Annotated in this window: 110 protein-coding genes (2 of these 110 only partly in view); 64 read left to right on the top strand and 46 right to left on the bottom strand. The window is 68.5% G+C overall.

Annotation, left to right across the window (positions count from 1 at the left end; genetic code table 11):
* Window positions 1-883, bottom strand: partial view of a DMT family transporter gene (locus DA1_RS13180; protein WP_034390812.1) — the 5' portion only. It extends 74 nt beyond the left edge of the window; the window shows 883 of its 957 coding nt (coding positions 1-883); its start codon is at window positions 881-883; the stop codon falls past the left edge of the window.
* A gap of 72 nt (window positions 884-955) precedes the next feature.
* Between DA1_RS13180 and DA1_RS13175 the strand changes: the two genes are divergently transcribed.
* On the top strand, window positions 956-1840 hold the full coding sequence (locus tag DA1_RS13175; protein ID WP_034390810.1) for a LysR family transcriptional regulator: 885 nt from the start codon (window positions 956-958) through the stop codon (window positions 1838-1840).
* Here DA1_RS13175 and DA1_RS13170 read toward each other — a convergent pair.
* Genes DA1_RS13170 through DA1_RS13160 form a run of 3 tightly spaced genes read right to left on the bottom strand, consistent with a single transcriptional unit; the run spans window position 1837 to window position 7217 of the window.
* Window positions 1837-2079: a formate dehydrogenase subunit delta gene (locus tag DA1_RS13170; protein ID WP_034390808.1), complete on the bottom strand. Its 243-nt coding sequence runs from the start codon at window positions 2077-2079 to the stop codon at window positions 1837-1839. The two genes, DA1_RS13175 and DA1_RS13170, sit on opposite strands and share 4 nt — an antisense overlap.
* The gene (fdhF, locus tag DA1_RS13165; RefSeq protein ID WP_034390807.1) at window positions 2079-5015 is read right to left on the bottom strand and encodes a formate dehydrogenase subunit alpha; all 2937 of its coding nucleotides are present in this window, start codon (window positions 5013-5015) and stop codon (window positions 2079-2081) included. Before fdhF ends, DA1_RS13170 begins: the two co-directional genes overlap by 1 nt.
* A 12-nt stretch (window positions 5016-5027) precedes the next feature.
* Window positions 5028-7217, bottom strand: coding sequence for a formate dehydrogenase subunit gamma (locus DA1_RS13160; protein ID WP_034390806.1), 2190 nt, complete (start codon window positions 7215-7217; stop codon window positions 5028-5030).
* Window positions 7218-7516: 299 nt separating this feature from the next.
* Here DA1_RS13160 and DA1_RS13155 point away from each other — a divergent pair, with 299 nt between their 5' ends.
* Complete coding sequence (locus tag DA1_RS13155) at window positions 7517-7960, top strand: MarR family winged helix-turn-helix transcriptional regulator (RefSeq protein ID WP_174549389.1); 444 nt, start codon at window positions 7517-7519, stop codon at window positions 7958-7960.
* Window positions 7961-8021: 61 nt separating this feature from the next.
* On the opposite strand, the gene DA1_RS13150 is transcribed toward DA1_RS13155, so the two are convergent.
* The 5 genes from DA1_RS13150 to DA1_RS13130 form a co-directional block, all read right to left on the bottom strand.
* A complete protein-coding gene (locus DA1_RS13150; RefSeq protein WP_062794122.1) occupies window positions 8022-8456 on the bottom strand; it encodes a hypothetical protein in 435 nt (144 codons plus the stop codon).
* Between the two features lie 230 nt (window positions 8457-8686).
* On the bottom strand, window positions 8687-10003 hold the full coding sequence (locus tag DA1_RS13145; protein ID WP_013803891.1) for an MFS transporter: 1317 nt from the start codon (window positions 10001-10003) through the stop codon (window positions 8687-8689).
* A gap of 353 nt (window positions 10004-10356) precedes the next feature.
* Window positions 10357-13344 (bottom strand): cytochrome c, encoded by a 2988-nt coding sequence (locus DA1_RS13140; RefSeq protein WP_034390804.1) that lies wholly within the window; start codon window positions 13342-13344, stop codon window positions 10357-10359.
* Entirely contained in the window at window positions 13341-13898 is a 558-nt protein-coding gene (locus tag DA1_RS13135; RefSeq protein ID WP_012203779.1) for a (2Fe-2S)-binding protein, read from the bottom strand. Before DA1_RS13135 ends, DA1_RS13140 begins: the two co-directional genes overlap by 4 nt.
* Window positions 13899-14005: 107 nt before the next feature.
* A complete protein-coding gene (locus DA1_RS13130) occupies window positions 14006-15163 on the bottom strand; it encodes an FAD-dependent monooxygenase (RefSeq protein ID WP_034390802.1) in 1158 nt (385 codons plus the stop codon).
* Window positions 15164-15486: 323 nt separating this feature from the next.
* On the opposite strand from DA1_RS13130, the gene DA1_RS13125 reads away from it, so the two are divergent.
* The 5 genes from DA1_RS13125 (at window position 15487) to DA1_RS13105 (ending at window position 21404) form a co-directional block, all read left to right on the top strand.
* Window positions 15487-16275, top strand: coding sequence for a maleate cis-trans isomerase family protein (locus DA1_RS13125; RefSeq protein WP_012203777.1), 789 nt, complete (start codon window positions 15487-15489; stop codon window positions 16273-16275).
* Window positions 16276-16286: 11 nt separating this feature from the next.
* Window positions 16287-17132: an alpha/beta fold hydrolase gene (locus DA1_RS13120; RefSeq protein WP_034390801.1), complete on the top strand. Its 846-nt coding sequence runs from the start codon at window positions 16287-16289 to the stop codon at window positions 17130-17132.
* Between the two features lie 50 nt (window positions 17133-17182).
* A complete protein-coding gene (locus DA1_RS13115) occupies window positions 17183-18268 on the top strand; it encodes a 2,5-dihydroxypyridine 5,6-dioxygenase NicX family protein (RefSeq protein ID WP_034390800.1) in 1086 nt (361 codons plus the stop codon).
* Window positions 18265-18954: an N-carbamoylsarcosine amidohydrolase gene (locus DA1_RS13110; RefSeq protein ID WP_034390799.1), complete on the top strand. Its 690-nt coding sequence runs from the start codon at window positions 18265-18267 to the stop codon at window positions 18952-18954. The genes DA1_RS13115 and DA1_RS13110 overlap by 4 nt, the downstream gene beginning before the upstream one ends.
* Window positions 18955-19061: 107 nt before the next feature.
* The gene (locus DA1_RS13105) at window positions 19062-21404 is read left to right on the top strand and encodes a xanthine dehydrogenase family protein molybdopterin-binding subunit (protein WP_034390798.1); all 2343 of its coding nucleotides are present in this window, start codon (window positions 19062-19064) and stop codon (window positions 21402-21404) included.
* A 13-nt stretch (window positions 21405-21417) separates the two neighbouring features.
* On the opposite strand, the gene DA1_RS13100 is transcribed toward DA1_RS13105, so the two are convergent.
* The 4 genes from DA1_RS13100 to apbC form a co-directional block, all read right to left on the bottom strand.
* Window positions 21418-22725, bottom strand: a complete 1308-nt coding sequence (locus DA1_RS13100; RefSeq protein ID WP_013803897.1) for a type II toxin-antitoxin system HipA family toxin — start codon at window positions 22723-22725, stop codon at window positions 21418-21420.
* Window positions 22726-22739: 14 nt separating this feature from the next.
* The gene (locus DA1_RS13095) at window positions 22740-23066 is read right to left on the bottom strand and encodes a helix-turn-helix domain-containing protein (protein WP_013803898.1); all 327 of its coding nucleotides are present in this window, start codon (window positions 23064-23066) and stop codon (window positions 22740-22742) included.
* Between the two features lie 138 nt (window positions 23067-23204).
* Window positions 23205-24164: a LysR family transcriptional regulator gene (locus tag DA1_RS13090; protein ID WP_034390797.1), complete on the bottom strand. Its 960-nt coding sequence runs from the start codon at window positions 24162-24164 to the stop codon at window positions 23205-23207.
* Window positions 24165-24183: 19 nt separating this feature from the next.
* Window positions 24184-25275 (bottom strand): iron-sulfur cluster carrier protein ApbC, encoded by a 1092-nt coding sequence (apbC, locus tag DA1_RS13085; RefSeq protein ID WP_012203771.1) that lies wholly within the window; start codon window positions 25273-25275, stop codon window positions 24184-24186.
* 138 nt (window positions 25276-25413) lie between these two features.
* Between apbC and DA1_RS13080 the strand changes: the two genes are divergently transcribed.
* From DA1_RS13080 to DA1_RS13065, 4 genes are all read left to right on the top strand, one after another.
* Window positions 25414-25974, top strand: a complete 561-nt coding sequence (locus tag DA1_RS13080; protein ID WP_034398227.1) for a restriction endonuclease — start codon at window positions 25414-25416, stop codon at window positions 25972-25974.
* Between the two features lie 56 nt (window positions 25975-26030).
* Window positions 26031-27269: a patatin-like phospholipase family protein gene (locus tag DA1_RS13075; protein WP_013803901.1), complete on the top strand. Its 1239-nt coding sequence runs from the start codon at window positions 26031-26033 to the stop codon at window positions 27267-27269.
* Window positions 27270-27352: 83 nt separating this feature from the next.
* Complete coding sequence (gene metG / locus DA1_RS13070; protein ID WP_034390796.1) at window positions 27353-29419, top strand: methionine--tRNA ligase; 2067 nt, start codon at window positions 27353-27355, stop codon at window positions 29417-29419.
* 12 nt (window positions 29420-29431) lie between these two features.
* On the top strand, window positions 29432-29716 hold the full coding sequence (locus DA1_RS13065; RefSeq protein ID WP_034390794.1) for a hypothetical protein: 285 nt from the start codon (window positions 29432-29434) through the stop codon (window positions 29714-29716).
* A 2-nt stretch (window positions 29717-29718) separates the two neighbouring features.
* Here the strand turns inward: DA1_RS13065 and DA1_RS13060 are convergent, their stop codons facing one another.
* The gene (locus DA1_RS13060) at window positions 29719-30369 is read right to left on the bottom strand and encodes a YitT family protein (RefSeq protein ID WP_013803904.1); all 651 of its coding nucleotides are present in this window, start codon (window positions 30367-30369) and stop codon (window positions 29719-29721) included.
* 164 nt (window positions 30370-30533) lie between these two features.
* Complete coding sequence (locus DA1_RS13055; protein WP_034390792.1) at window positions 30534-31031, bottom strand: outer membrane protein assembly factor BamE domain-containing protein; 498 nt, start codon at window positions 31029-31031, stop codon at window positions 30534-30536.
* 46 nt (window positions 31032-31077) lie between these two features.
* Between DA1_RS13055 and DA1_RS13050 the strand changes: the two genes are divergently transcribed.
* The 10 genes from DA1_RS13050 to DA1_RS13005 all read left to right on the top strand — a co-directional run bounded on the left by DA1_RS13050 (window position 31078) and on the right by DA1_RS13005 (window position 38118).
* Entirely contained in the window at window positions 31078-31281 is a 204-nt protein-coding gene (locus tag DA1_RS13050; protein ID WP_012203764.1) for a DUF3460 family protein, read from the top strand.
* Between the two features lie 75 nt (window positions 31282-31356).
* Window positions 31357-32223 carry a segregation and condensation protein A gene (locus DA1_RS13045; RefSeq protein WP_013803906.1) on the top strand — a complete coding sequence of 289 codons (867 nt, stop codon included), beginning with the start codon at window positions 31357-31359 and terminating at the stop codon, window positions 32221-32223.
* Between the two features lie 53 nt (window positions 32224-32276).
* A complete protein-coding gene (gene queE / locus DA1_RS13040) occupies window positions 32277-32915 on the top strand; it encodes a 7-carboxy-7-deazaguanine synthase (RefSeq protein WP_034390787.1) in 639 nt (212 codons plus the stop codon).
* Between the two features lie 8 nt (window positions 32916-32923).
* Window positions 32924-33289, top strand: coding sequence for a 6-pyruvoyl trahydropterin synthase family protein (locus tag DA1_RS13035; RefSeq protein ID WP_012203761.1), 366 nt, complete (start codon window positions 32924-32926; stop codon window positions 33287-33289).
* Window positions 33290-33430: 141 nt separating this feature from the next.
* Window positions 33431-33811, top strand: a complete 381-nt coding sequence (gene panD / locus DA1_RS13030) for an aspartate 1-decarboxylase (RefSeq protein ID WP_012203760.1) — start codon at window positions 33431-33433, stop codon at window positions 33809-33811.
* Window positions 33812-33838: 27 nt separating this feature from the next.
* The gene (bioA, locus tag DA1_RS13025; protein ID WP_034390785.1) at window positions 33839-35161 is read left to right on the top strand and encodes an adenosylmethionine--8-amino-7-oxononanoate transaminase; all 1323 of its coding nucleotides are present in this window, start codon (window positions 33839-33841) and stop codon (window positions 35159-35161) included.
* Entirely contained in the window at window positions 35158-35859 is a 702-nt protein-coding gene (gene bioD, locus DA1_RS13020; protein WP_034390783.1) for a dethiobiotin synthase, read from the top strand. Before bioA ends, bioD begins: the two co-directional genes overlap by 4 nt.
* The gene (gene bioF / locus DA1_RS13015; RefSeq protein WP_034390781.1) at window positions 35856-37073 is read left to right on the top strand and encodes an 8-amino-7-oxononanoate synthase; all 1218 of its coding nucleotides are present in this window, start codon (window positions 35856-35858) and stop codon (window positions 37071-37073) included. The genes bioD and bioF overlap by 4 nt, the downstream gene beginning before the upstream one ends.
* A gap of 31 nt (window positions 37074-37104) precedes the next feature.
* Complete coding sequence (locus DA1_RS13010) at window positions 37105-37464, top strand: 5-carboxymethyl-2-hydroxymuconate Delta-isomerase (RefSeq protein ID WP_034390779.1); 360 nt, start codon at window positions 37105-37107, stop codon at window positions 37462-37464.
* A gap of 15 nt (window positions 37465-37479) precedes the next feature.
* Complete coding sequence (locus DA1_RS13005; protein ID WP_034390777.1) at window positions 37480-38118, top strand: tRNA-uridine aminocarboxypropyltransferase; 639 nt, start codon at window positions 37480-37482, stop codon at window positions 38116-38118.
* A 49-nt stretch (window positions 38119-38167) separates the two neighbouring features.
* Here the strand turns inward: DA1_RS13005 and DA1_RS13000 are convergent, their stop codons facing one another.
* The 5 genes from DA1_RS13000 to DA1_RS12980 all read right to left on the bottom strand — a co-directional run bounded on the left by DA1_RS13000 (window position 38168) and on the right by DA1_RS12980 (window position 42544).
* Window positions 38168-39151, bottom strand: a complete 984-nt coding sequence (locus DA1_RS13000; protein ID WP_034390775.1) for a Bug family tripartite tricarboxylate transporter substrate binding protein — start codon at window positions 39149-39151, stop codon at window positions 38168-38170.
* Between the two features lie 137 nt (window positions 39152-39288).
* Entirely contained in the window at window positions 39289-39924 is a 636-nt protein-coding gene (locus DA1_RS12995; RefSeq protein WP_034390773.1) for an aminotransferase class IV, read from the bottom strand.
* A 14-nt stretch (window positions 39925-39938) separates the two neighbouring features.
* A complete protein-coding gene (gene pabB / locus DA1_RS12990) occupies window positions 39939-41096 on the bottom strand; it encodes an aminodeoxychorismate synthase component I (protein ID WP_034390771.1) in 1158 nt (385 codons plus the stop codon).
* Window positions 41097-41285: 189 nt separating this feature from the next.
* Window positions 41286-41597, bottom strand: a complete 312-nt coding sequence (locus tag DA1_RS12985) for a DUF4148 domain-containing protein (protein WP_013803916.1) — start codon at window positions 41595-41597, stop codon at window positions 41286-41288.
* 221 nt (window positions 41598-41818) lie between these two features.
* Window positions 41819-42544, bottom strand: coding sequence for a Crp/Fnr family transcriptional regulator (locus DA1_RS12980; protein WP_034366081.1), 726 nt, complete (start codon window positions 42542-42544; stop codon window positions 41819-41821).
* Window positions 42545-42709: 165 nt separating this feature from the next.
* Between DA1_RS12980 and DA1_RS12975 the strand changes: the two genes are divergently transcribed.
* From DA1_RS12975 to DA1_RS12955, 5 genes are all read left to right on the top strand, one after another.
* Entirely contained in the window at window positions 42710-43939 is a 1230-nt protein-coding gene (locus tag DA1_RS12975) for an ATP-binding cassette domain-containing protein (RefSeq protein ID WP_034398225.1), read from the top strand.
* Window positions 43940-43942: 3 nt separating this feature from the next.
* Complete coding sequence (locus DA1_RS12970; RefSeq protein ID WP_034390769.1) at window positions 43943-45505, top strand: hypothetical protein; 1563 nt, start codon at window positions 43943-43945, stop codon at window positions 45503-45505.
* A gap of 87 nt (window positions 45506-45592) precedes the next feature.
* The gene (gene panB / locus DA1_RS12965; RefSeq protein ID WP_012203749.1) at window positions 45593-46474 is read left to right on the top strand and encodes a 3-methyl-2-oxobutanoate hydroxymethyltransferase; all 882 of its coding nucleotides are present in this window, start codon (window positions 45593-45595) and stop codon (window positions 46472-46474) included.
* A 67-nt stretch (window positions 46475-46541) separates the two neighbouring features.
* Window positions 46542-47393: a pantoate--beta-alanine ligase gene (panC, locus tag DA1_RS12960; RefSeq protein ID WP_012203748.1), complete on the top strand. Its 852-nt coding sequence runs from the start codon at window positions 46542-46544 to the stop codon at window positions 47391-47393.
* Between the two features lie 45 nt (window positions 47394-47438).
* On the top strand, window positions 47439-47654 hold the full coding sequence (locus DA1_RS12955; RefSeq protein ID WP_034390767.1) for a DUF3079 domain-containing protein: 216 nt from the start codon (window positions 47439-47441) through the stop codon (window positions 47652-47654).
* On the opposite strand, the gene DA1_RS12950 is transcribed toward DA1_RS12955, so the two are convergent.
* Window positions 47639-48832, bottom strand: a complete 1194-nt coding sequence (locus DA1_RS12950) for a M20 aminoacylase family protein (RefSeq protein WP_034390765.1) — start codon at window positions 48830-48832, stop codon at window positions 47639-47641. The genes DA1_RS12955 and DA1_RS12950 overlap by 16 nt on opposite strands.
* Window positions 48833-48840: 8 nt before the next feature.
* Complete coding sequence (locus DA1_RS12945) at window positions 48841-49818, bottom strand: Bug family tripartite tricarboxylate transporter substrate binding protein (RefSeq protein WP_230590716.1); 978 nt, start codon at window positions 49816-49818, stop codon at window positions 48841-48843.
* A 122-nt stretch (window positions 49819-49940) separates the two neighbouring features.
* On the opposite strand from DA1_RS12945, the gene DA1_RS12940 reads away from it, so the two are divergent.
* Window positions 49941-50897: a LysR family transcriptional regulator gene (locus DA1_RS12940; RefSeq protein ID WP_080736991.1), complete on the top strand. Its 957-nt coding sequence runs from the start codon at window positions 49941-49943 to the stop codon at window positions 50895-50897.
* 12 nt (window positions 50898-50909) lie between these two features.
* On the opposite strand, the gene DA1_RS12935 is transcribed toward DA1_RS12940, so the two are convergent.
* Complete coding sequence (locus DA1_RS12935; protein WP_034390762.1) at window positions 50910-51839, bottom strand: LysR family transcriptional regulator; 930 nt, start codon at window positions 51837-51839, stop codon at window positions 50910-50912.
* Between the two features lie 102 nt (window positions 51840-51941).
* Between DA1_RS12935 and lysA the strand changes: the two genes are divergently transcribed.
* Window positions 51942-53195 carry a diaminopimelate decarboxylase gene (lysA, locus tag DA1_RS12930; RefSeq protein ID WP_034390760.1) on the top strand — a complete coding sequence of 418 codons (1254 nt, stop codon included), beginning with the start codon at window positions 51942-51944 and terminating at the stop codon, window positions 53193-53195.
* Window positions 53196-53368: 173 nt separating this feature from the next.
* Here lysA and DA1_RS12925 read toward each other — a convergent pair whose 3' ends face one another.
* From DA1_RS12925 to DA1_RS12910, 4 genes are all read right to left on the bottom strand, one after another.
* Entirely contained in the window at window positions 53369-54379 is a 1011-nt protein-coding gene (locus DA1_RS12925) for an NAD(P)H-dependent glycerol-3-phosphate dehydrogenase (RefSeq protein ID WP_013803923.1), read from the bottom strand.
* 120 nt (window positions 54380-54499) lie between these two features.
* Window positions 54500-54955: a protein-export chaperone SecB gene (gene secB / locus DA1_RS12920; protein WP_013803924.1), complete on the bottom strand. Its 456-nt coding sequence runs from the start codon at window positions 54953-54955 to the stop codon at window positions 54500-54502.
* Window positions 54956-55084: 129 nt separating this feature from the next.
* Window positions 55085-55342, bottom strand: coding sequence for a glutaredoxin 3 (gene grxC / locus DA1_RS12915; protein ID WP_034390758.1), 258 nt, complete (start codon window positions 55340-55342; stop codon window positions 55085-55087).
* An 88-nt stretch (window positions 55343-55430) separates the two neighbouring features.
* A complete protein-coding gene (locus DA1_RS12910; RefSeq protein ID WP_013803926.1) occupies window positions 55431-55838 on the bottom strand; it encodes a rhodanese-like domain-containing protein in 408 nt (135 codons plus the stop codon).
* 98 nt (window positions 55839-55936) lie between these two features.
* Here DA1_RS12910 and gpmA point away from each other — a divergent pair, with 98 nt between their 5' ends.
* From gpmA to DA1_RS12890, 4 genes are all read left to right on the top strand, one after another.
* The gene (gpmA, locus tag DA1_RS12905) at window positions 55937-56680 is read left to right on the top strand and encodes a 2,3-diphosphoglycerate-dependent phosphoglycerate mutase (RefSeq protein WP_034390756.1); all 744 of its coding nucleotides are present in this window, start codon (window positions 55937-55939) and stop codon (window positions 56678-56680) included.
* Window positions 56681-56801: 121 nt separating this feature from the next.
* Window positions 56802-58238, top strand: coding sequence for a S41 family peptidase (locus tag DA1_RS12900; protein ID WP_013803927.1), 1437 nt, complete (start codon window positions 56802-56804; stop codon window positions 58236-58238).
* 76 nt (window positions 58239-58314) lie between these two features.
* A complete protein-coding gene (locus tag DA1_RS12895; RefSeq protein WP_034390754.1) occupies window positions 58315-59067 on the top strand; it encodes a HesA/MoeB/ThiF family protein in 753 nt (250 codons plus the stop codon).
* A 119-nt stretch (window positions 59068-59186) separates the two neighbouring features.
* Window positions 59187-59585, top strand: coding sequence for a response regulator (locus tag DA1_RS12890; protein ID WP_013803928.1), 399 nt, complete (start codon window positions 59187-59189; stop codon window positions 59583-59585).
* A gap of 88 nt (window positions 59586-59673) precedes the next feature.
* Here DA1_RS12890 and DA1_RS12885 read toward each other — a convergent pair whose 3' ends face one another.
* Window positions 59674-60288, bottom strand: coding sequence for a response regulator (locus DA1_RS12885; protein ID WP_034390752.1), 615 nt, complete (start codon window positions 60286-60288; stop codon window positions 59674-59676).
* A gap of 143 nt (window positions 60289-60431) precedes the next feature.
* Between DA1_RS12885 and DA1_RS12880 the strand changes: the two genes are divergently transcribed.
* The 5 genes from DA1_RS12880 to DA1_RS12865 all read left to right on the top strand — a co-directional run bounded on the left by DA1_RS12880 (window position 60432) and on the right by DA1_RS12865 (window position 64527).
* Entirely contained in the window at window positions 60432-61811 is a 1380-nt protein-coding gene (locus DA1_RS12880) for a sensor histidine kinase (RefSeq protein WP_013803929.1), read from the top strand.
* Between the two features lie 359 nt (window positions 61812-62170).
* Window positions 62171-62332, top strand: coding sequence for a DUF1328 domain-containing protein (locus DA1_RS29630; protein ID WP_013803930.1), 162 nt, complete (start codon window positions 62171-62173; stop codon window positions 62330-62332).
* A gap of 111 nt (window positions 62333-62443) precedes the next feature.
* Window positions 62444-62833 carry a hypothetical protein gene (locus tag DA1_RS12875; RefSeq protein WP_013803931.1) on the top strand — a complete coding sequence of 130 codons (390 nt, stop codon included), beginning with the start codon at window positions 62444-62446 and terminating at the stop codon, window positions 62831-62833.
* Window positions 62834-62912: 79 nt separating this feature from the next.
* Window positions 62913-63233: a BON domain-containing protein gene (locus DA1_RS12870; RefSeq protein WP_012203732.1), complete on the top strand. Its 321-nt coding sequence runs from the start codon at window positions 62913-62915 to the stop codon at window positions 63231-63233.
* A gap of 172 nt (window positions 63234-63405) precedes the next feature.
* The gene (locus DA1_RS12865; protein ID WP_034398218.1) at window positions 63406-64527 is read left to right on the top strand and encodes a zinc-binding metallopeptidase family protein; all 1122 of its coding nucleotides are present in this window, start codon (window positions 63406-63408) and stop codon (window positions 64525-64527) included.
* A 114-nt stretch (window positions 64528-64641) separates the two neighbouring features.
* On the opposite strand, the gene coaD is transcribed toward DA1_RS12865, so the two are convergent.
* From coaD to DA1_RS12845, 4 genes are all read right to left on the bottom strand, one after another.
* A complete protein-coding gene (coaD, locus tag DA1_RS12860; protein WP_034398214.1) occupies window positions 64642-65142 on the bottom strand; it encodes a pantetheine-phosphate adenylyltransferase in 501 nt (166 codons plus the stop codon).
* Window positions 65143-65274: 132 nt separating this feature from the next.
* On the bottom strand, window positions 65275-65985 hold the full coding sequence (rsmD, locus tag DA1_RS12855) for a 16S rRNA (guanine(966)-N(2))-methyltransferase RsmD (RefSeq protein WP_012203729.1): 711 nt from the start codon (window positions 65983-65985) through the stop codon (window positions 65275-65277).
* Complete coding sequence (locus DA1_RS12850; RefSeq protein WP_034390750.1) at window positions 65982-67343, bottom strand: M16 family metallopeptidase; 1362 nt, start codon at window positions 67341-67343, stop codon at window positions 65982-65984. Before DA1_RS12850 ends, rsmD begins: the two co-directional genes overlap by 4 nt.
* A 26-nt stretch (window positions 67344-67369) precedes the next feature.
* The gene (locus DA1_RS12845; RefSeq protein WP_013803936.1) at window positions 67370-68848 is read right to left on the bottom strand and encodes a M16 family metallopeptidase; all 1479 of its coding nucleotides are present in this window, start codon (window positions 68846-68848) and stop codon (window positions 67370-67372) included.
* Window positions 68849-68876: 28 nt separating this feature from the next.
* Between DA1_RS12845 and ftsY the strand changes: the two genes are divergently transcribed.
* Window positions 68877-70097, top strand: coding sequence for a signal recognition particle-docking protein FtsY (ftsY, locus tag DA1_RS12840; RefSeq protein ID WP_034390747.1), 1221 nt, complete (start codon window positions 68877-68879; stop codon window positions 70095-70097).
* 238 nt (window positions 70098-70335) lie between these two features.
* Window positions 70336-71325: a Bug family tripartite tricarboxylate transporter substrate binding protein gene (locus tag DA1_RS12835; protein ID WP_034390745.1), complete on the top strand. Its 990-nt coding sequence runs from the start codon at window positions 70336-70338 to the stop codon at window positions 71323-71325.
* Here the strand turns inward: DA1_RS12835 and cutA are convergent.
* From cutA to DA1_RS12795, 8 genes are all read right to left on the bottom strand, one after another.
* Complete coding sequence (cutA, locus tag DA1_RS12830; RefSeq protein WP_034390743.1) at window positions 71312-71710, bottom strand: divalent-cation tolerance protein CutA; 399 nt, start codon at window positions 71708-71710, stop codon at window positions 71312-71314. The genes DA1_RS12835 and cutA overlap by 14 nt on opposite strands.
* 52 nt (window positions 71711-71762) lie before the next feature.
* A complete protein-coding gene (locus DA1_RS12825) occupies window positions 71763-72788 on the bottom strand; it encodes a 2-dehydropantoate 2-reductase (RefSeq protein ID WP_034390741.1) in 1026 nt (341 codons plus the stop codon).
* An 18-nt stretch (window positions 72789-72806) separates the two neighbouring features.
* On the bottom strand, window positions 72807-73640 hold the full coding sequence (locus DA1_RS12820) for a class II aldolase/adducin family protein (protein ID WP_255288109.1): 834 nt from the start codon (window positions 73638-73640) through the stop codon (window positions 72807-72809).
* On the bottom strand, window positions 73633-74178 hold the full coding sequence (locus DA1_RS12815; protein ID WP_016454136.1) for a MarR family winged helix-turn-helix transcriptional regulator: 546 nt from the start codon (window positions 74176-74178) through the stop codon (window positions 73633-73635). The genes DA1_RS12820 and DA1_RS12815 overlap by 8 nt, the downstream gene beginning before the upstream one ends.
* 150 nt (window positions 74179-74328) lie before the next feature.
* The gene (locus DA1_RS12810) at window positions 74329-75564 is read right to left on the bottom strand and encodes a dienelactone hydrolase family protein (protein ID WP_034390737.1); all 1236 of its coding nucleotides are present in this window, start codon (window positions 75562-75564) and stop codon (window positions 74329-74331) included.
* A 60-nt stretch (window positions 75565-75624) separates the two neighbouring features.
* The gene (locus tag DA1_RS12805) at window positions 75625-76152 is read right to left on the bottom strand and encodes a flavin reductase family protein (RefSeq protein ID WP_034390735.1); all 528 of its coding nucleotides are present in this window, start codon (window positions 76150-76152) and stop codon (window positions 75625-75627) included.
* 14 nt (window positions 76153-76166) lie between these two features.
* Entirely contained in the window at window positions 76167-77462 is a 1296-nt protein-coding gene (locus DA1_RS12800) for a styrene monooxygenase/indole monooxygenase family protein (RefSeq protein WP_034390733.1), read from the bottom strand.
* Between the two features lie 36 nt (window positions 77463-77498).
* A complete protein-coding gene (locus DA1_RS12795) occupies window positions 77499-78290 on the bottom strand; it encodes an SDR family oxidoreductase (protein WP_012203717.1) in 792 nt (263 codons plus the stop codon).
* A gap of 192 nt (window positions 78291-78482) precedes the next feature.
* Between DA1_RS12795 and DA1_RS12790 the strand changes: the two genes are divergently transcribed.
* Window positions 78483-79490 carry an AraC family transcriptional regulator gene (locus DA1_RS12790; RefSeq protein ID WP_034398210.1) on the top strand — a complete coding sequence of 336 codons (1008 nt, stop codon included), beginning with the start codon at window positions 78483-78485 and terminating at the stop codon, window positions 79488-79490.
* Between the two features lie 18 nt (window positions 79491-79508).
* Here DA1_RS12790 and DA1_RS12785 read toward each other — a convergent pair whose 3' ends face one another.
* From DA1_RS12785 to DA1_RS12770, 4 genes are all read right to left on the bottom strand, one after another.
* Window positions 79509-80279, bottom strand: coding sequence for an SDR family oxidoreductase (locus DA1_RS12785; RefSeq protein WP_013803947.1), 771 nt, complete (start codon window positions 80277-80279; stop codon window positions 79509-79511).
* A gap of 138 nt (window positions 80280-80417) precedes the next feature.
* A complete protein-coding gene (gene hpaH / locus DA1_RS12780; RefSeq protein WP_026062081.1) occupies window positions 80418-81221 on the bottom strand; it encodes a 2-oxo-hept-4-ene-1,7-dioate hydratase in 804 nt (267 codons plus the stop codon).
* A 10-nt stretch (window positions 81222-81231) separates the two neighbouring features.
* Window positions 81232-81918: a flavin reductase family protein gene (locus DA1_RS12775; protein WP_034390731.1), complete on the bottom strand. Its 687-nt coding sequence runs from the start codon at window positions 81916-81918 to the stop codon at window positions 81232-81234.
* 39 nt (window positions 81919-81957) lie between these two features.
* The gene (locus DA1_RS12770) at window positions 81958-82416 is read right to left on the bottom strand and encodes a VOC family protein (RefSeq protein ID WP_017404212.1); all 459 of its coding nucleotides are present in this window, start codon (window positions 82414-82416) and stop codon (window positions 81958-81960) included.
* A 141-nt stretch (window positions 82417-82557) separates the two neighbouring features.
* Here DA1_RS12770 and DA1_RS12765 point away from each other — a divergent pair, with 141 nt between their 5' ends.
* The 24 genes from DA1_RS12765 to acs all read left to right on the top strand — a co-directional run bounded on the left by DA1_RS12765 (window position 82558) and on the right by acs (window position 108455).
* A complete protein-coding gene (locus DA1_RS12765) occupies window positions 82558-83130 on the top strand; it encodes a MarR family winged helix-turn-helix transcriptional regulator (RefSeq protein WP_034390729.1) in 573 nt (190 codons plus the stop codon).
* A gap of 267 nt (window positions 83131-83397) precedes the next feature.
* The gene (locus DA1_RS12760) at window positions 83398-84213 is read left to right on the top strand and encodes a MetQ/NlpA family ABC transporter substrate-binding protein (protein WP_034390727.1); all 816 of its coding nucleotides are present in this window, start codon (window positions 83398-83400) and stop codon (window positions 84211-84213) included.
* Window positions 84214-84260: 47 nt separating this feature from the next.
* Window positions 84261-85067: a MetQ/NlpA family ABC transporter substrate-binding protein gene (locus DA1_RS12755; RefSeq protein ID WP_034390725.1), complete on the top strand. Its 807-nt coding sequence runs from the start codon at window positions 84261-84263 to the stop codon at window positions 85065-85067.
* A 22-nt stretch (window positions 85068-85089) separates the two neighbouring features.
* Window positions 85090-86283, top strand: a complete 1194-nt coding sequence (locus tag DA1_RS12750; RefSeq protein WP_034390723.1) for a methionine ABC transporter ATP-binding protein — start codon at window positions 85090-85092, stop codon at window positions 86281-86283.
* Window positions 86255-86917, top strand: a complete 663-nt coding sequence (locus tag DA1_RS12745) for a methionine ABC transporter permease (RefSeq protein ID WP_012203707.1) — start codon at window positions 86255-86257, stop codon at window positions 86915-86917. Before DA1_RS12750 ends, DA1_RS12745 begins: the two co-directional genes overlap by 29 nt.
* 83 nt (window positions 86918-87000) lie before the next feature.
* Window positions 87001-88293: an SfnB family sulfur acquisition oxidoreductase gene (locus DA1_RS12740; RefSeq protein WP_034390721.1), complete on the top strand. Its 1293-nt coding sequence runs from the start codon at window positions 87001-87003 to the stop codon at window positions 88291-88293.
* 5 nt (window positions 88294-88298) lie between these two features.
* Entirely contained in the window at window positions 88299-89576 is a 1278-nt protein-coding gene (locus DA1_RS12735) for an SfnB family sulfur acquisition oxidoreductase (protein WP_034398207.1), read from the top strand.
* Window positions 89577-89601: 25 nt separating this feature from the next.
* Window positions 89602-90426: a MetQ/NlpA family ABC transporter substrate-binding protein gene (locus DA1_RS12730; protein ID WP_080736798.1), complete on the top strand. Its 825-nt coding sequence runs from the start codon at window positions 89602-89604 to the stop codon at window positions 90424-90426.
* A 25-nt stretch (window positions 90427-90451) separates the two neighbouring features.
* Window positions 90452-91816, top strand: coding sequence for an LLM class flavin-dependent oxidoreductase (locus DA1_RS12725; RefSeq protein WP_034390719.1), 1365 nt, complete (start codon window positions 90452-90454; stop codon window positions 91814-91816).
* 89 nt (window positions 91817-91905) lie between these two features.
* Entirely contained in the window at window positions 91906-93216 is a 1311-nt protein-coding gene (locus tag DA1_RS12720) for an acyl-CoA dehydrogenase family protein (protein WP_034390716.1), read from the top strand.
* 271 nt (window positions 93217-93487) lie between these two features.
* The gene (gene msuE / locus DA1_RS12715; protein WP_016453782.1) at window positions 93488-94117 is read left to right on the top strand and encodes an FMN reductase; all 630 of its coding nucleotides are present in this window, start codon (window positions 93488-93490) and stop codon (window positions 94115-94117) included.
* On the top strand, window positions 94114-95295 hold the full coding sequence (locus DA1_RS12710; RefSeq protein WP_034390714.1) for an acyl-CoA dehydrogenase family protein: 1182 nt from the start codon (window positions 94114-94116) through the stop codon (window positions 95293-95295). The genes msuE and DA1_RS12710 overlap by 4 nt, the downstream gene beginning before the upstream one ends.
* Window positions 95296-95304: 9 nt before the next feature.
* Window positions 95305-96483 (top strand): sigma 54-interacting transcriptional regulator, encoded by a 1179-nt coding sequence (locus DA1_RS12705; RefSeq protein ID WP_034390712.1) that lies wholly within the window; start codon window positions 95305-95307, stop codon window positions 96481-96483.
* Entirely contained in the window at window positions 96480-97634 is a 1155-nt protein-coding gene (gene ssuD / locus DA1_RS12700) for an FMNH2-dependent alkanesulfonate monooxygenase (RefSeq protein WP_034390709.1), read from the top strand. Before DA1_RS12705 ends, ssuD begins: the two co-directional genes overlap by 4 nt.
* A gap of 101 nt (window positions 97635-97735) precedes the next feature.
* Complete coding sequence (locus DA1_RS12695; protein ID WP_034390708.1) at window positions 97736-98650, top strand: LysR family transcriptional regulator; 915 nt, start codon at window positions 97736-97738, stop codon at window positions 98648-98650.
* A gap of 167 nt (window positions 98651-98817) precedes the next feature.
* Window positions 98818-100191, top strand: coding sequence for an SLC13 family permease (locus tag DA1_RS12690; RefSeq protein ID WP_012203696.1), 1374 nt, complete (start codon window positions 98818-98820; stop codon window positions 100189-100191).
* Window positions 100192-100255: 64 nt separating this feature from the next.
* On the top strand, window positions 100256-101938 hold the full coding sequence (gene mdcA, locus DA1_RS12685) for a malonate decarboxylase subunit alpha (protein ID WP_034390705.1): 1683 nt from the start codon (window positions 100256-100258) through the stop codon (window positions 101936-101938).
* A 10-nt stretch (window positions 101939-101948) separates the two neighbouring features.
* Entirely contained in the window at window positions 101949-102281 is a 333-nt protein-coding gene (gene mdcC, locus DA1_RS12680) for a malonate decarboxylase acyl carrier protein (RefSeq protein ID WP_012203694.1), read from the top strand.
* Entirely contained in the window at window positions 102278-103195 is a 918-nt protein-coding gene (locus DA1_RS12675) for a biotin-independent malonate decarboxylase subunit beta (protein WP_034390703.1), read from the top strand. The genes mdcC and DA1_RS12675 overlap by 4 nt, the downstream gene beginning before the upstream one ends.
* A gap of 5 nt (window positions 103196-103200) precedes the next feature.
* Window positions 103201-103902: a biotin-independent malonate decarboxylase subunit gamma gene (locus tag DA1_RS12670; protein ID WP_034390701.1), complete on the top strand. Its 702-nt coding sequence runs from the start codon at window positions 103201-103203 to the stop codon at window positions 103900-103902.
* A 14-nt stretch (window positions 103903-103916) separates the two neighbouring features.
* Window positions 103917-104612: a malonate decarboxylase holo-[acyl-carrier-protein] synthase gene (gene mdcG / locus DA1_RS12665; protein WP_230590715.1), complete on the top strand. Its 696-nt coding sequence runs from the start codon at window positions 103917-103919 to the stop codon at window positions 104610-104612.
* The gene (mdcB, locus tag DA1_RS12660; RefSeq protein ID WP_034390698.1) at window positions 104609-105469 is read left to right on the top strand and encodes a triphosphoribosyl-dephospho-CoA synthase MdcB; all 861 of its coding nucleotides are present in this window, start codon (window positions 104609-104611) and stop codon (window positions 105467-105469) included. Before mdcG ends, mdcB begins: the two co-directional genes overlap by 4 nt.
* A complete protein-coding gene (locus DA1_RS12655; protein WP_034390695.1) occupies window positions 105466-106377 on the top strand; it encodes an acyltransferase domain-containing protein in 912 nt (303 codons plus the stop codon). The genes mdcB and DA1_RS12655 overlap by 4 nt, the downstream gene beginning before the upstream one ends.
* A 107-nt stretch (window positions 106378-106484) precedes the next feature.
* Window positions 106485-108455: an acetate--CoA ligase gene (gene acs / locus DA1_RS12650; protein WP_034390693.1), complete on the top strand. Its 1971-nt coding sequence runs from the start codon at window positions 106485-106487 to the stop codon at window positions 108453-108455.
* Here the strand turns inward: acs and DA1_RS12645 are convergent.
* Window positions 108441-109796 carry an MmgE/PrpD family protein gene (locus DA1_RS12645; protein WP_034390691.1) on the bottom strand — a complete coding sequence of 452 codons (1356 nt, stop codon included), beginning with the start codon at window positions 109794-109796 and terminating at the stop codon, window positions 108441-108443. The genes acs and DA1_RS12645 overlap by 15 nt on opposite strands.
* Window positions 109797-109867: 71 nt before the next feature.
* Window positions 109868-110383: the final stretch of an acetate--CoA ligase family protein gene (locus DA1_RS12640; RefSeq protein WP_034390690.1), read on the bottom strand. 1587 nt of this gene lie beyond the right edge of the window; only the last 516 of its 2103 coding nucleotides appear in the window; the start codon falls outside the window, past its right edge; it ends in the stop codon at window positions 109868-109870.

Here is a 110383-nt window from a genome sequence, read left to right as displayed (position 1 = left end):
CCGTGCCGGCCACGGCCATGCCGCCGCCCAGCACGATGCTGGCATCGATGCTCTCGCCCAACCACAGCGCCGACAGCGCCACGCCGATCACGGGCACCAGGGTGATGTAGCCCGAGGCCGCACCCGCACCCAGCGCCTTGACGCCGTCGAAGTACCAGGCATAGGCAAGCGCCGTGGCGCCGAAGGCCAGGAAGGCCAGCGCACCCCAGGCGGTTGCGTTGCCAAGCACGGCAGCCTGCAGGCCGGCCGGCCCTTCCACCACCAGACTGGCCACCAGCAGCATGGCCGCGCCCATGGTCGAGGTCACGGCCGTGGCCGACAGCGCATCGACACCCGTGAGCAGCCAGCGGCCGATCAGGGTGTAGCTCACCCAGCAGACCACGCAGCCCAGGATCAGCAGCTCGCCGGCGCCCACCGATCCCTGCAGCAGCGCCAGCGGCTGGCCATGCGAGATCACCACCACGGCGCCGCAGGCCGCCAGCGCCATGCCCAGGGCAATGGTGCGGTTGAGCCGCTCGCCGAACAGCCAGACCGCCAGCGCCAGCGTGAGCACGGGGTTGAGCGTGATCACCAGGGCCGCCTTGCCGGCCGGCACATGCTGCAGCCCCATGAGGAAGAAGGCCGCATAGCCGAACACGCCCGTGGCACCAGCGGCCGCCATGCCCAGCCAGCGTTTGGCGCTCCAGTGCCTGAGACCGGCCATGCCACCGGCCCAGTACAGCCACGGCAGCAGCACGGCGGCGGCCAGCAGGAAGCGCAGGCTGGCGGCTGCCAGCGGCGGCATGTTCTGTGCCACCACGCGGCCCGCAGGCCAGGAAGCGCCCCACAGCAGGGCCATGCCGACAAGCCGCAGGTGGGGACCGAAGAAGCGTTGAAAATTCATGGCGCGTACTATGTGCTCATATCGATTCATAGACAAATGAGCGAATGCTCATGACCTGGACACCGTGATCCTATGACCTTCACCCAGCTCGAAGTGTTCGCGGCGCTGGCCCGTGCCGGCAGTTTCTCGCGCGCGGCCGCGCTGCTGGGCATTACCCAGAGCGCCGTCAGCCATGCCCTGCGCGCGCTGGAAGGCGAGCTGCAGGTGCAGTTGGTGCGGCGCGAAGGCCCTCACTCCCCGCTGACCGACGCAGGCACGCGGCTGCTGCAGCGCGCCAACGACATCCTCCAGCAAAAGGAGGCCTTGCGGCAGGAGGCCGATGCCGAGCGCGGCATGGCGCGCGGCACGCTGCGCGTGGCCTCGTTCGGCGCCACCTCTTCGCTGCGGCTGCTGCCCCCGCTGATCACCGAATACCGGCGGCGCCAGCCCGCCGTACTGGTGCAGATCGACGAGCAAAACGACGACACCGTGGTCAAGTGGCTGCTGGAGCGGCGCGTGGAGATCGGCTTCGTCGTGCTGCCCGACGAGCGCTTCGAGACCGTACCCCTGGTGGAAGACGAACTGGTGGCGCTGCTGCCCGCATCGCACCGGCTGGCGGCCCAGCGCAGCATCCGCGCCGCCGACCTGCAGGGCGAGGCCTTTGTGCGCACCTCGGCCGGGTCGGGCGCGCACATCGACCGCTTCCTGGCCGAGGCCGGCGCCCAGCCTGCGGCCATCTACCACTTCGAGCAGATGTCCTCCATGCAGGGCTTCGTGGCCCAAGGCCACGCCATTGCCATTGCCGCACGCCTGGCCGTGCCCGAGCAGGCGCCTGAAGGCATGGTCTACCGCAGCCTCTCGCCCCGCCAGCGCCGCGTCACCGGCTTGGCCGTGCGCAGCATGGAGCGGCTGTCGCCAGCGGCCGCAGGCTTTGTGGCGCTGGCGCGGGAGATGGCGAGGAAGAAGCGCTTTGGCTAAGCCTGCGCCGCCGACGGCAAGGTCAGCGGATGCAGCATCAGCGCCTCGCGCACGATGGGCTTGAGCGCCTGCGCCTCGTCGGGGCTGGCCAGCACGCGGGCCAGTTCGGCGCGCATGCGGGGCTCCCAGAATTTGCGGATGTGTTCGGCAATGCCCTGCAGGGCCTCGTCGCGCTCGGGCATGGCCTCGAAGAACTCGCCGATGCGGTTGGCCATGCGGACCAGGTTCGCGCTGTCCATCACTTGCCTCCCGCCACGGCCATGCTGCCTGCCTGCGCGGCTTGCAACAGGCCGATCTGCTCTTCATGCATGCGCGCAAAGCCGCGCTGCCAGTCGGACGGCTGGGCGTGCTGGGGGACGGGCAGCACCTGCACGGCCGTGACCTTGTATTCGGGACAGTTGGTGGCCCAGTCCGAGCTGTCGGTGGTGATGACGTTGGCGCCGGATTCGGGAAAGTGGAAGGTGGTGTAGACCACGCCGGGCTGTATGCGCTCGGTGACGGTGGCGCGCAGCACGGTCTCGCCCGCGCGGCTGGCGATGCCGACCCAGTCGCCGTCGCGTATGCCGCGGTCCTCGGCGTCATGCGGATGGATTTCCAGCCGGTCCTCGCTGTGCCAGTGGCTGTTGTGCGTGCGCCGGGTCTGGGCGCCCACGTTGTACTGAGACAGGATGCGGCCCGTGGTCAGCAGCAGCGGAAAGCGCTGGGTGACCTTCTCGTCGGTGGCCACGTACTGGGTGATGATGAAGCGGCCCTTGCCGCGCACGAAGCGGTCCCTGTGCATGATGGAAGTGCCGGCCTCTTCGGTGCTGTCATTGCAGGGCCATTGCACGCTGCCCAGCCGGTCGATCTTGTCGTAGTTCACGCCCGCGAAGCTGGGCGTGAGCGCGGCGATCTCGGCCATGATCTCGCTCGGGTGCTTGTAGTGCATGGCGTAGCCCAGCGCATTGGCCAGCAGCTGGGTGACCTCCCAATCGGCATGGCCGGCCAGCGGCGCCATGACCTTGCGCACGCGCGAGATGCGGCGCTCGGCATTGGTGAAGGTGCCGTCCTTTTCGAGGAAGGAAGCGCCCGGCAGGAAGACATGGGCGTACTTGGCGGTTTCGTTGAGGAAGATGTCCTGCACCACCACGCATTCCATGGCCGAGAGCGCGGCCGTCACATGCTGCGTGTTGGGGTCGGACTGCACGATGTCCTCGCCCTCGCAGTACAGGCCCATGAAGCTGCCGGCCAGGGCCGCCTCGAACATGTTGGGAATGCGCAGGCCGGGCTCGGGGCTGAGTGCGACGCCCCAGGCGTCCTCGAACTCGGCGCGCACCGTGCTGTCCGAGATGTGGCGGTAGCCGGGCAGCTCGTGCGGGAAGGAGCCCATGTCGCAGGAGCCCTGCACATTGTTCTGGCCGCGCAGCGGGTTCACGCCCACGCCTTCGCGGCCCACGTTGCCCGTGGCCATGGCCAGGTTGGCGATGCCCATGACCATGGTCGAGCCCTGCGCATGCTCGGTCACGCCCAGGCCGTAGTAGATGGCCGCGTTGACGGGGCGGCCCGCTGGATGGTCCTCGGCACCCAGCGCATACAGGCGCGCGGCGCCGCGCACCAGGTCAGGCGCCACCCCGGTGACCTCGGCCATGGCCTCGGGCGAGTTCTCGGGCCGGGCCACGAATTCCTTCCACTGGGCGAAGGACTTGGCATCGCAGCGCTCGGCGATGTAGTCCTCGGCCAGCCAGCCTTCGGTGACGATGACATGGGCCAGCGAGGTGATCATGGCCACGTTGGTGCCGGGCCGCAGTTGCAGGTGGTAGTCGGCGCGGATGTGGGGCGACTTGACGAGCTCGATCTCGCGCGGGTCGATGACGATGAGCTTGGCGCCTGCACGCCGGCCGTCGCCGCGCAAGCGCTTTTTCATGCGCGAGCCGAACACCGGGTGCGCGGCCGTGGGGTTGGCGCCGATGACCATGACCACGTCCGTGTGCTCGATGGACTTGAAGGTCTGCGTGCCGGCCGAGGTGCCATAGGTCTGGCCCAGGCCATAGCCCGTGGGCGAGTGGCACACGCGCGCGCAGGTATCGACGTTGTTGTTGCCGAAGGCCGTGCGCACCAGCTTTTGCACCAGGTAGGCCTCTTCATTGGTGCAACGCGAGGAGGTGATGCCGCCAATGGAATCCTTGCCGTGCTTCGCCTGGATGCGGCGGAACTCGCGGGCCGTGTGGGCAATGGCCTCTTCCCAGCTCACTTCGCGCCAGGGGTCGGAGATCTTCGCGCGGACCATGGGCCGGGTGATGCGGTCCTTGTGCGTGGCATAGCCCCAGGCAAAGCGGCCCTTGACGCAGGCATGGCCCTCGTTGGCCTGACCATCCTTCCAGGGCACCATGCGCACGACCTGCTCGCCCTTCATCTCGGCCTTGAAGCCGCAGCCCACGCCGCAGTAGGCGCAGGTGGTGATGGCGCTGTGCCCGGCCTGGCCCAGCTCGGTCACGGTCTTTTCCTGCAGCGTGGCCGTGGGGCAGGCCTGCACGCAGGCGCCGCAGCTGACGCAGTCGCTGTCCATGAAGCTGCCGCCCTGCCCCGCCGTGACGCGCGATTCGAACCCCCGGCCCGAGATGGTCAGCGCAAAGGTGCCCTGCGTCTCCTCGCAGGCGCGCACGCAGCGGTTGCAGACGATGCACTTGCTGGGGTCGTAGCTGAAGTACGGGTTGGAGACATCGACCTCGGCGCGCGCCTGGCCCTTGAAATGGTTGGCGCCGTCGAAGCCGTAGCGCACCTCGCGCAGGCCCACGGTGCCGGCCATGTCCTGCAGTTCGCAGTCGCCGTTGGCGCTGCAGGTCAGGCAGTCCAGCGGATGGTCGGAGATGTACAGCTCCATCACGCCGCGGCGCAGCTCCTGCAGTTGCGGGCTTTGCGTGCGCACCTTCATGCCCGGCTCGGCCGGCGTGGTGCACGAGGCCGGAAAGCCCTTGCGGCCTTCAATCTGCACCAGGCACAGGCGGCAGGAGCCGAAGGGCTCCAGGCTGTCGGTGGCGCACAGCTTGGGCACGCTGACGCCGCCTTCCATGGCAGCGCGCATCAGCGATGTGCCCTCGGGAACGCAGACCTCGCGGCCGTCGATCTCCAGGGTGATCAGGCGTTCGGACGGGCTGGCGGGCGTGCCCCAGTCGGCTTGCTTCAAATGGTCGAGCATGGTGTTCTCCGTTCAGGCAGCCGCTGCGGCCGTGGTGGACTCGATGCCGAAGTCCTGGGGGTAGTGAGTCAGCGCCGAGCGCACGGGATACGGCGTCATCCCGCCCATGGCGCACATGGAGCCGTGCTGCATGGTGTCGCACAGGCTTTCCAGCAGGGCCACCTGGCCGGCGTGGCCGGCGTGGGCGGCAGGGTCGGTGCCGGTGCGCACGATGCGGTCGATGACCTCCACGCCGCGCGTGGAGCCGATGCGGCAGGGCGTGCACTTGCCGCAGGACTCGATGGCGCAGAACTCCATGGCGTAGCGCGCCAGCTGCGCCATGTCGGCCGTGTCGTCATGCACGACGATGCCGCCGTGTCCCACCACGTTGCCCTTGGCGGCATAGGCCTCGTAGTCCAGCGGCGCATCCCAGTCGGCCGGCGCCACATAGCTGCCCAGCGGGCCGCCCACCTGCACGGCCTTGATGGCGCGGCCGGTGGCCGTGCCGCCGCCGAAGTCTTCCACCAGCTCGCGCAGGCTCAGGCCGAAGGCCTTTTCCACCAGCCCTCCGCGCGCAATGTTGCCGGCCAGCTGGAACGGCAGGGTGCCGCGCGAGCGGCCCATGCCGAAGCCCTGGTAGAAAGCCGCGCCGCGCGCCAGGATCAGCGGCACCGTGGCCAGCGTGATCACGTTGTTGATCACCGTGGGCCGGCCCCACAGCCCCGCTATGGCCGGCAGCGGCGGCTTGGCGCGCACAATGCCGCGCCGGCCCTCGATGCTCTCCAGCATGGCCGTTTCCTCGCCGCAGACATAGCTGCCCGCGCCCTTGCGCACCTCCATGTGGAAGGCCCGCCCGCTGCCGGCCACGTCGCGGCCCAGCCAGCCTGCGGCCTCGGCGCGCGCAATGGCTTCGCGCAGGGTGGCGATGGCATGCGGATACTCGCTGCGCACATAGACAAGGCCCTGCGTGGCGCCCACGGCCAGGCCAGCGATGGCCATGCCTTCGATCAGCGTGTAGGGATCGCCTTCCATCAGCAGCCGATCGGCGAAGGTGCCCGAGTCGCCCTCGTCGGCGTTGCAGGCAATGTACTTTTGCGGCCCCGCTGCGGCGGCCACGGTCTTCCACTTGATGCCGGCCGGAAACGCCGCACCGCCACGGCCGCGCAGGCCCGAATCCAGCACCTCCTGCACGATGGCCGCGGGCTCCATGCGCGCCGCGCGCTCCAGCCCCTGCCAACCGCCATGGGCCGCATAGTCGGACAGGTTCAGCGGATCGATGACGCCCACGCGCGCAAAGGTCAGGCGCTCCTGGCGCGCCAGGTAGGCAATGGCCTCGGTCAGTCCATGGCACAGCGCATGGCTGCCGCCCTGCAGCATTCCGGCATCGATCAGGCCCGGCACCGCATCGGCCGTGACCGGGCCGTAGGCCACGCGGCCTTCGGGCGTCTCGACCTCCACCAGGGTCTCCAGCCACAGCAGGCCGCGCGAGCCGTTGCGCACGATCTGCACCTGAAGGCCGCGCGCCGCGCACTCGCGCTGCAGGGCGCCGGCCACGGCGTCAGCGCCCACGGCCAGCGCGGCGGCATCGCGGGGCACGTAGACGCGCACGCCGGAGCCTGCCCCTGCCCCTGTCCCTGCATGCGCAGGCTGCGCCACCGGCTCGCCGGCCTGCTCCGGCTGGCGGCATTGCGCGATGAGTGCATCCAGTCCGTTGGCCGAGACATGCGCATGGGGCTGGCCATCGAGCATCACGGCAGGCGATGACGCGCACAGGCCCAGGCAGTAGACCGGCTCCAGCGTGACGGCGCCATCGGCACTGGTTGCATGCCCATGCCCGTGCCCACTCGATCCGCAGCCCAGCGCCTGGCCTGCGTGGGTCAGCAGCGCATCCGCACCGCGCGACTGGCAGGCCTCGGCGCGGCAGACCTGCAGCACATGGCGGCCCGCTGGCGTGCTGCGGAAATGGGGGTAGTAGGAGATGACGCCATGCACCTCGGCACGCGAGAGGTTCAGCGCATCGGCAATGCGCGGCACGGCGGCTTCGGGGATATGGCCCAGCATGTCCTGCACGGCGTGCAGCAACTCGATCAGGGGGCCGGGGCGCCGGGCGTGGACGGCAATGGCGTGCTCGACGGCCTCGCGCTCATGGGCGCCGAGTGCGCTGCCGGCAACAGCGGCATTGATGACGGCAATGGGAATGATCTTCCCTTGTGTGGCTGGCATGGGTGTCCCTGCTGGCTTTCGTTGTGGGGAGCGGCGCGGTCCGGTCCGCTGGCGCTTTGTCTCTCATGCCATTTCAAGGCCTGCCGGGCAAGCCGTCAAATTCAAACGGATGATTGCGCCATTCAATCGGCAAATGAGCCGCCGGGCAGTGCTGCGCCTGCTGCCCCAGGTCTTGCGGATGCCGCAGCCAGCGCGGGTTTGCGCCACTTGGCAAATGCGCCCGGCTTGTCGCAAATCACACGGTATTTGGTATGAATTTTGATAAGCTCACGCGCACCATGAACCACCAGCCATCAGCCATGACGCCACAGGATGGCTATCATTTTTCAGACCAGATCGGCCACCTGCTGCGGCGTGTCTATCAGCGCCACACTGCACTGTTCCAGCAATACATTCCCGACTCGCAGCTCACGGCCGCGCAATTCGTGGTGCTGTGCTCCGTGCGCGACAACAGCGGCAGCTCGCTGGCCGACATCGTCAAGGCCACCGTGATCGACCAGGCCACCATCCGCGGCGTGGTGGACCGGCTCAAGCAGCGCGAACTGGTGCAGGTGGACCATGACCGCATCGACCGCCGCAAGGTCGTCATCAACCTCACCGAGGCCGGCCAGGACCTGGTGCGCGACATGGAGCCCTTCGCCAAGCAGATCACCGAAAGCACCTACGGCAGGCTCAATCCGGCCGAGCGCCTGGCGCTGGATTTTCTGCTCAAGAAGATGCTGGAAGGTGGCGAGGCGGATTGAAGAGCCCCTGTTTTCATGAGGATGGCTGCCAGGCGATCTCAAAGGGCTTGGGCCCTCGCCGTCAAAGCCCCATCAACCCAGGCAGTGCCTTTGCGCACGACCTATAGCAAAGAAAAAACAGATTCTCACGCCCATCTTCCGGATAGAGATACCCGGCGCCTGCTGCATTGATGCTCCACCCATAGACCACGCCATTGCGCCGCAGCTTCCCACTGAAGGCGCAAGGCAGAATGATCGATTCATAGTGGAAGGTGGAGAAGGAAACCTCGGTTGCCGTGGAGAAATAACGGATGACATCCTTGGGCCGCAGCGTAATTTTCTCGCAGCCCATGGTTTGCCCTTCTCCGACCGAACGATGGATCGAGCCGAGCAAAACCACTGGTTCTTCCTGGTTGGCCATCGCCTTTCGAGGAGCGACCAGCACTGAAAGGCAGAGCACAACCAGGATTGCCGTGGCGACCAGGCCATGCCTGCGATAGCTGCCATTCAATGACATGAGAACAAGGCTCCGCTGGATATATGGCGCAGCGAATTGCTTGCGCCAGGAGCAGTCATTGTGTCGCATGGACCGGTTGAGCTCACAGGAGCTTCAGTCCATGGATGTTCTCCAGCAAATCGGACAATCCGCACGCCCTGCCTTCGAAAAAGGCCTGATCCTCATTTGGGGACCCCATGAAAAAAGGCCTGCTTGCGCAGGCCTTTTTAAGTCGAAGTTCTTCCTCGGCGTCAATCCAGCGCCCGGTTGCGCGATTCCACATCCACGGCCCAGATCGACAGGGCACCGCCCACCAGCATGGCGGACAGCACGGCCAGCGCCAGGGTGAAGTGGGTGGCCATGATGGGCGCAATGATGGCCGGGGCGAACAGGCCGCCGAAGCGCGCCACGGCGCCGGCCATGCCCATGCCGCTGGCACGCAGGTCGGTGGGGTAGACCTCGGGGGTGAACGCATACAGCGCGCCCCAGGTGCCCAGCAGCGAGAAGCTCATCAGCAGGGTGGAGCCGATGACCACGAAGGGCGACGAGCCCAGGCTGTAGAACATGCAGCCGACGGCGCTGAGCAGCAAAAAGCCGATCAGCGTGGGCTTGCGGCCCCAGCGCTCCACGCCATAGGCCGACAGCGCAAAGCCGGGCAGTTGCACCAGGGCCAGCACCACCAGGAAGACCTGGCCGCGCATGAAGGCGAAGCCCTCGCTGCTGAGCTTGACAGGCAGGTAGACGAAGACACCGTAGTAGGCGATGGAGATCAGCGCCCAGGCCAGGAACAGCGAGAGGCTGCGGCGGCGCAGGTCGCCGTTGAACAGCGCGAGGATGGATTTGCGCTCCTGCTTTTCAGGCTGCAGGGCGGGGATGTCCGCGGTGGTGCCGTTGACCTTGGCCACCCGCTGCAGCACCTTGCGCGCCTCCTCGGACTTGCCGTTGCGGTTGAGGAACATGGGCGACTCGGGGATGTAGAAGCGCAGCACCACGCCGATCAGCGCCGGCAGTCCGGTCACGAAGAAGATCACGCGCCAGGCATCGTCGCCCCAGGACACGGCCACCAGCGCCAGGATGGCCAGGAAGATGGTGCCCACGGCCCAGAACGATTCCAGCAGCACCAGCCAGCGGCCGCGGCGGTCGCTGGGCAGGAACTCGGCCATCATGGTGTAGTCCACGGGCAGCGTGCCGCCCACGCCGATGCCGGTGATGAAGCGCAGCACCAGCAGCCAGGCGAACTCGGGCGCAAAGGCCGAGGCCACGCCCGCGAAGGCGTCGATCACCACGGCCATCATCAGCACCGGGCGGCGCCCGATGCGGTCGGCCAGGCGGCCGAAGACGAAGGCGCCGATCAGCATGCCGATGAAGAAGAAGGTGCCGGTCTGCAGCGCCTCGGGCACGGTCTTGCCGAAGGTCTTGGCAATGGACGGCGCGCTGAAGCCGATGGACAGCACCTGCATGGCATCGGCCAGCCAGACCAGCCCGAAGATGACGAACAGCCGATATTGGAACTTGCCGACACCCGCTGTCTGGATGCCTTTTTCCACCGAAATGTATGTAGATGACATGCAGGGACTCCTTTTCTAGCCATCGCAATTGTTGAATCTGTCTTTTCCCAGGCAAGGCCGTTCAGCTTGTGTTGCCGCCTCCTGCCGTGCCTTCCACCCTTCACACATCCGGAGCGAACCGCTCCCTCGGCGCCATCTCCATGGCCCGATGGAAAATTTCCGGATGTCGGTCTCTGCATCCGGGCGATGGGCGCATTGCGGACAGGCTGCACATCGACAGCGCCGTCCGTTGTTGCCCATCACCCGTCCCCAGCATCAGATGTCAGGACCCAGGCCCTGGAGAGATTCCAGGGCAAGGTGTCCATATCCGCGGCATCGCCCCTGCCGCCGCCCATTGCTGCCCATTGCCGCCCTCAGTGCGCATGCGCCTGTGCCTGCATGCGCAGCCGGTTAATCGTCTTCGTGTCGTCTGGCCAAGCTTTTTCCTCCGGTGCAAATCGTTCGCGCAAATATCCGAGCAGGTCCGCGATCTGCCTGTCGTCCAGGCTGTCCCCGAAGCCGGGCATGTAGCCCAGCGCATCGTCGGCCGGCGCCTGTATGCCGTTCAGGATCACCTGGACCAGGTTGTCGGGGCTGGCCGCGTGCAGGTTGGTGTTCAGGGCCAGCTGCGGCTTGACGCCGAACAATGTGGGACCGCTGCCCGCCTCATGGCAGACGGCGCAGGCGTTCTGGTAGATGCGCTCGCCATTGGCGTGGCGGACCAGCGCCCTGGCAGGTGGAGCCGCAGGCGCCGGCGCCTGCACCGCGGCAGGCGCCGGTGCTGGTGCCGGCATGGCCGGGACAGCCTGTGGGGCCTGGCCCGGCAGTTCCATCAGATAGGTGGCCATGGCGCGCACATCGGCTTCGGGCAACTGGGCCAGGCCGTGGATGACGGGCGCCATGGGGCCTGCCGCCACGCCGTGGCGAGCCGAGAAGCCGGTGCGCAGGTACTGGTACAGCTCTTCGCGGCTCCAGGGCAGCTTGCCGCCCGCCAGTTGATTGAGCGCGGGCGCCGTCCAGCCTTCGGCCTCGCCGCCGCCCAGGTAGTGGATGCCGGTCTTTTCCGCACCCAGCGCATTGCGCGGCGAGTGGCAGGCCGCGCAGTGGCCCGCGCCTTCGACCAGGTAGGCGCCCCGGTTCCATTCGGCGCTGCGCGCAGGGTCGGCCTTGAACGGCGTGGCGTCGTGGAACAGCAGGTTCCAGCCCGCCATGGCCGGGCGCAGGTTGTAGGGGAAGGCCAGCTGCGTCTCGGGCGCCTTGGCCTTCACGGAGGGCTGGGACATCAGGTAGCCGTAGAGGGCCTGCAGGTCGCCATCGCTGAGCTTGGCGAAGGCCGTGTACGGGAAGGCCGGATACAGCTGGCGCCCATCCTGGTGGATGCCGTGGCGCATGGCGCGCTCGAAGGCCGCGTAGGACCAGCGGCCGATGCCGGTTTCGTTGTCGGGCGTGATGTTGGTGGAGTAGATGGTGCCAAACGGCGTCTCCAGCCCGAAGCCGCCGGCATTGGCCGCGCCGCCCGGGGCCGTGTGGCAGACCACGCAGTCGCCCGCAGCCGCCACCAGGCGGCCGCGCTCCAGGGCCTGCGGCGAGTACAGGGAAACGTCGGGCCCGTCGGTCAGCGGCAGGGCCGGCTTCAGCGGCCAGGCCATGGCGGCCATGCCGGCAAGGCCTGCGGCGCCTGCGGCCAGCCAGCCCCAGCCACGGCCGGGCCGCGCCGCACCGGGCTTGCCGGCGCCCTCGCCCGCCAGGGCCAGGCGCAGTTGCTCTGGCTGGAAGGGCACTTCGCGCAGGCGCACGCCTGTCGCATGGTGAATGGCGTTGGCAATGGCGGCGGCGGCGGGCAGCGTGGCCACGCCATCCAGCGCCAGATCGCCCTGGCGGATGACCGCGACATCGCCGGGCGCATGCTGCGCCAGGTCGGAGCCGGGCTTGGCGATCACATCGAAAGAAGCAGCGGAAGCTGTGGACCCTGCCCAGTCGTCAAAAGCGGGGGCCGCGCCCAGCAGCCGGCGCGCGTCGGCCAGCAATTGCGGGTCCTGCTGGACGATCTCGGGCCGCGTGCTGGCGGCCTGCGCCGCTTGCAGGCTGCGGCTGTCATGGCCGGCCACGACGCGTGTCACTTCGATCTCGCCCGTTTGCGGGTGCACGGCCACCTCGGCCACCCAGGCGCTCCAGGCATGGAGGTCGGCGCCCTGCGCATCCAGGGTCTGCAGCTGGGCGGTGGCAAAGCCCCGGCCCAGCAGGCGGCCATCGGCGCCCTGGTGGGACGGTGCCTGCTGCGATGCCTGCGCACGCTCGGCCACCTCCTGCGCCAGATCGCGCACCGGGCCTTCGGGCAGGTGCTGCAGCCGCCATTGCAGCGGATCACGGCCCTGGTCCAGCGCCTGCTCATGCCAGTGGCTTTCGCGGGCAAAGACCTGGGCGGCATTCAGATCATCGACGCCGGCATGCCGCAGGCTGGCGGCCAGCCTGCGTTCATGCAATTCGCCGGCATCGAGCACGGTGGCCAGGGCCGCGGCGCGCGCTAGCTCGGGCTGGCTCAACAGGCGCGCCATGCTGGGGCGCACGGCCCAGGGCGTGTCGGACAACAGCAGGTCTGGCTGCGGCGATGCATTGCCCGGCTGAGGCTGCACCACCGTGTCGGCTTCAAGCCCTTGCGAAGGCTGCGCACCCACGCGCAGCACCAGCTCCCGGCTGTCTGCGCTGCCCGCAGCAGTCCAGGCCTCGCAGGCCACGCTGACAGGCCTGCCCACGGCCTGGGACAGCAGGGCCGCATCGGCCGCTGCGTCCATGAGATCCAGCACATGCGGGGTGCCGGCCGCCGTGGCCGGCAGGCTGAACAGCCGCAGCGCGGACTCGGGGCATTGCAGCAATGCGGCCAGTTCGCGGCCGATCATCTGCCGCACATCGGCGTCGCAGGGCGGCAGCCAGACGCTGGCATGGCCGTCCAGGCACCACACGGCTGCGCGTGCGGCACCCTCGCAAGACGCGGGCGCAGCCATGCGCCAGACATAGCGGCCGGCATCGGGCAGGTCGGCCTTGTCAGCCTTGTCAGCCTTGTCGGCTCTGTCGGCAGCACGGGGCGCGCTGGCGGCCCTGGCTTCCTGCCGGTCGTCCCAGGCAGGGGCCAGGCTGGCAGCGGCCTGCCGGGCATGGACAGGCGCCACGGCCACCACGCCCAGAAAATGCCCGCGCTGCACCGCGGCCACCACGCCGGCCATGGCCTGGGCTTCCTGCAGCCGTGCATGCAGGGGCACGCTGCCCCGGTAGCGCAGACCGTCCCAGGCCGCGACGGGCGGGCGCAGCGCCAGGCCGTGCAGCAGGTCGGAAGGCAGGGCGGGAGTGTTGCCGGCCGGGCTCATGGCTGGACCTCGCCCGCGCTGGAAGATGGAAAACCGGAGGGCGCCTGCAGCGCGGCGCGTTGCGCACGCAGCTGCACGGCGCGCAGAGCGGCCTGCATGATTTCCACATGCGTGCCGCAGCGGCACAGGTTGTGGTGCAGCTCGTTGCGCAGCTCCTGCTCGGTGGGATTGGGGTTGCGGCGCAGCAGGGCCTCCACGGTCATGATCATGCCGTTGAGGCAGTAGCCGCACTGGGCCGCCTGGCAGTCGATGAAGGCCTGCTGCGTGGGGCCGGGGCACTGGCGCGAGCCCAGGCCTTCCAGCGTGGTGACCTCGCGGCCCACGGCCGCCCGCACGGGGATCACGCAGGAACGCGCGGCCACGCCATCGATCAGCACCGTGCAGGCGCCGCATTCGCCCAGGCCGCAGCCGTACTTGGGCCCGTTCAGCTCCAGGTCATTGCGCAGCACATGCAGCAGCGCCGTCCCGGGCGCTGCCGGCACCTCGCATGCGCGTGCATTGACCTGCAGGCGGATGGGGCTGGGGGTACTGCTTGGATGGACTGGGGTTCCCATGGGACGAGGCTCTTGCAACTTGGCTGCGGTTCAGGATGTCGGCGTTCTGCGGCCGGACAGGAGGGGGGGATTCCCTCCCCTCCCCTCGTCCGGCAAGGCAGCGAGTATCAGGCCGCTGCCTTGACCTTGGGCTCGACCAGGGGCACGTTGAACACGTCGTAGCCGAAGCACCAGGACGGATCTTCGTTGGTGCGCAGCCAGGTGTTGTCGTGCGAGATGCGCTGCACCTTGCTGGCGCGCTCGGCACGGTTGGCTTCGTACAGGGCGAAGGCCAGCTCATGGTTGTGCGCGCCGACTTCCTTGAGGCAGCGCGCCAGCATGGCGCCGTCCTCGATGGCCATGGCCGCACCCTGGGCCATGTGGGGCTTCATGGGATGGCAGGCATCGCCCAGGAGCACCAGGCGGCCACGGCTCCACAGCGGCAGCGGATCACGCTCGAGCAGCGACCACTTGGTCACTTCCACGGTGGCGTCGATCAGTGCCTGCACGGTGGGATGCCAGCCCGAGAAGGCCTCGCGCATCTCTTCCTTGCTGCTTTCCAGCCAGCGGTCGTTGAGGTCCCACTTCTCGACGGGCACGCCGGTCACGTAGTACAGCTCGTCGGCCTTGCCGGTGACGAAGTAGGTCATCATGTGGCGGTCATCGCTCCACCACTTCACGCAGGCATCGAAGGGCAGCATGCCGGCCTTGACCTCGGGCGTGGGGAACACGGCGCGGTGGGCCAGGTAGCCCGCGTACTTGGGCAGTTCCGGGCCCAGGAGTTCCTCGCGGATGCGGGAGTTCACGCCATCGGCGCCGATGACGATGTCCGCCTCCTCGGTCGTGCCGTCCGCAAAGTGCATGACGACCACACTGCCGCGGTCCTCCACCTTGGTCAGGAACTTGCCGTAGGCCATCACGCTGTCGGGCAGGGCCTCGACCAGCAGCGCATGGAAGTCGCCACGGTGCACGGTCAGGTAGCTGGCGCCGTATTCCTTGACGGCGTAGTCGCCCAGCGGAATCTGGGCGAGCACGTCGCCCGTCTGCCAGTGGCGGCTGTACCAGTAGTCGGGATGCGAGCCCTGCTCGTTGAGCGCGTCCTCGATGCCGATGCGGCGCAGGATCTTCATCACATTGGGCCCGACGTGGATGCCGGCTCCCAGGCGCGAGAAGCTGGGCGCCTGCTCATAGACGCGGACATTGAAGCCTTCCTGGAGCAGCAGCTTGGCAGCTGCAGCCCCGCCGAGACCGGCGCCGACAACGGCGATTCGAGGGGATTGAGACACAGTTTTCTCCTTGCAGGAATGTTGAAAGCCAGACGGGGCAACCGTTGCTTCGGCGCGTCCTTGCAGGGTGTAGAGCAGGAAGCGTGCCAGGCAACAAAACACTTAATTCAGGTGTATGCGCTTGAATTTTTCAAATCGACGCATGCACCATAGGGCGGCAGAATAAATTGAAGTTCGCCATTTTTGGTGCAATTTCTGCACCAAATCAGTACAAACCCCGAGAAAATTCTCATTTGCAAGGCGGCACGTCTTTTGCAAGAATAAAGCGTACACACTCAGTTGATTCTGATCAGAAACCCTCGAAACTTCGCAAAGGCAAGTCCATGACCAAAACGTTCCGCATCGGCCAGATCGTCCCCAGCTCCAACACCACCATGGAGACCGAGGTGCCGGCCATGCTGCAGGCCCACTCCACGCTGCGCCCGCAGGACCGCTTCACCTTCCACTCCAGCCGCATGCGCATGAAGAAGGTCCAGAAGGAGGAGCTGGCCGCCATGGACGCCGAAAGCGACCGCTGCGCGCTGGAGCTGAGCGACGCGCGCGTGGACGTGCTGGGCTATGCCTGCCTGGTGGCCATCATGGCCATGGGCAAGGGCTACCACCGCGTCTCGCAGCAGCGCCTGACCGAGCGCACGGCCAGCAATGGCGCCACCGCCCCGGTGATCACCAGCGCCGGCGCGCTGGTGGAAGCGCTCAAGGTCATGGGCGCCAAGAAGATCGCCCTGGTGGCGCCCTACATGATTCCGCTGACCCAGCTGGTCATGGACTACGTGGCCGCCGAAGGCTTCGAGATCGTGGACTGGCGTGCGCTGGAGATCCCCGACAACCTGGACGTGGGCCGCCACGACCCCGCCAAGCTGCCCGGCATCGTGGCCGGCATGAACTACGCCGACGCCGACGTGATCGTGCTGTCGGCCTGCGTGCAGATGCCCTCGCTGCCGGCCGTGGCCCAGGTCGAGGCCCAGACCGGCAAGCCCGTGCTGACCGCCTCCATCGCCACCACCTATGCCATCCTCAAGGAACTGGGGCTGGACCCCGTGGTGCCGGGCGCGGGCGCGCTGCTGTCGGGCGCCTATCCCTACGACACCGGCACCAGCGCAGCCAAGGCCTGAGGAACACACGCATGACCAGTACCTCCAGCACCCCCAGCACATTCCGCTACGGCGGCAACGTCCATGCCAACGGCATCCGCCAGCACTACCTGCGCTACGGCGGCGCCGAGGGCGAATGCGCGCAGCGCGACGCCGTCATCCTGATCCCCGGCATCACCAGCCCGGCCGTGACTTGGGGCTTCGTGGCCGAGCACCTGGGCCGCCAGTTCGACACCTATGTGCTCGATGTGCGCGGGCGCGGCCTGTCGTCCTCCGGCCCGGGCCTGGACTACAGCCTCGATGCCCAGGCCGCCGACGTGGCCGCCTTCGCCCAGGCCCTGGGCCTGCAGCGCTGGGCGCTGGTCGGCCACTCCATGGGCGGGCGCATTGCCGTGCGCGCCGCACGCAGCCAGCCGGTGGGGCTCACGCGCCTGGTCATCGTCGATCCGCCGGTCTCCGGCCCCGGCCGCCGCGCCTACCCGGCCGCCCTGCCCTGGTATGTGGACTCCATCCGCCAGGCCACGCTGGGCATGGATGCCGAGGCCATGCGCGCCTTCTGCCCCACCTGGACCGAAGAGCAGCGCCAGCTGCGCGCCCAGTGGCTGCACACCTGCCACGAGCCGGCCATCGTGCAGAGCTTCGAGGACTTCGGCCGTGACGACATCCATGCCGACCTGCCCCGCATCCAGCACCCGCTGCTGCTGGTCACGGCCGAGCGCGGTGACGTGGTGCGCAGCGAGGACGTGGCCGAGTGGCAAGGCCTGGCACCCCAGACCGAGCATGTGCGCGTGCCCAACGCCGGCCACATGATCCCCTGGGACAACGAGGCCGGCTTCTATTCGGCCCTGGGCGAATTCCTCGGCGCGCGGGTGGACTGAATGTCCAACCGCAGCCCACTCCCATCCATCGCGACACCAAGGAGCCGACCATGTCCGTCAGCGATATCGATCTGATCCACGCCTGGAAGCAGGTGCTCACGCTGTCCCGGCTCGAAGCCGGCCAGACCGTCACCGTGCTCACGGGCGCCGACACGCACCCGCAGACGCTACGCTGCGCCATCGCCGCCTCCAGCGAAATGGGTGCGCGCGTCAACCGCCTGGACCTGCCGCCCGTCAACGCCGAAAAATCACTGAGCCGCGACTCGCTGGCCTACCTGGGCACGACGCCGCTGACCGGTAACCCCGCCGCCATCGCCGCGCTCAAGGCCAGCGACCTGGTGCTGGACCTGATGACCCTGCTGTTCTCACCCGAGCAGCACGAGATCCTGCAGACCGGCACCAAGATCCTGCTGGCCGTGGAGCCGCCCGAGGTGCTGTGCCGCCTGGTGCCCACCGAGGGCGACCGCGCGCGCGTGCAGGCCGCATCCAAGCTGATCGAGGCGGCCGAGCATATGCACATCACCTCGGCCGCGGGCACCGACCTGCGCTGCCGCCTGGGCAGCTTCCCGGCCATCTGCGAATACGGCTTCGTGGACCAGCCCGGCCGCTGGGACCACTGGCCCAGCGGCTTCGTTCTGACCTGGCCCGACGAGGGCGAGAGCAACGGCCGCGTGGTGCTGGACCGGGGCGACATCCTGCTGCCCATGAAGGACTACGTGACCGAGCCCATCGAACTCGTCATCGAAAAGGGCTACGTCACGCGCATCAGCGGCGGCCTGCAGGCCGACATCCTCAAGGAGTACATGACCTCCTACGAGGACCCCGAGGCCTACGCCGTCTCCCACATCGGCTGGGGGCTGCAGCCGCGCGCCCACTGGTCCATGCTGGCCCACTACAACAAGGAAACCCACATCGGCATGGACGCCCGCGCCTTCGAGGGCAACTTCCTGTGGTCCATGGGCCCCAACAACGAGGCCGGGGGCAGCCGCACCACGGCCTGCCACATCGACATCCCCATGCGCCACTGCTCGGTGGCGCTGGACGGCAAGCCCACGGTCATCGACGGCGTGGTGCAGGACGAGGAAGGACTGGCGCGCGCCGCCAAAAGGTCCAAGCAAGGAAAGGACATCGCATGACCACGACAACCACCGGCCAGGCCCCCGGCGCGCAGAGCGTTCCCACCGAGGGCGTGCAGGGCGACATCTCTGCCTACGCGCGCCAGGGCTTCGGCACGCCGCTGCCGCTCAAGGCCCCGTTCGGCCTGCTCATCATCGACTTCGTCAACGGCTTTGCCGACCCGGCCGTCTTCGGCGGCGGCAACATCCCCGAAGCCATCGCGCAGACGCAGCACCTGCTGGCCCATGCACGCGAGCGCGGCTGGCCCGTGGCGCACAGCCGCATCGTGTTCTCGGACGACGATGCCGACCACAACATCTTCTGCCTGAAGGTGCCCGGCATGCTGACCCTGAAGGAAGACAGCCCCAACAGCGCCATCGTGCCCCAGCTGGCCCCGGCCGCTGGCGAATACGTGGTGCGCAAGAGCACGCCCTCGGCCTTCTTCGGCACCATGCTCGCACCCTGGCTGGCACAGCGCGGCGTGCAGACCCTGCTGGTGGCCGGCTGCGTGACCAGCGGCTGCGTGCGCGCCAGCGTGGTCGATGCCATGCAGTCGGGCTTTCGCCCGCTGGTGGTGGCCGACTGCTGCGGCGACCGCGCCCTGGGCCCGCACGAGGCCAACCTGTTCGACATGGCCCAGAAGTACGCGGCCGTGATGCCGCTGAGCCAGGCCATCGCCGACACCGACGCCCTCGCCGCAGGTTGATCCCACCGCGCCAACGCGCCTATGGGGCCGGCCCTGCGCAGCCGGCCCCGGAGTGCATAACATGCACAGGGCACGCCTGAAAGCGTGCCCGCGAAGAACACCGCCCCATGAACCTGCCCCAGCCCCAAGCCCTGCACGCACAGCTGCTCACGCGCGCCGACACCCTGCTCGTGGTGCGCCAGCCCGTGGCGCCGCCGCGCCCTGCGCCCGGCCAGCCCGGCACGGCCACCGACTATGTGCAGTCCACGCCCGAGGTCTTCGTGGCCGTGCTGGCCGACGAAGCCGCGCCCCAGGGCTGGCGCGCCCTGGCCTTCAACGGCCATGTGGACCTGGGCACGGGCATACGCACGGCCCTGGCGCAGATCGTGGCGGAAGAGCTCGAAGTGCCTTTGGCGCGCCTGGACATGGTGCTGGGCCACACGGCCGCCGCGCCCAACCAGGGCCCGACCATTGCCAGCGCCAGCATCCAGATCTCGGCCGTGCCGCTGCGCCGCGCCGCCGCCCAGGCGCGCGAGCAGTTGCTGGCGCTGGCCGCGCAGCAATGGAGCGTGGCGGCAGACCGGCTCCAGGCGCGCGAAGGCCTGGTGCGCTTTGCCGATGGCAGCGATGCCCGCGAACTCGGCTATGGCGATCTGTTGCGCGGCCAGCAACTGCAGCTGACGCTGGCCCCGCCCGATCAGGAAGTGAAGCTCAAGCCCGCCAGCGAATACCGGCTGGTCGGCCGTGGCGCGGCGCGCGTGGACATCCCTGCCAAGGCCACGGGCGAACTGAGCTTTGTCCATGATGTGCGCGTGCCCGGCATGCGCCATGGCCGCGTCATCCGCCCGCCGCACCCGGGCCGCGACGGCGGCGATTTCATCGGCCGCTGCCTGGTGGCCGTGGAGCGCGACTCCGTGGCCCACCTGCCCGGCAACGTGCAGGTGGTCACCGAGGGCGACTTCGTCGGCGTGGTCGCCGACCGCGAGGAACAGGCCATTGCCGCCATGCGCGCGCTGCGCGTGCAATGGCAGGCCGTTCCGCCGGCGCCCGATCTGTCTAACTTGGCCGCAGCCATCCGCGCCAATCCTGCCCAACACCGTGCGCTGGTGGACCAGGGCACTGTGGACGATGCCTTCGCGGGCGTCGGCACGGGTGCGGCCACCGAACTGCGCCGCAGCTACGTCTGGCCCTACCAGATGCATGCCTCCATCGGCCCGTCCTGCGCCGTGGCCGATTTCAGCGGGGGCCGTCTCAAGCTCTGGGCCGGCACGCAGAACCCCCACATGCTGCGCACCGACCTGGACCGCCTGCTGCAACTGGGGGAAGACCGCATCGAGATCGTGCGCCTGGAGGCGGCCGGCTGCTACGGCCGCAACTGCGCCGACGATGTCTGCGCCGACGCCGCCCTGCTGTCCATGGCCGTGGGCGCGCCCGTGCGCGTACAGCTCACGCGCGAGCAGGAACACCAGTGGGAGCCCAAGGGCACGGCCCAGCTCATGGACGTGAGCGCGGCCATCGATGCCCAGGGAGAACTGCTGGCCTACGACTTTGCCGTGCGCTACCCCTCCAACGACGCGCCGCTGCTGGCCCTGCTGCTCACCGGCCGCATCCCGGGCGAGCCGCGCACGCTGGAGATGGGCGACCGCACTGCCGTGCCGCCCTACCGCTATGCCAGCCAGCGCATCACCTGCCATGACATGGCGCCCATCGTGCGCTCATCCTGGTTGCGCGGCGTCTCGGCCCTGCCCAATTCCTTTGCCCACGATTGCATGATCGACGAGCTGGCCCATGCGGCCGGTGCCGACCCCGTGGACTACCGTGTTCGCCACCTCGATGACCCGCGCGCCGTCGAGCTGATCGAGGCCACGGCACGCCACGCGGGCTGGCAGCAAAACCAGCCGGGAAGCCGGGGCCGCCCCGGCGCCGACGGTCTGCTGCACGGGCGCGGCGTGGCCTATGCGCGCTACATCCACAGCCGCTTTCCCGGCTTCGGCGCGGCCTGGGCCGCCTGGGTCATCGACATTGACGTGGACCCCGTCAGCGGCCGCATCACCGTGCGGCGCCTGGTCGTGGGCCAGGACACGGGAATGATGGTCAACCCCGACGGCGTGCGCCACCAGATCCACGGCAACGTCATCCAGACCCTGAGCCGCAGCCTGATGGAGAAGGTCGCCTTCAATGCGCAAGGCGTGGCCAGCCGCGAATGGGGCAGCTACCCCATCATCGGCTTCCGCGACCTGCCCCCCATCGAAGTGGTGCTGATGCCGCGCCAGGACGAGCCCCCCATGGGCGCAGGCGAATCGGCCTCGGTCCCCGGTCCGGCCGCGCTGGCCAATGCGCTGTTCGACGCCACCGGCCGGCGCTTCTACGCCGCGCCCTTCACGCCCGACGTGGTGCGCGCCGCACTGAATGCCGCGCCGAACGCCACGCCAGAGGCTGCGCTGGCAGGCCAGCGGGCACAGCCGGCCTAAACCGTCCAGGCCCTCACAGGCCCGCCAGTTTCCTGGCGTCATCCAGGTCCGGGTGGTCGAACGCCAGGGCAAACTCATCGAGCTCCTGCGCGGTCATTCCAACCTCCGCAGACAGGCCCAGCACGCGCCACTGCAACACGGCCTCGACAACCTGGCGCACGATCGCCAGCGACTGGTCGCGGCTCAGTGAAAATTGCGAGGCCTGGCCCATCAACTGCGCCATGCTGGTGATAGGGCCTGTGTCTTCGCTCAACCATGTCTTGGACTCACGGTTCTTTTCCGGCATGGGATTGATGTCGAATGCCGGGGAAAGCTGCCATTGGTTGTCCCCTACATAGAGGAACCCCAGGTTTTGCAGATGGTCATCGACATTGGTGATGAGGTGATGGAACACCAGGCGCCGCCATAGCTGCCGCGCGTCATCCACGTAGTTCGCGCTCAGCCCTTTCATCTGCGCGAGCACCTCGGTGTACGCGTGTTCATGCTGCCGACTCGCCTGCAGCAGTGTGGCGCCGGATATGTAGGGAATGCGCGTATCCCCGGGCCCACGGTCGAAACGGCGAATGACCGCCACAGGTGTGCCATGCACGGCAACCACATGGGCTTGTGCAGCATCAATGCCGGCCAAGCGTGCCAGTTTCAACGCCAGGACTTCGGCACGCGTCACATTGCGATCGTCCTGAACGCTGGGGAATTTCCCCAACGCCAAATGCCCCTTTTCATCAAGGATGCTGCACTTCGGGCGCATGCCTCCCAGCGAGGTCGCCTTGCCCCGCAGGTAGGCCAGATCCTGGGCCGACTCCCTGCCGAGCTCCACGGCCCTCGAGGATGCGAGCATTTTCTCCAGTTCCAGCATCGGAGGCGTCGCAGTCTGCCCTGCGCGTACGGACTCCAGATAGACGCCTTGCGCACTGCGCAACCTCAGGGCGCCCATCCGGCTGAAGTCATCGACGGCGCAAAGGTAGTCGAGTTCGGTCAGTGCCCCAAGAGCCGGGTCCTTCTCGCGCCGCTTGGCATGCGCACGGGCAATGACACGCCGCCCCCAGGCATCCGGCTCCGTGTCTCCCAGCGCAAGGAAGAACAAGGAGTCCTCCCGGGTCTCTGGTTTGCGCGTCTGGTAGATCGGCGTGAGCGCGAGATCGGGGGAGACGTTGAACGCATCCTTGTGACCCAGCCAGTCCTGGAAGTAGGCGAACTGGGTGAACATGCGCATGCCGTTGCGCACGAATACCAGCCTGCCCACGGCCGTGCCCGCCTTGCCCAGGCACACGTCCAGTTCCGACTTCATGTTGTGGACCATTGCAGCGGAGCGCGTCACCATGTCGCATTCGCCCTTCAGAACGCCTTGGGTGCCTTGCGGCGTTTGCTGTAGATGCGCGCAGGCAGTTGCGCATCCATCAGTGCCAATCCGACGGAGTCGGTCGGGGTGTCCAGGAGCAGGCGCAATTTCTCCAACTCACCGAAGACCTGCAGTGCACTTGCCAGATAGGAAAGCGCAATTCCGGGGTGGCCATCTTCCAGGCGGCGCACGGTGCTGACCGAAACGCCCATGCGGGATGCCAGATCGGCCTGCGACAGCCCCCGCCGCCGCCGCGCCAGTTCAATGCTCTGGCCCAGTGCCTTGATGGCCCGATCAACGGGAAGATTGGTTGCAGTTGCCATCAAAATATTCTCATACGAGTGCTTGCGGCATGCAAGCGCTCTGATATGAATGATATTACGGCCTTTGAACGATGCTTGCCTGTGCCGGAAGAAACCCAACAGACAGCACTCCCAGTCGCTGCTTCCAGCAAAGGGCGCTCAACCCGCCAGCGCCCCCGCATGCCGCAGGCACTGCGCACGCCAACCGGCGTCGTCCTGCAGTTGCAGCGCCGCCTGCAGAGCGCGCGTGGGCGCCACGCCCTGCTGGGCCATGAAGCCTATGGGGGTGACCAGTTCGGGCGAGCGCAGTGGCCGCGCCACCAGGCCCGGCATGTGGCGCACCGTGGCCACCATGGCGCCGGGCAGCACGGTGGTCATGCCATCCGTTCCTTGCGCCACGGCCATCACCAGGGTCAGCACGGAGTTGGTTTCCATGGCGGGCTGCACGGCCATGTCCACGGCGGCGAAGGCCTCGTCGATCACCGTGCGGTTGTGCATGTCGGGCGTGAGCAGGCACAGCGGCATGCCGGCCACTTCGCGCCAAGCGATGTCGGCGCCAAAGGCAAAGGGCCGGCCCTCGCCCTGCCAATCGCAGCACTCGCGGCACAGCAGGTAGTAATGCTCCTCGTACTGGGGCCAGGACTGCAGGCGCGGTCCGCGCGGCGGCATGCGCGCGCTGTAGCCCAGGGCCAGGTCCAGGGACAGGTCTTCGAGCCCGCTCTCGATCTCGGCCGAGCTCATGGACAGCACCACGGGCGTGATGCCCGGATGGTGCTCGCGCAGCAGGGCCGCAAAGCGCGTGAGCATGGGCATGGCCGTGGGCACGGCCGCCATGCGCAGCTGCCCGCGCAGCGCGCCGGCGGCGGCGCTCAGTTCCTGGCGCAGGCCTTCCTCGGCCCGCAGCATGGCCAGGGCGGTGGCCAGCACTTGATCGCCCTCGGGAGTGAAGCCCGCGAACGAGCGGCCCCGGCGCACGATGACCGTGCCGAACTCCTCTTCCAGCGCGCGCAGCGCATTGGACAGCGCCGGCTGGGTGATGTGGCATGCCAGCGCCGCGCGGCCGAAATGGCGGTGCTCGTTGAGCGCCGCCAGATACCGCATCGAGGTCAGCAGGTTCATGCCGGCAGCGCCAGAAGGGTCAGGTTCCCTGGCTCACCGTGATGGTGGGGAACTTGCTCGTGAAATCGCGTGCCTTGAGCGCCACCTTCACGGCCAGGTCGCGCGCCACCTTCTTGTAGATCTGCGCGGCCTCGCTGTCGGGCTCGGCCACCACGGTGGGCTTGCCGCTGTCGGCCTGCAGGCGGATCTGCAGCGACAGGGGCAGGGCGCCCAGGTAGTCGATGCCGTACTCGGCCGCCATCTGCTTGCCGCCCTCGGCGCCGAAGATGTGCTCCACATGGCCGCAGTTGGTGCAGACGTGGGCCGCCATGTTCTCGACCAGGCCCAGGATGGGCACGCCCACCTTCTCGAACATCTTCACGCCCTTCTTGGCGTCGATCAGCGCGATGTCCTGGGGCGTGGTGACGACCACGGCGCCCGTCATGGGCACGCGCTGGGCCAGCGTCAGCTGGATGTCGCCGGTGCCGGGCGGCATGTCCACCAGCAGGTAGTCCAGATCCTTCCAGTTGGTCTGGCGCAGCATCTGCTCCAGCGCCTGCGTGGCCATGGGGCCGCGCCAGATCATGGCCTGGTCGTTGTTGACCAGGAAGCCGATGGACATGACCTGCACGCCATGGCTTTCCATGGGCTCCATGGTCTTGCCGTCGGGGCTTTCGGGACGGCCCGAGATGCCCATCATCATGGGCTGGCTGGGGCCGTAGATGTCGGCGTCCAGGATGCCCACGCGCGCGCCCTCGGCGGCCAGCGCCAGCGCCAGGTTGGCCGTGGTCGTGCTCTTGCCCACGCCGCCCTTGCCGGACGAGATGGCGATGATGTTCTTGACACCCGGCAGCAACTGCACGCCGCGCTGCACCGCATGCGCGGCGACCTTGGACGTGATGTTGACCGAGACATTGCCCACGCCCTCGACGGTCTTGGCCGCCGCGACGAACTGGCCGCGCAGCGCCGGCACCAGGCTTTGCGCCGGATAGCCCATCTCCACGTCGAAGGCCACGTCGGCCCCCGTGACCTGCAGGTTGCGCAGGGCGCGGGTGCTCACATAGTCCTTGCCGGTGTGGGGGTCGAGCACGCTGGAGAGCGCGGCCAAGAGCGCTTGTTCTGTGACTGCCATTGCTTTGATTACTCCTAGAGCCGGATAGTCTATCCAAGGCACCATCCCCTCGCTCACGCGAGACAATGCGGGCCTTGCTGCCTTTGCGGCCCCTGTTACCGCCTTTTTCCGCGAAAGATCCGCCCCGTGAAATTCAAGATGGCCCACAACTCCCTGTTCGCGATCCTGCTGCGCTCGCGCTGGTGGATCAGCATCGCGCTGGCCGCGCTGGTGACCCTGGTGTCCACGGCGCTGCTGCCCAAGGACATCGCGCCGTTCGCCGCCATCACCGCCCTGCCCTTCTTCGGCATAGGCTGCGTTGCCGCCTGGCGCCAGCTGCGCGCGCCCAGCCCCGCCAAGGTGGAGCAGGCCCTGGAGATCGCCGCCCAGCAAAGCTGGCGCGAGTTCGCCGATCGGCTCGATCGCGCCTGGCAGGCCGAGGGCTACACCGTGACCCGCCTGTCCGACAAGGACGGCGCCGACTTCGTGCTGGAACGCGAAGGCCGCACCACCGTGGCCAGCGCCAAGCGCTGGAAGGCCGGCGTGCACGGCATGGAGCCGCTGCGCGCCCTGCTGGCCGCAGGCCAGGCGCGCGATGCGGCCACGGTCTGCTACCTGTCGCTGCAGCCGCCGGCCGAGAATGCGGCCGCCTGGGCCAAGCAGCAGGGCATCGCCCTGATCTCCGGCAAGGACCTGGGCTCCCTGCTGGCCAAGGCCTGATCCCTTCGGGGTCATCCCCTGATCTGATGACGGCCGGCGCGCGGCACACTCCAGGCATGCCCGATGCCGCGCCCTCACCCGACTCCAGCCTCCCACCCCCCAGCACCGGACTGCTGCTCAGCGGCGGCGGCGCCCGCGCCGCCTACCAGGCCGGCGTGCTGGAGGCCATTGCCGAGATACGCCGCGCCTGCGGCCAGCAGCATGGCCCCAATCCCTTTCCCATCCTGGTCGGCACCTCGGCCGGCGCCATCAACGCGGCGGCCCTGGCCTGCGGCAGCGACCATTTCGACCGGGCCGTGCGCCGCATGTCGCGCATCTGGCGCAACCTGCGGCCCGAGGACATCTACCTGTCCGACTCGCTGAGCGTGCTGCGCAGCGGCGCACGCTGGCTGACCCTGCTGTCCCTGGGCTGGGCCCTGGCGCGCTGGGGCCGCATGCGCCCGCGTTCGCTGCTGGACAACCAGCCGCTGGGCCGGCTGCTGTCGCGCGGCCTGGTTCCGCTGGAACGCCTGCCGCAATTGATCGCGGACGGCCACCTGCGCGCGCTGGCGGTGTCCGCCTCCAGCTACACCACCAGCGAGCACGTGACCTTCTGCCAGGCGCAGGACCAGCTCCAGCCCTGGGTGCGCAACCAGCGCAAGGCCGCCGCCGCCCAGATCACGCACGCGCACCTGCTGGCCTCCTCGGCCATCCCCTTCATCTTTCCGGCCACGCCGCTGCCGCTGGACGGCGCCACCGAATACTTCGGCGACGGCTCCATGCGCCAGACCGCGCCGCTGGCGCCCGCCATCCACCTGGGCGCCGAGCGCATCCTCGTCGTGGGCGCGGGCCGGCGCACCGAGCCGCCGGCCAGGCCGCCGCCAGAAGGCGCAAGCTACCCGTCGCTGGCCCACATCGCGGGCCACACGCTGTCGAGCATCTTCCTGGACGCCCTGTCCCTGGATGTGGAGCGCGCCGAGCGCATCAACCAGACGCTGGCCCTGATCCCCCCCGCCGACCGCGAACGCAGCCGGCTGCGCCCGCTGCAACTGCTGGTCATCTCGCCGTCCGAGCGCATAGACGCCATCGCCGCGCGCCACGTGGGCCAGCTGCCGCTGCCCATGCGCACCCTGCTGGGCGCCCTGGGCGTGCGCCAGGACGCCAGCGACCCGCGCGGCGCCGCCCTGGCCAGCTACCTGCTGTTCGAGCGCAGCTTCACCCGCGAACTCATGGCCCTGGGCCGGCGCGACGCGCTGGCGCGGCGCAGCGACATAGAGCAGTTCCTGGGCTGGCAACGGCCGCTGGTCGCCAACTGACGGCCTGCACGGAAAAGCCATCGCCGCCCCACAACCGCCCAGCCCTTCTAGAATGTCAGGTTCCCCCGAGAAAGCCGCCATCCATGACCGCACGCAAACTCTTCGTCACCACCGCCCTGCCGTACGCCAACGGCAACTTCCACATCGGCCACATCATGGAATACATCCAGGCCGACACCTGGGTGCGTGCGCAGCGAATGCAGGGCAACGCGGTCAACTTCGTGGGCGCCGATGACGCCCACGGCGCGCCCATCATGATTGCGGCCGAGAAGGCCGGCAAGACGCCCCAGCAGTTCGTGGCCGACATCGCCGCAGGCCGCAAGCAGTACCTGGACGGCTTCCACATCGCCTTCGACAACTGGCACAACACCGACGCGCCCGAGAACCACGTGCTGGCCCAGCAGATCTACAGGGACCTGAAGGCTGCCGGCTTCATCGAGACGCGCACCATCGAGCAGTTCTTCGACACCGAGAAGAACATGTTCCTGCCCGACCGCTTCATCAAGGGCGAATGCCCGCGCTGCCACGCCAAGGACCAGTACGGCGACAACTGCGAGGTCTGCAGCGCCGTCTACGCGCCCACCGACCTGATCAACCCCTACTCGGCGCTGTCCGGCGCCAAGCCCGTGCTCAAGAGCTCGGAGCATTTCTTCTTCAAGCTGTCGGACCCGCGCTGCGTGGAGTTCCTGACCGAGTGGACCCAGGACGGCCAGCATGTGCAGCCCGAGGTGGCCAACAAGATCAAGGAATGGTTCGGCGTACGCACCAACCCGGACGGCACGACCAGCGAAGGCCTGGGCGACTGGGACATCTCGCGCGACGCGCCCTACTTCGGCATCGAGATCCCCGATGCGCCGGGCAAGTACTTCTACGTCTGGCTGGACGCGCCCGTGGGCTACCTGGCCTCGCTCAAGAACCTGCTGGACCGCCGTGGCGAGGACTACGAGGCCTACATGGCCGACCCCACGCTGGAGCAGTACCACTTCATCGGCAAGGACATCATCACCTTCCACACGCTGTTCTGGCCCGCCATGCTCAAGTTCAGCGGCCGCAAGACGCCCACCAAGATCTGCGTGCACGGCTTCATGACCGTGAACAACGGCGAGAAGATGAGCAAGAGCCGCGGCACCGGCCTGGACCCGCTCAAGTACCTGGGCCTGCAGATGAACCCCGAGTGGCTGCGCTACTACCTGGGCGCCAAGCTCAACGGCAAGAATGAAGACATCGACTTCAACCCCGATGACTTCATGGCCCGCGTCAACTCCGACCTGATCGGCAAGTACGTGAACATCGCCTCGCGCGCGGCCGGCTTCATCGCCAAGCGCTTCGACGGCAAGCTGGGCACGGTCAGCGAAGACGGCCAGGCCCTGCTGACCCAGCTGCGCGGCCAGAGCGAGGCCGTCGTCCAGGCCTTCGAGAACCGCGACACGGCCCGCGCCGTGCGCGAAATCATGCAGCTGTGCGACCGCGTCAACGAATACGTGGATGCCAACAAGCCCTGGGAGCTGGCCAAGCAGGAAGGCATGGACGCCCGCCTGCAGGACGTGTGCACCACCTGCATCGAGGCCTTCCGCCTGCTGACCATCTACCTGAAGCCCATCCTGCCGGCCGTGGCCGAACAGGTGGAAGGCTTCCTGAACGTGGCGCCGCTGCAGTTCGCCGACGCACAGAACCTGCTGGGCGCCGGCCATGCCATCGGCCTGTACAAGCACCTGATGCAGCGCGTGGACGTCAAGCAGCTGGAGGCCCTGTTCGAGGCCCCCGAACCCGTGGTCGAGAAGGTCCTGCCCGGCGGCGAGGAGATTGCCGAAACCATCAGCATCGACGACTTCGCCAAGGTGGACCTGCGCATTGCCAAGATCGTGGAATGCAAGCCCGTGGAAGGCTCCACCAAGCTGCTGCAGCTCACGCTGGACGTGGGCGAAGGCAAGACGCGCAACGTGTTCTCCGGCATCTCCAGCATGTACCAGCCCGAGCAGCTGCAGGGCAAGCTCACCGTGATGGTGGCCAACCTGGCGCCGCGCAAGATGAAGTTCGGCATCTCCGAAGGCATGGTGCTGGCAGCCAGCCACGCCGATGAGAAAAGCAATCCCGGCATCTATGTGCTGGAGCCTTTCCCAGGCGCCACACCCGGCATGCGCATCCACTGAAGCAAGGCATCCATGTCCCGCAAGCCCTCACGGTCCCCGGCCCTGGGGGCTTTTCTTTGCCTGTGCGCCGCGGCCCTGCTGTCCGGCTGCACCGTGGTGGCCGTGACCGCCACGGCGGTCAGCGTCACGGCCTCGGCCGTGGGGCTGGCCGCGGATGCGGCCGTGGGCACGGTAAAAATCGTCGGCAAGGGAGTGGGCAAGGCCGTCGATGCGATGAGCGATGACGGGGCAGCCGCAGACGACAGCGGCATCACGGTCCGCTACCGCACGCCCGATGGGCAGCCTCTGACGCCCTGAGGCTACTGCCCGGCGTAGCGCCCGGGCCGGTGGCTCACGGCCAGGAACACGCCCATGACCACGGCCGCCAGCACCGACCAGGCCACGCGCTCGAAGGGCACGACCCACAGCGCCAGCAGCACCACGCAGCAGTCGATGGCCATCTGCACCTTGCCGGCGCGGATGCCGTAGCGGTCCTGCAGATAGAGCGAGGCAATGGTGGCGCCGCCCAGGCTGGAGCGGTGGCGCGCCAGGAACAGCAGGCCCGAGCCCATGAGCAGGCCGCCCGCAATGGCGGCAAAGGCCGGGTGCAGGTAGTCGATGTGGATGAGGCGCGGCCCCATTTCGGTGATCAGCGACAGCGCGCCCACGCAGATGAAGGTCTTGACCGTGAAGGTGCGGCCCACGCGCGTCCAGGCAAACCAGTAGAACGGGATGTTGATCGCGAAGAAGACCAGGCCGAACGGCCAGCCCGTGGCGTAGTGCAGCACGAAGGCCAGGCCCGCCGTGCTGCCCGTCAAAAGCCCCGCCTGGGCGAACATCATCATGGCGATGCCCACGAACAGGGTTCCGGTGAAGAGGGCCTGGACATCCTCGAAGAGGCCATGGCGCAGCGAAGCGGTGGCCGGGACAGGCGCAGCAGGCGCGGCAGCGGGTAGGGAAGGCGTGGACATTGTCGGGGTGATGACAGATCTATCGTCGCAAAGGCCCCGGATCGGAGCCTTCACCGTACCCATGGGGTGTCATAGGTACAAACCCGGATTCTAGAGACTGTTGCCCCGGCGCGCTGTGGCGTGCAGGGTACAGCGCATCGCAGGATGCTTGCAGGGGCCTGCTGTCAGGCGCCGCCGTGCAGTTTCTCGCGGCCGGCGCTGCGCAGCACGCGGCCGTCGGGGCCGAAGGTCACGGTGAACTCCATGTCGCGCGTGGGGGGATCGATGTAGTTCCAGTCCCAGTCGGTTTCCTGCTTGAGCTGGTAGGGCGTGATCTTGGCGGGCTTGCCCAGCATGCGGCGCACCTGCTCCTCGTCCATGCCGGGGCGGATCTTCTCGAAGTTGTGCGGCGCCAGCACCTGGCGCAGCGCGCTCATGCGGCCATCGGTGCCGATGGTGATCATGTAGTTGCGGCTGCCGGCGGGCTGGCGGTTGTACTCGAAGGTGCGCGAGCCGTCCGGCTCCGCCCAGATGCGTTCGGGCTCGCCAAAGCGGGCGCGGACGTCGGCCTCGGTGGACAGGCCTTCTTCGAGTTCCTTGATGTTTTGGGGATCGCAGCCGGGCAGCGAGAGCATGCCCATCACGGCCACGGCAACCCCCAGAAGACGGGAGACTAGGTTCATCGGCGGTGTCCCGGTAAAATCACGCGATTCAAGAGGTTATCAGACTATGTCATTCTTTCGCCGCCCCGACTATCGCTCCGACGCCACCAACTTCATCAACGACCTGAAGAAGCAAAAGCCCGAGCTGCCCAGCCAACAGCTGGCCGGCCGCTCGCTGCTGTGGGACAAGGACGTGAACCACGAAGTCTGGGAAGACCTGCGCGCCGGCCGCGTGGACCAGAAGCCCTACGTCTACCAGACGAACTCCTGATTGCCCATGCGATGAAAAATCAGCCTGTTCCCACCGTGCACCCTGCGCATGCGGCATTCGCCCAGGCAGCAAGGCATGGCCGAGGCTGAATCCGCGCTGGCGCCTGCGGGCGCCTCCGCCACATCCCCCCCTCCTGGCGACGGCACCCCGGTCGTGATCGACCAGGTGGCTTTGGCGCGCCTGTACGGCGAGCCGCTGTTCGCCCTGCCGCAGGACCTGTACATCCCGCCCGATGCGCTGGAGGTCTTCCTCGAAGCCTTCGAAGGGCCGCTGGACCTGTTGCTGTACCTGATCCGCAAGCAGAACTTCAACATCCTCGACATACCCATGCTGGACGTGACGCGCCAGTACATGCGATATGTCGACGAGATCCGCAGCCGCAACCTCGAACTGGCTGCCGAGTACCTGCTGATGGCGGCCATGCTCATCGAGATCAAGTCGCGCATGCTGCTGCCGCCCAAGAAGCAGGAAGGCGGCGAAGAGGCCGAGGACCCGCGCGCCGAGCTGGTGCGCCGGCTGCTCGAGTACGAGCAGATCAAGCTCGCTGCCCACCAGCTCGGCCAGGTGCCGCACTACGGACGCGACTTCCTCCGGGCCCAGATCCACATCGAGCAGAACCTGCAGCCACGCTTTCCCGATGTGGACGTGGCCGAGCTGCAATCGGCCTGGCGCGACATTCTCAAGCGCGCCAAGCTCGTGCAAAGCCACAAGATCACGCGCGAGGAACTCTCGGTGCGCGAGTACATGAGCCAGGTGCTCAAGGCCCTGCAGGGCCGGCGCTTCGTCGAGTTCGAGACCCTGTTCCAGCCCGAGAAAGGCTCGACCGTGCTGGTCGTGACCTTCATCGCCCTGCTGGAGCTGGCCAAGGAAACGCTGATCGAGATCACCCAGGCCGAAGCCTTTGCGCCCATCTACGTGCGCCTGGCCTATACGCCCGTCTAGCGGGCACAGGCACGCGCACACCGACAGGCCGGCTCCACCGGCCTCCATGCACCATGACTTACAGCGTCAAAGAAATCTTCTACACCCTGCAGGGCGAGGGCGGCCAGGCCGGCACGCCGGCCATCTTCTGCCGCTTTGCAGGCTGCAACCTCTGGACCGGCCGCGAGCAGGACCGCGCCAGCGCCATCTGCCAGTTCTGCGACACCGACTTCGTGGGCACCGACGGCACGCTGGGCGGCAAGTTCGCCACGGCCGACGCCCTGGCCGAACGCATCCTGTCCCAATGGCCGGCCGGCGACAGCCAGCACCGCATGGTGGTGCTGACCGGGGGAGAGCCCCTGCTGCAGGTGGACGAGCCCCTGATCGCGGCCCTGCATGCGCGCGGCTTTCGCATTTCCGTGGAAAGCAACGGCACCGTGGCCGCGCCCGAGGGCATCGACTGGCTGTGCATCAGCCCCAAGGCGGGCGCCGACTGGGTGCAGCGCAGCGGCCAGGAGCTCAAGCTGGTCTGGCCGCAACCCGGCTTCGATCTGCAGGCCATCGAGGCCGGCACCCGTTTCGACCGCTATTTCCTGCAGCCCATGGACAACGTCCTGCAGGCCGACAACACGGCCGCCTGCATAGCGCAATGCCTGCAGCGCCCGGCCTGGCGCCTGAGCCTGCAGACCCACAAGCTCACCGGCATCCGCTGATTTTTGCCATGCAGTTCACCGTACACCAGCGCTTTTTCTTCGATGCCGCCCACACGCTGGAACGCGCCATCGAGACCGAGAGCAGCCGCCGCATCCACGGCCACACCTACTATGCCGAAGTCAGCGTCACCGGCCCGCGCAATCCGGACAACGGCATGGTGATCGACCTGGGCTACCTGCGCTCGCGCCTGAAGACCCTGGGCGACGCGCTGGACCACCGCTTTCTCGACGAAATCCCCGGCCTGGGCAAGCCCACGCTGGAAAACCTGTGCCTGTTCATTGCCGATTCCCTGGCCGACCTGCAGCCCGCTCCCAGCCGCATCCGCGTATGGCGCGACAGCATCGGCGATGGCTGCGTGCTCGACCTGAACTGAAGCCAGGCCCCGCAGCGGCGCCGCTGCCGTTGAACAACTTCACGGCCTTCATGGGATTTCTCCTTCGCATATAGACTTGGTGGCTTTTTTGCCAGCCCAGGCCCCATCAAGACCGCGCAAAGCGCCCCTCGAGAGACAAACATGTTCCGCACCCTGCTCAAATCCAAGATCCACCGCGTCAAGACCACGCAATGCGAGCTGCACTATGAAGGCTCCTGCGCCATCGACGAGGACCTGCTGGACGCCGCCAACATTGTCGAGAACGAGCAGGTCCACATCTGGAACATCGACAACGGCGAACGCTTCGTCACCTATGCCATCAAGGGCCAGCGCGGCAGCGGCATGATCTCGGTCAACGGCTCGGCCGCGCGCCGTGCTGCCGTGGGTGACCTGCTGATCATTGCCTCCTTCGCCCAGGTGCATGAGACCGACGTGGCCACGCACCAGCCGCAGCTGGTCTTCGTGGACGATGCCAACCGCCAGGTCGAACTGCGCCACCACGTGCCCACGCAGCAGCTGTGAGCTGCGCTGCGGTGTGACAATCGCGCGATGACTCAATCGCTTGCCGCCCGCAGCCTTGCGGCTGTGTGGCACCCCTGCACCCAGATGAAGCGGCACGAGGCCGCGCCCCCCATCGCCATCGCGCGCGCCCAGGGGCCCTGGCTCCACGACACCGAAGGACGCCGCTACCTGGATGGCGTCAGCTCCTGGTGGGTCAACCTCTTCGGCCACAGCCATCCGCACATCCAGACCGCGCTCACCGACCAGCTCGCCCAGCTTGACCATGTGATGCTGGCCGGCTTCACGCACGCGCCCGTGGTGGAGCTGTCCGAACGGCTGGCCACGCTCACCGGCCTGGGCCATGCCTTCTACGGCAGCGACGGCGCATCGGCCACCGAGATCGCCCTCAAGATGAGCGCGCATTACTGGCGCAACCTGGGCCGCCCTGCCAAGAGCCGCTTTGCAGGCCTGGCCGGCGGCTACCACGGCGAAACCGTGGGCGCGCTGGCCGTGACCGATATTCCCATCTTCCGCGAAGCCTATGCGCCCCTGGTGCGCCTGGCCGACACCGTGCCCAGCCCCGATGCACGCGGCGCGCAAGGCGGCGAAAGCCCGGTCGATGTGGCACGGCGCGCCGCCGAAGGCCTGCGCCAGTGGCTGGAGCAGCACCACGAGACCACGGCCGCCCTCATCGTCGAGCCGCTGGTGCAGTGCGCGGCCGGCATGGCCATGCACGACCCCGAATACCTGCGCCTGGCGCGCGCCCTGTGCGACCGCTACGAGGTGCACCTGGTGGTGGACGAGATCGCCGTGGGCTTCGGCCGCACGGGCAGCATGTTCGCCCACCAGCAGGCCGGCATACGGCCGGACTTCATCTGCCTGTCCAAGGGCCTGACGGGCGGCACGCTGGCCCTGTCGGCCGTGCTGACCACCGAGACCGTCTACGCCGCCTTCTACGACGATTCCGTGGCGCGCGGCTTCCTGCACTCGCACTCGTACACCGGCAACCCGCTGGCCTGCCGTGCGGCCCTGGCCACGCTGGAGCTGTTCGAGCAGACCGATGCCATCAACGCCAACCTCGCGCTGGCGCAAAGGCTTGACGGCGCCTTCGCCCCTTTGAACCAGCACGCCCGCGTGCGCCACGCACGGCGCCAGGGAATGATCTGGGCCTGGGATGTGCAGACCTCGCTGCCCGACTTCTCGCGCCGCTACAGCGCAGCCGCACTGGAGCGCGGGCTGCTGCTGCGCCCTATCAGCAACACCCTCTACGCCATGCCGCCCTATTTGCTGGACGAAGAGGCCGTGCAGCACCTGGCGGCCAGCGCGCTGGCCGCCCTTGAAGACACCCTGGCCCAGGAGAACCATTCGTGAACGCCCACCGCACCATTGGCTGCTTTGTCACCGGCACCGACACGGGCGTGGGCAAGACCCTGGCCTCCTGCGGGCTGCTGCATGCGCTGGCCCGCCACCATGCCCGCGTGGTGGGCATGAAGGCCGTGGCCGCAGGCGCCGAGCCCGACGGCCAGGGCGGCTGGGCCAACGAGGACACGCTTGCGCTGCGCGCCGCCTCCACCCTGGCCGTGCCGCCCGAACTCGACAACCCCGTGCTGCTGCCCGATCCCATGTCGCCGCACATCGCCGCGCAGCGCGCGGGCCGCCCCATAGAGATCGCACACATCGTGGACAGCTACCGGCGCCTGGCCGAACAGGCCGACGCCGTGGTGGTGGAAGGCGCGGGCGGCTTCCTGGTGCCGCTGTCCGACCAGCTCTCGGGCGCCGACCTGGCCTGCGCGCTGGACCTGCCCGTGGTCATGGTCGTGGGCCTGCGGCTGGGCTGCCTGAACCACGCCGCCCTCACGGCCGAGGCCATCCGCGCGCGCGGCCTGCGCCTGGCCGGCTGGATTGCCAGCCGCGTGGACCCCGCCATGCTGGTGCCCGAGGAAAACATGGCCTGGCTGCGCCAGCACCTGGACCGGCAACTGCAGGCACCGCTGCTGGCCGACATCCCCTTCCAGCAGCACCCCGACCCGCGCGCCACCACCTACACCCTGCCGGAGCAATGGCAATGAGCGGCTCCTGGCTGGACGACATCCCCGCGCGCATCGCCGAGCTCGACGCAGCCCACCTGCGCCGGCGCCGCCGCGCCACGGCGCCGCTGCAGGGCGCCGCCAGCGGCGCCCACATGGAGGTGGACGGCCACCCCATGCTCGCCTTTTGCAGCAACGACTACCTGGGCCTGGCCGGCCACCCCACCCTGGTGCGCGCCGCCTGCGCGGGCGCCCAGGCCTTTGGCGTGGGCTCGGGCGGCTCGCCCCTGGTCAGCGGCCACAGCACGGCCAACGCCGCGCTGGAGGAACAGCTGGCGCACTTCGTGCAACTGCCGCGCGCGCTCTACTTCTATGCGGGCTACGCCACCAATGCCGGCATCGTGCCGGCCCTGGTGGGTGCGGGCGATGCCCTGTTCTCCGATGCGCTCAACCACGCCTGCCTGATCGACGGCGCCCGCCTGTCGCGCGCCCAGGTCCACCGCTATGCCCATGCCGACCTGGGCGACCTGGCCGCGCAACTGGCCGCCAGCACGGCCCGGCGCAAGCTGGTCATCAGCGATGCCGTGTTCAGCATGGATGGCAACGTGGCCGACATCCGCGGACTGCTGACGCTGTGCGAGCAATACGACGCACTGCTGCTGCTCGACGACGCGCATGGCTTCGGCGTGCTCGGCCCACAAGGCCGGGGCAGCCTGGCCGAGGCGGGACTGACGGGCGCAAACGCCTCGCCGCGCGTGCTCTACATGGCCACGCTGGGCAAGGCCGCTGGCGTGGCCGGTGCCTTTGTCGCGGGCAGCGACATGCTGGTCGAGTGGCTGCTGCAAAAGACGCGCAGCTACATCTTCGCCACGGCCGCGCCGCCCATGCTGGCCAGCGCGCTGCAGGCCAGCGTGGCCCTGATCGAGGCCGAGGACGAGCGCCGCGAGGCCCTGGCCGAACGCATTGCCGAGCTGCGCGCCGGCCTCACGCCGCTGCTGGCGCGCACGGGCTGGCAGCTGCTGCCCTCGCGCACCGCCGTGCAGGCCCTGGTCATAGGCTCCAACGCCACGGCCCTGGCCGTGATGGAGGGCCTGCGCGAGCGCGGCCTGTGGGTGCCCGCCATCCGCCCGCCCACCGTGCCCGAAGGCACGGCGCGGCTGCGCATTGCGCTGTCGGCCTCCCACACGCGCATCGACGTGCAGCTGCTGCTGACGGCGCTGGACGAGGTCTCGCGCCTGGCCCCACCCATCCCCTGAATCCCTCTTCACCACCGGAACGGAGACATCCATGCCCCATCTCTACGTCGAATACACCGACAACCTCGCCGGCCTGCCCGGCCAGCAACTGCTGACCGAACTCAATGCCTTCGTCTGCAGCCACCCCAGCATCCTGGACGAGGCCGACGTCAAGGCCCGCCTGCTGCCGGTCAGCCAGTTCGAGATCGGCTCCGCTCCTGCCAACCGCGGCTTCGTCCATGTGCAGCTGCGCCTGCTGGCGGGCCGTACCGACACGGCCAAGAAGGAGCTGTCCGAAGGCATTGCCGCGGTGCTGCGCCGCCTCACGCCCCAGCCGGCCGGCATGATGGTCCAGCTCAGCGTGGAAATCGCCGACATGGACAAGCCCAGCTACTACAAGGGTCGCCTGTAAGGCAGGCGCCGGGCCTTGTCCGCCGTGAGCACCCGCGCACGCTGCGCGCAATGCCTGCGCCCTGAGCGCACCTGCCTGTGCCCCCTGGTGCAGCCGGTGCCGCATGCGGTGCAGCTGCTGGTGCTCCAGCATCCCGAGGAAGAACTGCAGGCCAAGGGCACGGGCCGGCTGCTGCACCTGTGCCTGCCCGCCAGCCGCCTGGCGGTGGGCGAGGCCTTCGAGCCAGCGCAGTTGCAGGCACTGCTGCACGCGCCCTGGCAGGACGGCGACGCCCCGCGGCAGGCCGTACTGCTCTATCCGGAAACGCCGCACGGCGATCAGTTGGGCCTGGCCAGGCAAGCGCCCTGGCCGCAGCCCGCGCCATGCCCCGAGGACCTGCGCCTGGTGGTGCTGGACGCCACCTGGCGCAAGAGCCGCAAGATGCTCTACCTCAACCCCGGCCTGCAGGCCCTGCCGCGCCTGGCACTGCAGGGCGACCTGCCCGCCTCGCGCTACGGCACCCTGCGCAAGGCCCATGCGCCGGGCCAGCTGTCCACGCTGGAGGCAGCGGCCTGCGCGCTGCAACGGCTGGCGCCTGCCGGCCCGTCGCTGCAGCCGCTGCGCGATGCGTTCGAGGGGCTGCTGGCCCTGCATGCCCTGCACAGGTCCGAATGAAAAAACGCCTCGGGGAACGAGGCGTTTTTCCATGGCGGCAGGCCCTGCTTCAGTTTTCCGGCGTGATCTTGGCGAACTTGACCAGTTCGGCGTACTTGCCCATGTCGGTACGGATGATCTGGGACAGGTTTTCGTCGCCCGTGGGGGCAATGATGCCCGCCCCTTCCAGGCGCGCGCGCATCGCCGGATCGGCCAGGCCCGCCTTCAAGGCCTTCTGCAGACTGGCCACCACCTCGGCAGGCAGGTCCTTGGGTCCCGCCAGCCCGAACCAGCCGCTCAGCGCATAGCCCTTGAGCGCTGCGTTCTCGCCCAGTGCGGGCACGTCCTTCATCATGGCGATGCGGTGGGCCGTGGTCACGCCCAGGGCCTTGATCTTGCCGCTCTGGATGAACGGAGCCGCCACCGAGGGAGAGACGATGGCGAAATCCAGGTTGCCGCCGGCCAGGTCGCTGGTCATCGCGGCCGATCCCTTGTAGGGCACATGGACGATGTCCACCCCGGCAATCTTCTTGATCAGCTCGCCCGAGAAATGCGGCGTGGACCCGATGCCCGGGCTGCCGTAGCTGTACTTGCCGGGATGGGCCTTGGCCAGGGCGATGAACTCGTCGATGGTCCTGGCCGGCATCTTGGTGCCGGCCACCCACAGGTTGGGCAGCACGCCGGTCAGCGCGATGCCGGTCAGGTCCGTGGCCGGGTCGTACTTCTGCGCGGCGTTGACGAACTTCGTGCCCGCCAATTCGTTGCTGGAGCCTGCAAGCAGGGTATAGCCGTCGGCCTTGGCACCGACCACGCGCTGCGCGGCCACCACGCCGGCGGCGCCGGGCACGTTGTCGACCACGACGGTCGCATTGAGGTGCTTGGCCAGGATGTCACCCACCACGCGCCCCACCAGGTCGACCGAGCCGCCTGCCGCGTAGCCGACGACGACGCGAATGGGCTTGTTGGGATAGGTGGTCTGGGCGCACAGCGGGCCCGCCGCCAGGACAGCCGCGGCGCTGATCAGCGCGCGGCGGGAAATACGGAATTCATGCATGGATCGATCTCAGGGGAGACAGGCATCAGCCAACAATCAAAATGATATTGCTCAACAATATTCACCGATTGTCTGACATTGCCATCCGCAATCCATCCCTGAAAACCATGAGTTCAACCCACGGCCCTAGGGCCTGTTCAGCGCAGAACCGCCGGCAGCCAGCCGCGCAGGCTGTTGACGAAGGCCCAGCCCTGCACGCGTGGCAGGTCGTCAAGCCGCACCGGGTGCTCCACCACGCGGCCCTCGTCCAGCGCCACCGCGCGGCCCACGCCGGGCAGCAGGCCGCTGGACAGCGGCGGAGTCACCCAGCGGCCCGCCAGCAGCACGGCGATGTTGCCGCGCGTGCCCTCGGTGATCTCGCCGTCCTCGTTGTGGAGCACGGTGTCGAACACCGAGGCATCGGTGGGCTGCAGACTGTCGTAGTGCGCGCGGCGCGAGGTCTTGAAGCGCACCCAGTCGCCATGCGCCACCGCATTGGCGATGGGCCGGTCGGCCAGCGCCAGCCGAACAGGCGTGGCGGAAGGCGGCAGCGGCGCCGCCTGGGTCTGTATCCGCCCCGTGGCATCCAGCGCCAGGCGCACGCGCCAGTGGCCGCTGGCGTGCGCCTGGCGCAGCTGCTGCAATGCCTGCTCCAGCACGGCATCCGTGCAGGGCCGGCCGAAATGCCGCGCCGCGTCCTGCATGCGCGTCACATGGCGCTGCAGATGGATGAAACCGCCATCCCGCAGGGCCAGTGTTTCCAGAATGTCGAAATCGAAGTCCGTATCCGCCATGGCTGCACGCCCTTTCACACCTTGTCCAGAAAAGCCCTCTTGTGGCGCCATTCCTGCCATTCGGCAGGCGCCTCGGCGCCCGAGGTGATGCCGCTGCCGATGCCGCAGCGCAGTTCCGTGCCACGCGCCACCACCGTGCGTATGGGCACATTGAAGGTGGCGTGCACGCGCCCCGCGGCGATGCCGGGCCGCACCACGCCCACGGCGCCGCAGTAAACGCCGCGCGGACCCGATTCCAGTTCGTGGATGAGCCGCATGGCCTGGCGCTTGGGCGCGCCCGTGATGGAGCCGCAGGGAAACAGTGCCGCAAACACGTCCGCCAGGCCCGTACCGGGCCGCGTGCGCGCCTGCACGTCGGACGTCATCTGCCACACGGTGGGCAGGGGTTCGGCATGGAACAGGCGCGGCACCTGGACGCTGAAAGGCTCGGCAATGCGCGAGACATCGTTGCGCAGCAGGTCCACGATCATCACGTTCTCGGCCCGCTCCTTGGGCGAGGACCGCATGGCCTGGACATTCGCCTCGTCCTGTGCAGGCGTGGCGCCACGGGGCGCCGTGCCCTTCATGGGGCGCGTGAGGATGCGCTCGCCATCCCAGTCGAAGAACAGCTCGGGCGAGACGGACAGCACCTGCTCGTCGCCGCTGTCCATGCAGGCCACGTAGCCGCCGGGCTGGGCGCGGCGCAGCGCGGCGAACAGCGATGGAATGTCGCCCAGCAGCCGGCCCATGAACTGGGCCGTGTAGTTGATCTGATAGCAGTCACCGGCCGCAATCGCCTCGTGGATGCGCGCAATGGCGGCATCGAAATCGGCACGCTCCAGGCCGGGCTGCCATTGCACCTGAGATTGCACCTGAGGGCCGGTATCGACTGCGTCCGCGTCTTCAGGCCAGGGCCGGGGGCCGTCGAAGACGGCAAACCAGGCCAGCGGCTCGCCTGGCGGCGTGGCATGCAAGGCGCCCGCGTAGGCCGCGTCAAACGCCGCCGCCGCCTCGTAGCGCACCCAGCCCAGGCACCACAGGCCGGCCTGGGCGGCCTGCTGCACGGCGTCAAGCACACCGCGCACCTGCTCGGGCGCATGGGCTGCCAGGCTGCGCAGCGGCGGCCCGAAGCCATGGCGCAGCCGGGCGGCCGAACCGTCATGGGGGTTGGGAAAATCGATCAGAAACTTCACAAAACGGCCGTCAACGCATGCTGTACTTGCATCAGCAGCTTCGCTATCGATAGCAGCCACTGACACGGGGCCGCCCAGTGTAGAGCGAGGGAAACAAAAAAGCGCCCCGAAGGGCGCCAAACCAAGCATCCCGAAAGGACGCTTTCCACCAACAGGCCCGGCACCATGCCGGACCCATATCCATTCACATCACTTCTGCGTGACGGTGTGTTGGCCTTCCAGGCGGGCCACGGCCTCACGGTAGGCGGGGCCGCTGCGCAGTTGCTGGTAGCGGGCCAGGCCGCGCTGGTATTCGGCCGAGTTGTAGCTGATGTCGCGGTCTGCCGAAGGCGAGGGCAGGTAGGTCATGCCCGCCTGGTGCCACATTTCGAGGTCGGCCAGCACTTCGGCGCGGCTCAGGCCTGCGGTGGCGGAGGACGAGGGGGAAACGGCTTCTTGGGCCATTGCAGTGCCGGCGAGGCCCAGGGTCAGGGCGGCCAGTGCAGCGGAGAGGGTACGCATGTCAGATCCTTTCAAAAGGCCGCTCGGCATTCATTTCCTCACGGCATGGACGTACTATGCGGCGCTGCAGCATTCTTCGTCTGTGCGTTTTCTCACGTGTTTTCGCATCCGGGCTGGCCAACGTGCCGCCTTTTCCCCCGTGTTCCCCTCGACAGAAGGCCAATTCACGCGTTCTAGAAACAGTGTTTTTCGCGGCTTGAAACAGCCGCGGCAGACAAGGCTCAGCGCGCTTCCTCGAGCAGCACGCGCAGGCCTTCGACATGGCAGATGCGCAGGTTGCGGCCTTCGCGCCGCAGCAGGCCCAGGCGCACCAGGCGCGACATCTCGCGCGCCACTTCCTCGCGGCTGGAGCCCAGCATCAGGGCCAGGTCGGTCTGCCGGGGTGCGGGCGCCAGCAGGGCCTGCCCCTGGTCAATGCCCGCGCGCTCGGCACGTTCCAGCAACTGGGTATGCAGGCGGCTGCGCACCGACAGCGTTCCCAGATCCACCATGCGGCGCGCCAGCGCCACGGCCAGGTCGCTGAGCCGGCCGATGAAGGCGCGCAGGACCTGGGGCTCGTTCATGAGCAGGGCTTCCACATCCTCATGGGCCAGCGAGGCAATCAGGCTGGGCACGCCTGCCTCGACCACCAGGGGCATGGCCGTGCAGCCCGCCTGCTGCTGCGGCAGACCGCCGAAGAACACGCCCTGGGCGATCTCGCCCAGCGTGAGCCCGCGCCCGTTGGGGGCATAGCTGCTGACGCGCAAGCCGCCCTGCACGAGCATGTAGAGACGCTGATCGGTGTACGCGCCCTCCAGCGTCTGGTGCAGCGCCAGATGCTGCCAGCGGCACTGCGCCGCCAGTTCGGCCAGTCGCTCGTCGGTCAGGCTTTGCAGCACATGGACCTGGCGCAGGCCCTGCCAGGCCACGGCGGGAAGAAGCGGAGATGTCTGTAAGGAACCGGACATGGTGCAACACCGTTGAAGCGCATCCGCAGGGCCTGTACGGGCCCTGTCGTCCGTCGCGGGAAGTACAGCATAGCGGGATCGCATAGACTCGTCGCGCGCCGGGAATCGCACTGTCCGGCTCCCCGGATGGCCGCACCGCGCAGCACAGAAAAAAGGGAGGGCTTCATGGAATCGAGCATCGAATCGGCACGACTACCCGCGCGCCCGCAGGCCACCGTGGCGGCCTGGGCGCAATCCGTGGAACAGGCGATCGCCAGCCAGCAATGGCATGGCGCGTGGCGTGCACTCATAGACGCCGCCCTGCCGGCCGAAACCGCCGTGCAGCAGAGCCTGCTGACTGCGCTGGATGCCTGGGATGGCCTTGCGGCCGATTCCGGCGCAGAGCCACGCCGCGCGCTGGTGCAGCAGGCCTTCGATGCCCTGCATGCCGCCCATGCCCCGGGCCAGGCGCTGCAGGCCGACTCCGCACCTCCCCGCGCGCACCGTGCGCACCGCGCGTACCGTGTACAGGGACGGCAACTGGTCAAGCGCTACCGGCGCGGCGGCTTTGCGCTGGGGCCGGTGGATGTGGCCGTGGAGCCCGGCACCATCCTGGGACTGGTGGGCGAGAACGGCAACGGCAAGACCACGTTGCTGCGCCTGCTGGCCGCCGATCTGGCGCCCGACGCGGGGCAGCTGGACTGGGGCGTTCCCGCCGCCGATGCCTACCTGCTGCGTACCCAGCTCGCCTATATCCCCCAGCGCCCGGCCGTCTGGGGCGGGCGCCTGATGGACCATCTGCAATTCGCCGCGCGCAGCCATGGCGCCGTGGGCCCACGCAACATCTGCCTGGTACAGCTGGTCATCGCGCAGCTGGGGCTGCGCGCCTTCCGGGGCCACCAGTGGAAACAGCTGTCCTCGGGCTACAAGATGCGCTTCGAGCTGGCGCGCGCCCTGCTGTGCCGGCCGCGCGTGCTGCTGCTGGACGAGCCGCTGGCCAATCTGGACATCAACGCCCAGCAGACCCTGCTGACCGATCTGCAGTCGCTGGCGCGCTCGCCCTGGCAACCCATGGCCCTGGTGCTGAGTTCACAGCAGCTGTACGAGGTGGAAAAGGTGGCCGACCAGGTGCTGTTCCTGGAGCAAGGCCAGCCGCGCAGCGTTCAGCAGAGCTTTGCCGCCATGCAAGGCTGCGCCATCGAGTTCGAGACCGGCTGGGCCATGGCGCAACTGAAACCCTGGCTGGACCGGCTGCCATCCCATACGCACCAGCTCAGCGGCCAGACCCACATCGTGAGCTTTCACGTGCCCTTCACGGCAGCGCAGTTCCTGGCGCAGGCCGTGCAGGCACAGATGCCCGTGCGCTATTTCCGCGACATCACCGCATCCACCCGCCGCCTGTTCGTGAGGGACTGAGCCATGCCACGTTTTTCCGATATGACGAACCGCTGGGACCAATGGGTGCTGATGCGCTGCCCCCTGCTGTGGCAGCTGCGCCTGCACTGGTATCTGCCGCTGGCGCTGCTGTGGTGCGTGCTGGTGCTGGGTATCTGGATGCAGTGGATGGCCGAGCCGGCGCGCTGGATGGGCTCCCTGCCCGGCGTTGCGTCCACGGCACAGCAAACGCCCGAGCAATTGGCACTGGACATCGGCTCCGTCGTGGCCTGGATCGTGGCGATCGGCCTGGCGCTGTGGTGGTTGCTGCGCGTGCGCATCCACAACCGCTGGCGCGAACACGCCCCCGTGGGCCGCTGGGGCCTGTGCTGGGAGTACCTGTGGGGGGCCTTGTTCCTATCGCTATTGTTCGCGCCTGCGATCGCCTTTTCGCCCATCTATGAAATGCGGATTCAGCGCCAATGGTCGGACACGGATGTCAGTGCACAGATCCAGACTGTCGAGCAAGTCGCAGCCCTGGAGGCGCTTGTCGCGCCACGCCAGGCGGCCATGCTCGTGGAATGGATACGTGTGCTGCGCGAGGAAGAGGTCGATCCGGCGAAGTACCCGAGCATCCAGGCCCTGGTCTGGTTGATGCGCGGAGACCAGGCCGCGATTGCCGCGACACTCGAGCGCTACGGCCAGCCATTGCAGGCCAGAGGCTATGTGCGCCAGTCTGCCAGCTCCGCCCAGGACCAGGCGGAGCACCTGCTGGCCAGCTACCGCAGCGCGCTGCAATCCCCCCTGGCCCAGGAATGGCGCGCCTACCTGGCAGCGAACCCGCAACCAGAGACTGGCGAGAAGGTATCCAGAGCGCAGAACTCCAACTGCAAACCAGCCCTGGGTCGCAGCAGGCCTTTGGATCTGGAGCTGGATCCGCGCAAATGCTTCGGTACCTATCTGGCCCAGAGCAACCGTGAGTGGCTCATGCTGCTGGAGATGTTCGACAGCCGGTGGAGCCTGCCGCAGCATGTGCAATGGCAGCACCCGCGCTACGGCCTGGCCCTGCCGGCCTACCAGGAAAGCCATCTGCGGCGCGCTGACAGGTCCCGCGACGACGAATGGCCAAGGATGTCCCAGTTGCTGGCGGCAGTCAGCGCTGGCTTCTTCCTCGCCTTGGCCCTGGTGCTGGTGCGCCTGATGCCCGCCATGCAGCTGGTGGCCTGGGGCGCATGCCTGCTCCTGACCTTGCTTGGCAGCGTGCTGGCCGGGATGCTGGGAATCACCAACCTCTATGTGCTGGGGCTGTTTCCAGCCGCGCTGATATCGGTCGCTTGGCTGCGCATCCGTGTGCTCAAGCGCCCCTGGGCCGGCGCGGTGCTGCTGGCCCTGGGCATGTCGCTGGCCCTGATATGGCTCGCCGCCGCCTGGTCTGAGTGGTCCAGACTGCTGTTGCCACGCCCTACCGGCAGCGCAGGCCCTTGGACGGATACCCAGCACTGGCTGGACCTGCTGATGGGCGCGCCTGCCGTGGCAGCCAGCACGGCCATGCTCGTGGCCCTGCTGTCTCCGCTGTGGCGCCGGTGGCGTGGCCTGCCCGAAAGGTGACGGAACAGCAAAGGACAGCTCAGGGACAGGTGCCCCCGGCGCGCATCGCATAGACTCGCGGCAATTCCATCCCCCTCCGAGCGCCCCATGACCCAAGCACCCGTCACCGCCGGCACGCCCTACGGCACCATCCCTCCGGCCTCGCCGCTGCCCCAGCGCCGCCCCGTGAGCCTTCCGCGCCTGGCGCAGATGCGCGAGGCCGGCGAGAAGATCACCATGGTCACCGCCTACGACGCCACCTTCGCGGCCGTGGCCGATGCGGCCGGCGTGGAGTGCATCCTGGTCGGCGATTCGCTGGGCATGGTCTGCCAGGGCCTGCACAGCACCGTGGGCGTGTCGCTGCAGGACATGTGCTACCACACGGCCAGCGTGGCGCGCGGCCTGCACCGCGTGCAGGGCACGGCCTGGCTGATCGCCGACATGCCCTATGGCAGCTATGCCGAAAGCCGCGAGCAGGCCATGCGCAGCGCCTGCGAGCTGATGCAGGCCGGCGCCCATATGGTCAAGCTCGAAGGCGGCGGCTGGACCGCGCCCACCGTGCAGTTCCTGGTCGAGCGCGGCGTGCCCGTCTGCGCCCACCTGGGCCTGACGCCGCAGACCGTGCATGCGCTGGGCGGCTACCGCGTCCAGGGCAAGAGCGACGAGGGCGCGGCCACGCTGCGCCGCCATGCGCTGGAGCTGCAGGATGCAGGCGCCTCCATGCTGGTGCTGGAGATGGTTCCGGCACAGCTGTCGCGCGAGCTCACGGCCGAGCTGCCGCACTGCCACACCATCGGCATCGGCGCGGGCAGCGGCACGGCCGGCCAGGTCCTGGTGCTGCACGACATGCTGGGCGTGAACCTGGGCAAGATGGCCCGCTTCGTGCACAACTTCATGGCCGATGCGGGCAGCGTCAAGGGTGCCTTCGAGGCCTATGTGCATGCCGTGAAGAACGGCAGCTTCCCCGACGACAGCAAGCACGCCTGGTAGTCCGGCAGGCTGCACGATCCGTTTTTCCGCTTCCCGCTTCCCCGTTTTCCCGTTCCCCGGTTTTCCCATGCAAATCGTCCACTCCATCGCCGACCTGCGCGCCATCCTGTCGAGCAAGGGCCGCCCCGCCTTCGTGCCCACCATGGGCAATCTGCACGACGGCCACCTGTCCCTGGTGCGCGCGGCGCGCCAGCACGGCGACATTGCCGTGGCCAGCATCTTCGTGAACCGCCTGCAGTTCCTGCCGCACGAGGATTTCGACAGCTATCCGCGCACCTGGGAGGCCGACTGCGCCAAGCTGGAGGCCGAAGGCTGCGACCTGCTGTTCGCCCCGCGCGAAGCCGATCTCTACCCCGAGCCGCAGACCTTCAAGATCCAGCCCGATGCGCAGCTGGCCGACATCCTCGAAGGCCATTTCCGCCCCGGCTTCTTCACGGGCGTGTGCACCGTGGTGATGAAGCTGTTCTCGGCCGTATTCTTCGCCAGCGGCGGCGGAACGGCCGTGTTCGGCAAAAAGGACTACCAGCAGTTGATGGTGATCCGCCGCATGGTCGAGCAGTTCGCCCTGCCCGTGAACATCGTGGCCGGCGACACGGCGCGCGCCGACGACGGCCTGGCGCTGAGTTCGCGCAACGGCTACCTGAGCGACGACGAGCGGCAGCAGGCCATGGCGCTGTCGCTGGCGCTCAAGCAACTGGCCGATGCCGCGCGTGCGGGCCAGGCGCCGCTGGCCGAACTGGAAGCCTGGGCCATGCAATCCCTGGCCGCCCAGGGCTGGGAGCCCGACTACCTGACCGTGCGCCTGCGCCGTGACCTGCAGCCCCCCGCCGAGGGCGCGCAACTGGCCGGTGCACCACTGGTGGCCCTGGGCGCCGCGCGCCTGGGCAAGACGCGCCTGATCGACAACCTGGAGTTCTGATCCAGCGCAAAACCCTGGCGGCCATGGCGGTCCAAGCTGGATGCCATGGCCAAGAAATTCCCCATCCACCCCGCCCATCCCGAGCGCACCTGCTGGGGCTGTGACCGCTACTGCGCCCGCGACGAGCTGGCCTGCGGCAACGGATCGGACCGCACACAGCACCCGGTGGAGATCTTTGGCGACGACTGGATGGAGTGGGGTCCGGGCCCGTGCCTGGCCCCCGAGCCCGCCGCCGAACCCCGGCCTCAGTCCACCAGATAGCGCTCCACCAGCAGGCTCCAGTACGCGGCACCGGTCAGCAGGTTGTCGTCGTTGAAGTCGTAGCGCGGGTGGTGCACGGGGTGGCAGTGCTCGCTGAACAGGCCATTGCCCAGGCGCAGGTAGCAGCCCGGCCGGCGCTCCAGCATGAAGGCGAAATCCTCGCCCGGCGTGATCGGGCCGAAGTCCGGGTCCACGCGCTGCGGCCCCACCAACTCGCGCGCGACCTCCACGGCGAAATCGACCTCGCGCCCGGTGTTCACCAGCACCGGATAGCCCTGCTGGTGCTCGATCTGCACGCTGGCGCCATAGCTTTGCGCCTGCCCCTGGGCAATGGCCTCGATGCGCTCGCGCAGCTGTACCCTCACGCCGGGATCGAAGCAGCGCACGCTCAGCTCGATGCGCGCCTCGTCGGGAATGACGCCATAGAAGCCCCCCGATTGCAGCGAGCACACGGACAGCACCGCCGTCTGCATGGGATCGACATTGCGCGAGACGATGCTTTGCAGCGCCATCACGATGCTGGCCGAGACCACCGACGGGTCCACCGTGAGATGGGGGCGCGCCACATGCCCGCCCTTGCCGATGACGCGGATGGCGATCTTGTCCGTCGCCGGCTGAAAGGCACCCTTGCGCATCATGAAGTGCCCCAGCTCCGCGCCCGGATGGTTGTGCATGCCGAACACGGCATCGCAGGGGAAGCGCTCGAACAGGCCGTCGGCGATCATGCGCTCGGCCCCGCTGTCATGGCCGCGCTCCTCGGCCGGCTGGAAGTACAGGTGCAGCGTGCCCGAGAAATTGCGCGTCCTGGCCAGGTACCGGGCAGCGCCCAGCAGCATGGCGGTGTGGCCATCGTGGCCGCAGGCGTGCATCTTGCCCTCGATGCGGCTGGCATAGGGCAGGCCGGTCTTTTCCTGCATGGACAGGGCGTCCATGTCGGCGCGCAGGCCGATTCGGCGGCCGCCCGTGCCCGCGCTCAGCGTGCCGACCACGCCCGTGGTACCCACGCCGGTGGCCACCTCGAAGCCCCATTCGGCCAGCTTTTCGGCGACCAGCGCCGCCGTGCTGCGCTCCTCGAATGCGATCTCGGGATGGCTGTGGATGCGGTGGCGGATGGCCCGGATCTCGGGCATGTCCCCGGCCAGCTCGGCCAGTTTCTGGTGTCTTGCGGTCTGGTTCATGTTTGGGCTCACTCGGGGCGCAGGTCCAGCTGTCTGACGGCATCGTTCCATTTGCGGTGCTCGGCCGCCAGGAAGGCCTGGAAATCGGCCGGCGTTCCCGGCATGACTTCGTTGCCGGTGGCCGCCAGCGTGGTCTGGATGTCCGGCTGTGCCAGCACTTTTTGCAGGGCTGCGTTGAGTTTGTGGATGACGGCCTCGGGCGTTCCCTGGGGCGCGACCAGTCCGTACCAGGAAGTGACGTCGAAGCCCGGGTAGCCTGATTCGGCGATCGTCGGGATCTGGGGCAGGTTCTTGAGCCGCGTGGCCCCCGAGACGGCCAGGCCGCGCATCTTGCCGGCCTGGATCATGGGGCCCGAGGACGAGGCGATGTCGAAGGCCACATCCACATCCCCGGCCAGGATGCCCGTGAGCATGGGGGCCGTGCCCTTGTACGGCACATGGGTCATGCGCATGCCTGCGCGGGCACTGAGCATCTCCATGGCGATCTGCGGGCTCACGCCGGCGCCCGTGGACCCGTAGTTGACCCCGCCGGGTCGGGACTTGGCCTGCGCCACGAGCTGGCGGACATCGCGCAGCGGCGAGTCCTGCCGAACGACCAGGATGTTGGGCACCTTGACCAGGCCGCCCACGGGGGCGAAGTCCCTGGCCAGATTGGCCTTCATCGAGGGGTACAGCAAGCCCGGGCTGTAGACCAGCGAGGTCCCGCCGAACAGCAGCGTATGGCCATCGGCAGGCGCCTTGGCGACGAACTGCGCCGCGATGTTGGTGCCGGCCCCCGGCTTGTTCACCACGATGACGGCCTGGCCCAGCTCGCGGCCCAGCCCGTCGCCGACCAGGCGGGCCGTGGTGTCGGCCGAGCCGCCCGGCGTGAAGCCGACGATGATCTGTATGGGCTGCATGGGAAAGCGCGGCTCCTGCGCGCCTGCGGCGGTGGCCAGCGCGCAGCCCAGGGCCGGCAGGATGAGGCGGGGGTGTATCACGATCATGTTTCCTCGTATGGCTCTTGAATGGCGTCTTTCCGGACCGGGTCGCCCTGTGCCTGACTGGCCGCGTGAAATTGAAATTCAGTGTAGGTTTCGGGTCTTGATTCAACAAATCGATATGAATGATGTCTCGCATCGATCATTTCAATCTGCGCTCCTTCGACCTGAACCTGCTGCTGGCTTTCGACGCGCTGATGCAGGAGCGCAGCGTGACGCGCGCCGCCGCCTGCCTGCGCATCAAGCAACCGGCCATGAGCCATGCGCTGTCCACGCTGCGCCTGCTGATGGACGATGAACTGTTCGTGCGCGTGGGCTACCACATGGAGCCCACGCTGATGGCCCGCGAACTGCACGCCCCGGTGCGCGAGCTGCTGGAGGCCTCGCAGAGGCTGCTGCTGTCGCGCCGCAGCTTCGATCCGGCCACCGATGAACACACCTTCCGCATCGGCATCTCCATCCAGTCCGAATCGCTGCTGGTCTCCGAGCTGTTTGCCGACCTGGCCGTGTCCGCACCGCGCGTGAGGCTGCTGCTCAGCCCCACCAGCCGCGAGCGGGCCTTCGACGCGCTGGATGCCGAGCAGATCGACCTGGCCATTGGCTACCTGCCCGGCGGCAGCGGCTGGCACCGCCGGCAGATACTGTTCGACCTGGGTGTGGTCTGCTGCTACCACCCGGCCCTGCTGCCGTTTGCCGCGCCGCTGAGCATGGCGCAGTACCAGGCTGGCCGCCACGCCATGATCTCGGCCAAGGACAGCCTGTACGGCTACCTGGAAGATGCGCTGGAGGCGGCCGGAGTGGCCATCAACCCGGTGCTCGCGGCATCCAACTTCCTCACGCTGTTCGCCACCGTGGCACGCGCACCGTTGCTGACCACGGTGCCGGCCATCGTGGCACGCCACTATGCGCCGCTGTTCGGCCTGGCCATCAGCCCGCTTCCGTTTGCCTTTCCGTCCTTCCCCGTGGAGCTGGTCTGGCATGCGCGCAGCCATGAGGACAGCGCCCACCGGTGGCTGCGCCAGCGCCTGGAGCGCAGCGCCCAGGCCATCGTTCCTGCCGACATGGTGCGCACCCCTTCGGCCTAGGCACTGACGCCTTCAGCCGACCGCGGCCACCTCGGCGGCGAGCGCGTCCACCAGCCACTGCACCTCGGCCACGGCCGGCCGGTGCAGCGGCAGCAGCGCATGGACCTGGAAGGGAATGGAAAACGCCAGCGGCCGCACCACCAGCTGCGGCCCGGCGCAGGCACGCGCCGTCAGCGGATTGACGATGGCCACGCCCAGACCGTGCTGGACCATGGCGCAGACCGCCACGGCGCTGTGGGTCTCCAGGTGCAGCTGGCGCTGCACGCCGGCCTGCTCGAACACGGCATCGATCTGCTGGCGATAGGGATCGTCACGCGCCAGGCTGACAAAGCTTTCCCCGGCAAAGTCAGCCACCTCCAGCACCGGCCTTGCGGCCAGCGCATGGCCTGCGGGCAGCACGGCCACCTCGTCCATGGCGGGCAGCGCAAGGGCACGCGTGCCCGGAGGCGCCTCGGCCAGCTCGGCCAGGCCCAGGTCGTAGCGCTGGGCGGCCATCCACTCCTGCAGCAGCGGCGCCTCCTGCGTGGCCACGCTGACGGCCACGGGGCCGTGCTCTGCGTGCAGGCGCGCCAGCGCTGCGGGCAGCAGCGCATGGCTGAGGGCAGGCAGGCACAGCACGTTGATGCGCGCCTGGTGCGGCCGCCCCAGAGCCAGCGCATGCTCCACCACCCGGTCCAGCCCCTGCCAGCTGCGCTGCACCTCGGCCCACAGCGAGAGGGCGCGTGCCGTGGGCCGCAGCCGGCCCTGGGCACGCTCGAACAGCGCATAGCCCAGCAGGCTCTCCATCCGCGCCAATTCGCGGCTGACGGTGGGCTGGGAGCTGAACAGCATCTGCGCCGCCGCCGTGGCGCTGCCGCTGAGCATGAGCGCGCGAAACACCTCCAGGTGGCGGTGGGAGATGCGGGGTTCGGGAGACGTGTGCGGCAGCTCGGGGTCTTGCATGGCCAAAGCATATCCAAATCAAATAGACACCATAAGAACAAGCATTGGACTGAATGACTCCCATCCGCCATCATGCGCGGCAGTTCCCCTGAAAGAGACACCATGTCCAATCCCTTCTCGCCCGCCCAGCTCTGGGCCCTGGCCGACCAGCACGGCACGCCGCTGTGGGTCTATGACGCCGCCACCATCCGCACACGCATCGCCCAGCTCAAGGCCTTCGACACCATCCGCTTTGCACAGAAGGCCTGCTCCAACATCCACATCCTGCGGCTGATGCGCGAGCAGGGCGTGAAGGTGGACGCCGTCTCGCGCGGCGAAATCCTGCGCGCGCTGGCCGCCGGCTACGCGGCCGGCCATGGGGACGACCTGCACAGCGACATCGTGTTCACCGCCGACGTGATGGACGAGGCCACGCTGGCCTGCGTGGCCGAGCACAAGGTGCCCGTGAACGCCGGCTCCATCGACATGCTGCACCAGCTGGCCCAGGCCTCGCCCGGCCATCCCGTGTGGCTGCGCATCAACCCCGGTTTTGGCCACGGCCACAGCAACAAGACCAACACGGGCGGCGAGCACAGCAAGCACGGCATCTGGCACAGCGACCTGCTGGCGGCGCTGCAGGCCATCCGCGACGGCGGCCTGAAGCTGGCCGGCCTGCACATGCACATCGGCTCGGGCGTGGACTACGGCCATCTGCAGCAGGTCTGCGGCGCCATGGTCGAGCTGGTGCGCGCCACCCGCCAGGCAGGCCATGACCTGCAGGCCATCTCGGCCGGCGGCGGCCTGTCCATTCCCTACCGCGATGGCGACGCCACCATCGACACCGCCCACTACCACGGCCTGTGGGATGCGGCACGCAAGGACGCCGAGGCCATCGTGGGCCATGCGCTGGGCCTGGAGATCGAACCCGGCCGCTTCCTGGTGGCCGAGTCGGGCGTGCTGCTGGGCCAGGTGCGCGCCACCAAGAACGCGGGCAGCAACCATTTCGTGCTGGTCGATACGGGCTTCAACGAGCTGATGCGCCCCTCCATGTACGGCAGCTGGCACGGCATGGAAGTGCTGCGCCGCGACGGCCAGGCCATGCCCCTGCGCGCTGCCGTGGTCGCCGGCCCGCTGTGCGAATCGGGCGACGTTTTCACCCAGGGCGACGGCGGCGTGGTGCTGCCGCGCGCGCTGGCCGGCGCCTCGGTGGGCGACCTGCTGGTCATCCATGACACGGGCGCCTATGGCAGCTCCATGTCCAGCAACTACAACACGCGCCCGCTGGCCGCCGAAGTGCTGGTCGATGGCGACAGCGCCCGCCTCATCCGCCGCCGCCAGACGGTGGAGGAACTGCTGGGCCTGGAGCTGGGCCTGTAACTGGGCCTGTAGCGCGCCAGGCGCCAGGATTTCTGACGCAAAAAAGCCCCGGGGCCTTCCAGCCCCGGGGCTTTTTCATCGCCGGGCCGCCCCAAGATGAAGCCCCCTCGGGGGGCAGTGGACCTTGCGCAGCAAGGGGAGCGTGTGGGCCATTTTTCATGGACACCGAAGAATCACTCGCCGCGCGGATCGCGCGCCATCAGGTGCTGCACGGCTTCGGCCGCCTGCAGCCGGCCGTCCAGCAGCTCGACCACGGTTTCGGTGATCGGCATCTCCACATTCAACAGCCGCGCGCGCGCCAGCACGGTGCGTGCGCTGTACACGCCCTCGGCCACATGGCCCAGCGAGGCCACGGCCTGCTCCAGCGTGCGGCCCTGGGCCAGCAGCAGGCCCACCTTGCGGTTGCGCGACAGGTCGCCCGTGGCCGTCAGCACCAGATCGCCCAGGCCCGACAGGCCCATGAAGGTCTCGGTGCGTGCGCCCAGGGCCAGGCCCAGTCGCGTCATCTCGGCCAGGCCGCGCGTGATCAGTGCGGCGCGGGCGTTCAGGCCCAGTTGCAGGCCGTCGCACAGGCCGGTGGCAATGGCCAGCACGTTCTTCACGGCGCCGCCCACTTCCACGCCCACGATGTCGGCATTGGCATAGACGCGCATGGCACCGCCGTGGAAGGCGGCCACCAGGGCGTCATTGACCTGGGCATGGCGGCTGGCCGCCACCAGGGCCGTGGGCTGGTGGCGTGCCACCTCGGCCGCGAAGCTGGGGCCGCTGAGCACGCCGCACAGCAGATCGGGCGCCACCTCGGCGCAGACCTCGTGCGCCATCAGTCCATGGGCGGCGGCCGAAGCGCCTGCGGGCACGGCCTCGAAGCCCTTGCACAGCCAGGCCACGGGTGCGGGCACATGCTGCAGCCGGCCCAGCCATTCGCGCAGGGCAGCCATGGGCGTGCCGATCACGATCAGGTCGGCGGCCGCCAGATGGCCGTCGATCTCGCCATGCACCACCTGCAGCGCGGCAGGCAGTGCCACGCCCGGCAGGTAGCGTGCGTTCTCGCCGCTGCCGTGCATGGCCTGCGCCTGGGCGGCGTCGCGCGCCCAAAGGGTCACGACACGCCCGTCACCGCGCGAGGCCGCGCTCATCGCCAGCGCCGTGCCCCAGGCGCCTGCGCCAATCACCACTATGTTCATATCTGCTCGACGTTGAAGAAGCGACGTTGATGAAAAAAAGAGGCCCTCGGGCCTCTTTTCTTGTACCACAGCGATGCGACGCGCCTGGGCGCAAATCACATCGTCCGGGAATGGACCGGCTTACTGCGGCAGCGAGTTGCCGTCCGCCTGGGCGGCTGCCTGCTGCTGCTCGTACATGGCCTGGAAGTTGATCTCGGCCAGGTGCACGGGCGGGAAGCCGGCGCGGGTGACCACGTCAGCCACGTTGCCGCGCAGGTAGGGATAGATGATCTGGGGGCAGGCAATGCCGATCACGCCACCCATCTGGTCTTCGGGCACATTGCGGATCTCGAAGATGCCGGCCTGCTTGGCCTCGACCAGGAAAACGGTCTTGTCCTGGATCTTGGTCTGCACGGTGGCGGTCACGGCCACTTCGTAGATGCCTTCGGCCACGGGAGTCGCCTCGACGCCAAGCTGGATGTCCACGCTGGGCTGCTCCTGCTCCAGCAGGATGGCGGGCGAATTGGGCTGCTCCAGCGACAGGTCCTTGAGGTAGACGCGCTGGATCTGGAAGACGGGAGTGTCCTGTTCGGCCATGGAATCAGTCTTTCTGGGCAAAAAACCCTGGTGCGGTGACCAGGGCATCAAAAAAATCACCAACAAAATGCCCGCTGCCAAGAGCTTGCGCAGCGGGCACCTGGGCCAGCATTATGCAGTGCCCGTGTTTCAGCTTTGCAGCAGAGGCACCAGACCGCCGTCGGCGTCCAGCGCCATCAGGTCGTCGCAGCCGCCCACATGGTGGTCGCCGATGAAGATCTGGGGCACCGTGCGGCGGCCCGTGCTCTGCATCATCACGTCGCGCGCGGCCGGATCGGTGTCGATGCGGATCTCTTCGATCTGCTCCACGCCCTTGGACTTGAGGATCTGCTTGGCCCGGATGCAATAGGGGCAGACAGCGGTGGTGTACATCTTCACGGCTTGCATGTGCGTCTTTCTTCGAGTTTGCGGCGTGCCGCCGGCTGGCGCCCGGGGCGCGGAGCAGCGGCTTCCATCGCCGTCAGATGGGGGCGTCTCAGGCCTTTTCAACCGGCATGCCGGCATCGCGCCAGGCCTTCAGGCCACCGGCCAGGGCCTGGGCCTTTTCGTAGCCCAGCTTCTTCGCAATGCCTTCGGCACGGGAGGCGCGGTTGCCCTTGGTGCAGATCAGCACCAGCGGCAGCGCCTTGTTCTTCACGGTGGTGGGCAGCTTTTCCTCGAACTGGCTCAGCGGCACATTCTTGGCGCCGTTGGCATGGGCGGCCGCGTACTCTTCGGGCTCGCAGACATCGATGACCACGGCCTTTTGGCGGTTGATCAGTTGCACGGCCTGCGCCGCCGTCAGCGAGCCGCCGCCTGCGCCGCGCACCAGGGGCAGCAGCAGCATCACGCCGGAAGCCAGCGCGATCAGGATCAAATACCAGTTATCGATGATGAATTTCACGTCATTCCTTGGGTTGGCAAACCTGTCAATTCTAGAATGCTGGCTTTTGCCCCCGCGACAGCCCAGCTTTGTCGCATCGAGAGACTTAGAAAGCCGCCATGTACAAGCTCGTGCTGATCCGCCACGGTGAATCCACCTGGAACCTCGAAAACCGCTTCACCGGCTGGACCGATGTGGACCTGACCGCCACCGGCGTCGAGCAGGCCAAGAACGCCGGCCGCCTGCTCAAGGCCGAAGGCTATGACTTCGACCTGGCCTACACCAGCGTGCTCAAGCGCGCCACGCGCACGCTGTGGCACACGCTGGACGAAATGGACCGCACCTGGCTGCCAGTGCAGCACAGCTGGCGCCTGAACGAGCGCCACTACGGCGGCCTGCAGGGCCTGAACAAGGCGGACATGGCCAAGCAATACGGCGACGCCCAGGTGCTGGTGTGGCGCCGCAGCTACGACACGCCCCCGCCGGCCCTGGAGCCGCAAGACCCGCGCAGCGAGCGCAGCGACGTGCGCTATGCCCAGCTGGACCCCAGCCAGGTGCCGCTGACCGAATGCCTGAAGGACACGGTAGCCCGCGTTCTGCCGTTCTGGAACGAGTCCATCGCGCCCGCCATCCTGTCCGGCAAGCGCGTCGTGGTCGCGGCCCACGGCAACTCCATCCGCGCGCTGATCAAGTACCTGGACGGCATCTCGGATGACGCCATCGTCGGCGTCAACGTGCCCAATGGCATTCCGCTGGTCTATGAGCTGGATGCCGATCTCAAGCCCATTCGCCACTATTACCTGGGCGATGCAGAAGCTGCCGCCAAGGCTGCAGCCGCCGTGGCCGCACAGGGCAAGGCCTGAGCCGGGCCCGCTTGAGGTGAGCGCCTGCTGCGGAAATTGCGCTTGCTGCGCCGTTTTTAGGGAACCACGCGGGCGCTTGCCTTTCCAAGCGGGTGTATATTGACGCGGTTAAAGGGGTGATATGGGCCAGAAAATCAAAATTGCCGGCTGGGTTTCCGTAGGCGTAATCGCCGGAGCACTGACCACGGTTTCCTTGCAGACCGTGGCCCGCGGTGCCATGACCCCGCTGCCGCTGGAGGAAATCCAGCAGCTGTCCGCCGTCTTCGGCCTGATCAAGACCGACTATGTCGAGTCGGTCGATGACAAGAAGCTGATCACCGATGCCATCTCCGGCATGGTGTCCAGCCTCGATCCGCATTCGCAGTACTTCGACAAGAAGTCCTACAAGGAATTCCGCGAGGGCACCTCGGGCCGCTTCGTCGGCGTGGGCATCGAGATCACGCAGGAAGACGGCCTGATCAAGGTCGTCTCGCCCATCGAAGGCTCCCCCGCCTTCCGCGCCGGCCTCAAGACGGGCGACCTGATCACCAAGATCGACGACACGGCCGTCAAGGGCCTGTCGCTCAACGACGCCGTCAAGCGCATGCGCGGCGAGCCCAACACCAAGGTGCAGCTGACCATCCTGCGCAAGGATGAAAGCCGCAGCTTCCCCGTGACCATCACGCGCGAAGAAATCAAGACGCAGTCCGTCAAGGGCAAGGTGATCGAGCCCGGCTACGGCTGGATCCGCCTGAGCCAGTTCCAGGAACGCACGGTGGACGACTTCGTGCGCAAGGTCGAGGAACTGTACAAGCAGGACCCCAACATGAAGGGCCTGGTTCTGGACCTGCGCAACGACCCGGGCGGCCTGCTGGACGCTGCCGTCGCCATCTCGGCAGCCTTCCTGCCGCCGGATGTGACCGTGGTCTCCACCAACGGCCAACTGGCCGAGAGCAAGGAAACCTACAAGGCATCGCCCAGCTTCTATGCCCGCCGCGGCATGGGTGACCCGCTGCAGCGCCTGCCCGCCTCGCTCAAGAAGCTGCCGCTGGTGGTGCTGGTCAACGAAGGCTCGGCCTCGGCCAGCGAGATCGTGGCCGGCGCACTGCAGGACCACAAGCGCGCCATCATCATGGGCAGCCAGACCTTCGGCAAGGGCTCCGTGCAGACCGTGCGCCCCCTGGGCCCCGATACGGGCCTGAAGCTGACCACGGCGCGCTACTACACGCCCAGCGGCAAGTCCATCCAGGCCAAGGGCATCGTGCCCGACGTGATGGTGGATGAGACGCCCGAAGGTGACCTGTTCGCCGCCCTGCGCATGCGCGAGGCCGACCTGGAAAAGCACCTGTCCAGCGGACAGGGTGCCGAGGTCAAGGACGAGGTGCGCGAGAAGGCCCGCGAGGAAGCCCGCAAGCGCCTGGAAGAGGAAGCCAAGAAGCCGCCGGCCGAACGCCGCCTGCCCGAGTTCGGCACCGAAAAGGACTTCCAGCTGCAGCAGGCGCTCAACCGCCTCAAGGGCCAGCCCGTCATGGTCAGCAAGACCCTGACCGAGCGCGAGCCCGAGAAGAAGGAAAACTGACAGCGCGGCGCGGACCGGGTCCGCGCCTGCACCAAGCCGGGCCTTGCGCCCGGCTTTTTCACGTCTGGAGACGCGAATGAACGACGATCAACTGCTGCGCTACTCGCGCCACATCCTTCTCGACGAAATCGGCATCGAAGGCCAGGAGCGCATCCTGGCGGCGCATGTGCTCATCATCGGCGCAGGCGGCCTGGGCGCGCCCGCCGCGCTGTACCTGGGCTCGGCCGGCATAGGCCGCATCACCCTGGTGGACGACGATGCGGTGGACATGACCAACCTGCAGCGCCAGATCGCGCACACCACGGATCGCGTGGGCCAGCCCAAGGTGGAATCCATACGCACGGCCGTGCACGCCATCAACCCCGGCATCCGCATCGACTGCCGCCAGCAGCGCGCCGACGACGCGCTGCTCGACGAGCTCGTGCCCCAGGCCAGCCTGGTGCTGGACTGCACGGACAACTACCGCACGCGCCACATGATCAACGCGGCCTGTGTGCGGCACAAGGTGCCCCTGGTGGCGGGGGCGGCCATCCGGCTGGACGGCCAGCTCATGGTCATAGACCCGCGCGACGAGAACTGCGCCTGCTATGCCTGCGTGTTCCCGCCCGATGCGCAGTTCGAGGAAGTGCAGTGCTCGACCATGGGCGTCTTCGCGCCCGTGGTGGGCGTCATGGGCACGCTGCAGGCGGCGGAAGCCCTCAAGCTGATCGCGGGATTTGGCACGCCTGCAACAAACCGCCTGACCATGTTCGACAGCCGCAGCCTGGATTGGAGTAGCATGCAAACCACTCGTGTACCGGAATGTCCCGTTTGCGGTAACAAGGCGTAGGAATCGGCTGACCCCCACGCCGATCCCTCACTGGCACAATCGCCCGCTGTCGCGCAGGACAATGAAGGCCGGGCTCCACCGGACTCCGATTGCCATCCGCGTCCCTATTGGATACAGCCGTGAAATTGCGCACCTATCTTGTTGAAGACAACCCTACGATCCGCGAGAACCTGATCGCCACGCTCGAAGAACTGGCCGATGTCGAGGCCGTGGGCATCGCCGAGACGGAGAGCGCGGGGACGGACTGGCTTCAGCAGAACCCCGACGCATGGGATCTCGCCATCGTCGACCTGTTCCTGCGCCAGGGCAGCGGCCTGGGTGTGCTCACCGCCTGCCGCGAGCGCCAGCCGCACCAGAAGATCGTGGTGCTCAGCAACTACGCCACACCCGACATCCGCAGCCGCTGCGCCCAACTCGGTGTGGATGCCGTCTTCGACAAGTCCAATGAAATCGACGCACTCATGGACTATTGCATGAATATCGATGCGGCGTCACTCAACCAACTCAAAACAGCCTGAACCCAAAGCACTGCATTTGATTTTTCATCAAAGAAAAAGGCTGCACGACTTGATAATCGTGCAGCCCGTATTTTCTATTGACTGAAAATCAATCGATCAGTCTGTTCTTCAGTGCGTAATACGTCAGATCGCTGTTGGACGACAATCCCATTTTCTCCATGAGTCGCGTGCGATAGGTGCTGACCGTCTTTACGCTCAGCGAAAGCGACTTTGCAATATCACCTGCGGTTTCGCCACGCGCGAGCTTGAGGAAGACCTGGAACTCACGCTCGGACAGCTGTTCATGCGCTGGCGCGTCATCCTTGCGGTTGAGCTGCTGGGCCAGCAGGTCGGCCACGGCGGGCGTCAGGTAGCGGCGGCCCAGGGCCACGGTGCGGATCGCTTCGGCAATCTCCTGGGGATCGCATTCCTTGTTCAGGTAGCCGCTGGCGCCCTGGCGGATCAGGTTGATCGCGTAGTGCTCCTCGGGATAGCCGCTCAGGATCAGGATGCCCATGTCCGGCGCCTTGGCGCGCAGCATGGCCAGCGCGTCGATACCGCTTTGGCCCGGCATGGACAGGTCCATCAACAGCACGTCGATCTCGTGGGCACGCACCAGATCGATGGCCTCACCGACTACACGCAGGTCCACGTGTTCCGAGAGAAACTGACGCAGGCCCGAGCGCACAATTGCATGGTCGTCCACAATGCCAATTCTGATCATGAATACCTCTTTTTCGGGGGACCAGCGGGATCGCTGGTCGTGCAAACAATATATGGTAACGGCCGGCGCAGGAACTGCCCCGGCAGCCGATAACACGAATTATGCAGAATATCGGCGAAGATCTTGTAGGTGAGAGGATGCTTATGCGTTGGATAAATTTCCGAAGAATTGCGATCAGCCTGGCATTCGCCATCGTCGCGGCCGTGCTGCTGGTGAGCATTAACGAGGCCAGCTACAAGCGCTCCACCAAGGCGCTGGAGGCCATGACCCAGACCCAGAACACCCGCTCGGAGATCAGCCAGCTGCTGCGGCTGATGCTGGATGCGGAGACCGGCCTGCGCGGCTACCTGCTCACGGGCGAGGAGCGCTACCTGGAGCCCTACAGCAAGGCGATCACGGCCATCAACTACAACATGGACGAGCTGCGCCAGATCTTCATCTACGACCCGCAGGAGCTGGCGATCTTCACCCCGCTGGCGCGCCAGGTCGAACGCAAGATGAGCGAGATGGAACTCAGCCTGCGCCTGTACCGCCAGGGCAACGAGGAGGCCTGGCGCTTCGTCATGTTCACCGACGTGGGCATGGAGAACATGGACGCCATCCGCGACTACACGGGCAAGCTGCTGTCAGGCATAGACCAGCGCTCGGCCAAGAACCTGCAGGACATCGAGCACACGCTGTCGCTGTCGCGCATAGGCATCGCCACGGTCACGGCCCTGGGCGTGCTGGGCTTTTTCATGTACCTGCGCCAGGCGCACGCGCTGCAGCAGGCCCACCAGCGCGAGCAGGAGATCCAGCGCGACGAGCGCAACCGCCTCGAAGCCCTGGTGCGCGAGCGCACGGCCACGCTGACGGAACTGGCCAACCACTTGCAGCAGGTGCGCGAGGACGAGCGCGGACACCTGGCGCGCGAACTGCACGACGAGCTGGGCTCGCTGCTGACGGCCGCCAAGCTCGACGTGGCGCGCCTCAAATCCAAGATCGACCTCAGCGCGCCGGACGTGGGCGAACGCGTCAGCCATCTGGTGGAGACGCTCAACAGCGGCATCGCCCTCAAGCGCCGCATCATCGAGGACCTGCGCCCCTCCTCCCTGTCCAACCTGGGCCTGACGACGGCGCTGGAAATCCTGGCGCGCGAGTTCGGTGAGCGCAGCGGCATCGAAGTCACGGCCAACCTGGAGCAGGTGGAACTGCCGGAATCCACCCAGCTCACGGTCTACCGCATCGTCCAGGAGTCGCTGACCAACATCGGCAAATATGCCAAGGCCAGCCATGTCCTGGTCTCCGTGCACAACTATCCGACCTATGTGACGGTACAGATCCAGGACGACGGCGAAGGCTTCGAGACCTCGGCCATGCGCCCCAACTCCCATGGGCTGGCCGGCATGCGCCACCGCGTGGAGGCCGCAGGCGGCCGCCTGACCGTCTCGTCCGAACTGGGCAAGGGCACGGCGATCTCCGCCGTCATCCCGCTGGCGCCGATCTCCACGGACAAAAGCGCCGGTACGGTCGCCACCGCCTGAAGCGGCAGCACCCGCCATGCAAAAGCCCTGCGCGCCCACGCGCCAGGGGCTTTTTTCATCGCCGGGCCGCCCCAAGATGAAAAGCAGCCCCCTCGGGGGGCAGCGGACCTTGCGCAGCAAGGGTAGCGTGGGGGCCATTTTCCATGCGCGCCCCCGAATGGCTGCAGCCAGCGGCGGCTGCAGGCCCTGTGCAGCCGGAGCATTCCTACACTGCCCCCCCGCCTAACCCTGACGCCATGCCACGCCGGCCACCGTCAGATACACCTTTGGCGGCTCAGTACAGTCGAACCCATGCAAACAGCACTTGGCCAATCCGCCCCGTGCCGTTTCTTGGAAACGAACAACCCAAGGAGTTTTACATGCTGCACTACGCCATCGTGTTCTTCGTCATCGCCCTGGTAGCCGCCATCTTCGGTTTTGGTGGTATTGCGGCAGGTGCTGTAGGCATCGCCAAGATCCTGTTCTATATTTTCGTGATCATGGCTGTCGTCACCTTTGTGATGAGCCTGATCAAGAAGTAGCGGCGGCGCCGCCTTCAGCCCCCTGCCAGCCCAAGCCCGCTTACCGCGGGCAGCCAGCCCGGCAGCCCGACCGCCTTTCGCATTCATGCCAGTTTTGAGGAGATAGAACCAATGAGCCAAGCCGAGAAAGCCGTGAACAAAGCCGCCGATACCGCCAAGGACGTTGCCCAGGATGTCGCGGATGCCGCCAAGGAAGCCGTCAACACCACGCGCCGCACTGCAGCGAATGCACTGGACAAGGCCGAGGAAGGTGTCCAGTCCATCGAGCGTGAACTGAACCCAGTCATCGATGACCTCGCAGCACGTGCCCAGGAACTGGCCACGCGCGGCATAAACTTCTGCGCCGACAGCTCCGACCGCGCCCGCCGCCAGCTGCAATCGGCCACCGAGGCCACCACGCGCTACGTCATCGAGCAGCCGGGCCGCTCCATCCTGCTGGCCGCGGCCACGGGCGCAGCCCTTGCCACCGCGTTCTTCATGAGCTCACGCTCGCGCAAGTGAGCGGTCGCCCAGTTCCCTGAGTCTCCCGAGTACCGTTAGTCCAGTTACCCTAGTTTTCTTACCCAAGAAAGAATTGATCATGCAAAAGTACACCCGTGCCATCGCTTTCGCTCTCGTCGCCGGCGCCACCGTGCTCGGCACCACCGCCTGCTCCGTCGCCCGCGACCAGCAGACCGTGGGTTCGTATGTGGATGACGCCGGCATCACCACTGCGGTGAAGGCCAAGATGGCAGAGGACAAGAGCGTCTCGGCCACCTCCATCAGCGTCGAGACCCTGAACGGCACGGTGCAGCTGTCGGGCTTTGCCAAGTCCGAATCGGAAAAGGCCCGCGCCGCCGAGATCGCCCGCACCACCAAGAACGTGCGTGAAGTGCGCAACAGCATCGTGGTTCGCCCCTGATGCAGGCCCCTGCGGGGGCTGATCCAAGTACAAGGCCGGAGACTTCCGGCCTTTTTTCATCCAGGGCCCCAACTGCCGCACGGTCCGCCGCAAGGATTGCCGACCATTGCAGCCGACGGCAGGTACGACCCCTTTCCACCGTGCGCCGGACATACGGCGTAAAGTGACCGACATGCGAGTCTTCAACTGCGATGCCTGTGGCCACCCGGTCTTCTTCGACAGCGTTCAATGCGTGCACTGCGGCGCCACCCTGGCCTTCCTGCCCGAGCGACTGCATGTGGCCTGCCTGCGCCCGGTTTCCGGCACGCGGGACAGCGTGCTGTGGGAGAGCCTGTCCTCGCTGACGAGCGGCAAGCCACCAGGCCGGCTCTACAAGATGTGCAGCCACCGGGGTCCCGTGGGACAGTGCAACTTCGCCCTGCCCGCAGACGATCCCCATGCGCTGTGCGAGTCCTGTCGCCAGACACGCTGGCTGCCCGATCTGTCAGACCCGTCCAATGCGCTGCGCTGGACCCGGATCGAGGCCGCCAAGCGCCAGCTGTTCTACACGCTGGCCCACCTGGGCCTGGGTCCGCGGCCTGGAGAGGATGGGCCGCGCTTCGAGCTGCTGGCCGACCTGCCGGGGCAGGCGCCCGTGATGACCGGCCATGCCAACGGCACCATCACGCTGAATGTGGTGGAGGCAGATGATGCCGAGCGTGCCCGGCGCCGCCAGGCCCTGCATGAGCCCTACCGGACGCTGGTGGGCCATCTGCGCCATGAGTCCGGCCACTTCTTCTGGGACAGGCTGGTGGTGGGCGCGGGCCGTATCGAGGAATTCCGCCGCCTGTTCGGCGACGAGCGCCAGGACTATGGCCAAGCCCTGCAGAACTACTATGCGCGCGACCCGATGGATGAGCAGTGGCGCGACAACTTCGTCAGCGCCTATGCAACCTCCCACCCGTGGGAAGACTGGGCCGAAAGCTGGGCCCATTACCTGCACATGGTGGATCTGCTGGAGACTGCGGCCAGCTATGGCACCTGCATCACCATGCCTGGAGGCTCAGGGACAAGTACAGGCTCGGGCACGCAGCCCGCGCTGTGCGTGCAGGACCCTTTCGCGGTCCATGCACGGCCGGACTTCGGCACCATGCTGGACCAGTGGGTGCCGCTGACGCTGCTGACCAACAGCCTCAACCGCAGCCTGGGCCATGGCGATGCCTATCCGTTCGCCCTTTCGGCCGGGGCCAGGCGCAAGCTGGAATTCGTGCACGCCGCCGTGAATGCGAGCGCCACGCGGCAGGCTGCCTTCTAAGAAGGAACTTTGAGAGGGCCCTGGCTCTTGCCGGTCCTCAGGACAGCCAGGCGGTCAGGGCATCAGGGCGCGGGATCAAGGCGTGCGATCGGGTTGTGCGATCAGGTGGTGCGATCACGACCCACGATTGGCCTGCACCTTCTGCAGAAGGCGGGTGCGCACACTGGGAGAGACGAACTTGTCGATCTCGCCATCCAGCGTGGCGATCTCGCGCACGAAGGTGCTGCTGATGAACTGGTAGCGGTCGCTGGGCGTGAGGAAGACGGTCTCCACCTCGGGCATCAGCGTGCGGTTCATGCCGGCGAGCTGGAACTCGTAGTCGAAGTCGGTGACCGCACGCAGGCCGCGCACCATGGCCTTGCCGCCGCGCTCGACCACGAAGTCGCGCAGCAGGCCATGAAAGCTCTCGACCTGGACATGGGGATAGATGGACACGGCCTCGCGCACCATCTCCATGCGCTCCTCAAGATTGAACATGGTCTTCTTGTGGTGGCCTGCCGCCACGGCGACGATGACGTGGCTGAACAGCTGGGTCGCGCGGCGCACCACGTCTTCATGACCCAGCGTGATCGGATCGAAGGTTCCGGGGTAGACGGCAATCACGTCGTGGCTCATGGCGTTCACTTTCCTTGGCTGCGCGTGCCCTGGTCCGGCACGGATGGCGCATTATGCATTGCGCTGCAGCATGGCCGGTCGGCTGTGCGACAGCCGCGCTCCTGCCAGGGAACGCGGCCGCCGCAGCGCCCTTTACTCGTCCTGCGGTGCCTTGCGCAGCAGGTGGGCGTGAACGGCGCCCGCCTTCAGATGGCGGAACAGCTGCAGGCCACCGGCCTCGGCCAATTGCTCCTCGGTCCAGGCCTGGGGCGCCTCCAGATAGACATAGCCCGTGGCGGACACCGCCTGCGCGGCGGCCTTGAGCGCAGGCTCGAACAGATCGGCATGGTCGAAGGGCGGATCGATCAGCACCAGGTCCAGCGTGCCCGGCGCCACCTGGCGCAGGCAGCCGATGCCATCGCCGCGCAGCACGCGCACGGACTGGGCATCCAGGCGCTCGCGCAGGCGCTGCAACTGCTGGACCAGGGTGGCGTCCTGCTCGTTCATCAGCACATTGGTCGCGCCACGCGATGCGGCCTCGAAGCCCAGCGCGCCCGTGCCCGCGAAGGCATCCAGGCAATGCCAGCCCGTCAGGTCCTGGCCCAGCCAGTTGAACAGGGTCTCGCGCACGCGATCCGGCGTGGGCCGCAGGCCCGGGTGCTGCGCCACGGGCAGCCGCGTGCGGCGCCATTGGCCGCCGATGATGCGGACCTCGCCCGCGCCCACCGGCGCCGGCCGTCCGGCTTTCGCCTTGGCGGCAGCAGGCGCTGCGGCAGCTGCCTTGGGTGCTGCGGCCTCGGCCGTGGCCTTTTCCAGCCAGCGCTTGCCGGCAGGGGTATGAATTTTGATGCTGTTGCGGCTCATTGTTTGCCTCCCACGACGACGGTCACCATGCGCTCGGGCTGCAGCATGCGCTGCATGGCCTCGCGCACATCACGCACGGTGAGCGCCTGCACGCGCTCGGTCCAGTGCTCCAGGTAGTCCAGCGGCAAGCCGTTCCAGGCGATGTTGGACACATTGCCCAGCAGCTTGCGGTTGCTGTCGATGCGCAGCGCAAAGCCGCCGATCAGGTTGTCCTTGGCGGCCTTGAGCTCCTTCTCGGTCGGGCCTTCGGCCACGAAGCGGCGCAGCGTGTCCTGCGACACCTTCAGGGCCTCGGCTGCCTGGTCAGGACGCGTCTGCAGGGCGATCGTGAAGGCGCCTGCGTCCAGGCCCGGCGAGAAATCGCTGTAGACGCTGTAGCTCAGGCCGCGCTTTTCGCGCACTTCCTCGGTCAGCCGCGAGGTGAAGCCGCCGCCGCCCAGGATGTGGTTGCCCACCAGCACGGCCATGAAGTCCGGGCTGTTGCGTGCAATGCCGGGCTGGGCGATCAGCACCTGCGCCTGGGCCGAGGCGAAGGGGATTTTCTCGTTGACCGGCGCCTTGAGCGCCTGCACCTTGGGCACGTCGGGCAGGGGCGCGCAGGCACTGGCGTCCTGGCCCTGCGCCGCCTGCAGCGGAGCCAGCAGTTGCTGCACCAGCTGGTCGGCCTGTTCACGGCTGACCGCACCGACGATGCTGACCTTGGCGCGGCAGGCCGCGATCAGGCGGCGGTGGAAGGACTGCATGTCGGACAGGTCGATGTGCGCGAGGCTCTCGCCCGTGGCGCGCGCGCCGTAGGGATGGGTGCCGAACACGCCCTGGCTCAGGGCCTTGCCGGCCACCGTGCCGGGGCGCGTGTCCGATTCCTTGATGGCCGCGGTCCAGCGCTCGCGCTCGCGCAGCCACACGTCCTGCGGCCAGCTGGGGTTGGCGATCTGGCGCGCCGCCAGCGCCACGGCGCGCTGCAGCAGCGCAGGCTCGGTCAGGGAGCGCAGCCCGTAGCTGAAGCTGTCGCGGCCCGCCTGGGCGCCAAAGCTGGCACCCAGATCGGCCCAGGCCTGGCCCAGGCCGTTCTCGTCCAGCGCAGGCGCATCGCCCTGGGCGGTCACGCCCTTGGAGGCCATCAGCGCCACGGCGCTGGCCAGGCCGACCTGGTTGGCGGGATCGCGCCGGCTGCCGGCATCGAAGTCCATCTGCACATCGACCATGGGAATGCCCGGGCTGTCCACCAGCCAGACCTGCGCCCCGCTGGGCTGGGTCCAGTGCTGGATGGGCAGCAGGGCCCATGCGGACGTGGCACCAAAGCCCATGCCCACGCCTGCCAGCACCGTGCTGGCCACCATTTTTTTCATGTTCTTCATCTTCACTCCAGCGTGCTTCGGGGGCATCAATGCAGGGGTCCGCCGATGCCGGCACCCGCATCGGGGCGACGGGGCTTGCCGCCTTCGGGCAGCGGTTGCGGCACCAGGGTGCCCACCGTGAGCTGGTCATCGCCAAAGTACTTGGCAGCCACACGCTTGACGTCATCGGGCGTGATGGTGCGCAGCTGGGTCAGCAGCTGGTCTTCCGCATCCAGCGGCATGCCCTGTATCCAGTAATTGCCCAGGCTCTGGGCCTGGCCCATGACCGAATCGCGCTCGTAGACATTGGAGGCCATCCACTGCGTCTTCACGCGCTCCAGCTCGGCAGGCTCCACACCATCCTTGGCGACCTTGGCCACTTCGGCGCGCAACGCCGCCTCGACCTCGGCGGCAGTCTTGCCCGTGGCGGGCACGCCCGTCAGCATGAACAGGCCGGGGCCACGGCCCATGAGGGACATGGAGCTGCCCGCGCCGTCGGCCACGCGGCCTTCGCCCTGCACCAGGGCGCGCTCCAGGCGGGCGCCGTCATAGCCGTCCAGCACGGCCGACAGAACCAGCAGCGCCAGCGCATCCCGGTCGTCGGCCTGCAGGTCGCTGACGCGCGTCAGCGAGGGCGCGCGGAAGGCCAGGGCCACCAGGGCCTGCTCGGCCGGCTGCTTGACCTCGATGCGGCGGATGCCGATCTGCGCGGGCTCGGTGCGCGGCTTGCGCACCGGCAGGGCGCGTGCGGGAATGCTGCCGTAGTACTTCTCGGCCCAGGCGCGGACCTTGGCCACGTCCACGTCGCCGGCAATGACGATGGTGGCATTGCCGGGCACATACCAGCGGCCGTGGAAGTCGCGCACGTCGCCGGGCGTCAGCGCGTCCAGGTCGCTCATCCAGCCGATCACGGGGCGGTGGTAGGGCGAGGCCACGAAGGTCGCCGCCATCAACTGCTCCATGAGCACGGCACGCGGCTGGTCTTCGGTGCGCATGCGGCGCTCTTCCTTGATGACCTCGATCTCTTTCTTGAACTCGCTGTCGGGCCAGTGGTTGTTGGCGAAGCGGTCGGATTCGAGCTTCATCACGTCTTCCAGGCGGCTGGACGGAATCTGCTGGTAGTAGCCCGTGTAGTCGCGGCTGGTGAAGGCGTTTTCCTGCCCGCCCAGCGCGGCCACGCGGCGCGAGAACTCGCCGGGAGCCACCTTGCGCGAGCCCTTGAACATCATGTGTTCGAGCGCGTGGGCCACGCCCGAGGTGCCATCGACCTCGTCCACTGAGCCCACGCGCACCCAGACCATGTGCACGGCCGTGGGCGCGCGCCGGTCGGGCTGCACGATGAGCTGCATGCCGTTCTTCAAGGTGAATTGCTGTGCCGAAGTGGCGGTGCGCGTGCCGCCGGCGGCCTGGCTGGCCACCGTCTGCAGCAGCGACGAAGGGATGGAAGATGATGCATCCGGGGCTGCCAAAGCAGCCCCGGTGCCCATGCAGGCCATTAAGCCCAGGAGGGTGAGTGCATGTTTCATAGAATGCTGTGATTCTAAGAACCTGCCGATGTTCAGTTTTTTCAAGAAAAAGCCCACCCCCTCCGCCGCCGAGATTTCCCCGACGGACAGCAGCGCCGCGCCTGAAAAGGCCGGCATTCCCGCAACCCCACCGCAGGACAGCCCCCCTGCCCTGCCACCGGCCGCACCAGCAGCCCCGGCCGCCGACACCGGCAGTGCTTGGTGGCGCAAGCCCTTTGGCGGCAGCAAGGGCGATGCCGCGCCGCCCGAGACCCCGCCTGCCCCAGCTGCAGCACCCGCGTCCACCATCGCGCCTGCGGACTTCATTGCCGCGCCCGAGCCCACGGCCAAGCCCGAGGCCGAAGGTGCCAGCCGCCAGAACTGGATGCAGCGCCTCAAGACCGGCCTGCGCAAGACCGGCAGCAGCATTGCCACGGTCTTCACGGGCACGCAGATCAACGATGCGCTGTACGAGGAATTGGAAGACGCCCTGCTGATGGCCGACACCGGCGTCAAGGCCACCGAGCACCTGCTCGCCGACCTGCGCCGCCGCGTCAAGGAGGCCAAGGCCACCGACCCCGCCGCCGTCAAGGCGCTGCTGGCAGATGCCCTGGCCGACCTGCTGCGCCCGCTGGAAAAGCCGCTGGTCATCGGTGAGCACCAGCCCACCGTGATCATGGTGGCTGGCGTCAACGGCGCGGGCAAGACCACCTCCATCGGCAAGCTGACCCGTCACCTGGCCGATGAAGGCCAGAGCGTGCTGCTGGCCGCCGCCGACACCTTCCGCGCCGCCGCGCGCGAGCAGCTTGGCGTCTGGGCCAACCGCAACACGGTGGAGATCGTCAGCCAGGAAGGGGGCGATCCTGCGGCGGTGAGCTTTGATGCCGTCACCGCCGGCCGCGCGCGCAAGAAGGATGTGGTGCTGGTGGACACGGCAGGCCGCCTGCCCACCCAGCTGCACCTGATGGAAGAGCTGCGCAAGATCCGCCGCGTGGTCAGCAAGGCCGACGCCACGGCGCCCCATGAGGTGCTGCTGGTCATCGACGGCAACACCGGCCAGAACGCGCTGGCCCAGGTGCGCGCCTTCGACGATGCGCTGCAGCTCACGGGCCTGATCGTCACCAAGCTCGACGGCACGGCCAAAGGCGGCGTGCTGGCCGCCATTGCCCAGGAACGGCCGATCCCCGTGTACTTCATCGGCGTGGGCGAAAAGGTCGAGGACCTGGAAACCTTCAACGCCCGGGAATTCGCGCAGGCGCTGCTGTCCTGAGGCCACCCGGCACACCACCACCCGAAGGAGCGCGCTGCGCTCCTTTTTTCATGGGCATGCGAGCGCAGCGAAGGCCCAGGCATGCAGGCAAGGGTTTTCCCTTGATTCGAATCAAGCCGCAGGTTTTATGCTTTGCATTGATTTATAAGAAGAACGTTGTTTTACACAAGAAACAATCGATAGCCCTCAGGCATTTCTTTTGCTTGTACCTGCCTTGCCTTGTTCCCCGGAGTTCCCCATGAAAGCCCCCACCTTGCTCGGCGCTGCCGCCCTGCTGGCCGCAGCCGCATGCCAGAGCGCCCTGGCCCAGGATGCCGCCGCGCAGCAGCAGCTGGCCGCCAAGCCTTTCACCATCGTCGCGCCCTTTCCGCCCGGCGGCCCCGTCGATGCGCTGGCCCGCCTGCTGTCCACGGGGTTGGCCGAGCGCTACAAGCAGACCTCAGTGGTGGAGAACAAGCCCGGGGCCAACGGCAATATCGGCATCGACATGGTCAAGCGTGCCGCGCCGGACGGCCATACGCTGCTGGTCGTGCCCCAGGGCAACCTGACCATCAATCCCACGCTGCTGGCCAGGCCCGGCTACAGCGTGGAGGCGGACTTCGCGCCCGTGGCCTCGCTGGCCAAGGCGGCCAATGTGATCGCCGTGCACCCTGGCGTGCCCGCCAAAACGGTGCAGGAGCTGGTGGCCCTGTCCAAGACCAAGCCGGCCACCATCAGCTATGCCTCGCCCGGCGTGGGCTCCAGCCTGCATCTGGCCGGTGAGCTGTTCAAGCAGCAGACCGGCGCCGACATCCTGCACGTGGCCTACAAGGGCACGGCGCCCGGCCTCAACGATGTGCTGGGCGGCACGGTGCCAATGATCGTGGGCAATGTGCCCGCGCTGCTGCCGCATGTGCAGTCGGGCAAGCTGCGTGCGCTGGCCGTGACCGACCCGGCGCGCAGCAAGTACCTGCCTGATGTGCCCACGCTGGCCCAGGCGGGCGTGCCGGGCATTGCCATCTCGTCCTGGTACGGCGTGATGGCGCCAAAGAAGACGCCGCCGGCCGTGCTCAGGCAGCTGGAAAAGGATATTCAGGAGATCTTCAACACGCCGGCCGTGGTCAGGCAGCTGGACCTGCAGGGGATCGAGCCGTGGGTGGTCACGGGCAGCGCCTTCGGCGAGCTGATCCGCAAGGAGACAGCGACCTGGGTGCCCGTGATCAAGGCCGCCAACGTCACGCCGCAGTGATGCGGGGCGCGGCGGCCATGTCTGCAGTGCCCGCCACGTCCCGGGTCGAGACCTGGGAGCGCAGCCACTGCGCATAGTCGGCCATGCAGCGCTCGGTGCGCATGGTGATCTGCGGCACGCTGTAGCTGTGCCCGGCGCGCAGCAGCCGGGCCAGGCGCTCCAGCACGTCGGGCAGGGTCTTGCAGACCAGCCGCCACTCGGGCGTGGCGTGCATCTCGCCCTCCCACACGTAGTGCGAGGTGATGGGCTCCACCTGCACGCAGGCCGCGGCCTGCTGCTGCACCAAGCTGCGCGCCAGATGGGCGGCCTCCTCGGCGCTGGGGACGGTGGTGGCCACCACGCACAGCGTGGACCAGGGCGAGGCGGGGTTCTTGGCGGAAGTCATGGAGGCGTAGTCTACGGTTGCGCGCTGCAGGCCGGTACTGGCCTTTGCGGCGTCAGGCCATCAGCCCCTTTTGCCGCGCCTGCAGCCGTGCCAGGCCCAGCAGCGCATCCGTGAAGGGCGTGTCCACGCCGCACAGCTGGCCCATTTCGCGCACCGCGCCCACCAGGGCGTCGAGTTCCACAGGCTTGCCCGCTTCCACGTCCTGCAGCATGGAGGTCTTGAAGGCGCCCAGCTTGAGCGTGACCGCATGGCGGTCTTCGGGCGATTCGTTGATGGGCAGGCCGATGCGCGCGCCGATCTCCTTGGCCTCCAGCATCACGCGCGTGATCAGGCCGCGCACCAGGTCGTCGCCCAGGATGCGGTCCGAGGTGGCGCCCGTCAGCGCGCTGACGGGGTTGACGGTCATGTTGCCCCAGAGCTTGTACCAGGCGTCGCGCTGGATGTTGTCGGAGACCTTGGCCTCGATGCCGCCACGCTGCAGCAGTTGGGCCAGCGCCGCCAGGCGCGGCGTGGGCGGCTGGCCGGGCCCTGTGGCCAGGGGCTCGCCCAGGATCAGGCTGTTGCCGAAGTGCCGGCGTACCACGCCGGGCGCATCGTTGGAGCAGCTGGCATGGACCACCGAGCCCAGCACCTGGCCCAGCGGGATGGCTTGCGCAATGCGGCCTTCAGGGTCCACGGCTTTCAGCTGCCTGCCGCGCACGCTGGCATCGACACCGCCGTGCAGGAACCACCAGGGCACGCCGTTCATGGCCGTGAGCACCACGGTCTGCGGGCCGATCAGCGGGGCGATGCGCTCGGCGACATCGGGCATGCCCGGCGCCTTGACGGAGATGATGACCAGGTCCTGCACGCCCAGGGCGGCCGGGTCCTGTTCGGCATGCAGCGCGAAGTGCTCGCGCTGCTCGCCGTGCACCAGGGTCAGGCCCTGGGTGCGCAGGGCCTGCAGTGCGGCGCCACGCGCCACGGCGCTGAGCTGGCAGCCGGCGCGGGCCAGGGCCGCGCCCATCCAGCCGCCGATGGCACCGGCGCCGAAGATGCAGGCCTTGTCGAATGAAATGCTTGTCTGTTCCATGGTCATGCGCGGGAAGCCCCGGGTTCAAAGATCGAGATAGCTGCTGTCGCGCCGGTTCACGCGGCGCACCAGGTGGTCGAACACATCGCGGGCACCGCCGTGGCTGTCGTTGAAGGTCAGCGAGTCCTCGTTGCAGCGCCGGGCCATGGCGTCGGAGACCATGCGCGGCGCACCCATGGACAGGGTGGCCATCTGCACGTCGCAGGCACGCTGCAGCGTCCACAGCACCACGAAGGCCTGGGGCAGATCGCTGCCCCAGCTGAGCAGACCATGGTTGCGCAGGATCACGGCCTTGCGGTTGCCGATGCTGGCCAGCAGGCGCGGCCCTTCGTCGGCATGGATGGTGATGCCCTCGAAGTCATGGTAGGCCACCATGCCGTGCAGCTGGGCGCTGTAGAAGTTGCTTTGCGACAGGCCCTGCTCCAGGCAGGCCACTCCCATGCCCGAGGTGGTGTGCGTGTGCATCACGCAGTGCGCGCCCGGCAGTCCGTCGTGGATGGCCGCATGTACCACGAAGCCGGCCGGATTCACCGGATGCCGCGAGCCGTCCAGCACCTCGCCGCGCACGTTGATGCGCACCAGGTTGCTGGCCGTGACCTCTTCGTAGTGCAGGCCGAAGGGGTTGATCAGGAACTGCTTTTCACCGCCCGTCACGCTGTCGGGCAGGCGCACCGTGATGTGGTTGTAGATCAGTTCGTCCCAGCCCAGCATGGTGAAGACGCGGTAGCAGGCGGCCAGTTCGATGCGGGCGGCCCGCTCATCAGGGTGCATGGAGCAATTCATGGTGTGGCTCGTGGGATGGGTTCTGAGGTGGGTCTTGAGGTGGGTTGTGCAGTGGCTTGTGGGGAAATCAGGCATCCAGCCCCTGGTCCAGCCCCTGGTCCAGCGCCTGGGAGGCACGGCCCAGCTTGTCCAGGATGCGGTCCAGCATGGCGCGCTCATCGGCCGTCAGGGCATTGAGCAGGGCCGCCTGGTAGGGGCGTGCGCGGGACAGCACCTCGTCGAAGAGCGCCTGCCCTGCCTCGCTCAGCTGCAGCAGGTGGCGCCGCGCGTGCTGCGGATCGGCGCGGCGCAGCACCCAGCCCCGGTCGATCAGCGGCTGCAGCGCGCGGCTGATCTGGGCCTTGTCCATCAGGCTCAGGCGCGACAGCGCGCTGGCATGCAGCTCGCCGTGGCGCTGGATCTGGCCCATGAGCCGCCACTCGGTCAGTCCCACGGGCGATGCCGGCGCGATGTAGTGGCGCGTCACCTGGGTCTGCAGTGCATTGGACAGCGCGCCCAGGCGGAAGGTGATGAAGTCCTCCAGTGCCAGCGTCTGGCTGCAGACCTGCGTGTCCGGTGCAGGGCCGGTGGCGGCATCGGCGGCAGGGATCGTGGATGTGCGTGGGCGGGGCATTGGGCGGAGGGAACCGGGCGGCGACGGCGATTGCGATGGCCGCATGATCCACCAATGTTGACATATCAACATTGGTGGCAACCCTGAGAGCCCTGGCGGCCTGCAGGCCGCCAGCGGGCGCAGGGTGAAACCCATGCGCCCGCGCCGCGCTCAGCGCTTGAGCAGTTCGTTGGAAGGCAGTGTCTCGTCCAGCAGCTTGCGGGCCGTCTCCACGCCCGCCACGGGCAGCAGCGCCGGGTCCAGCAGGCCCACCTGCACCAGCACGCTGGCCTGGTCCCAGTAGATGTGCTCGTGGTAGAGCTTGTCGCCCCGGAACTTGACCACGGCCAGCAGCGGGATCTCCACGCGCCGTCCCGTGGGCCGCACGCCGGGCAGCATCCACGGGATCTCGGTGGTGTGCGTGAAGCAGAACAGCATCTCGTCCACCACCTGCGAGGCCCCCACGGTGCGTGAAATCGGCGTCAGCGACGTGTCGGGCGGATTGCTGTTGACGAAGTGGTTCGTATAGAAGGCGTGCAGGTTGCTGAAGCCTACGCCGCCGGTCATGGTGGGGATGTGGTTCACATAGGGCTCGGCCACCATGGTGGCCATGGTGTCGTCCACGTTGCGCGTGGCGAACTCGTACTCGCAGTGCTTGTCCCACAGCGCGGCCAGGTCGAAGTGCGGGCCAATGGCGGACTTGAGCGTGGCAATGCTGCGCTCGTGCGCCATCAGGGCCGAGGCGCGGTGGAAATGGTCGCCGCCCTTGCGCGCGAAGGCATGGTCCACGCCCGGATAGACATGCACGGCCACGCCGGGACGCCCGCCCAGCGCCTGGACGATGCGCTGGCGCGCCTCGGGCGGGCAGAAGGCGTCGAGCTCGGCCACATGCAGGGTGAGCGGGCAGCGGATGCGCTCGGCCTCGTCCAGCGCCGCCTCGATGCCCACGCCGTAGTAGCCGACCGCCGCATCGGCATCGGTGCGGCAGGCGGCCAGGTAGGCCAGCTTGCCGCCCAGGCAAAAGCCCAGGACGCCGGCCTTGCCGTCCGTGACCTCGGGGCGCTGTCGCAGGGCGTTCAGGCAGGCCTGGACGTCCTGCACGCCCAGGGCCTCGTCGAATCCCTTGTAGAAGCCGAAGGCGCGCTCCCAGTCCGCCGGCGTGTAGCCCAGCTCCACATCGGGCTGCTGGCGCCAGAACAGGTCGGGCACCAGCACCACATAGCCTTCTTCGGCGTAGTAGTCGGCCACCTCGCGCATGGTGGCGTTGACGCCGAAGATCTCCTGCGCCAGCACCAGGCCGGGGCCGCTGCCCGAGGCCGGCACGGCCAGGTAGGCGTTGAAGCTGCCGCTGCCGTCCAGCGCGTTGATGCGCACATGGCGGCTGGCCGGGGATTCTTTCTGCTGCATGGGGGGTGTCTCCGTTTCAAAGGGTGGGGAAAGCTGCGGTGCCGCTTTTTTCATGACCCGTCATACGCATTCGGGGTGCCGCACCGTCACCTGATAGTAGCCCGCGTGAAAGGCCAGGGGCTCGCCGTCGAAGCGTTCGCAGCGCTCGACCTGGCCGATGAAGATGAGGTGGTCGCCGCCATCGTATTGCCGGACGTTGCGGCAGACGAAGCGGGCCAGCACGCCATCGATCAGGGGCACGCCGGCCGGGCCTTCCGCGCAGTCCAGGCCACCGAACTTGTCTTGCTGCGGCGTGGAAAAGCGCCGCGACAGAAGGTGCTGGCCCGCAGCCAGCACGTGGATGGCGAAATGGCTGGCGCCCTGGAAATCGCAGACGCTGGGCGCCTGGCGCGCCAGGCTCCACAGCACCAGCGGCGGGTCCAGCGAGACCGAGGAGAACGAGTTGGCCGTCATGCCCACGCGCCGCCCGTCCGGCGCGCGCGTGGTGATGACGGTCACGCCCGTGGTGAACTGGCCGAAGGCCTTGCGCAGCTCGCGCGGATCGAAGGAGCAGGCCGTGGCGGCGGCCGGGGTGTCGCATGTGCTCATGGCGGCCTCTGTGGCTAGGCGGGGACGGCTGCCATGGCGGCGATGGCCGCGCAGCTGTCGATGTAGTGGTCCGCCTCGCCCGCGTCCGCGAACCAGGGGAAGAAGGTGCGCGGGTCATCGAAGCCGTTGGCAAAGGCGCTGGCCAGCGGTGCCAGCGTGCCCGCGCTGGCCAGCAGCTTGAGCACATGGGGTGGCGGTGGCGCCAGCAGCATGTTGGTCCACTGCGTGACCCATTGCGCATAGCCGAACCAGTAGCGGTCGAAGGTCTGCTGCATCCAGGCGGCGTCGAATGCGCCATTGCCGTCTCTATTGCCGTCGCCATGGCCGCGCGCCAGGATGCTGCGCAGATAGGTGTCGGCGCACTTGGCCGCGTTGTTGGAGCCCTGGCCCGTGATGGGGTCGTTGAGCACCACCACGTCGCCCATGCCCAGCACCTTGCGCCCGGAAGGCAGGGTGGCCACGGGCTTGCGCACCGTGGGGGCGAAGCGGCCCGCGAGGATGCCGTTGTCATCGGTCAGCGCAATGTCGCGGCAGCGCTCGGCCTCCCAGGGGACGAAGGTGTCGAGGATCCAGCGGCTGCGCTCCAGGTGCTGCTCCGGTGTCTTCACATCGCCCCAGCAGTCCATGGGGCCGCCGGGCACGCCCTCGAACACCATGATCTCGCAGGGGCCCGTGGTCGTCAGCGCCGGGAACACGAAATACTCGCCCACGCCCGGCAGCAGGTTGAAGGAGACGGCGGAGAACGGCTCGCGCGGCTTCATGCCCGTCACATAGGTCAGCGCCAGCGCGCGCTGGGGCTGGTCGAAGCGCGAGCGGTGGGCATCGCGCTCGAACAGCCTCGATATCTCGCCCTTGCCGCTGGCGACCAGGGTCAGGTCATGGCTGCGCGTGCATTCCTCCAGTTCGGCGATGCCCGCGTCCTTGAGCACGAGCTCGCCGCCCTGGCGGCGGAAGTCGTCCATCCATGCGGGGATCTTCAGGCGCTGGTCCACGGACTGCGCGCCCGCGTTCAGACGCGCCGCCCAGCCGATGGCCTTGTCGGCCGCTTTCTCGCCGTGCTGCGCCGGATGCGGCACGCACAGGCCGATGCCCTCGACCACCGGGCATTCACGCGACCAGTGGTCCAGGCCCAGGCCGCGCTCTATCTGCAGCGCGCTGTCGAACATGCACTGGCTGGACATGACCCGGCCCTGGGCGATGTCCTGCGCCGTGCGGTTGCTCAGTATCGTGACCTGATGGCCCGCGGCCAGCAGGCCCAGGCCCAGTTGCAGGCCCGACTGGCCGGCTCCGACGATGGCGATTTTCTTCATGGCTGTCTCCTTGCGGCTCCGTGTCCGTACTGCGTACTAGTCCATCAATTGGGGGATGGCGGCCACGGCCCGCTCGGGCCCCATGGCGCCGTAGCCGCCGTCCACCGCGTAGTCAGCCCCCGTCACGAAGCTGGCATGGTCCGAGCACAGGAACAGCACCACCTGCGCCACCTCGTGCGGATCGCCCACGCGGCCCAGCAGGTGAAAGGGCGCGGCCACGCGGTCGGTCTTGGCGCGGTCGCCGCCACTGAGCCGGTCCATCACCGCCGACCAGGTCCAGCCCGGGCAGACGCTGTTGACGCGGATGCCATCGGCCGCCAGGTCCATGGCCATGCTGCGCGTGAGCTGCTTCATGGCCGCCTTGCTGGCCGGGTAGAGCCAGCGCCCGGTCTGCGCGGCCTCGGAGGAGATGCTGGTGAAGTTCACCACGGCCCCGCCACCGGCGGCCACCATGTGCGGGTGCACGGCCTGCAGCATGGCCACGGCGCTGGCCACGTTCACGTTGAACGAGGCCAGCCAGTCCGCGCGCGGCGACTGCAGGCCCTCATCCACATAGGAGCAGGCCAGGTTGACCAGGATGTGCACGCCGCCGTGCCGGCTGCATGCCTGCTGAACGCAGGCGGCGACCTGCGCGTCGTCGGTGATGTCGGTGCGCACGAAAAGCGCGCCCTCGCCCAGCGCATCGGCCAGCACCTGGCCGTTGTCGGCATCGATGTCGGCAATGACCACCTTCACGCCGGCCGCGTGCAGCGCACGCACCACGCCGGCGCCTATCAGTGTGGAGCCGCCGGTGACGATGGCGCTTTTGCCTTCGAGTCCCTTGAACATGACGCTTGTTCTCCCGTGTGGATGCCAGGCCGGGCTGGCCTGTGCAGCACACGTTACGGGGGGCCGGGCCGCGCAGGCATCCGGCAAGCGCAGGCGCTGTCCCTGGCGCGCAGAAATTGGCTCCCGGGGAATGGTCCGAATTGTGGGAGCGGGTGGTTTTTGCTACGTTCTGCCCAGCCTATGGAACACGCCATGCACACACCGCTGCCGCTGCAGCGCTACCGGCTTTTCGAGAGCCACGACATGGACGAGGCCCGCGAAAGCGTGGCGCGCGTCTTCTGTCCGCATGGCCTGGGCATGCTGCGCCCGCGCGCCGAGCTGGACGCCTGCCACCACAGCGCGCCGCTTTCCCGCAACGTCAGCCTGAACTATGTGCAGTACGGTCCCGGCGTGCACATCGAGCCCGGCTACCTGCGGGATTTCTTCCTGCTGCAGATTCCCCTGCGCGGCAGTGCCGAGATCCGCTGCGGCGCGCAGCAGGTGGATGCCACGCCGCGCCTGGCCTCCCTGCCCTCGCCGACCGAGCCGCTGTCCATGCGCTGGGCCGACGACAGCCCGCACCTGATCGTGCGCATGGCCCGCCCGGCCCTGGTGGCGCGGCTGGAGGCGCTGCTGCAGGCGCCCGCAGGCCGGCCGCTCGTGTTCGATCTGGGCGTGCCGCTGGACCAGCCGGCGCTGGCACCGCTGGTGCATTTCATCGACTGCCTGCGGCACACGCTGGATGCGGGCAACGCCCTGCAGGCCACGCAGGCACTGGCCCAGCATGCGGAGGAATACCTGCTGACCAGCCTGCTGATGTCGGCCACGCACAGCCACAGCCGCGCACTGGCCGGGGACAGCCGGCGCAGCCTGCTGCCGCGCGGCGTGCGCAAGGCCCAGGAGTACATGCAGGCCCATGCCGACCAGCCCCTGTCGCTGGCCGATGTCTGCCGCGAGGCCGGCTGCAGCGCGCGCACGCTGCAGGCCGCCTTCCGCCAGCACGCGGGCATGGGGCCCATGGATTTCCTGCGCCAGCTGCGGCTGGACCGCGTGCGCGCCGAACTCCAGGCAGCCAAGGGCCCGGGCGTCGCAGCCGGAACCGGCGTGCGCGACGTGGCGCAGAAATACGGCTTCCTGCACCTGGGCCACTTCGCGGCCCAGTACCGCAGCCGCTTCGGCGAGCTCCCGTCCGAGACGGCGAGCCGCCGCGTGCAGGCCTGAAGACCTGCCCTTGCCGGTTCAGCCCCGGCCCACGAAGGGCATCTTGGTGGCCATCACCGTGTGGAACAGCACGTTGGCCTCCAGCGGCAGGCTGGCCATGTAGAGCACGGACTGGCCCACCACATCCGCGTCGATCAGCGGCTCCACCGCGATCTCGCCATTGGCCTGGGGCACGCCCTTGGCCATGCGCGATGCCAGCTCGGTCATGGCATTGCCGATGTCGATCTGGCCCACGGCGATGTCGTAGGCACGGCCGTCCAGCGCAGCGGTCTTGGTCAGGCCCATGACGGCATGCTTGGTGGCCGTGTAGGCGCTGGAATTGGGGCGCGGCGCATGCGCGGAGATGGAGCCGTTGTTGATGATGCGGCCGCCGCGCGGCGACTGGTCGCGCATGGTGCGGAACGCCTGCTGCAGGCAATAGAACATGCCGTTGAGATTGACATCGACCACCTCGCGCCACTGCTCGGGCGTCCAGTCCAGGAAGGAGCCGGGCGGATTGCCCCGGCCCGCGTTGTTGAACAGCAGGTCCACGCGACCGAAGCGCTGCACCGTGCGCGCGAACAGCTGCTCCACGGCAGCCGGGTCGCTGACATCGGTGGCAATGCCCAGCATGCGCTCGCCTGCGCCGTACTTTGCCTGGGCCTCGGCGCAGGTCTCATCCAGCGGCGCCTGGCGGCGGCCCGCCACCACCACCTGGTAGCCCGCGCCCGCCAGGGCCAGCGCCACGGCCTTGCCCACGCCGGTTCCTCCGCCCGTGACCACGGCCGTCTTTGCGTTCTTCATCTCCATTGCTTGTCCATCCTGTAGTGCATGTATTGCAGCCGCCGCCCGCGCACCGGTGGCGGGCGGCGCCGCTGCATTGTCGGCGACGCGCCGGGCCTGCGGACTGTGCCGCAGGCGACACCATCGCCACACTGCGGACGAAGCTCAGGCAAAGCGCCAGGCAATGGAGCCCAGCGGCCCGTAGTCCACATGGAAGCTGTCACCGGCCTGGGCCGTGACGGGCCGCGTGAACGAGCCGGCCAGCACCACCTGGCCTGCGTCCAGCTGCTCATCCCATTGCGCGAGCCGGTTGGCCAGCCAGGCCACGCCCGTGGCCGGATGGTTGAGCACGGCGGCCGCCACGCCGGACTCCTCGATCACGCCGTTGCGCTGCAGCAGCGCCGACACCCAGCGCAGATCCACCGCGTCTGGGCGCACGGGCCGCCCGCCCATGACGATGCCGGCATTGGCCGCGTTGTCGGCGATGGTGTCGCGCACCGTGCGCATGGCCTGGGTATCGCGGTCCTTTTGCTCGATGCGGGCGTCGATGATTTCCACGGCGGGCACCACCCAGTCGGTGGCGGCCAGCACATCGCACAGGGTGACGCCCGGCCCCTTGAGCGTGCGGCCCAGCACGAAGGCCAGCTCCACCTCCACGCGCGGAGCGATGAAGCGCGCAAAGGGAATGTCGCCGCCGGGCTCGAAGAACATGTCGTCCAGCAGGGTGCCGTAGTCGGGCTCGGTGATCTGCACGGCCTGCTGCATGGCACGCGAAGTCAGGCCGATCTTGTGGCCCCTGACCGTGCGGCCCTCGGCGCGCTTGAGCCGCATCCAGGCGCGCGAGATGGCGTAGCCGTCCTGCACCGTCATGTCGGGATGGCGGCGGGAAAAGTGCCGGACCTGCACCCGGCTTTTTTCGCTGGCGTGCAGCTCGGCCGCCAGGCTGTCTATGGTGTGTTGCGCAAGCATGGGCGGCCCTTCAGCGCGCGGCGGCGCCATCGTCGGCCCAGGCCAGGTAGCCGTCGGACACGCCCTGGCGCTGCATGGCATCCCACTGCGCCACCGAAGGCGTGGGCATCTGGAAGGCATCGCCCACGCGGCCATACCAGCCGGGGTTCTGCAGCCGCGCGATCAGCTCCATGGGCGCGGGGTCGAAGTACATAAGCTCGCCATCGACCACGGCCGCGTCCATGACATGGGCGGCCAGCACATCGGCCAGCACCAGGCTGCGCACGCCGTCGATATCGATGATCTGGCGCACGCGGCACTCGAAGGACGCAGGGCTGTCCACGATGCGCGGCGCCTTCACCCGCCGTGCATCGCCCAGGACCAGGCCGGCCTGGGCCGACTCGTCCACCTGCGCGCCGAACTCTATGGCCGTCACCGCCATGCGGCGCGCCAGCGGCTCGGACACCAGGTTCACCACGAACTCGCCCGTGGCCGCGATGTTGCGCGCCGTGTCCTTGAGCACGCCCTGGCGCGAGCCGATGCACACGCACAGCAGCGGCGGATCGCCCGACATGGCGTTGAAGAAGGAAAACGGCGCGACGTTGACCGTGCCGTCCCCGTCCACCGAGCTGATCCAGGCGATGGGACGGGGCAGAACCAGGGAGTGCAGGATGTTGCTGCGCTGCTCGCTGTTGAGCGATTGCATTTCAAAGTACATGGGATTCCGGAGGGAAAGGGAAAAAGGGAGGGCGTCGCGTCACTCGTTGCCGGCGCGCGCCGCGTCCTGCTCGGCCTGGGCGATGCCCGGGGCGCGCGCATTGGACTGGTGCAGTTCCACCAGGTTGCCGGCCGGGTCGCGCAGGAACAGCTGCTTGAGGCTGGGCGATGCCACGTTGTCCAGCGTGAAGTAATCGACGCCGCGCGCCAGCAGCTCCTGCTCGGCGCCGAGGATGTCGTCCACGGCCAGCGCGATGTGGTTGGACACGGGGTCCTTGCCCGGGCCCTGCGCATAGCGCGACGGCCCCTCGCTGCCCAGGATGTGCAACTGGCTGCCGTTGGGCAGGTTGATCCAGGAGCCGTAGATGCCGGGGATCTTCCAGCGCGCGGCGTCCTGGGGCAGGTTCAGCACTTCGCGGTAGAAGTCGAGCATGGCGTCGGCCTGGGCGTGGTTGACGCCGAATCCGACATGGTGGAGTTCCAGAACTTTGATGGGCATGGGATGTCCTTGCAGATTTGTGTGCCGCCAAATAATACGCTTAACGTACTATACACAAAGCGTAATATATGAAAGCCGTAAAATCAACCGCCCTTTCTTCTCCCGGCTTCAACCCGCCTTCACCCGCTTCCATCCACTCCCATGAGTCCGCGCAAGACCGCTGTCGCACCGGCCCCCGATTCCACCCCCCTCGCCAACGCCCCCGACGCGCTGCGCCCGCACCTGGCCCTGATGGCCGAGACCGCGCAGCCCGGCACCGACACGCCGGCCGCCGGCCTGGGCCTGCTGCTGCTGTGGCTGGCCGACGATGTGGAGCAGCGCGCCAACGCATCGCTGCAGGCGTTCGGCCTGTCCGAGAGCAAGCTCGACGTGCTCATGATCTTCGGCCTGGCCGAGCGCGGGCTGCTGGGCGACACGGTGGTCACGCCCTCCTATATCGCCAGCTACGTCGGCGTGACGCGCTCGTCGGTGACGGGCCTGCTGGACTGGCTGGAAAAGCGCTCGCTGCTGGCGCGCAGCCTCAGCCAGGAAGACCGCCGCAGCTTCGACCTGGCGCTCACCGACCAGGGCCGCGAGGTGCTGGCCCGCGCGCTGCCGGCCTTCTGGCGCATGTGCGAATCGCTGGTCGACTACCTGGACGAGGGCGAGCGTGCCAGCCTGCAGTCCATCCTCTTCAAGGCCTGGACGAGGATGAAGGCGCAACAGGGCGCTTGAGCCTGGGAGCGCGGCAGGCCGCCCTGGCTGCCGCAAGCCTGCGCAGCCGGCACGGTGCCATATTTCGCGCGGGCATAAGCTCAATCTTGCTTGTGCAAAATTTCCTTTGCGATCAATGCCTTGCGCCGCGCATGGCTCGCTATAAGGAAATGTGAATTCCGTCGTGGTGCGCGCCGGGGCCGGGTGTTGCAATGCCTTCAGAGGCCATGCCGGCAGGCGCCATGTGGGCGCCGGCGCCGGGCCTGGCCGAGCTGGAGGAACCACGCCTTGCCCACGCGCAGAAACACATTGCTCTGGTCGCTTGCCGCCACGCTGGCGCTGCCCGGCCTTGCGGCGGCCGCCGCGCTGAAGATAGGCGTCACGCCCGGTTCGCTGGCCGACTCCGTGGAGGTCGCCGCCAAGGAGGCGCGCGCCCAGGGGCTGGACGTGCAGGTCATCGAGTTCACCGACTGGACCACGCCCAACACGGCGCTGGCGGCCGGCGACATCGACCTCAACTACTTCCAGCACCAGGCCTTCCTGGACAACGCCATCCGCGAGCGCGGCTATGCCTTCACCAGCGTGGCCACGGGCCTGCTGCCCAACATCGGCCTGTACTCGCTCAAGACCCAGCGCTTTGCCGACCTGAAGGAGGGAGCGCGCGTCGGCGTGGCCAATGACCCCGTCAACCAGGGGCGCGGCCTGCTGCTGCTGGAGAAGGCCGGCCTGATCCAGCTGCGCGAAGGCAAGGGCCCGCGCGCGGGGCTGGACGACATCGTGTCCAACCCGCGCAAGCTGCGCTTTGTCGAGATCGAAGGGCCGCAGCTGGTGCGCGCGCTGGACGATGTGGACCTGGCCCAGGGCTACCCGGCCCACTTCGTCAACGCCGGGCGGCCGCAGGTGGCCGGCAATGCGCTGCTGTATTCGGGCATTGACGACCTGTACTACGCCATCCGCTTCGTCTCGCGCCAGGACAACGCCCGGGACCCGCGCATTGCGCAGTTCGTGCGCATCTACCAGACCTCGGGCGCCGTGCAGGCGCAGATCCACAAGTCATTCGCCGCCAACGACAGGCTGTACAGCCTGCCGTGGCGCAAGCCGTGACGCGGCCCCTTCCTGCCTTTTCGAACCCTTTTTTTCCGGAGATCCCGATGAAGCTTTCCCGTGCCCTGATCGCCCCGCTGGCCGCCCTGGCCCTGTTCTCCGTCCACGCTGCCGACAAGCTGCGCATCGGCGTGGTGCCCGGCGCCTACGCCGACTCGGTGGCCGTGGCCGCCAGGGAGGCCAAGGCCCAGGGCATCGATGTGCAGGTGGTGGAGTTCACCGACTGGACCACGCCCAACGTGGCCGTGGACTCGGGCGACCTGGACATCAACTACTTCCAGCACCAGCCCTTCCTGGACAACGCCATCCAGAAGAACGGCTACAAGCTGGCCAGCGCGGGCACGGGCATCCTGGCCAACGTGGGCCTGTACTCGCTCAAGCACAAGGCCATCGCCCAGGTGCCGCAGGGCGGCAAGGTGGGCATTGCCAACGACCCCGTGAACCAGGGGCGCGGCCTGCTCTTGCTGCAGAAGGTGGGGCTGATCAAGCTCAAGCCCGGCGTGGGCTACCTGGGCAGCCTGGACGACATCGTCGAGAACCCCAAGAAGCTCAGCTTCGTCGAGGTCGAGGGGCCGCAGCTGGTGCGCATCACAGGCGACGTGGACCTCGCCCAGGGCTACCCGCACTTCATCGTGGCGGCCAAGGCCTTCGATCCGTCCAGCGGGCTCGCATATTCGGGCATCGAGGACGCGCGCTTTTCCATCCAGTTCGTGGTCAAGGCCAACCGCACGCAGGACCCCGTGGTGCAGAAGTTCATCCGCATCTACCAGAACTCCGATGCGGTGAAGGCCGAGGCCCAGCGCGCCTTCTCCAACGACAAGCGTCTGTACAACCTGGCCTGGGTCAAGCCCTGAGCGGCAGGGGAGGACTTCAGCCATGTCAACCAGCATTGCAGCCAGGCAGCCCCTGGCAGACAGGCCGGCCCACGAGGCAGACAGGCCGGCCCATGACGCGGGCAGGCGCTCATCGGCAGCGGCCGGCACCACGCGGGAATCCATCCGCGGACCCGGCGCCGTGGCCTTCAGCGGCGTGGCCAAGACCTACCAGTCTTCGGCCGGGCCCGTACAGGCGCTGGACGCGATCAGCCTGGAGATCGCGCCGGGCAGCATCTTCGGCATCATCGGGCGCAGCGGCGCGGGCAAGTCCAGCCTGCTGCGCACCATCAACCGGCTGGAGCAGCCCAGCAGCGGCCAGGTGCGGGTCGACGGCGTGGACATCGGCACGCTGGACGAATCGCAGCTGGTGCAGCTGCGCCGGCGCATCGGCATGATCTTCCAGCACTTCAACCTGCTGTCGGCCAAGACGGTGTACGACAACGTGGCCCTGCCCCTGCAGGTGGCGGGCCTGCCGCGCGCACGCATCAATGCGCGGGTGAATGAGCTGCTGGCCCTGGTGGGCCTGCAGGAGAAGGCTGGCACCTATCCGAGCCGGCTGTCTGGCGGGCAAAAGCAGCGCGTGGGCATTGCCCGCGCCCTGGCCACCGACCCCGAGATCCTGCTGTGCGACGAGGCCACCTCGGCCCTGGACCCCGAGACCACGCAGTCCATCCTGGAGCTGCTGCGCACCATCAACCGCAAGCTGGGCATCACCATCATCCTGATCACGCACGAGATGAGCGTGATCCGCGAGATCGCCGACCGCGTGCTGGTGCTGGAGCAGGGCCGCATCGCCGAGCTGGGCGAGGTCTGGAAGGTCTTCGGCAACCCGCAGCACCCGGCCACGCGCGCCCTGCTGGCACCGCTGCAGCACGGCCTGCCCGACGACCTGCGCCAGCGCCTGCTGAGCACCGCGCCCGCAGGCCGCCACGAACGCATCCTGCAGCTGACCTACCGCGGCGAGGACGGGCTGGAGCCCGACTTCCCGAGCATCGCCCAGGCCCTGGGCGGCCGGGTGCGCCTGCTGCATGGCGGCGTGGACCGCATCCAGGGCCATGCCCAGGGGCAGCTGCTGATCGCGCTGGGCGGCGGCACGGCCGCGCATGACTGGCACACATTGACGCAGGGCCCGGCGGCCATTGCGCATGACATCAAGGATCTCGGATATGTCGTTGAATCTGTCCATTCCCATTGAGCGCTATGGCAACGCGCTGGCCGACACGCTGATGATGGTCGGCGTCTCGGGCGGCATCGCGCTGGCGGCGGGCATTCCGCTGGCGGTGCTGCTCATCGTCACCGCGCCCGGCGGCTTCCTGGCCTCGCCGCGCACGCACCGCGCGCTGGGCAGCGTGATCAACGGCTTCCGTGCCACGCCCTTCATCGTGCTGCTGGTGGCGCTGATCCCGTTCACGCGGCTGGTGACGGGCACGACCATCGGCGTGTGGGCGGCCATCGTGCCGCTGGCCATCAGCGCCACGCCGTTCTTTGCGCGCATCGTCGAGGTCAGCCTGCGCGAGGTCGATCCCGGCCTCATCGAAGCCGCCCAGGCCATGGGCTGCCGCAAGTGGGACATCGTGCGCCACGTCTACCTGCCCGAGGCCCTGCCCGGCATCGTGGGCGGCTTCACCATCACCCTGGTGGCGCTGATCAGCTCCTCGGCCATGGCCGGCGCCGTGGGCGCGGGCGGCCTGGGCGACCTGGCCATCCGCTACGGCTACCAGCGCTTCGACACCCAGGTGATGCTGCTGGTGATTGCCGTGCTGATCGCGCTGGTCACCGTGGTCCAGGTGCTGGGCGACCGCTACGTGCGCCGGCTGCGCAGCCGCTGACGCTGAAAACAGGCACCACGCCTTTCCCTCCGGGGCCGCCGCCTGGCGGCCCTCTCCCCACCGACTCAGCAACGAGGCACGGAATGACCACACCGGATGCCCTGGGCGCAGCCTTGCCCGGCAACACACACCACACCCCGGGCGGGGCGCTGCGGCGCCTGCCCCTGCCGCCCTCCACCCCGCACCGCATCACCAGCGAGGCCGAGGCCCTGCAGGCCGCCCAGGCCCTGGCCGATGAATGGCGCGCGGACGCAGCCGCCCGCGACCATGAGCGGCGCCTGCCCTGGCAGGAAATCGAGCGCCACACGGCCAGCGGGCTGGGCGCCATCACCGTGCCCCGCGCCTACGGCGGCCTGGGCGCCTCGTACGAGACGCTGGCCCAGGTCTTCGTCACGCTGTGCGCGGCCGACCCTTCGCTGGGCCAGATTCCGCAGAACCATTTCGCCGTGCTGCAGAACCTGCGGGACATGGGCAGCGAGCCCCAGAAGCGCCGCTGGTTCGCCGACGTGCTGGCCGGCCACCGCCTGGGCAATGCCGGGCCGGAACGCAAGGGGCGCGCGGCCCATGTGCTGGAGGCCACGGCGCGCCTGTCGCGCGATGCCGCGGGCGGCCTGCGCGTCAGCGGCACGCGCTTTTACTCCACGGGCTCGGCCTTCGCGCACTGGGTGCCGTTTCGCGCCCAGGACGAGGAAGGCCGCATCGTGCAGGTCTGGGTGCGGCGCGATGCGCCAGGCGTGACCGTGTTCGACGACTGGGACTCCTTCGGCCAGCGCACCACGGCCAGCGGCAGCGTGCAGCTGGACCAGGTGCAGGTACAGCCCGAGGACGTGGTGCCTGCCTGGCAGTTCGAGGCCACGCCCTCGCTGTCCGGCCCGGTGTCGCAGCTGATCCAGGCCTCCATCGACGCGGGCATTGCCCAGGGCGCGCTGCGCGACGCGGTGGACTTCGTGCGCGACAAGAGCCGGCCCTGGATGGACTCGGGCGTGGCGCGCGCCAGCGACGATCCCCACCTCATCCACGAGGTCGGCCAGCTGCAGATCGAGGTGGATGCGGCCCATGCCGTGCTGCTGGAGGCCGCGCGCACGCTGGATGCGCTGGCTGCAGCGGCTGGTGGCGCGGTGGACGAGCAGGCCAGCGCCCAGGCCTCGGTGGCCGTGGCCGAGGCCAAGATCCTCACCACCGAGGCCGCGCTGCAGGCCGGCGAGCACCTGTTCGCGCTGGCCGGCTCCTCGGCCAGCCGCGCTGCCCACCGCCTGGACCGCCACTGGCGCAACGCCCGCGTGCACACGCTGCACGACCCCGTGCGCTGGAAATACCACCTGCTGGGCAACTACCTGCTCAACGGCGCCCTGCCGCGCCGCCACCAGTGGAACTGACCGCCATGACACAGACATCGACCCAAGAGCTGCAGGCCCTGGCCTCCACACCGGGCAGCCAGCCCGCTCCCGCAGCGCCTCCAGCCCGGCCCGCCCACATCATCGGCAGCGAGGCCGAGGCGCTGGAGGCGGCCCGCAGTTTTGCCGCCCTCATCGCCCCCGGCGCCCTGGCGCGCGACCGCGACCGCCTGCTGCCCTGGCAGGAGGTGGAGCAGTTCAGCCAGAGCGGCCTGTGGGGCATCACCATTCCCCGGGAGTACGGCGGCGCGGGCGTGTCCACGGCCACGCTGACGCGGGCCATTACCCTGATTGCGGCGGCCGATGGCAACTTCGGCCACATTCCGCAGAACCACTACTACTCGCTGGAAGTGCTGCGCGTGGGCGGATCGCCCGCGCAAAAGGCCTTCTTCTATGACCGTGTGCTGCGCGGCGAACGCCTGGGCAATGCGCTGGCCGAGATCGGCCACCGCGACTTCCAGCGCCGCACCCGGCTGCTGCGCGAGAGCGGCGGCTGGTTCGTGCAGGGGCGCAAGTTCTATTGCACGGGCGCCCTGTTCGCGCACTGGATTCCCACCCTGGTCAGCGCGCAGGAAGAGGCGCCGGGGCAAGGCGAGCGCATGTTCCTGGTCTTCATCCCGCGCGATGCGGCCGGCGTCACCATCACCGACGACTGGGACGGCTTCGGCCAGCGCGTGACGGGCAGCGGCTCCGTGCAGTTCGATCGCGTGCGCGTGGAGCCCGAATGGGTGGTGCCCTTCACCAGTTCCTTCGAGCGGCCCACCACCATCGGCCCCTTCGCCCAGATCATCCATGCCGCCCTGGACGCGGGCATTGGCCACGGCGCGCTGCAGGCCGCCCTGCCCTTCATCCGCGAGCATGCGCGGCCCTGGGTGGATGCGGGCGTGGCCAGCGCCACGCAGGACCCGCTGCTGCTGCAGCAACTGGGCAATGTCCACGTGCGCCTGCGCGCCGCCGATGCCCTGGTGGCCCGCGCGGCCCTGGCCGTGGACGCCGCCCAGCGTGCGCCCACGGACGACAGCGTGGCCGCCGCCTCGGTGGCCGTGGCCCAGGCCAAGGCGCTGAGCACCAGCGCCAGCCTGCTGGCGGGCAGCAAGCTGTTCGAGCTGGCGGGCACGGCCTCCACCCTGGCGGGACAGGGCCTGGACCGCTTCTGGCGCAACGCGCGCACCCACACCCTGCACGACCCCGTGCGCTGGAAATACCACGCCGTGGGCAACTACGTGCTCAATGGCATACGCCCGCCGCGCCATGGCGCGCTCTGACCTTTATCAACGACACAGGAATGCAATGATGACAACGACCTTCCCCACACTCTGGCCCCGGCTGGCCGCCTTCCTGGGCGCTGCCCTGCTCGCGGGCAGCGCCCTGGCCGCGCCCCTGAAGATCGGCGTGGTGCCGGGCATCTTCGCGGACTCGGTGGAAGCCGCCGCCAAGGAGGCCAAGAAGCAGGGCCTGGACGTGCAGGTGGTGGAATTCACCGACTGGGCCACGCCCAACGTGGCGCTGGACGCGGGCGACATCGACCTCAACTACTACCAGAACAGCAACTACCTGGCCAATGCAGCGCGCAGCAAGGGCTTCAAGTTCACCAGCGTGCAGGCGGGCATCCTGTCCTACCTGGGCCTGTACTCCACGCGCCACAAATCCCTGGCCGACCTGCCCACGGGCGCCAAGGTGGCCATTGCCAGCGACCCCGTCAACGTGGGCCGCGGCCTGCGCCTGCTGCAGCACGCGGGCCTGATCACGCTGCGCCCCGACACCGGGCTGCTGGGCACCCAGGCGGACATCGTCTCCAACCCCAGGAAGCTGCAGTTCGTGGAGATCGAGGGCCCGCAGCTGGCACGCACCACGCCCGACGTGGACCTGGCCCAGGGATTTCCGTACTTCATCATCGCCTCCAAGGCCTTCGATGCCAGCAAGGGCCTGGCCTACACCAGCTACGAGGACGACTCCTGGGCCATCCAGTTCGTGGCCCGCAGCGACCGCGCGGCCGACCCGCGCATCGCCCGCTTCCTGGACATCTACAAAAACTCCGACGTGGTGCGCAAGACCATCCACGCCTTCTACCTGAACGACCAGAAGCTCTACCGCCTGGCCTGGTTGAAGAACTGACGCAACGGACTGCAGGACCCGCCCCATGACGCAAGCCAAGCGCCACATCCACGTCAACGCCTTCAACATGAACTGCGTGGGCCACATACACCACGGCCTGTGGACCCATCCGCGCGACCGCTCCACCGAGTACGGCACGCTGGCCTACTGGACCCACATCGCCAGGGTGCTGGAGGAAGGCCTGTTCGACGGCATCTTCATCGCCGACGTGGTCGGCTACTACGACGTCTACCAGGGCGGCGTGGACCTGACCCTGCGCGAAGGCATACAGCTGCCCGTCAACAACCCCTGGCTGCTGGTCTCGGCCATGGCGGCGGTGACGCGGCACATCGGTTTCGGCCTCACGGCCACCGTGGGCGCGCACCAGCCCTATACCTTTGCGCGCGACGTGACCACGCTGGACCAGCTGACCAATGGCCGCATCGGCTGGAACATCGTCACCGGCTATGTGGACAGCGGCGCGCGCGGACTGGGCCAGAACGGCCTGGCCGAGCACGACAGCCGCTACGACCGGGCCGACGACTTCCTGGAGCTTTCCTACAAGCTCTGGGAAGGCAGCTGGGAAGAGGGCGCCGTGATCGCCGACAAGGCGCGGCGCATCCACGCCCTGCCCGGCAAGGTACACCCGGTGGTGCACGAGGGGCCGTTCTACCGCGCCAACGCCATCCACATGAGCGCGCCTTCGCCCCAGCGCACGCCCGTGCTGTTCCAGGCCGGCACCTCGCCGCGCGGGCTGCGCTTTGCGGGCCGGCATGCCGAGGGCATCTTCATCGGCGCGCGCACGCCCGAGGCCGCACGCGAGGCCTCGCGCCAGCTGCGCCAGGCCGCCGTGGACGCGGGCCGGCGCCCCGAGGACATCAAGATCTACGCCGGCGTGGCCGTGGTGCCCGGCCGCACCGAGGCCGAGGCGCGCGAGAAATACGCCGACTACCTGGCCCACGCCAGCGCGGAAAGCGGGCTGGCCCACTTTGCCGCCAGCACCGGCGTGGACTTTGCGCAGTACGGGCTGGACGACCCCATCTCCTTCGGCAACACCAATGCCATCCAGTCGGCGGCCCAGGCCGCGCAGAAGCAGGGCTGGACCACGCGGCGCAAGCTGCTGGAGCAGTTCACGCTGGGCAGCCGCTACGCCACCATCGTGGGTGACCCGTCCCAGGTGGCCGACGAGCTGGAGCGCTGGATCGACGTGGGCGAGATCGACGGCTTCAACCTGACCCGCATCGTCGCGCCCGAGACCTGGGAAGACTTCGCCCGCCTGGTCGTGCCCGAGCTGCAGAACCGGGGCCGCTACCGCACCAGCTACGGCGAGGACGCCACGCTGCGCCAGCGCCTGTTCGGCCAGGGCGACCGCCTGCCCGCCAGCCACGCCGCCGCGCGCTGGCGGCGTTGAAGGCCTTCGCCACCCTCCCGCCACCGGCCCGTGGCCCGGCCCTGCCTTGCAGGCAGGCCGGGTTGGCGGGCCTTTGAATTTGCAAAGCCATGACCACCACCCTCCCCTGCGCCACCGAGCCTGCGGCCTACGCGGCGCCCGGCCCAACCACAGACGGCCCGGCCGATCCCGACGCGCCCTCGCTGCCATCCCTGCAGGCGCGTTTTCGCCCCGTGTTCGACCGCATCGCCCAGGGTGCGGCCGAGCGCGAACGCACGCGCAGCCTGGCCCATGAACCCATCGCCTGGCTGCGTGACAGCGGCTTCACTGCGCTGCGCGTGCCGCGCCGCCTTGGCGGGGCCGGCGCCAGCGTGGAGCAGCTGTTCGCGCTGTGGACCGAACTGGCCGAGGCCGACTCCAACGTCGCCCAGATCCTGCGCCCGCACTTCGGCTTTCTGGACCGCGTGCTCATCGACCGCGATGCCGCCACCCAGGCCCGCTGGCTGCCGCTGGCCGCGCGCGGCGCCGTGTTCGGCAATGCCACCACCGAGGTAGGCACGGGCACCCTGGGCACGCTGCAGACCACCCTGGTGCCCGATGCGCAGCCCGGCTGGTGGCAGCTGGACGGGCGCAAGTTCTACAGCACGGGCACGCTGTATGCCGACTGGGTGACCGTGGTGGCGCGCGCGGTGGAGCCGGGCAAGGAAGACCAGACCGTGCACGCCGTCGTGCCCACCTCGGAGGCCGGCGTGCAGCGCTTCGATGACTGGCGCGGCTTTGGCCAGCGCCTGACCGGCTCGGGCACCACCGTGCTCAGCCAGGTGCGCGTGCCCGACGACGCCGTGATCCGCTTCCCGCGCGCCCAGCCCACGCCCCTGGTGGCCTATTTCCAGCTGGCCCACCTGGCCACCCTGGCCGGCATTGCCCGGGCCTTGCAGCGCGATGCCATCGCCTATGTGCAGGCGCGCCGCCGCGTGTTCAGCCACGGCAGCGCCACCCTGCCCAAGGACGATCCGCTGGTGCAGCACATCGTCGGCCAGCTGGCCGGCACGGCCTACATCGCAGGCCTGGCCGTGGCCGACGTGGCCGCCGAACTGGGCCGCATCGCGCGCGAGCGCGAGGCCGGGCGCGAGGTGCCGCTGCAGCAACTGCATGCCCTGGAGCTGCGCACGGCCCAGGCCCAGGTGGCCGTGGTCGATCCCGTGCTGCAGGCGGCCGCGCGGCTGTTCGAGGTGGGCGGCTCCAGCGCCCTGTCCGAAGACCTGGCACTGGACCGCCACTGGCGTAATGCGCGCACCCTGGCCTCGCACAACCCCGTGCTGTACAAGGCCCGCTCGGCGGGCGACATCCTGCTCAACGGCGCCGACCCCATCTACTACTGGCACGTGGGCGTGGCGGGCGTGGCGGCAGTGGCGGGCTGAAGGCCCTTGCGCGGCCGCGCTGCGCAGGGAAGGGCGCAGCGGCCGTGCGCATATCGCCAGAACGCATTAGCACATGCCATGCGCCACAAAATTCCTTTCAGAAACAAGCACTTGCCAAGGCACCCAAACCGATAAGCAAATGCGTTAAGTTTCTTTCGCCATACCGGCGTTCGGCCCTGTAATGAAGGCATCCATCCCACCTCATCCGGGCTGGCAGTCTTCGCAAACCGCATGCCGCGCTGCCTCCTGGAACCCACGCCAAGGAGTTTCCATGAGCCGATCGCTGAAGACTGTCATCGTCAATGGCAGCCTGAGCCGCCCCTCCCGCACCCGTGTCCTGCTGGACGCCCTGCATGCCCGCCTGGGCCAGGAGCTGCCGCTGCAGGCACAGGTCATCGACCTGCTGGACCTGCAGCCCCACCTGGGCGCGGCCCTGTCCAAGAACGACCTGCCGCCGGCCACGCTGCAGGCCATCGAAGCCATCGAGCAGGCCGACTTCCTCATCGTCGGCGCGCCGGTCTTTCGCGCCAGCCTGCCGGGCCTGCTCAAGCACCTGTTCGACCTCATCGACCTGGACGCGCTGCAGGGCACGCCCGTGCTGCTGGCCGCCACCGGCGGCAGCCCGCGCCACGCCCTCATCCTGGACCACCAGCTGCGCCCGCTGTTCGGCTTTTTCTCGGCCCTCACCCTGCCCATTGGCGTGTACTCCACGCCCGAGGACATCCAGGACGGCCAGGTGCACAGCGAATCGCTGCGCCAGCGCATCGAGCTGACCGTGCAGCTGTCGGCCCCGGTGCTGCGCGGTGCGCTGCAGCAGCTGGTGCAGGCCCAAATCCAGGCCGAGGCACAGCCGCCTGTTCCCGAAGCCGCCGACCTGGCCCTGGCCGGGCAGCCCGCGTGAGCCAGGCACAGGCCGTCCCTGCGGACCCGATAGCCACTGCGCAGGATCTGGCGCAGCGCCTTGCCGCCACGGCGGCCCGGCGCGATGCCGCAGGCGGCACGCCCAAAGCCGAGCGCGATGCGCTGCGCGCCAGCGGCCTGCTGGCGCTGAGCATTCCGCGCGAGCTGGGCGGCCTGGGCGCGGACTGGGTGCAGACGCTGGAGACGGTGCGCATCCTGGCCACGGCAGACGGCTCGCTGGCCCATGTCTACGGCTTCCAGCACCTGCACCTGGCCACCGTGCAACTGTTCGGCCAGCCCGCCCAGTGGCGGCCCTGGCTGCTGCAGACGGCACGCCACCGCTGGTTCTGGGGCAATACGCTGAATCCGCTGGACCGCCGCACCACGGCCACGCGCCAGCCCGGCCACTGGGAGTTCTCGGGCAAGAAAAGCTTTACCTCGGGCGCGCTGGACTCGCAGATGCTGGTGGCCTCGGCCATCGATGCCGACAGCGGGCAGCTGCTGATCGGCGTGGTGCCCACGGAGCGCACGGGCATCACCTTGCTGCGCGACTGGGACAACATGGGCCAGCGCCAGACCGACAGCGGCTCGGCCCTGTTCGAGCGCGTGCGCGTGGAGGCGGCCGAGCTGCTGCTGGACCCCGGCCCGCTGTCCACGCCGCATGCCGCGCTGCGCCCGCTGCTGGCCCAGCTCATCCTGGCCCATCTGTTCCTGGGCATTGCCCAGGGCGCGCTGGAGCAGGCGCGCGGCTACACGCTGAACGAGGCGCGGCCCTGGTTCAAGTCCCCTGCCGATGCGGCCGGCGCAGACCCCCACATCCAGGCGCTGTATGGCGAGCTGTGGGCCGCGCTGGAAGGCGCGCGCCTGCTGACCCTGCAGGCCGCGCAGCGCTTTGACGCCGCCTGGCGCCGTGGCCCGGCGCTGACCGCCCACGAGCGCGGCGAAGTCGCCGTGGCCGTGACGGCCGCCAAGATTGCCACCACGCGCTCGGGGCTGGACCTGTCCAGCCGCATCTTCGAGGCCACGGGCGCGCGCGCCACGCACGCGGCGCTGCGCTTTGACCGCTTCTGGCGCAACCTGCGCACGCAGACGCTGCACGACCCGCTGCACTACAAGCTGCAGGAGCTGGGCGACTGGGTGCTCAACGGCACCCATCCGCAGCCCAGCTTCTACTCGTGACGCCGCGCCATGAACACCCGTCTGCCCACCTGGCCGCCCGGCAAGTCCTCGGCAACACCTGCGCCCGTACCTGCGCCCGTACCTGCAACCGTGCCTGCGCCCGCAGCCTCTGCCGCGCACGATGACGGCGCCGCGCCCGCGCCGTGGATACTGCAAGACCCGGCCTCGCAGGCCCTGCTCAAGACCATGGGACAGGTGGCCGCCAGCGAGGCCGGCGTCCTCATCCTGGGCGACAGCGGCGCCGACAAGGAAATGGTGGCCCGCCACATCCACCGCCTGAGCCCGCGCCGCCACGGCCCCTTTGTCGCCGTCAACTGCGGCGCGCTGTCCGAGGCCCTGATCAACGCCGAGCTCTTCGGCCACGAAAGCGGTGCGCTGACGGGTGCCTTCGGCAACCTGCCCGGCCGCTTCGAGGACGCCCACGGCGGCACCCTGCTGCTGGACGAGATCGACGACCTGCCCCTGCACATCCAGAGCAAGCTGGTGCGCGTGCTGCAGGACAAGGCGGTCACCCGCATCGGCGCCAGCCAGCGCACGCCGGCCAACGTGCGCGTGCTCGCGGCCAGCAGCGCGCCGCTGCACACCAAGGTGGCGGCGCGGCGCTTTCGCGAAGACCTGTACTACCTGCTCGATGTCGTCACCCTCACCGTGCTGCCGCTGCGCCAGCGCCCGGCCGACATCCTGCCGCTGGCGCGCCACTTCATCGCGAGCTACTGCCAGCGCATGCGCTACGCGCCCATGGCACTCAGCCAGGACGCGCAGCGCAAGCTGCTGGAGCACGACTGGCCCGGCAACAGCCGCGAGCTGGAGAACGTCATCCACCGCAGCCTGCTGCTGACCCAGGGCATGCACATCGGCGCGGGCGACCTGCACATCGCCAGCAGCCAGGGCGAGCCCGATCCCGTCCCCACACGCGAGGCCGAACACGGCGCCCAGGCCGCCGCCGCCGAACTGGCCCTGGGCGAAGCGCTGGACAGCCTGTGCGACGTGCATGCCGAAGGCCTGGAGCAGCACGTGCTGGGCGCCCTGCTGCTCAAGGCCTGGCAGCGCAACCGCGGCAACCAGGTGCAGACCGCGCGCCAGCTGGGCATCAGCCGCAGCGTGGTGCGCGCGCGGCTGCAGCGCCTGGGCCAGGTGCCGGGCGAGGCCGCGCCACCGTCCTTTCCATCGTCCCCGGAGATCCCATGAGCCAAGACCCCCACCCATCGCCAGACATCTTCTGGTTCCTGCCCACCTCGGGCGACACGCGCTACCTCGGCACCTCCGACTTCGGCCGCGCACCCACCAACGCCTACATGCGCCAGATCGCCGTCACGGCCGAGGAGCTGGGCTACGACGGCCTGCTGATCCCCACCGGCAGCTCCTGCCTGGACCCCTGGGTGGTCGCCTCCAGCCTGGTGCCCGTCACGCAGCGCATCAAGCTGCTGGTGGCCCTGCGCACCTCGCTGGGCGCGCCCGTCTCCAGCGCGCGCCAGGCCGCCACGCTGGACCAGGCCCTGGGCGGGCGCCTGCTGCTCAACGTGGTGCCAGGGGGCGATGCCACCGAGCTGGAGGCCGACGGCATCTTCCTGGCCCACGACGAACGCTATGCCTACGCCGATGAATTCCTGACCATCTGGCGCCGCCTGCTGGCCGGCGAGGCCGTGGACTTCGACGGCAAATACTTCAAGGTCAAGCAGGGCCGCAACTTCTTTCCCCCGGTGCAAAAGCCACATCCGCCACTGTACTTCGGCGGCTCCTCGGACGCCGCCCACGACCTGGCCGCGCGCCAGGTGGACGCCTACCTCACCTGGGGCGAGCCCCCCGCCGCCGTGGCCGAAAAGTTCGCCGACATCCGCCGCCGCGCCGCGCAGCAGGGCCGCCAGGTCCGCCTGGGCGTGCGGCTGCACGTCATCGTGCGCGAGACCAACGAGGAGGCCTGGGCCGATGCCGAGCGCCTGATCAGCAAGCTCACCGACGAGGACATCGCCCGCGCCCAGGCCGGCTATGCGCGCATGGACTCCGTGGGCCAGTCGCGCATGGCCGCGCTGCACGGCGGGCGGCGCGACCGGCTGGAGGTGGCGCCCAACCTCTGGGCAGGCGTGGGCCTGGTGCGCGGCGGCGCGGGCACGGCCCTGGTCGGCGACGCGGCCACCGTGGCCGAGCGCCTGCGCGAATACGCCGCGCTGGGTGCGGACAGCTTCGTGCTTTCGGGCTACCCGCACCTGGAGGAATCCATCCGCTTTGCCGAGCTGGTCTTCCCCCTGCTCGGCAAGCAGGCCGTCACCACCAGCGACCAGGCCCAGACCGGCGGCGCCTTCGACATCCGCAGCATCCAGCGCAGCCAATCCGCATCGTGAGCCACCCGGGGCCCCGCCCCCCGGACAGACCGGAGTCTGTGCACGCAACGCGATCAACGCCACAATCCGCCCGTCCCCCACGATGAGAGCGTGACGTTGCCATGAGCCTGAGAATCGATGACGAAATAACCTTCCGCAGACTGGAGGTGCTGCTCGCCTTCCTGGAGACAGGCAATCTCGCCAAGACGGCGGAACGGCTGGAGACCAGCTCGGTCAGCGTGCACCGCGCACTGCACGCGCTGGAGGCCGGCATGCGCTGCGCCCTGTTCCGGCACGAGGGGCGCAACCTCAAGCCCACCGAGGCCGCGCAGACCCTGGCCGATGTCGCCAGGGAAGTGCTGGCCACCATGTCCGAGGGCATACGCGCCACGCGCGAGGTGGCAGGCTACTCGGCGGACCGCATCCGCATCGGCTCGCTGTACTCCCTGACCAACCGCACCGTGCCGGCGCTGGTGATGGCGCTGAAGCTGCGCCGCCCCGATCTGCAGACCGAACTGGTGCTGGGCTCGAACGCCGGCCTGCTGGAGCGGCTGCGCAACGGAACGCTGGACGCGGCGCTGATGGCCATGCCGGACAACGCCGCCGACATGCAGACGCAGCTGCTGTTCGAGGACGACATTTTCTTTGCCGCGCCCGTGGGCTCGCCCTATGCGCATCTGGCCGAGGTCGATCTGGGCGCCATGGCGCGCGAGAACTTCGTGAGCCTGGGCGAAGGCTTTGCGACCTATGGCGGCTTCATGGAGTCCTTCCGGGTGGCCGGCTTCACGCCCAACGTGGTGATGAAGACGGATGACATCTTCTCGCTGATGAACCTGGTCAGCGGCGGCGTCGGCTACACGCTGCTGCCCGGGCGGGTGCGCGGCGTGATGCCGCAGAAGGTGCAGCTGATACCGCTGCAGGCCAGGTACCTGATGCGCCAGACCATCGTGCTGACCTTTTTGCGCTCCCGCGAACGCGACCCCAACCTGCTGGCCCTGCTCAGCGTGTGCCGCCTCGCGAACGGGCAGCTCGGCTGACCCGGCATGCCGGGGGCGACAGCCCCGCTTCGCCGGGTTAACCCTTCATTGTTTCTCTCTGCGTAATTGTTGGCGCTCGCGCTTTATTGATGCGCTCCGGGCCGCCGCGTACCGTGCATACCAGCATGCACACGTATTGCAGGCGCATAAAAAACCGGAGACATCGCATGAATTCCCATTGGATATCGATTGGCGCGTTGATAGGCATGTTCGTCCTGGCGACGGCACTGCCCATCAACATGGGCCTGCTGGCCTTTGTCGGGGCCTTCCTGGTCGGCACCCTGGTGGCCGGCATGGGGACCAAGGCCATCATTGGCGGTTTCCCCGCCGACCTGTTTCTGACGCTGGCGGGCATCACCTACCTGTTCGCGCTGGCGCAGAACAACGGAACCATCGACTGGCTGGTCCGCATGGCGGTGCGCGCCGTGCGCGGGCGCATTGCCGCCATACCGTGGATCATGTTCTTCATTGCGGCCCTGCTGACGGCGGTGGGCGCCGTCAGCCCTGCGGCCGTGGCCATCATCGCGCCCATTGCCCTGGGCTTTGCCGCCAAGTACGGCATCAATCCGCTGATGATGGGTCTGCTGGTGATCCATGGCGCGCAGGGCGGCGGCTTCTCGCCCATCAGCATCTACGGCGGCATCACCAACAAGATCGTGGCCAAGGCGGGCCTGCCGCTCAACGAGATGGCGACCATGCTGGCCAGCATGGGGGTCAACCTGGCCGTGGCCGTGCTGCTGTTCTTCCTGATGGGCGGCGCCCGGCTGATGCGCATGAAGGCCGATGCCGATGGCAGCGTGCCCGCCACGCCGCGCGTCTCGCATGCCCAGGGCGGCGCCCAGGTGTATGGCGACGCCGAAGGCGAGGCCCTGTCCGAGGAGCGCAACACGGCTGCACGCTCCAGCGACTCGCTGATGCGCGCCGCCCCTGAACAGGACGCCGCACCGCAATCGCGCAGCTACCAGGTGGCCACCGTGGTCGGCCTGCTGGCGCTCGCGGTCCTCACCCTGTTCTTCAAGCAGGACATCGGCTTTGTCTCCATCACCATCGGCCTGGTGCTGACGCTGATGGCGCCCAACCTGCAAAAGCGCGCGCTGGGCCAGGTGTCCTGGCCCGAGATCATGCTCATCGTGGGTGTCAGCACCTATGTGGGCGTGATGGACAAGATGGGCACCATCGACTTCGTAGGCCACAGCGTGGCGCAGCTGACCTCGCCCCTGGTGGCGGCCTTGCTGCTGTGCTTCGTGGGCGCCGTGGTGTCGGCCTTCGCCTCCTCGACGGCGGTGCTGGGCTCGCTGATTCCGCTGGCCGTTCCCTTCCTGCAGGGCGGCTCCGATGTGAGCGCCGTCGGCTTCATCGCGGCCATGGCCGTGTCCTCGACCATCGTGGATGTCAGCCCCTTCTCGACCAACGGCGCCCTCGTCCTGGCCAATGCCAAGGGCGTGGACCGCGACCGCTTCTTCCGCCAGCTGATGGTCTACGGCGGCCTTGTCACCCTGGTGGCGCCGCTGCTCGTGTGGCTGCTGTTCGTGGTCCTCTAGCCAGGCACTTCGACGGGACGCCCGCCCCCTGCCCCCTCCATGTCACGCCAACCCCTGATACCCCATGACTGACCCCTCCTGGAACCTCAAAGCCGGGGAGCGCGCCGCCAGGCTGGCGCGCGCCCAGGCAGCCCTCGGGCCGCGCCTGGCCGGCAAGCGCGTCGATGCCGGCGCCATCACCGAGCTGCTGCACGCCGTGCTGGCGCCCGGCGACCGCGTCTGCCTCGAAGGCAACAACCAGAAGCAGGCCGACTTCCTGGCCCGCGCCCTGGTCCAGCTCGATCCGCAGCAGGTGCACGACCTGCACATGGTGCAGTCGGTGCTGGCGCTGCCGGAGCACCTGGATGTGTTTGAAAACGGCATCGCGCGGCGGCTGGACTTCAGCTTCTCCGGCCCGCAAGGGGCGCGGCTGGCCAAGCTGGTCTCGGCCCGGCAGCTGGAGATCGGGGCCATCCACACCTACCTGGAGCTGTTCGCGCGCTACTTCGTGGACCTGACGCCCAAGGTGGCCCTGGTGGCGGCCCACGCGGCCGATGCCCAGGGCAACCTGTACACCGGCCCCAACACCGAGGACACGCCGGCCATCGTCGAGGCCACGGCCTTTTCGGGCGGCATCGTCATCGCCCAGGTCAACGAGATGGTGGATGGCACCACCACGGCGCTGCCGCGCGTGGACATTCCCTCGGACTGGGTGCATTTCGTCGTGCAGGCGCCCCGGCCCAACGTCATCGAGCCGCTGTTCACGCGCGACCCGGCCCAGATCAGCGAAATCCAGGTGCTGATGGCCATGATGGCCATCAAGGGCATCTACGCCGAGTACGAGGTCCAGCGCCTGAACCATGGCATCGGCTTCGACACGGCAGCCATCGAGCTGCTGCTGCCGACCTACGGCGAATCGCTGGGGCTGAAGGGCCGCATTGCGCGGCACTGGGCGCTGAACCCGCATCCGGCGCTGATACCGGCCATCGAGGCCGGCTGGGTGGAGTCCATCCATTCGTTCGGCTCCGAGCTGGGCATGGAGGACTACATCCGGGCGCGCTCGGACGTGTTCTTCACCGGCGCCGACGGCAGCCTGCGCAGCAACCGCGCCTTCTGCCAGGCGGCGGGCCACTATGCCTGCGACCTGTTCATCGGCTCGACGCTGCAGATCGACCTGGACGGCAACAGCTCCACCGCGACGCTGGGGCGCATTGCCGGCTTCGGCGGCGCCCCCAACATGGGTGCGGACGCGCGCGGCCGGCGCCATGCCAGCGCCGCCTGGCTCAAGGCCGGGCGCGAGGCGCGGGCGGGCCGCAGCGGCGCGGCAGGCACGCCACGCGGGCAAAAGCTGGTGGTGCAGATGGTGGAGACCTTCCGCGAGCACATGCAGCCCGCCTTCGTGGAGCGGCTCGATGCCTGGACGCTGCAGGAGCAGGCCGGCATGGACCTGCCGCCCATCATGATCTACGGCGAGGACGTGACCCACATCCTGACGGAGGAAGGCATTGCCAACCTGCTGCTGTGCCGCAGCGACGAAGAGCGCGAGCAGGCCATCCGCGGCGTGGCCGGCTACACGGCCGTGGGCCTGGCGCGCGACCGTCGCATGGTGGAGAACCTGCGTGACCGCGGGGTGATCCGCCGTCCGCAGGATCTGGGCATCGACCCGCGCCAGGCCACGCGCAATCTGCTGGCCGCGCGCAGCATGCGCGATCTGGCCCAGGCCTCGGGCGGGCTGTATCAGCCTCCCCGCCGATTCAGGAACTGGTAGGAGAGACGACATGAGCGAGATACCCGCAGGGCTGGAGTCCCTGAGCTATTGCTTCGCAGGCGGCCGGCCGGCCGGCGCCTTTGCCCCCGTCCTGGTCGGCGTGGTCGGCTCGGGCAATCTGGAGGTGATGCTGGAGAGCACGGGCGGCGATGGCTGCGAAGTGCAGGTGCAGACCTCGGCACACGGCTTCGGCGCCATCTGGCAGGCCGTGGTGGAGGATTTTCGCGAGCGCCACCCTGTGGGCGGCGTGCGCGTGTCCATCAACGACATGGGGGCCACGCCGGCCGTGGTCAGCCTGCGGCTGGACCAGGCCCTGGCCGAACTGCAGGGAGGCCAGCCATGATCAGCTACGCGGAATGCACGGCGCGCGAGCGCCTGGCGAAGCTGCTGGATGCCGGCAGCTTCCATGAATGGCTGCCGCCCTCCGAGCGGCTGACCAGCCCGCATCTGGCACAGCTGGGCGTGCCCAGCGCCTTTGACGACGGCGTGGCCATCGGCCGGGGCCTGCTGGGCCGGCGCACGGTGTTTGTGGCCGCGCAGGAGGGCGAATTCATGGGCGGGGGCGTGGGCGAGGTGCATGGCGCCAAGCTCGTGGGCCTGCTGCGCCGCGCCCTACTGGAGCGGCCCGCGGCCGTGCTGCTGCTGGCCGAGTCGGGCGGCGTTCGGCTGCATGAGGCCAATGCCGGGCTGATCGCGGTGTCGGAGGTCATGCGCGCCCTGCTGGACGTGCGCGCCTCTGGCATCCCTGTGGTGGTCCTCATCGGCGGGGCCAACGGCTGCTTCGGCGGCATGGGCATCGTGGCGCGCTGCGCCGACCAGGTGGTGATGAGCGACATCGGCCGCCTGGCCATGTCGGGACCGGAGGTGATCGAGGCCTCGCACGGCGTCGATGAATTCGATGCGCGCGACCGCGCCCTGGTCTGGCGCACCACGGGCGGCAAGCACCGCTGGCTGTGCGGCGACTGCGATGCGCTGGTGGCCGACGATGTCGAGGCCTTCCGCGTCGCCGCCATCGCCGCGCTGGACCACTCCCGTCCGGTGAGTCTTGAAGGGCTGCTGCAGGAGCATGCGCTGCTGCGCGCGCGGCTGGACACCCTGGACGCCCTCAAGGCGGGCAGCGCCATCGGCCCTCAGGACGAGGCCATGCGCCTGTGGCAGGCACTGGGCGTGCCCGACGCCTGGCGCGTGCCCGACCTGGACGCCGCCGCCGTGCGTGCCTTGCGCACGACGCCCGCCACTGGCATTTCACAGGAGTAGCCGCCATGCAATGGAACACACTTGCCGAGCACCTGTTCGGCCCGGGCCACCAGATTCACGCCAACGGCGATTTCCTCGAAGGCCACGCCGTGTTCGATGGCCAGACCCTCGCCATCGTCGGCACCACGGGCCACGCGCCCATCGGCGTGCGGCTGGCCCTGGCCCAGGCCCGGGTGGTGCTGGAGACGGTCGGCGCGCACCCTGGCCGCCCCATCTTGCTGCTGATCGACACGCAGGGCCAGCAACTGCGCCGCCATGACGAGCTGCTGGGCATCAACCGTGCCATGGCCCACCTGGGCACCTGCATCGACCTGGCACGGCGCCGGGGCCACCGCGTCATCGGCCTGGTCTATGACCAGGCGCTGTCGGGCGGCTTCATCACCTCGGGCCTGATCGCCGATGCCTGCTACGCCCTGCCCGAGGCCGAGATCCGCGTGATGCGCATCCCCGCCATGTCGCGCATCACCAAGCTGCCCGAGTCCCTGCTCAATGCCCTGTCCGAGTCCAACCCGGTGTTCGCCCCCGGCGTGGGCAACTACGTGGCCATGGGCGGCGTGCGCGGCCTGTGGCAAGGCGATCTGCAGGCGGCGCTGCGCGACGCCCTGGCCCACAGCCCGCGCGAGGACATGCGCGCACTGGACGGCGCCGAGCGCGGCGGCCGCAAGCTGGCCGCCGAGGTGGTGCAGCGCGTCCTGGCCGCTGGATGAAGGCAGGCCGCAGCATGCTGGACACCCTGCACCGCCACCAGCTGGTGGACCTGGGCCCGCAGGCCTGGGCGGACCTGCTGGAACGCCCCTGGGATGCGCAGGCGCGCGAGATCCTCACGCACTGGCGCGACCATGCACTGCCGCTGGTGGTCGCGCGGCAGTCGGCCGAGCATGCCGCCGCCGGCCTGATGGCGCTGGGCCTGCCTGCGCCCGGGCGCTGGCAGCGGCGGCGCATGGGCTTCGATGTGGCGCGCGGCGCGGCCATCGGCACCCGCGAATTTCCCTCGCTGGACGAGCTGATGGCCTCGCCCCTGGCGGTGTCCGGCGCCCTGCGCCAGGCGCTGGACTCCTTGCAGCAGCGATTGCACACGGCCTGCGCGACGGGCTTTGTCTTCGGCAGCCACGGGTGGCAGTGCATCACGGGTCTGCCCTATCTGCGGCCCGGCTCGGACATCGACCTCTGGGTGCCGGTCGATGGCGCCGAACAGGGCGATCGGCTGGCCAGCCTGCTGCAGGCCATGCCGCAGGAAGGCCCGCGCGTGGATGCCGAGCTGGTGTTTCCCGGCGGCTGGGCCGTGGCCTGGCGCGAATGGGCCGCCTGGCGTGCAGGCAAGGTGCGATCGGTCCTGGTCAAGGGCCTGCACGGGGTGGCACTGCGTGAAGACCATGAATGGTGTGCGCCGGCTGCGGCGCCTGGAGTTCCTGCATGAAACCTGCCCTTCTCCACCCGGCCCGGGCCTTGCCATCGACCGGGCATATCGGCCGCGCGGCCACGCTGGCCCTCTACGACGAGCTGTCGCTGACGCCCAAGCCCGGCCTGGTGACCCTGGTGGACCGCGGCAGCCATGACGACATGGATGCCCACAGCTTCATGCGCAGCCTGTTCGCGCTGCGCAGCTACTTCCCCAAAATGGCCCAGGCAGGCAGCCAGGGCGCATCGTTTCCCGTGCTGGAGCGCCTGGGCATCGAGGCGGAGCAGCGCATGCTGGCCGCCACCGGCGGCATCAACACCCACCGTGGCGCCGTCTTCATGCTGGGCCTGCTGTGCGCGGCCGGCGGCGCGGTGCTGGCCGAGCAGGCCTGCATTCCCGGCGCCGCATGGCTGCGCGAGGCCCTGTGCCGCCACTGGGGCGATGCGCTGCAGCAGCGCAGCCTGCGGACCTCCGCCCTGCCCGGCGGCATCGCCGCGCGCCGCCACGGCCTGCGGGGCGCATCGCAGGAGGCGGCCCTGGGTTTCCCCGTTTTGTTCGAGACCGCCGTGCCGGCGCTGGCCAGAGCGCATGCCAGCGGGCTGCCCGCTCCCTTGGCGCGGCTGGAGGCCCTGTTCCACATCATGGCGGTGCTGGACGACTGCAACCTCGCCCACCGCGCGGGCATGCAGGGGCTGCGCCAAGGCCAGGATGCCGCGCGGCGCTTTCTCCAGGCGGGCGGCTGCGCGCATCCCGACGGCCTGTCCAGGGCGCAGGCCATTTGCGACGATTTCGTGGCGCGCCGCCTTTCACCGGGCGGCGCGGCCGATACCCTGGCGGCGGCCTGCTGGGTGCTGCGTGTCTGCGAGCGGCCATGAGCTTTGCACTGCTGTTTTCGGGCCAGGGTACGCAGCATCCCGCCATGCTCCCCTGGCTGGCGGACGATGCATGGACACAGGCAGTCTGCGAACAGCTGCAGGTTTCGCACTGGCGCGACAGGTTGGCGGATGCGCCGTGGGCCGAGTCCAACGCCGTGGCCCAGCCGCTGCTGGCGGGCCTGGCCATGGCCGCGTGGATGCAGCTGTCCCCGCAACTGCCCGCGCCTTCGGCCGTGGCGGGCTACAGCGTGGGGGAACTGCCCGCATTCGGTGCCGCGGGCGCGCTGGATGCCTGCGACATCGTTGCCCTGGCCGCGCGCCGCGCGGCGGCCATGGACCGCTGCGCGCAGCAGATGCCCGGCGGCGGGCTGCTGGCCGTCAGCGGCCTGCCGCCCGCGCGCATGGCCGCCCTGCTGGAGACGACCGGGCTGGCCGTGGCCATACGCAACGGGCCAGAGAACCTCATCCTGGGCGGCCCCCACGCGGCACTGGAGCAGGCGCAGGCGCTGGCGGCCCGCCAGGGCGCGCATGCCACCCGGCTGCGCGTGCAGGTGGCGTCCCACACCCCGTGGATGCGCCAGGCCGCCCAGGCCTTCGCACAGGACCTGGGCCAGGTGGCCGTGCACGCGCCCGCCGTGGCGCTTTTCAGCAACACGGCCCGGCGGGTGCGTGACGCCGCAGGCGCCCGTGCAGCCCTGTCCGAGCAGATAGCGGGCACGGTGCACTGGGACGACTGCATGGACAGCATTGCCGCACGCCAGGTGCGGTGCGTTCTGGAGATCGGCCCCGGCCAGGCGCTGGCACGCCTGTGGAACCAGCGCCATCCGGACATTCCGGCCCGCTCCTGCGACGACTTCCGCAGCGTGGCGGCCATTGCCGGCTGGATAGGCCGGCACTGCGGGGACTGACGCCCCGGGGCCTTGCGCCTGAGCCTTTGCGCCGAAGCCTTTGCGCCGGAGTTTTTTTGCGCCGGCTTCGTGACCCCCTTGATTTCTAGACCCAGGAGACAACCACCATGAGCCAAGACCTTGCACCGTCCTATCCCCCATCTGCAGAGCTGGCCCGCAATGCGCGCGTGAGCGGGCGCGCCGCCTATGACCGGCTCGTCGCGGAGGCGGACGCCGATCCCCAGGCGTTCTGGGGCCGGCTCGCGCGCGAGTTCGTCGCGTGGAAGCGCCCGTTCACGCGCGTGCTCGATGAAAGCCGCGCCCCGTTCTACGAATGGTTCAACGACGGCACGCTCAACGCCAGCTGGAACTGCCTGGAGCGCAACATCCAGCGGGGGCTGGGCGAGCGCACGGCCCTCATCTTCGAAGCCGATGACGGCGCGGTGACGCAGGTGACCTATGCGCAGCTTCTTGTCCGGGTCAATCGCCTGGCCAACGCCCTGCGCAGCCTGGGTGTCGGCAAGGGCGACCGCGTCGTCATCTACATGGCCATGTCGATTGACGGCGTGGCCGCCATGCAGGCCTGTGCACGCATAGGTGCCATTCACTGCGTGGTGTTCGGCGGCTTCTCCGCCACGGCGCTGCGCGACCGCATCGCGGACACGGGGGCCTGCGCCGTCATCACGGCAGACCAGCAAGTGCGGGGAGGACGGCAATTGCCCCTCAAGAGCATCGTGGACGAGGCCCTGGCCCAGCCCGGCTGCGAGCAGGTCCGCCACGTGCTGGTGGCACGGCGCACGGGCGGCGCCATCGCCATGCACCAGCCCCGGGACCTGTGGCTTGAAGAAATCACCGCAGCCCAGAGCGATGTCTGCGAACCGGAATGGGTGCAGGCCGAGCATCCGCTGTTCCTGCTCTACACCTCGGGCTCCACCGGAACCCCCAAGGGCGTCCAGCACGCCACGGGAGGCTATCTGCTGCACGCCGCCGTGACCTGCGCCTGGACCTTCGACCTGCAGCCCTGCGATGTCTTCTGGTGTACGGCGGACATCGGATGGGTGACCGGCCATACCTATATCGCCTACGGCCCGCTGGCGCTGGGCGCCACGCAGGTGGTGTTCGAGGGCGTGCCCACCTACCCGGACGCGGGACGCTTCTGGAAAATGATCGAGGCCCATGGGGTGACGGTCTTCTACACGGCGCCCACGGCCATTCGCTCGCTGATCAAGGCCGCCGACGCCGATGCGCAGGTGCATCCCGCGCGCTACGACCTGGGCAGCCTGCGCATCCTGGGGTCCGTGGGCGAGCCGATCAATCCCGCCGCCTGGCACTGGTACCACGAGCAGGTGGGCGGGGGCCGCTGCCCCATCGTCGATACGTTCTGGCAGACGGAGACGGGCGGGCACATGATCACGCCGCTGCCCGGAGCCACGGACCTCGTGCCCGGCTCCTGCACACTGGCCTTCCCGGGCATTGCCGCCGCCGTGGTGGACGAGGCCGGCAACGAGCTGCCCTGGGGCGACAGCGGCATCCTGGTGATCAAGCGCCCCTGGCCCTCCATGATCAGGAACATCTGGGGCCATCCCGAGCGGTTTGTCGCCAGCTACTTTCCCGAAGAATTCAAGGGCCGCTACTACCTGGCGGGAGACGGCGCGGTCCGCGATGCGCGCACCGGCTACTTCACCATCACCGGCCGCATCGACGATGTGCTCAACGTCAGCGGCCACCGCATGGGCACGATGGAGATCGAGTCCGCCCTGGTGGCCATGACCGACCTGGTGGCGGAGGCCGCCGTCGTGGGGCGGCCCGATGACACGACGGGAGAGGCCATATGCGCCTTCGTCGTCCTCAAGCGTTCGCGGCCCAGCGGCGCCGAGGCGGCCGACATCGCCAGGCTGCTGCGGGAGTGGGTGGCCAAGGAGATCGGGCCGATCGCCAAGCCCAGGGACATCCGGTTCGGCGACAACCTGCCCAAGACCCGCAGCGGCAAGATCATGCGGCGATTGCTGCGCAGCATTGCACGCGGCGAGCCCATCGTGCAGGACACCTCCACCCTGGAGAACCCGGCGATCCTGGAGCAGCTGTCACAGGCCTGCTGAAGGCCAGGCCGCGAGGCCTGCAAGGCAGCCCGCCCGTTCAAGCTCCCAGATGTTGGAAAGCAGCTGCCGGGCACGTCCCTCGCCGGCGACGGGCGCGGCAAGCTCGATGAACTTGTCCTCCAGCTCTCCATCCGACAGAGGCAGCTCGGGATCGCCCTTGCGGTCCGGCTGGAACCAGCCATGGCAGCGGCCATCCCTGGTGACGATTTCCACGCGTGCCGATCTCTTGCCAGGGAAGGCCCGGTCGATTTGCGGGTCCACGGCCACCTGGACACGCCCAAGCATTGCGCGAACGGCGGGATCGGCCAGGCGCTCCGGGCTGTACGCCGAAAGCCGCACGCTGCCATGGACCAGGGCCGTGGCCACCACGAAACGAAGACTGAAGCGGGCTTCGTTTTCCGTCGCAGGATCGGTGTAGCAGGCAATATCCAGGGCCGGGCCATAGGTGGCCACGGCCACGCTGCAGATGTCGTCCGCCCGCAGGGCATGCTGGCTGCGCAAGGCCAGCGCGGCGTCGATGGCGGCGAACGTATGACCGCAGCCGACGTGGTTCTTGAAGGTGAGCCGGGTAATGTGGAAGTCCCTGCCCAGGGTCGCACCGATGTCTGACCAGTCGGGTCCGTCGCTGACTGCGCGGCCCAGGCCCAGTTCTCCATCCAGCACGTCCAGCGATCCCGTCACCCCCTGGTGCGCAAGCTGCGCGGCCAGCAGGCCGGCCTCCGCTGCGCGCCCGGCATGCAGGGGCTTGGACATCGAATCCATGCGAAATGCCTGCTGCAACCCGGCAGAGAAGGTGGCCGCCGTGGCCAGTGCATGGGCGAATTGCCCTGCATCCAGCCGCAGCGCATACCCTGCGGCTGCCGCTGCCCCGAAGACGCCCACGGTGCCGGTGTTGTGCCAGAAGCGGTAGTGGGCCCGGCCCAGGGTCACGCCGATGCGGGTGGAGACCTCATAGCCCAGCACCACGGCACGCAGGAAGTCCAGGCCACTGGCCCCTGCCTGCTGGCTTGCCGCCAGCGCCGCCGCAATGGTTGCGGCCCCGGGGTGGTACATGGCATCGCGGAAGCTGTCGTCCACCTCGGCGGCATGGGCCGCCGAACCGTTGAGCAGTGCCGCCGCCCGCGCCGTGGCCATGCGGCCGTTTCCAAGCCGGCAGGAGCCGCGGTCCAGGTCCTCGGCAAGCACCTGCTCCAACTGTGCAAGAGGGGCCGCGCCCAGCCCCGGGAACAAAGCGGCATACCAGTCGATCACGGCACGCTTGGCATGGTGGATGACGGCTTCGGGAAGCTCGGTACGGTGGTATTGAGCGGCAAACTCCCCCAACACTTCGGTCGCATGCATGTGCGGTCTCCTTGGACTGGCCCTCAATGAGGCCGTCTTTTTTTGGAAGAAATGTGCAGTACCTGGCGCCCTCAGGCCAGAACCAGCACACCATCGGCAGCGCACACGCCCTGGCCCTGCGGCAGCACGAACACCGGGTTGATCTCCGCTTCGATCACGCGGTCGCCCAGCCGGGCGGCCATTGCAGAGAACGCGACGATGGCATGGGCCAGCGCATCGACATCGGCCCTGGGCCGGCCGCGAAAGCCGTCCAGCAGCGGCCAGGTCTTGAGCTCCCTGGCCATCTCCAGTGCGTCAGACAGGCTCAGCACCCCCAGCTGTGAGCCGTCGTCCGGCAGCAACCGCAGCGTGGTGTCCTGGAACAGCTCGGCCGTCACGCCTCCCATGCCCAGCATCACGGCGGTGCCCAGCGCATCCTTGTGCAGGCCAAGAATCAGCTCGGTGCCACCAGCCACCATCTGCTGCACCAGGAACCGGTCCGGGCGCACGCACGCCCTGGCCTGCACCTCGGCCACCATCGCGCCCATCCGGGCACCTATGGTTTGCGCAGTCAGGCCGACGGCGACACCGCCCACATCGCTCTTGTG

Source organism: Delftia acidovorans NBRC 14950 (genome assembly GCF_001598795.1).
Lineage (GTDB): Bacteria > Pseudomonadota > Gammaproteobacteria > Burkholderiales > Burkholderiaceae_C > Comamonas > Comamonas acidovorans.
The sequence above is the reverse complement of the archived record's forward strand: the minus strand, read 5'-3'. Positions and strand labels throughout refer to the sequence as shown.

Excerpts from the sequence above, each read along its gene's own strand:
- DA1_RS13175 (WP_034390810.1), top strand. The coding sequence starts at position 956 with ATGACCTTCACCCAGCTCGAAGTGTTCGCGGCGCTGGCCCGTGCCGGC.
- DA1_RS13170 (WP_034390808.1), bottom strand. The coding sequence starts at position 2,079 with ATGGACAGCGCGAACCTGGTCCGCATGGCCAACCGCATCGGCGAGTTC.
- fdhF (WP_034390807.1), bottom strand. The coding sequence starts at position 5,015 with ATGCTCGACCATTTGAAGCAAGCCGACTGGGGCACGCCCGCCAGCCCG.
- DA1_RS13160 (WP_034390806.1), bottom strand. The coding sequence starts at position 7,217 with ATGCCAGCCACACAAGGGAAGATCATTCCCATTGCCGTCATCAATGCC.
- DA1_RS13155 (WP_174549389.1), top strand. The coding sequence starts at position 7,517 with ATGACGCCACAGGATGGCTATCATTTTTCAGACCAGATCGGCCACCTG.
- DA1_RS13150 (WP_062794122.1), bottom strand. The coding sequence starts at position 8,456 with ATGTCATTGAATGGCAGCTATCGCAGGCATGGCCTGGTCGCCACGGCA.
- DA1_RS13145 (WP_013803891.1), bottom strand. The coding sequence starts at position 10,003 with ATGTCATCTACATACATTTCGGTGGAAAAAGGCATCCAGACAGCGGGT.
- DA1_RS13140 (WP_034390804.1), bottom strand. The coding sequence starts at position 13,344 with ATGAGCCCGGCCGGCAACACTCCCGCCCTGCCTTCCGACCTGCTGCAC.
- DA1_RS13135 (WP_012203779.1), bottom strand. The coding sequence starts at position 13,898 with ATGGGAACCCCAGTCCATCCAAGCAGTACCCCCAGCCCCATCCGCCTG.
- DA1_RS13125 (WP_012203777.1), top strand. The coding sequence starts at position 15,487 with ATGACCAAAACGTTCCGCATCGGCCAGATCGTCCCCAGCTCCAACACC.
- DA1_RS13120 (WP_034390801.1), top strand. The coding sequence starts at position 16,287 with ATGACCAGTACCTCCAGCACCCCCAGCACATTCCGCTACGGCGGCAAC.
- DA1_RS13115 (WP_034390800.1), top strand. The coding sequence starts at position 17,183 with ATGTCCGTCAGCGATATCGATCTGATCCACGCCTGGAAGCAGGTGCTC.
- DA1_RS13110 (WP_034390799.1), top strand. The coding sequence starts at position 18,265 with ATGACCACGACAACCACCGGCCAGGCCCCCGGCGCGCAGAGCGTTCCC.
- DA1_RS13105 (WP_034390798.1), top strand. The coding sequence starts at position 19,062 with ATGAACCTGCCCCAGCCCCAAGCCCTGCACGCACAGCTGCTCACGCGC.
- DA1_RS13100 (WP_013803897.1), bottom strand. The coding sequence starts at position 22,725 with ATGGTGACGCGCTCCGCTGCAATGGTCCACAACATGAAGTCGGAACTG.
- DA1_RS13095 (WP_013803898.1), bottom strand. The coding sequence starts at position 23,066 with ATGGCAACTGCAACCAATCTTCCCGTTGATCGGGCCATCAAGGCACTG.
- DA1_RS13090 (WP_034390797.1), bottom strand. The coding sequence starts at position 24,164 with ATGAACCTGCTGACCTCGATGCGGTATCTGGCGGCGCTCAACGAGCAC.
- apbC (WP_012203771.1), bottom strand. The coding sequence starts at position 25,275 with ATGGCAGTCACAGAACAAGCGCTCTTGGCCGCGCTCTCCAGCGTGCTC.
- DA1_RS13080 (WP_034398227.1), top strand. The coding sequence starts at position 25,414 with ATGGCCCACAACTCCCTGTTCGCGATCCTGCTGCGCTCGCGCTGGTGG.
- DA1_RS13075 (WP_013803901.1), top strand. The coding sequence starts at position 26,031 with ATGCCCGATGCCGCGCCCTCACCCGACTCCAGCCTCCCACCCCCCAGC.
- metG (WP_034390796.1), top strand. The coding sequence starts at position 27,353 with ATGACCGCACGCAAACTCTTCGTCACCACCGCCCTGCCGTACGCCAAC.
- DA1_RS13065 (WP_034390794.1), top strand. The coding sequence starts at position 29,432 with ATGTCCCGCAAGCCCTCACGGTCCCCGGCCCTGGGGGCTTTTCTTTGC.
- DA1_RS13060 (WP_013803904.1), bottom strand. The coding sequence starts at position 30,369 with ATGTCCACGCCTTCCCTACCCGCTGCCGCGCCTGCTGCGCCTGTCCCG.
- DA1_RS13055 (WP_034390792.1), bottom strand. The coding sequence starts at position 31,031 with ATGAACCTAGTCTCCCGTCTTCTGGGGGTTGCCGTGGCCGTGATGGGC.
- DA1_RS13050 (WP_012203764.1), top strand. The coding sequence starts at position 31,078 with ATGTCATTCTTTCGCCGCCCCGACTATCGCTCCGACGCCACCAACTTC.
- DA1_RS13045 (WP_013803906.1), top strand. The coding sequence starts at position 31,357 with ATGGCCGAGGCTGAATCCGCGCTGGCGCCTGCGGGCGCCTCCGCCACA.
- queE (WP_034390787.1), top strand. The coding sequence starts at position 32,277 with ATGACTTACAGCGTCAAAGAAATCTTCTACACCCTGCAGGGCGAGGGC.
- DA1_RS13035 (WP_012203761.1), top strand. The coding sequence starts at position 32,924 with ATGCAGTTCACCGTACACCAGCGCTTTTTCTTCGATGCCGCCCACACG.
- panD (WP_012203760.1), top strand. The coding sequence starts at position 33,431 with ATGTTCCGCACCCTGCTCAAATCCAAGATCCACCGCGTCAAGACCACG.
- bioA (WP_034390785.1), top strand. The coding sequence starts at position 33,839 with ATGACTCAATCGCTTGCCGCCCGCAGCCTTGCGGCTGTGTGGCACCCC.
- bioF (WP_034390781.1), top strand. The coding sequence starts at position 35,856 with ATGAGCGGCTCCTGGCTGGACGACATCCCCGCGCGCATCGCCGAGCTC.
- DA1_RS13010 (WP_034390779.1), top strand. The coding sequence starts at position 37,105 with ATGCCCCATCTCTACGTCGAATACACCGACAACCTCGCCGGCCTGCCC.
- DA1_RS13000 (WP_034390775.1), bottom strand. The coding sequence starts at position 39,151 with ATGCATGAATTCCGTATTTCCCGCCGCGCGCTGATCAGCGCCGCGGCT.
- DA1_RS12995 (WP_034390773.1), bottom strand. The coding sequence starts at position 39,924 with ATGGCGGATACGGACTTCGATTTCGACATTCTGGAAACACTGGCCCTG.
- DA1_RS12985 (WP_013803916.1), bottom strand. The coding sequence starts at position 41,597 with ATGCGTACCCTCTCCGCTGCACTGGCCGCCCTGACCCTGGGCCTCGCC.
- DA1_RS12980 (WP_034366081.1), bottom strand. The coding sequence starts at position 42,544 with ATGTCCGGTTCCTTACAGACATCTCCGCTTCTTCCCGCCGTGGCCTGG.
- DA1_RS12975 (WP_034398225.1), top strand. The coding sequence starts at position 42,710 with ATGGAATCGAGCATCGAATCGGCACGACTACCCGCGCGCCCGCAGGCC.
- DA1_RS12970 (WP_034390769.1), top strand. The coding sequence starts at position 43,943 with ATGCCACGTTTTTCCGATATGACGAACCGCTGGGACCAATGGGTGCTG.
- panB (WP_012203749.1), top strand. The coding sequence starts at position 45,593 with ATGACCCAAGCACCCGTCACCGCCGGCACGCCCTACGGCACCATCCCT.
- panC (WP_012203748.1), top strand. The coding sequence starts at position 46,542 with ATGCAAATCGTCCACTCCATCGCCGACCTGCGCGCCATCCTGTCGAGC.
- DA1_RS12955 (WP_034390767.1), top strand. The coding sequence starts at position 47,439 with ATGGCCAAGAAATTCCCCATCCACCCCGCCCATCCCGAGCGCACCTGC.
- DA1_RS12950 (WP_034390765.1), bottom strand. The coding sequence starts at position 48,832 with ATGAACCAGACCGCAAGACACCAGAAACTGGCCGAGCTGGCCGGGGAC.
- DA1_RS12945 (WP_230590716.1), bottom strand. The coding sequence starts at position 49,818 with ATGATCGTGATACACCCCCGCCTCATCCTGCCGGCCCTGGGCTGCGCG.
- DA1_RS12940 (WP_080736991.1), top strand. The coding sequence starts at position 49,941 with ATGTCTCGCATCGATCATTTCAATCTGCGCTCCTTCGACCTGAACCTG.
- DA1_RS12935 (WP_034390762.1), bottom strand. The coding sequence starts at position 51,839 with ATGCAAGACCCCGAGCTGCCGCACACGTCTCCCGAACCCCGCATCTCC.
- lysA (WP_034390760.1), top strand. The coding sequence starts at position 51,942 with ATGTCCAATCCCTTCTCGCCCGCCCAGCTCTGGGCCCTGGCCGACCAG.
- DA1_RS12925 (WP_013803923.1), bottom strand. The coding sequence starts at position 54,379 with ATGAACATAGTGGTGATTGGCGCAGGCGCCTGGGGCACGGCGCTGGCG.
- secB (WP_013803924.1), bottom strand. The coding sequence starts at position 54,955 with ATGGCCGAACAGGACACTCCCGTCTTCCAGATCCAGCGCGTCTACCTC.
- grxC (WP_034390758.1), bottom strand. The coding sequence starts at position 55,342 with ATGCAAGCCGTGAAGATGTACACCACCGCTGTCTGCCCCTATTGCATC.
- gpmA (WP_034390756.1), top strand. The coding sequence starts at position 55,937 with ATGTACAAGCTCGTGCTGATCCGCCACGGTGAATCCACCTGGAACCTC.
- DA1_RS12900 (WP_013803927.1), top strand. The coding sequence starts at position 56,802 with ATGGGCCAGAAAATCAAAATTGCCGGCTGGGTTTCCGTAGGCGTAATC.
- DA1_RS12895 (WP_034390754.1), top strand. The coding sequence starts at position 58,315 with ATGAACGACGATCAACTGCTGCGCTACTCGCGCCACATCCTTCTCGAC.
- DA1_RS12885 (WP_034390752.1), bottom strand. The coding sequence starts at position 60,288 with ATGATCAGAATTGGCATTGTGGACGACCATGCAATTGTGCGCTCGGGC.
- DA1_RS12880 (WP_013803929.1), top strand. The coding sequence starts at position 60,432 with ATGCGTTGGATAAATTTCCGAAGAATTGCGATCAGCCTGGCATTCGCC.
- DA1_RS29630 (WP_013803930.1), top strand. The coding sequence starts at position 62,171 with ATGCTGCACTACGCCATCGTGTTCTTCGTCATCGCCCTGGTAGCCGCC.
- DA1_RS12875 (WP_013803931.1), top strand. The coding sequence starts at position 62,444 with ATGAGCCAAGCCGAGAAAGCCGTGAACAAAGCCGCCGATACCGCCAAG.
- DA1_RS12870 (WP_012203732.1), top strand. The coding sequence starts at position 62,913 with ATGCAAAAGTACACCCGTGCCATCGCTTTCGCTCTCGTCGCCGGCGCC.
- DA1_RS12865 (WP_034398218.1), top strand. The coding sequence starts at position 63,406 with ATGCGAGTCTTCAACTGCGATGCCTGTGGCCACCCGGTCTTCTTCGAC.
- coaD (WP_034398214.1), bottom strand. The coding sequence starts at position 65,142 with ATGAGCCACGACGTGATTGCCGTCTACCCCGGAACCTTCGATCCGATC.
- rsmD (WP_012203729.1), bottom strand. The coding sequence starts at position 65,985 with ATGAGCCGCAACAGCATCAAAATTCATACCCCTGCCGGCAAGCGCTGG.
- DA1_RS12850 (WP_034390750.1), bottom strand. The coding sequence starts at position 67,343 with ATGAAGAACATGAAAAAAATGGTGGCCAGCACGGTGCTGGCAGGCGTG.
- DA1_RS12845 (WP_013803936.1), bottom strand. The coding sequence starts at position 68,848 with ATGAAACATGCACTCACCCTCCTGGGCTTAATGGCCTGCATGGGCACC.
- ftsY (WP_034390747.1), top strand. The coding sequence starts at position 68,877 with ATGTTCAGTTTTTTCAAGAAAAAGCCCACCCCCTCCGCCGCCGAGATT.
- DA1_RS12835 (WP_034390745.1), top strand. The coding sequence starts at position 70,336 with ATGAAAGCCCCCACCTTGCTCGGCGCTGCCGCCCTGCTGGCCGCAGCC.
- cutA (WP_034390743.1), bottom strand. The coding sequence starts at position 71,710 with ATGACTTCCGCCAAGAACCCCGCCTCGCCCTGGTCCACGCTGTGCGTG.
- DA1_RS12825 (WP_034390741.1), bottom strand. The coding sequence starts at position 72,788 with ATGACCATGGAACAGACAAGCATTTCATTCGACAAGGCCTGCATCTTC.
- DA1_RS12820 (WP_255288109.1), bottom strand. The coding sequence starts at position 73,640 with ATGCCTGATTTCCCCACAAGCCACTGCACAACCCACCTCAAGACCCAC.
- DA1_RS12815 (WP_016454136.1), bottom strand. The coding sequence starts at position 74,178 with ATGCCCCGCCCACGCACATCCACGATCCCTGCCGCCGATGCCGCCACC.
- DA1_RS12810 (WP_034390737.1), bottom strand. The coding sequence starts at position 75,564 with ATGCAGCAGAAAGAATCCCCGGCCAGCCGCCATGTGCGCATCAACGCG.
- DA1_RS12805 (WP_034390735.1), bottom strand. The coding sequence starts at position 76,152 with ATGAGCACATGCGACACCCCGGCCGCCGCCACGGCCTGCTCCTTCGAT.
- DA1_RS12800 (WP_034390733.1), bottom strand. The coding sequence starts at position 77,462 with ATGAAGAAAATCGCCATCGTCGGAGCCGGCCAGTCGGGCCTGCAACTG.
- DA1_RS12795 (WP_012203717.1), bottom strand. The coding sequence starts at position 78,290 with ATGTTCAAGGGACTCGAAGGCAAAAGCGCCATCGTCACCGGCGGCTCC.
- DA1_RS12790 (WP_034398210.1), top strand. The coding sequence starts at position 78,483 with ATGCACACACCGCTGCCGCTGCAGCGCTACCGGCTTTTCGAGAGCCAC.
- DA1_RS12785 (WP_013803947.1), bottom strand. The coding sequence starts at position 80,279 with ATGGAGATGAAGAACGCAAAGACGGCCGTGGTCACGGGCGGAGGAACC.
- hpaH (WP_026062081.1), bottom strand. The coding sequence starts at position 81,221 with ATGCTTGCGCAACACACCATAGACAGCCTGGCGGCCGAGCTGCACGCC.
- DA1_RS12775 (WP_034390731.1), bottom strand. The coding sequence starts at position 81,918 with ATGTACTTTGAAATGCAATCGCTCAACAGCGAGCAGCGCAGCAACATC.
- DA1_RS12770 (WP_017404212.1), bottom strand. The coding sequence starts at position 82,416 with ATGCCCATCAAAGTTCTGGAACTCCACCATGTCGGATTCGGCGTCAAC.
- DA1_RS12765 (WP_034390729.1), top strand. The coding sequence starts at position 82,558 with ATGAGTCCGCGCAAGACCGCTGTCGCACCGGCCCCCGATTCCACCCCC.
- DA1_RS12755 (WP_034390725.1), top strand. The coding sequence starts at position 84,261 with ATGAAGCTTTCCCGTGCCCTGATCGCCCCGCTGGCCGCCCTGGCCCTG.
- DA1_RS12750 (WP_034390723.1), top strand. The coding sequence starts at position 85,090 with ATGTCAACCAGCATTGCAGCCAGGCAGCCCCTGGCAGACAGGCCGGCC.
- DA1_RS12745 (WP_012203707.1), top strand. The coding sequence starts at position 86,255 with ATGTCGTTGAATCTGTCCATTCCCATTGAGCGCTATGGCAACGCGCTG.
- DA1_RS12740 (WP_034390721.1), top strand. The coding sequence starts at position 87,001 with ATGACCACACCGGATGCCCTGGGCGCAGCCTTGCCCGGCAACACACAC.
- DA1_RS12735 (WP_034398207.1), top strand. The coding sequence starts at position 88,299 with ATGACACAGACATCGACCCAAGAGCTGCAGGCCCTGGCCTCCACACCG.
- DA1_RS12730 (WP_080736798.1), top strand. The coding sequence starts at position 89,602 with ATGATGACAACGACCTTCCCCACACTCTGGCCCCGGCTGGCCGCCTTC.
- DA1_RS12725 (WP_034390719.1), top strand. The coding sequence starts at position 90,452 with ATGACGCAAGCCAAGCGCCACATCCACGTCAACGCCTTCAACATGAAC.
- DA1_RS12720 (WP_034390716.1), top strand. The coding sequence starts at position 91,906 with ATGACCACCACCCTCCCCTGCGCCACCGAGCCTGCGGCCTACGCGGCG.
- msuE (WP_016453782.1), top strand. The coding sequence starts at position 93,488 with ATGAGCCGATCGCTGAAGACTGTCATCGTCAATGGCAGCCTGAGCCGC.
- DA1_RS12705 (WP_034390712.1), top strand. The coding sequence starts at position 95,305 with ATGAACACCCGTCTGCCCACCTGGCCGCCCGGCAAGTCCTCGGCAACA.
- ssuD (WP_034390709.1), top strand. The coding sequence starts at position 96,480 with ATGAGCCAAGACCCCCACCCATCGCCAGACATCTTCTGGTTCCTGCCC.
- DA1_RS12695 (WP_034390708.1), top strand. The coding sequence starts at position 97,736 with ATGAGCCTGAGAATCGATGACGAAATAACCTTCCGCAGACTGGAGGTG.
- DA1_RS12690 (WP_012203696.1), top strand. The coding sequence starts at position 98,818 with ATGAATTCCCATTGGATATCGATTGGCGCGTTGATAGGCATGTTCGTC.
- mdcA (WP_034390705.1), top strand. The coding sequence starts at position 100,256 with ATGACTGACCCCTCCTGGAACCTCAAAGCCGGGGAGCGCGCCGCCAGG.
- mdcC (WP_012203694.1), top strand. The coding sequence starts at position 101,949 with ATGAGCGAGATACCCGCAGGGCTGGAGTCCCTGAGCTATTGCTTCGCA.
- DA1_RS12675 (WP_034390703.1), top strand. The coding sequence starts at position 102,278 with ATGATCAGCTACGCGGAATGCACGGCGCGCGAGCGCCTGGCGAAGCTG.
- DA1_RS12670 (WP_034390701.1), top strand. The coding sequence starts at position 103,201 with ATGCAATGGAACACACTTGCCGAGCACCTGTTCGGCCCGGGCCACCAG.
- mdcG (WP_230590715.1), top strand. The coding sequence starts at position 103,917 with ATGCTGGACACCCTGCACCGCCACCAGCTGGTGGACCTGGGCCCGCAG.
- mdcB (WP_034390698.1), top strand. The coding sequence starts at position 104,609 with ATGAAACCTGCCCTTCTCCACCCGGCCCGGGCCTTGCCATCGACCGGG.
- DA1_RS12655 (WP_034390695.1), top strand. The coding sequence starts at position 105,466 with ATGAGCTTTGCACTGCTGTTTTCGGGCCAGGGTACGCAGCATCCCGCC.
- acs (WP_034390693.1), top strand. The coding sequence starts at position 106,485 with ATGAGCCAAGACCTTGCACCGTCCTATCCCCCATCTGCAGAGCTGGCC.
- DA1_RS12645 (WP_034390691.1), bottom strand. The coding sequence starts at position 109,796 with ATGCATGCGACCGAAGTGTTGGGGGAGTTTGCCGCTCAATACCACCGT.